Here is a 115,343-nt window from a genome sequence, read left to right as displayed (position 1 = left end):
CAAAATGTTGCCAGTAACTGCTCGTACGAATAAACATCATCATCATATACTATTTGCACTGCTTCTAAATGACCTGTTGTTTCCGAACATACCTGTTCATACGTTGGATTTTCTACATGACCACCTGTATAGCCTGAAATGACTGCTTCAATGCCAGGCGTCTCATCGAAAGGCTTGACCATACACCAAAAACAGCCACCCGCAAATGTTGCGTATTTTGTTGCCATTATTCTTCACTCCCTATTTAGCTGGTACAATAATTTCAAGCAAAATTTTATCATTTGGTAAGTCTAACTCTTTTGCACGAACTCGAGAACCCGAGGCAATATTTACACGTGATAAGTCCACATAAATTTCAGCCTCATTCGGGTTCACCGTGATCCACGACGGGAATTCCACCGTATCCCGCATAATTTTCATCGTAGTCTCCGGTGGAATATTTAATAAACCGACGTTCATCCCCGTTTGTTTCAAAATAATGTTGCCACTTTCATCGACAATCGGTTCAAAATTCATGGTAATTGGAATTTCCGTATAAAAAACCGTCAATTTACTTTGAAGTTGAATATCATCGCCAACTGTAAAATCAATCGGTAGTGGTGAACCCATCGCTGCATCTTTTAAATACTTTTTCGAAATGGATTCAAATTCCTTTGTAGTTGTTTGAACAACAAGAACATTCCCTTCACTTTCATCATTTTCTGAACCCTTCGCTAAATTTACATCATCTACTGGTCTCGTAGCTAAATAAACGATGAGGATGATCGCAAAAAGCACCGTACCAGATAACGTAAAAAAAGCGATTTTCCATTTATTCATTTTGTCACTCCTCGAAGCCTATTTCCTGTTTAATCTTCTGTTCCATGTCACATAGTTCCATACTTGCAACAATTCGCTCTGTCATCTTATCGTAGCCCTTTGCATTGGGATGAAAGAAATCCGTATGATAGACGAGTTCTTCATTCGAATCGAATAAATCTTCCACTGACACATAGCAAGCATTGGTATCTTTACTCGCTATATTTTCTATCATGCGATTCCATTCGGTAATAATCGTATCGAATTCATTTGCTTCTTGTGTCACAATCGAGAATGGATTATAAAACCCAATGAGAAGCAATGGGACCGTTGGATTTTTTTCTCGAATGCTGGCAATAATTTTACTATAGCGTTCCTCATAAGCAAGTAATTCCGCATCAAAAGCATTGCGCTTTAAGTTGAATACATCTTTCTTGACGACCTTCATGACATCGTTGCCACCCATCGTCATCGAAATAAATTGTGCTTGTTGCAATTCTTCATCATAATGCCCTTTTTCTAACAATTTTAACAGCTGATCACTACGACGCCCTCTTTTTCCACGATTATCAATTTCGACCTCTGAAATCGAAGACCAAGTTTGCAGTGTCCCTGCTAATCTCCCAACATAACCGTCTTGACTGTACTCATCACCGACACCTTCCGTTAAAGAATCTCCTAGTGCCAAGTAATGCAGTTGCTTCGCTTGTTCCACATCCATATCTGGTGAATCTTCTGTTGATGGGTCAAAAAAATGCTCAAAAAATTGCGTCAATGCATTTGATGAGGTCTTACCCTCTTCTTGCACCTGCTCTACATTCTTTGTCTTTTCTTGTTCTGACGCTGTCTGTTCCTCTATTCGTTCAGTTTGAGGATCTGGTTCATCAATTGAAATGGCACAACCACTTAGTACTAAGACGATCAAACATGACAAGATACCTCGCCAAATGTTCATTTGACCACCTTCCATCATTTTGCTTTTATCTTTATTATAAATAGTTCATGCACGTATGAAAAGCCAGTTCCCTTAAAGAAGTTGAATAATTTTTTAAGTTAGACATATTATATGCTTCATGAAAAAGCTAGCACACCCGTAATCAGATGTACTAGCTTTTATAAATTTATTCTGCGAAATAAATAAAGCCAATCGCACCTGGGCCTGTATGTGTAGAGATAATTGGCGATGTAAAAGCAATCTCGACATTATTAAAACCAGTCTCTTCAATTAATGCTTTTAAAGGATTACCCATCGTTTTCAGACCGTCTGCATGTGAAATACCAACTGCCTTCACTGTTTTTCCAGCAGTATCTGCTTGGAACTGTTTAAATAGGTAGTTAACAACCTGCTTATGACTGCGTACTTTTGAAACAGGGTTGTACACCCCACCTTCCAAGTTCGCAATTACTTTAATATTAAGAAGTGAACCGATAAAGCCTCTACCTTTACCAATACGTCCACCCTTGATTAAGTTTTCAAGCGTATCGACAATTACATATAAATGTGTACCTGCACGTACTTCATCCAGTCGAGCAATAATTTCTTCCATAGTTGCACCAGCATCACGCATTTTAATGGCTTCGCGTAATTGAAACGCAAGAGCAAACGCAATAAAACTGGAATCAACAACTGTCACATCTGAATCTGTCATTTGTGCAGCTTGACGAGCAGATTCCACAGTCCCACTCATACCACCTGTCATATGGATTGAAAGAATTTGATCGCCATCTTTTCCAAGTTCATCGTACAATTCTTTAAATTTACCTGGTGCAGGTTGCGAACTTTTTGGCAATTCTTTGGCATCCTTCATTAAACCTAAAAAAGATTGAGGCTCTACATCAACCCCATCCGTATAAGTCTTTCCATCAATTTGAATCGTTAACGGCACAATATGTATACCATTTTTTTCTACTTCTTCTTTCGTTAAATCACTAGTTGAGTCCGTTACAATATGAATTCGTCTCATTTAGACACATCCTTTTACTTCGTTAAATATTATTATATCGGCAATAGTTTCCATATGCAATCATGACTTTTGCCATTTGGCATGCACACTTTTAGTTACTATCGTAGCCTTTTCCTTTGATACTATAGCTTTTTCTGTTTGTCTTGTCTACCAAACACCTTTATATAAGTTGGGAATCCTGTATGACACTTTTGACATGAAACACATGACAAATGTAAATAGTAGTTTGTTTGTTATTGGAGTATAGTAATAGTATGAACGAAAGGAGTGGAAATTATGATTGAATCATTTGATTATAAAACGTGGAAAGAAGAACTGTGGAATGCGATTACGCATGGAATAGGCTTTATTGTAAGTATCCCTGCACTTATTGCACTTATTTTAACAGGGATTCAAAATGGCAGTGCGCTCCAAATCACTACATTTAGCATTTTCGGTGCTTCGGTTATTATCCTGTTTTTAATGTCCACCCTGCTACATAGCATGCCGGAAAAATACAAACGCTTCTTTGCAATTCTCGATCATTCTTCTATATATATTTTAATTGCAGGTACGTACACACCCTTTTTACTTATTGCCATAGGTGGTACACTTGGCATCGTGTTACTCAGTATTATCTGGACACTCGCTATTCTTGGCGTTGCCTTTAAATGTTTCTTTATCGATCGTTTCGAAATTCTATCCCTTATTTTTTATATAGGAATGGGCTGGCTCATTATTTTTGCAGTGAAGCCACTTTATGCTTATCTTGGCTTTAATGGCTTTGCACTGCTGTTTGCTGGAGGTCTTTTCTATACAATCGGTGCGATATTTTACGCATGGCGCTCATTGCCCTATAATCACATGATTTGGCATCTCTTTGTATTAGCGGGCTGCGGCTCGATGTATGCGTGTGTATATCTCTATCTATAAAAAAATGCACGGTGTCTGTTCGCACCGTGCATTTCTTATTTCCGTTCAAAAATTAAGTATTGGAATGTATAGCCTTCCGGTACTGTAACTGGCTCTTGTGCCGAAACTTGGACAAATTCCGATTCATATTCAGGGAAAAAGGTATCTCCAGTAAACGAATGATGAATCGCTGTTACATAAAGTCGATCTGCAATTGGTAAAGCAAGTCGGAATATTTGCTCCCCGCCAATAATCATAATTTCCGGTACATCCCCGGCAAGTACAAGGGCCTCATCCAAACTCGCGACCGTTTCAATCCCGTCTGCCTGGTAACTTTCATTCCGTGTAATAATAATATTACGGCGTCCCGGAAGCGGTCTGCCGATGGATTCAAACGTTTTACGCCCCATAATAATAGGTTTGCCCATTGTTTGTTCCTTGAAATATTTTAAATCTCCTGGTAAATGCCAAGGCATACCGTTTTCATAGCCAATTACACGCTGTTCATCATGTGCCACAATTAAAGAAATCATTTTGTCCCTCCAAGTTGGAAATATAACTATATTATAAACTTAATTTTGCTTACTAACTGGTATATTTGCATCCATTTATAAAATAATTTTCTTTTTCAGTAATAAAACCTAGTAAAATTATAGGGATAGTTTATAATAGGAATAACAAACGTTACAAAAAAGGAATGATGATGATGACACAACTAACAAATGAAGCCATTCGCTATATAGAAGATACCGATACAGGGCTACATTATTACGAGATGACACCACAGGAGGCTAGAGCTTCACGTACTGTTCCAAAATGGCAATCCGCACTTGCACCTACTCTTGCTTCCATCGAAGATAAAAAAATTACTGTACGAGATGACTCAAAAATTAATGTTCGAATTTACACACCTGTAAATGAAAAAATGTTGCCTATCATTGTGTATTACCACGGTGGCGGCTGGGTGTTTGGAGATTTAGAGTCAGCAGATGCCGGCTGTCAACTACTTGCTGACAAAGCACAGGCAATTGTTGTATCGATTGATTACCGCTTAGCACCTGAATTTCCGTTCCCAACACCTGTTTTTGACGCTTATGATGCACTTCTTTGGGTACATGAACATGCCGCTGAACTTAATGGCGACCCGTCACGATTAATTGTCGCTGGTGATAGTGCTGGCGGTAATTTAGCAACCGTTATGACACATATTGCAAAACAAGAAAACGGACCAGCAATTACTGCACAAGCTCTTATTTATCCGGTAACTAACACAAATTTTACAATGGACTCTTATAAAAAATTCGGTGCACATTTCGGATTAGATATACAGGGTATGGAATGGTTTTCTGGACATTATTCCATTAGCGAAAACTTAGCAAATCCCCTTGTGTCTCCTCTTCAAGCAAAGGATTTTACTGATTTACCGAAAACTATTTTACTCGCTGGAGAGGCAGATGTACTTTTCGACGAAGGCGTGAGTTATGCAGAAAAACTAGCTACAGCTGGTGTAGAAGTTAAGCATATCGTTATGCCTGGTTTAATTCATAGTTATTTCAGTAAAATGGAGTATTTTGAGAAAGCAACGATCGAGACCGTCGAAAAAATTGCAGCATTCATCAATTGTCCCTCATCGTAACTGCGTCTGAAGGCTTATCTTTTTTCAGCAATTGTTACCCCACTCGCTGAAAAAAGATAAAATAATTTGTCTATCTCTATCAAACAATGCGATAATAGAACAAAATGCTTTTTAAAGGATGACAACATGACACAAACAATTGCACTACAAATTAACAATCAATTTGCCGGCCCACTAAAAAAAGGCTACCCACTTATCTCAAAGGATGCTGTTGATGCACGTAAGCTTCCTGCCGAAGAAGGTGCCTTACTTCGTTTACTAGATATTCACAAGAAATTTATCGGCACTGGATACTACGGCTTACAAAATAAAGGGATTGGCTGGGTGTTATCAACAGATCCCGAAGAAGAAATCGACACGGTGTTTTTTGCAAAAAAATTCAAAAAAGCTATTCAAAATCGTGAAGCCTTCTTTAATAATCCTAACACAACGGCGTTTCGTGCCTTTAACGGTGAAGGCGACGGCATTGGCGGTTTAACAATAGACTTTTTTGACGGCTACTATATGGTGAGCTGGTATAGTGAAGGCATTTATTCCTTTAAGGAAGCTGTCTATGCAGCACTTTCTGAAACGGTGAATTATAAAGCTATTTACGAAAAGAAACGCTTTGATAGTAAAGGCCAGTATATCGAGCAAGACGATTTTGTCATGGGGACACCAGCTGAATTCCCACTTATTGTGAAGGAAAACGGCATGAATTATGCAGTCAATTTAAATGACGGTGCGATGACTGGCATTTTCCTCGATCAACGTGAAGTTCGCCTTGCAATTCGCGAACGCTATGCAAAAGGTGCGAATATGCTTAATACCTTCTCGTATACAGGCGCATTTTCTGTAGCGGCAGCACTTGGTGGTGCTACGAAAACAACAAGTGTAGATGTCGCAAAGCGCAGTTTATCTAAAACGATTGAGCAGTTTAGCGTCAACGCGATAGATTATGAGGCGCAGGACATTAAAGTAATGGATGTTTTCCAATATTTCAAGTATGCACAGCGTCACAATTTGAAATTTGACCTGGTTGTATTAGATCCACCTAGCTTTGCTCGTACAAAGCAAATGACGTTCTCGACTGCGAAGGATTATCCGAAGCTTTTAATGGATACGATTGCTATTACTGAGAAAAACGGTGTCATTGTCGCTTCTACAAACAACGCAAGCTTTGGTATGAAGAAATTCAAAGGTTTTATTGACCAAGCCTTTAAGGAAACAAATACACGCTATAAAATTGTTGAGGAATTTGGCTTACCAAAAGATTTCCGCGTATCGCGTGAATTCCCTGAATTCAACTACTTAAAAGTAGTTTTTATCCAAAAATTAAACTAAATTTGCGAGCATGTGAAATTGACTCACTTTCACATGCTTTTTTAACTTTATTCAGCAGATTCAGAAGTAACCCACCTCGATAGATTACGAGAAAATATAGATTAATCCATTTTTCACAGTTGTTCGAATGCCAGCTGAATAAAGTTAAAGCCTCCGGCGGATGTCACAGATGTTTTTTGCGCGAAAGCGTAGCGACAGCAGCAGATTTTGAAAGGAGTGAATTGTGCAAGCACAATTCAAAATCTGGACGTAAATTCGCTCTAGCGAATTCATTATTGGAAATGAGGATTTTTATGTATAAAACTATTGGCGTGTTGGCCCATGTCGATGCAGGTAAAACAACCTTCTCCGAGCAGCTCCTTTACCACACAAATAGTATTCCAGCACGCGGCCGTGTCGATCATCAAGATACGTATCTAGACAATCATGCGATAGAACGTGCTCGAGGCATTACCATTTTTGCTGAGCAAGGTCGCATGCAAATCGGAGATGATACATATACACTCATCGATACACCCGGACATGTCGATTTCTCTCCTGAAATGGAGCGTGCTATTCGCGTCATGGACTACGCAATTATCATTGTCAGCGCAGTTGAAGGTTTGCAAGGGCATACAGAAACCGTTTGGCAGTTACTTCGGCAGTATCACGTACCTACTTTTTTCTTCATCAACAAAATTGACCGAGAAGGTGCGAATATAGCAACTGTTACCGAACAGCTCCAAAAGGAATGCTCCGAAAATGTGCTGTTTATCGAGGAACCACTTAGCATCGAAACTGTCCCTACTCAAGTCGCTGAATGGCTAGCAGAACGTGATGAACATTTACTAGAGCAATATTTAGAGCAAACGCTAGATGTTACAACTTGCCTTGAGCGCCTTCGATTGATGATTAGGCACGAGCAAGCCTTTCTATGTTTCTCAGGCTCAGCGTTGAAAGATATTGGGATCATGGAGTTTTTCGAACAATTCTCTCAATTGACGATGACAAATTATGAGGCCAATCAGCCATTTTTAGGTGAAGTGTTTAAAATTCGTCATGATGAACAAAATCAGCGCATTACCTTTATGAAGGCATTGCAAGGAAAGCTCCAAGTACGCGATGAATTTCACTTTGGAGACGTTTCTGAAAAAGTAACGGAAATCCGACTGTATAATGGTAGTCGCTTTCAAACAGCCAAAGAAGTCTTAGCCGGAGATATATTTGCAGTTAAGGGGATTTGCGAGGCAGAAATTGGTGACGTAGTTGGTGACACATCAATTCAAGCTCAGCCGTTTGAACTCGTACCGACGCTACAGGCAAAAGTTACATACAACGGTGTGATACACATAAAAGATGTACTGCGAACATTTCGTTTATTAGAGGCAGAAGAACCTTCATTACGCGTGGTTTGGAATGAAAAGTTTAAAGATATTCACGTGCACGTCATGGGTGTAATCCAGTTAGAGGTATTAGTAGACGTTCTAGAAAACCGCTTCCAAATACCTGTTGCATTTGAAGAGCCAAAAATATTGTATATGGAAACAATTTCTTCAACCGTCATTGGCTACGGTCATTTTGAACCATTAAAGCATTACGCGGAGGTTCATCTCAAAATGGAGCCAGCACCTCGTGGCACAGGTATTTCATTTTTCAATGCATGCCATGCCGATCATTTATCCGTTGGCCATCAACGACTCATTGAAAAACACTTATTCGAGCGTGAACATCACGGGTTATTAACCGGCTATGCACTAACAGATGTCCGCTTCACGCTTCTGACCGGGCGTGCACATAATAAACATACCGAGGGCGGCGATTTTCGTGAAGCAACGTTCCGCGCACTTCGTCAAGGACTTGAACAAGCCGAAAACGTTCTATTAGAACCTTACTATCGTTTTAAAATGAAAGCTTCGAGCGATTTTGTCGGTCGCATGATGACAGATATTCAACAAGCAGCTGGCACATTTGACACTCCATCGATAACTGAGGATCATGTCATACTAACTGGCAGAGCACCTGTAGCAACATTTATGAGTTATAGTACTACATTTGCTGCATACACAAATGGCAAAGGGGCATTAACATTACAGTTTGATGGTTATGACGTTTGCCATAATACAGAGGAAGTCATCGTACAAATTGGCTACGATAAAAATGCCGATCCCGAATACAAATCCTCCAGCATTTTTTGCGCAAAAGGAAAAGGTTACTCTGTTGCTTGGCAAGATGCAAAAGAAGCAATGCACTGCTTAGAATAAACCCTAATTATAAACTGAATTATTGAAAAAAATGGGGGTGTCTCTTTTCGGGGCATCCCTTTAATTTATTAGCTTTTGCCAATAGTTTGCCGTTTTTGTTCTTTTGTAAAATTTGTGAAATGGTTCTTCATGACGGGCATATTCTTTATAGAACATGATAATTTCCTGTAAAAGATTTTCAATATGCTGCACAGGTACTCTTTTGGCAAATAATTCTCCAGCTTGCGCATTTTTCCCCATAGGAACAGCCCCTAAATACACATCAAAGCTTTCTTTCTGATAAACAAGCCCAATATCATCATACATGGCATTATAGCAAGCTGAAGCACAACCGTTCATATTCATGCGAAGCCTACTTGGAACTCTCATCCCTTCAAATTGACGAAACAGTTCCTCCGTAATCGCTGCCGCTTCCATCTTATCGCCATCACAAAAATCACAAGCCTTCATCGCAACAATCATTCCTTGTTGCGCAATATATATACCAGCCTGTTCCAGCTCTTGCTTCACCCTTATCAAATCTACCGTGGGAACGGAGAGTAGGATACTGTAAGACGCAGAATATTTAATTGCCCCACCCTCTCCGACTACTTCCGCGATTTTTTGAAATTGTGCTGGTGTATAATGCTTGTTGATAATGCCGGGACTTACAGCAATACGTGTATATTCGCCTTCACTGTTTAACTTAGCAAATGTTTTTTCTGGAATATTATGATTAAATGCATTTGTTGTCAACGTTTCCCCTCCTGTGATTTAGAGAAACCGGGCAATAACATGGCCGGTCCTATTTACTTTGTTGGAGATCCGATCATCTGTATGCGATGCCATGTAGCTCATTATAATATTCAAGATACATTTGGCCTCCGCAAGAATCACATATGATGAATCATCTTTTTAATTCAAATGAGAGCTTTTGAAATATTTTTTTCATAATCATCATCATGAAAAAATCGACATTTTTGATACGAAAACGAACGAAAAATGACTAAGAACCGCCTTCAATCGCAGCACTTTTTACCGTTCCCTATCGTAAATAAAAAAACGACTAGGACAATGGACTGATGATTTTCATGGTCAAACAAGCTGAAAACCTGTACTATTCACGTAAAAACTAGACGGTTTCATCTCGTGTCTTGGTACTAAAACGAGGCGAGTGTCGGCAGCGGATGCAGATCGTTTTTCTTCGCTATACCTTTTAACAGCTTCTCTGTAGCACCTTCCGCTTTAAAAAATCATCCATTATTTTTACTGGTGCTCAAAAAAAATCGACTTTTTGAAAAGCATCGATTTTGACATACAACTTATTTCAAAATATGTGCCAATCAGGACTTTCCTCCCCATTTGGCACTTATTTATATTTAAGTCGTATATCAATTCTGCTAATTTGCTGTCTTGGTGTTTGAAATCTATGTCAGCAAAATGCATGCGCAATTTTTTGAATGCATCCAGCTGACCACAAGTCTGAAATGAAAATCAACTCTATTATTATTGCTAGCGCGAGCAAATCGCAAAGAGATTGACTAGACATCACTATAAAGTTATCCTTTATCTTTTGAAAAAGAAGCTCGCACATGGCTAGCTTCACTTCATTATTGAAAGCTATCTGGATAAAACCCTTGTGCCAAAATTTGAATTGCTTCAGCTGCACGAACACCTTCAGATGCTGCTGAAAGTGGTAAAATAACAAAACGTTCGTTTAATACCGCAACTGTTTCTTTTAATGCAGGATCATTTTTCAGGAAATTTATTTTTTCTTCAGCAGTTGTTGAACCATAGTCAATGACAACAATCACTTCAGGGTTGCGCTCTACTGCATCTTCTTTTGAAACAGTTGCCCAACCAGATTCAACATCACCAAAAATATTTTTCCCACCTGCCACTGTCACAAGTTCATTCATGAAATTTTGTGCGGCAGTGAAAACTTCTTGCTCTCCACTATCAAATACAAGGACACGCAAATCACCCACTCCTTGTGGAAGCTTCGTACGAATGTCCTCTACGTCTTTTGTCATTTGCTCAATTAATTCTTCACCACGCTCTTCTACCCCGAATATCTTGGCAATATTTTGGATATCCTCGAAAATATCTTCTAACGCAGGATTTGTAATACTTGATGACGTATGTAAATATGTGTGAATACCCAGTGCTTCTAGTTCTTCTGGTGTGCCAATACCCTTCTCACTAAATCCACTTTTCCAACCAGCATATAAAAAGTCTGCTTCTGCATCAATCACCTGTTCTTTTGTTGGGTATTGCTCAGCTAAAACTGGAATCGTTTCATATGCCGCTTGTAACGGTGCATAAATTGCATCATCTAAATATGCTGTTCCGACCATTGAATCCTCTAAGCCTAATGCTAGCATTATTTCTGTTACATGTTGATTTAAGCTAATGGCTTTTTTAGGTGCTTCCGTATAAACTTGTGTCGTCCCATTATTTTCAATCGTTACTTCCGTTGCGCCAGCTTTGGCTGGTTCCACTTGCTCACTATGCGATGCTGAATCTTGTTTTTCCTCATTACCACAAGCCGCCAAAATACTTAACATTGCGATTGCAAGAACAAGCCACACGCTTTTAAATGTCTTCATGTCTATTTCTCCTTTTGTGTCAAAAATATTTTGAAAAAAATCTAAGGTTCCTTACCAAAGCATGTACTTTACTAAAAATAAACCCTACTAGTTAGTAAGCACATGGAACGCGTCCGCCTGCAGTGGAATTTGCTGTCAAGTACAGACTTTGGTGTAGAGCCAAATTTAAGAACCCTTAACTAACTATAAAAATTGCTCGGATATATAAAATATGTGGGGCTTTTTCGTGACCGGATGTACGCTTACTTCCGCATGAACACCAAACACCCTTTGTAACAATGAGGGAGTTAATACTTCGAATGGTGTCCCATACGCTACAATTTCTCCGTCCTTTAAAACATAAATTTTATCGCAATAAGTTGCAGCAATATTTAAATCATGCAAGGCTACAATGACCGTAATCGGCAAGCTCTGTATCAAATCCATGAGCTGGAGTTGATGCTGAATATCTAAATGATTCGTTGGCTCATCTAATACCATGACCTTCGCCTGTTGTGCCAATGCCCTTGCAACAATGACTCGTTTTTTCTCCCCACCGGATAATGAACTAAAGCTACGCTCACTTAAATGTAGTACACCTGCCTGCTGCATCGATTGCTCGACAATTGCAATGTCTTCTCTTGTATCTACTTCCATAAGCCTTTTATGTGGCGTACGTCCCATTGCAACTAGATCTTTAACAGTAAACTCAAATAGCACTGGTGTTTCCTGCCCTACTACAGCCAGTTGCTTCGCTATTTCTTTTGCAGGTTGTTTGTAAATATTTTCATTAAATAAAAATACTTCTCCATCTTGAGGTTGTAGCATTCGATACATATTTTTTAATAGGGTCGATTTTCCGCTGCCATTTGGCCCGATTAAGCCAACAAACTCTCGTTCTTGAATATGTACAGAAACATTTTTTAAAATTTCCGACTGTTGCACAGCAAACGAAAGGTTTTTTGCTACAAATACCATTTAATTCTCCTCCCCGAAAGAATACATTTGTTTACGCAACATCCATATAAAGAATGGGCATCCGCATAAAGCAGTTATAATTCCAATTGGCATTTCCTCAGGTGCAATCACAATGCGCGCAGCTGCATCTGCCCATATTAAAAATATTGCACCAATTAATGCACTGACCGGGAGTACAAACCTATAATTTGAGCCGACAATCATGCGTGCGATATGTGGAATAATCAGGCCAATAAAGCCAATTGCTCCACTTACTGCAACAAGGACACCTGTTAATAGCGAAATTAATACTATTAGTAGCAATCGAAATCTCTCTAAATTAACACCGAGCGTAGCAGCAGATTCTTCGCCAACTAACAGTAAATTCAAATGACGTGTATGGAGACGTAAAATGACATAAACGACAATTAAAACGATGAATGGAATCGTTAAATTCACCCATTTCGCTCCAGCCAGACTTCCCATCATCCAATACATCACAGCCTTTATGCCGCCCTCTTCCTTCGTCATCATCAACATAAAATTTGTCAATGCCGACAACACTAGTGACACGGCAATTCCAGCTAATAATAGTCGAATCACTGAAATTCGTCCCTCCACCCGAGCCAAGAAAAACACGATAAGTACTGCTATCGTTGCCCCTATAAAAGCAGCAAATGATAGCGCATACATACCTAAAAATGAAAAAGCACCAAGTAAAATTACAGATGTCGCCCCTACAGATGCACCGGATGATACGCCCAAAATATAGGGGTCCGCGATTGAATTGCGAACCAAAGCTTGAATGGCAGCCCCTGAAATAGCAAGTCCAGCACCTACTATCATGGCAAGTACAACGCGTGGCGTACGAATTTGCCATATGATGATTTCCTGCGAGCGACTCCAATCCGCTGTAATGCCAAATGGATTAAATGGGATGTGCGTTAAAATAATACGCCATACAATACTAGGTGTAATTGACACAGAGCCTACCATAATCGCTAACGTCATAGATATTAGAACAACACCAGTCAAAACTAATAAGAGTAGGGTTATAGTTCTTGTTGTTGAATTTTTCAAAGTGCTCTCCTCTCTTATTAAAAATGGGCATAAAAAAAACCCCTTGTTTACAAGAGGATGTCATAGTGAAATAATAGGCTTCTTTGCCCTGTCACTACAACCATCCTCGTGGTTCTATGTAAATGTGTTGCTCTTATTGGCAGGTATCCTGGCTTAGGTTCATCATCTATACGCCTTCCCATAGCTTTGCTACAGTGGCATATTGTATAGACTCCCCATTTACAGTTGCGGGACAGCATCGGATTTGCACCGATTTCCCTTTTAAGCAAATGTCTAAAGACATTCGCACCAATGAAGTAAATTAATATATTGTTATAAAATTTAGAATAGCACAACTCATTTTTTGTGGCAATTGCACAAAATTATTCATTCGACAATAATCATTGATATATTAGCATTACCTCATCACAAAGGCTATTAATCGTACATGAAATCATTTTAGAAAATCCCTGTTACAATAAAGGTCGACAAAAGATAGAAATGTGGATTTTATGATTAATACAATTGACGTTCTTGCTTCTCGGAGCAGCTTCTTTACCACACAAATAGCATCCAAGTTCAGGGTCAGGTCAATCACCAGGATACATTTTTTTGATAATCATGCCCTTAAACGTCAAATACTAAATCTTTCTGGCAAAAAACTGATCAATTCATCGCTGTATCTTTTTCTCCAACTTTTTCTTGTACACTTTTGAAGGTTTATGGTAGGTTTATTGTTTGCATTTTCGATGCAATGGCTTTAGTTAACAAATAAATCGAGGTGACGGCAGTATTATTATTTCACAAAATTTAGCGTCGGATAATCTGTTCAATATGCTTTCATCGAGCCGATATTGGAAGCAGTTTGGCGATATGTAAGGTATCGATTGTTAAGCCCATTTTGCTTTTCTAGTAACGCACTATCACATTTTTCACGTACAATGGGATTTTTCACTATTAATTTTTTCAATTTATCAAGTTAACGTTTTCGGGCTTGTTTTGAACGAACCTTTTTCTAATCCAACATTTATCCAATAAAATTAATAAAAGTGCTTCTATTGTTAGCAGAAGCACTTTTATCTTCAAAACTATTTAAATTTCATCATGCTTGCCCCAGCAATTCCTGGGTGCGTCATTTCATATGGGTCTAATATTAGATCCAATTGCTCAGCTGTTAAGACCCCGTCTTCGATACAAAGTTCACGAATCGAGCGACCTGATAAAATTGCTTCACGTGCAATACGAGCTGCTATTTCATAACCGATATGTGGGTTTACAGCTGTTAACACGCCTACACTCTTCTCTACATATTCCTTCATGCGTTCTTCGTTTGCCTCGATATCTTTCAAGCAGTTTTCCGTAAACGCATGGAATACATTATTCATAATGCTAATCGACTGGATTAAGTTAAAGACAAGTACTGGTTCCATAACGTTTAGCTCTAATTGACCTGCTTCTGATGCAAGGCAAATCGTTTGGTCATTCCCGATTACTTGGAATGCTACTTGGTTTAGCACTTCCGGCATGACTGGATTTACTTTCCCTGGCATAATCGAAGACCCTGGTTGACGAGCTGGTAAAATAATTTCTCCTAAACCTGCTCGTGGACCAGATGCCATTAAACGAAGATCGTTCGCAATTTTAGACATATTAATCATACAAATCTTTAGCGCACTTGATACTTCTGTATACGCATCTGTGTTTTGTGTAGCATCAACTAAATGTGTTGCACCTTTTAGTGGTAAACCAGAAATTTCAGCAAGATGCTCGTCTACAGATTTAATGTAGTCTGGGAAGGCATTTAACCCTGTTCCAACAGCCGTTGCACCCATATTGACATCATATAAGTTTGGACGTGTTTGACGAATGCGTTGGATATCACGAGTAATAACACGGCTATACGCCTCAAATTCTTGCCCAAGACGGATTGGCACAGCGTCTTGTAAATGCGTGCGTCCCATTTTAATAACGTGCGCGAATTGCTCCGCTTTTTGTTGGAACACCGCTTGCATCTTCTCCATAGTAACCAGTAGTTCATCTACTAAATTAAGTACGGCGATATGGATTGCTGTTGGAAATGCATCGTTTGTCGATTGAGACATATTCACGTGGCTATTTGGACTAATTGTTTGATAGTCCCCTTTTTCTTTTCCTAAAATCTCAAGGGCACGATTTGCGATAACTTCATTTGCGTTCATGTTAATAGAAGTTCCTGCGCCTCCTTGAATCGGATCCACGATAAATTGACCATGCCATTTGCCTTCAATAACTTCCTGCGCGGCTTCAACGATCGCATTACCGATGTCTTTTTGTAGTAGATTTACTTCCATATTACCAAGCGCCGCTGCTTTTTTAACAACCCCCATTGCTGTAATCAATGCAGGATGAATCGTGTAGCCTGTGATTGGAAAGTTTTCTGTTGCACGAAGCGTTTGAATACCGTAATATGCTTCTTTCGGTAAAGCACGTTCCCCTAAAAAGTCTTTTTCAAGTCGTAATGTGGACATTAGTTAAGTCTCCCTTTATGTATACTTCTTATGTATAGTAGCTAATTAAAGGCGTATTGTAAACTGTTGCTTTTTTACATAACTAAGTTTATGCAAAATTACCTTGTTTTTTTGTTTTTACGGGTAATTATTTTAGCTAGATTGATGATTTCTAAAACAAAATAAGCTTGGTACATTATTTTGCACCAAGCTTATTTCTTGCATACTTATTTATTTGATATTACTGTAAATCGACTGTTTATATGTTTTGGATTTTCTAATTCATCAACTACCGCTATTGCGTAATCTGCATAGCTGACATAGCTTTCACCTTCAGCATTCACTAATAGGTGATCGATACCCGCTGTGTAATTGCCTGTACGCGGACCTTCTGGATCGAAGAAAGCTGACGGACTAACAAATGTCCATGTGATAGATGAAGCTTGTAGATCTTTTAAGTTTTCACCCTGATTTTTCGCAGTTTGATAATAGATTTCTGGGAAATCTGGTGTATCCATTACACGCACTGTTTTTTCCGGATCCACAAATAAACTACCTGCACCACCGACAACTACTAACTTTGTGTCAATTCCAGAAAAGATTTCAATTAAATGACGTCCTACTTTCACGTGTAATTCTTCTTGCCCTGGAGCTGCACCAAAGGCATTAACCACAACATCAAAGCCCTTCACATCTTCTTGCGTTAATGTAAATACGTCTTTTTCAAGCACCGTAATTTCTTCTTTTACTTTTGAAGTTGAGCGAACAATGGCTGTAACTTCATGTCCACGATTAAGTGCTTCTCCAACGATTTTTTGTCCTGCTTTCCCTGATGCACCGATAACTGCTATTTTCATATTCAAATTCCTCCTAATAGTAGTTGTAACAAAATAAGTTACAGGTTACTTGCAGTAAGACCGACCTCGTTACTTTTAACGAAGCTGATCTAGCACATCTTGTAAGGTTTGTGCCTTTAACTGTTCTTCCATTGCTTGCCACACATTCTCATAGACATCTTCTAACGTAGTCTGAATCTTTTTACCGACAGAGCATGCAGGATTAGGCTCTTCATGAATTGCAAACAACTGCTTTGGCCCATCAATTGCCTTGTAAATGTCCAATAATGACAAATCCTTTGGCTCAGTTAACAAGTTATAGCCTGCTATTCCTGTGTTTGAAGTAACTAACCCAGCCTTCTTTAAAACACCAATCATCCGACGAACGACGACTGGATTCGTATTGACACTGCCTGCGATATAATCAGACGTTAGCTGATTTTTGTCTAATGACGTTGCAATGAGCGAAAGAATATGGATCGCTACCGAAAAACGACTGTTCACCATACCGTATCACCACCTGTTGTAATCATTATAGTTACAGGTATAGAAAATCGCAAGTACTTCGACTTCTAAACCCGCACACTTTTGAGTAATCATTTATGACAAATGACTTTTGAAGAAGAAAACCGATTTGACTTAGATTAAATTTTCTTCACATAGATCACGAGTTCTTGGCGAATTTCACCGTTTTCTTCATAAAAATCTAAGTTGTGAAATTCATATTTAAAATGGCCAACTGGAAACGTTATACTTTCCCCCTGAGCAGCAGCTAAAACGCCCGCTACATCATGTGATACCATTTGTAAAAGATCTGTTCCCGTTAACGATTCTACAAATACTACGTTCATAAAAAAAACACCTCCTCAGCCATTATAGCTTAGAAGGCGTTTGCATTATAGTAACTTTTTAAGGCTATTAAGTCGAATATCCTCAACAACTTGCATCATTTGATGAAGCTGCTCTTCAGATAACTTAGGCGAGATTGAGTATTTATCATGTTGTTTTCTCATATAAATTAATTGTTGCTTAGAAGTATCTACAAAATCATTTTCTATCAATCGTAAATACCTCATATTTCCTCCCATATGAAACACCATCATTCTTCTCACTACAATCACCCCCGCCTTTTTATTTGGTAAATAATTCTATATATTACATATAAATCATAAAGGATGTTCGTAAGTTAAATCATCAACCAACTAGCCTATTTTTCAAAAAAGATTATTTCGACCTAGTACTTTTTGGAAATCTGATGTAAGGATATTCAGTATAAATTGTTTAGTCAGAAGTAAAAAACAAATTTCACTTCTTTCTTATTACGCTTGTAAAATAGTTATGGCTGCGTTATTTAATTTGTTCCATAGAATGGAACTGACTTTATTAAGTTTGAGAAAGTCCTGTTGTTTACACCGCAATTGGTGCTTTAATCGCTGGATGTGGATCGTATCCTTCAATTGTTAAATCTTCTAACTCGATATCAAAAATCGAAGTTTTTTCTGGGTTTATTTTTAAGGTTGGTAGGTCCTTAGGCACGCGAGATAACTGTTCTTTCACTTGCTCAAGGTGATTTGAATAGATATGTGCATCGCCAATACTATGAATAAATTCGCCCACTTCCAGCCCGCATTCATGAGCGATTAAATGTGTCAGTAACGCATACGATGCGATGTTAAACGGACAGCCAAGCAACGTATCAAGACTTCTTTGCATTAATTGACAGCTTAACTTACCATTTGCGACAAAAAATTGGAACATGACATGGCATGGTGGTAATGCAGCCTTACTACCCTTTTTCCCGGCATTAATCACGTCCTCAGGGTTCCAAGCATTGACAATTAAACGACGAGAATCGGGATTCGTTTTAATTTGGTCAATTACATCTTGTAGTTGGTCTAAGCTCTCACCAGTAGACGTTGTCCAATTTCTCCACTGTTTACCATATACATTACCAAGTTCACCGTATTTATTTGCAAATGTATCGTCTGTTAATACACGTTCACAAAACGAAGCTAATTCTACTTTATATAATGCATTAAATTCCTCATCTACAAGGCAACGACGACCAAAATCCGTCATATCAGGGCCAGTATACTCATCAGATTCTACCCATTTTTTAAACGCCCATTCATCCCAAATGTGGTTGTTGTTTTGTAGTAAATAGCGAATATTCGTGTCACCTTTTATAAACCAAAGTAACTCGCTTGCCACAAGTTTAAATGGTACGCGTTTAGTTGTTAAAAGCGGAAAACCCTTGCTTAGATCAAAGCGCATTTGGTAGCCAAAAACACTGTATGTGCCAGTTCCTGTTCGGTCTTCCTTCTTCACGCCGTTTTCTAAAATATGTTGTAATAAATGTAAATACGCGGTTTCTGGATGTGTCATCTCTGTTAACAGCTCCTTAAAGTTTGCTGTTGACCATTATAACATCAATTATGCCTCGTTGAAATTACGTCCATATTTTCCCACAACTCTTTTGATACATCACGCTCCGTTGCTACAAAAACCATAGGCATCACGATAATACTAAGTAAAATTGGAGTCACAATTAGTAGTAAATCTATACCTGGTTTAAAATAAAGGCCAAAAGCAGTAAGTAATCCTGACGTTACGACAAAGATTATTTGAGCAATAATAATAAGTATCGGAATGAATTGATACATATAACTAAGTTTTCTATATTGATGCATTTTCTCTGGATACTGTAGAAGTTGCTTTTTTAATCGTCTAGATAACAGTAGACAAGCGACCACCTGTAGTAAAATGAAGCTAAAATAAATGACACAACGCAACACCATCTGCACTTTATCAATCATGCCGTCAAAATTGCCGGTTCTTTGCTGTAACAGTTCATTCACTGGACCCTTGTATACATATTCGCGTTCACTTAAATAAGTAAGTGGTTGCGCAAAGCCAAATGATGACCATTCTTTTGCATTAACCGTCCAATTCGTCAGCTTACTCGCCACAAAACGTAATTGAATAGCTTCATCCTCACCGAACATACCAACTAGAATGCTATAAGGAATCGTTAGTTTTAACTGCCCTTTTTTCTTCAACTGAAATAAATCTTCTATGAAAAACGTATACTCCACGACTGAATTATTTTCCTCATAATGTCCAGTCTGAATCTTCCAATGTGATGACAAAGATTGTTCTATATTTTCTTTCATCTCGTCATAAGCAATTGCATTATGAAGATGCTTCGGAATTTTATAGACAAAATGATTGTCACCGCCGATTATACATACGTCCACTTCTACAGAGTCAGTTGTCATGGCAGTTGTCTTAAGCGTAACTAAACTCATTATCAATACACAAAAAAGCACAATTAGAACTAGTCTCTTTTTCAACATGCCATGCGCACCTCTTTCTGGCATAGTGTTATTTTTACACTAGCACAACTCTTACCGAAACTACCATTGCGTTATTCCGAAAAAACGCTAGTGGTTTTCCGAAAGATTCCATTTCGGTCTTCCAAAATCGCTAAAAGTTAAGGATAATTAGGTATATATGCATCTGAAAAACATGGTATTATAAATAATATTTACTATATTGTGGAAAAGAGATTTAATATGACTAAATTAACCTCTAGTATTTTTGCTATTTACATAGTGCTTGGCATCTATTTTCTCTCAGTAGCTATTCAAACACCGTTTGTTAACATCGCACTTAGTGAAGTTAAAGAACAACTGATCATAGCTGACCCCTATTATCCAAAATGGGCTCAGCGGCAACTTATTGAAAAAGGCGATATTTTACTGAGTGTAGATCGGCAGCCAGCTGCAGATAATCCTGCTGTTCAAAAACATCTTACCGTTATCGAAGCAAAAGAACTAAGCATTTTAAAAGCAGATGGAACCATTCATACCGTTCCGATTACGCATTTAGACATACCAGAGCAGCTTTTTACCCTTTTTATTTTCCCAATGCTCTATTTTGTTCTATCCATTTGCGTGACAATTTATTTATGGCGGAAAAATAAGGAAAACTTTTTAACGAATCTACTTATACTTTTTTTACTAACCGTTTCAATGGCGTATATTAGCAGTATCGCTTCTAGTAGAGCAAATAGTATGGGGCATATAGTAATTAACTTTTGTATTGTTCTATGCCTAACCATCCTCATTCATTTTTTGGAACATTATTTCCGTTATTTACATATTAAATGGCCATTTATTGAGTCTCGTTTGCTCTATATAATACCTTTACTGGTACTTTGTCATGATATCGTCAATTTCATTAACCCTACTATCCATATCTTGACGCCTATTACTATTCTTGCACTATTTTGCCTACTCGTCATTTGCATCATATGTATTTTGCTAGCAAGCTATTTACAAACACGCTCGCCCAAAATACGCATCATTGCGATTTCATTAATCATTCCGTTTATGCCGTTTTTACTATTGTTTGCCGTGCCTGAAATTTTAGGGCGTCAGGCTATTTTATCTTCAGAGTTTAGTGCACTATTCTTACTGCTCATTCCCTTTTCCTTTATTTTCATTCAAGTAAATGAACGATTATTCGATATTGAATATCAATTATCTCGCTTACGTTATTATTCTGCCCTAGCCTTTGCTATCGCTTTAGTCTTGACTATAGGGATTGCAATCTTACTTAATGAATACGATTCGATAGCAAAGATAACAGGTGTCTTTATATTACTTTTCATCGGCATTATTGCAGGGTTCTATGCAAAAGAGCAACTAGACTTTAAACATCGGAAAATTATTTTTTCCTCTAACGGGGATTATGTACATAATTTATATGCTGCAGTTAACAGCATCGGAAACGCAAGAAATCAACAAGAATTAGAAGCCCGCTTCACACAGGAAATTGCCAATAAGCTCGGTACAACCACATTTACGATAGAAACGGTTACAGATGATTTACCATTATCACGTGGTGAAATGGTCATTGAATATAAGGTAATTCAAATAGTATTGCATGATACGGCTGAAGAAAAAATTGTCTTAACCATTTCAAATACAATACAAAAAAAAGAGCTTTTATGGCTAGAATTACTGTCACTTTACTTTTCAATGTTTGTTGATAATTTAAAGCTCATTGAGGATTTAGTGGATGAAATTCATCACATGAAAGTAGCGAGTAATACACAAGTTCCGTGGCTAGATACATTACTATGGAATATTATCGAGAAAGAAAAAACCATTTTGGCACAGGAATTACACGACACCATTTTACAGGAACAGCTACATTTGGCGAGAGAGCTCGATGTAATCGCAGGCTCCCAAGTTATTAAGAAAGAAAGAGTATTAGAGATTCGAGAGCAGTTACTCGATTCCTCACAAGATTTACGGGACTATTGCGAAAACTTAAGCCCCCCATTACTCGATACATTCGGCTTACAAGTCGCATTGAAAAAACTCATACAAAAGGTGAAAATACGTGCAAACTTTTTACTCGACGCACAAATTGATCGTGTCGATTTCCAAGACGTAACACTACACCTAGTTGTGTACCGGCTGGTTCAAGAGTTGCTTAATAACGCCCTTAAACACTCCGAAGCGATGGAGGTCACACTTCATCTTACTGCTATCGACCGTGGCTTTGCCTTACAGTACTCAGATGACGGAATTGGTTGCAATATTGATGAGATGATTGCATCAACAACGTCTATGGGTATAAACGGTATTCGTGAACGCGTTCGTTCCTTTAGCGGCGACATGAATATTACGTCAATACCAGATGAGGGCATGCAAATATACATTCAAATACAAGAAAAAAGTGAGGACAAACATGATTGAGCTACTTATTGTCGATGATCACCCTGTCGTTTTGGACGGCACAAAGACTCTCTTACAGGACTTAGCGAATGTGCATATAGAAACTGAACAGGATGGACAGTCTGTGCTTTCGCTTATGGACACAAAAACATTTCAGCTCTATTTAATCGATATTAATATGAAACCAACTAACGGTGTTCAGCTTTCCCAGATGATAAAAAAGAAACAACCTGAAGCACTTATTTTGTTATATACAGGCTATGAGCTCGCAGATTATTACGAACTTCTTGTAGAAAAAAAAGTCGATGGGCTATTATCGAAACTTGCGACCAAAGAGCAAGTTATTCAAACGATTCAAGCAACTCTTCGTGGGGAAATTTTACTACCTGCTGACTTTTTAGATTTCATACAACGTCGCTCACATCGACCGGAAGCACAGCAGGAAGTATTACTTAGTGATAAGGAACAAGAAATTTTGCAATACGTCGCTCAGGGCTTTACCAATAAAGCCATTGCTTCGAACCTTGGCGTCACGCAGCGCACAGTAGAAAATTATTTATCGAAACTCTTCGTGAAACTCCATGTGGAATCGCGCGCAGAGGCTGTTATTGTCGCCAAGGAAAATGCGTGGATCGACTAAGAGGTATACCTACTCAATTAAAGATTGTAATGAGTAAATTCACTTTAAATACCTACCAAAAGAAAAAATATCGACGAGAGTGCAACTATTCCTCAGGTACGTGCGGCCAGTACGAATGTATAGGTAGCAACATGGGAGAATTTTCAAGATCAACTTATATAGAAATCCACGGTTAACTACTATGTAGTACAACGATTATGTTTAATTGAGGTTTCCGTCTCCTGTTCTGAAGCCTCACTTACCCGCTTTCCACATTGGATAATTTATTCACAAAGCTGCCCTAGATAGCTTCGTCACCATTGTCTACTTTGAAAAGCATTGGAATCCAGCCAGTGGTACTCTCTAAACGTAATGCCGATGTTCAATGCGAACTCAAATAACACATTCGACGGTACGTTTTCCTTACGATTTATTGAATCTACATCATTAAACTTTAATGAGTACCAATCTGCAATAAGCTGATTTCAGAAAGCACCAGTTATAGCCCCAAAACCTTTTAGAGAACACGTTGTAGTGACATGGATATCAATAGTCTCCCCATTTCATCGTTTTAGTCGCAAATGCCCTATTATTTAATTCGAAATTTTCATACAATAACACATAAAAAACAAAAGTGAATTACCTTTTTGAGATTTTTTTTATTTATTTTGCTAGACAAATGTATGATTCGATTGTATAATTAAGTCAATCCTTCAATCGTAAACAGTGAAATCACCTATTAAAAAAGTGATCGTGTTAGTACGAGCATTTTTTATACGTGATTTTTTTACATGTTGTAGGAACTAGATTTTAATTTATTTTTTGGAGGTCGTTTAAATGACACAAGGTACAGTAAAATGGTTTAACGCAGAAAAAGGTTTCGGTTTCATCGAGGTTGAAGGTGGAAACGACGTATTCGTACACTTCTCAGCTATTCAAGGTGAAGGTTTCAAATCACTTGAAGAAGGTCAAAAAGTTGAATTCGGCGTTGAAGAAGGCAACCGTGGCCCACAAGCTACTAACGTTGTTAAACTTTAATTCTTAAATTTGAATTAATTTTTGAGCACAAGAGAGAGACATCCATTTATGGGTGTCTCTTTCTTTACATATACTATTGATAATAAAGTTGTTTACCTGGATTACATTTTTAAAATAGGAGGTCGATTTCCGCTCTAGAAACTCACTTTCCGCGGTCAAGCACCTTGCCGCTTCCTTGGCTCCTGTCACTTCGCTTTCGTCGCAAAACACAGTTTTTATATGCTCTGTGCAGGGTCTTTAGTTCGTTTGCATTTCCTGGAACAGTAGAGCATCCTCCACTACAATCAACAATAAAATGTTGCAACATACGTTAATCTTGAAAATAAAATAACCCATTTACCGGCACATTACAACCTAATGTTTTTAAAACTATTTCAAAGATTGTTGCTTATACGCATAATTCATATCCTGTACTTTCGATATTATGAGTTGATGCACTACGACTTTGAAGGCATAAAAAATGCAGAGAACATAATGATTATAGAATTTAAAACGAAGCCACTTGTAAGTAAAACAGCGATAAATCCTGCACCAAATCCCCCTTCATCAAATAATAAAGTAAATCCAAGCGACCCTAAAAAAATAATAGGTGAAATTAAAATAGAAATAATTCCTGCCCATAACCTCTTTCTCTTTGATTGTCGTGTATACTTAATCCCAAAGTAATTTAATCCAAAAAATATAGATAGTGCCATAATAAACACTAATAATAGCCCTAGTGATTCAGATACAACATAAATCCCCTCCTTGAACAAATTTACGCAATACTACCTTCACATTATTAAATCCTATCCGACATTTGAATAATAGTAATTTGGCTCATTACCATAACTTGGGGTTGATTTCCGTTTCGACTGGGCGCTTTCCAGGGGGCGTCCAGTCTCCACTTCAATCAATAAGCAATCTAAAATCAATACGCTCTTTAATTAAATGTCATCCCCGACTTTTGATGACGAACCAATAATTTATATATTTATAAAACAATACCAAAAATGAGTGCACTTCTAGGTTAATTCGTTATTTCACAAGCTATAATTTATACGCTAAATTACCGTTGCCGAAATCATTAGACCAATATCCTTTTTCCACATGCATACGCATATTACTTATCCTCAACTACTTCAACACTTCGTTGTTGGCCTAAAAAATTCACAAGCCCAATATAAAAAGGATAGCTAATGAGTTGCACCAAGATGATAAGTCCTTGTACAGGCGCAGGTCGATCGCCCCGATCCATCATCGGGAATATATCAGCAAAAATCTTGATCAATAATACGGTATACGGTAGCCAAAGAAGTAGCGTCCAATAGCTAGACCACTTCTTTGCTAACCATTTACAAGTCAACCTGTACAGTAAAATGCTGGCGCCAAAAAATCCAATCGTATGCACACCTAGCAGCACTATTTCTAACTGCTTGCCTTCCCAGCCGGAAAGCCGCATTATTCGGTAATAATTCAACTGGAGCTCAATCGAAACAAAAAGCATAAACCCGTACAAAGCACTTACAACATTTAGCTTTAACAAATACTTAATGAGCATTCACCCCTACTTTTACATAAAACTACTTCCTACAACTATGCATAAGAATGTAATCCTGCTATCACTAAATTCACAAAAACTTGATTAAAGACAATGATACCGAATCCAATAATGGCAAGCCAAGCCGTTCTCTCCCCTTCCCAGCCCTTGGAAAGTCGGAAATGAAGGAATGCAGCATAAAATAAAAATGTGATGAGTGCCCACACTTCTTTCGGGTCCCAACCCCAAAACCTGCTCCAAGCAATTTGCGCCCAAATCATAGCAAAAAGCAACCCGCCTAATGCAAATAGAGGAAAGCCAATAACCACAGCTCTGTATGAAATTTCATCCATTAAAGGTGCATTCACTCGGTTTGTCAAAGGCTTTAATAAGACAATGACTTTCTTTCTAGTTAGTAATCGAATGACACAATACAATGCAGATCCTACGATAAATGCCCAAACAATCGTATTGAATTTTTTTGCATCAATAGAATTTGGTATTTCTAGAACACCTACAGATTCCTCACTAGCTGTTACTGCCCCCTTATTCACAATGAGCGGCATCATTGTATAGGTAGCTTTCTCTACTTCTCCTTGTGCATTTTCAAATTGAACACTTACTTCTTCCGTCGTAAGATTGAACACAGTAGATGCACCGATAAAACCAATTGTTACAATTAAACAGTACATGACAAATTCCAACGCACGTGTGCTGATTGTTTTCTTATGTACATCTAACGTTCGAAGTAAATAAATAATCCCTGTAGCAAATGAAATCGACAAAATCGCACTTGAAAATGCAACGGTAATAACGTGTATTGTCAGCCAATTACTTTGCAGTGACGGAACAAGTGGTGATACTTCTCGTGTGAAAACACTACCGTAGCCAATAATGATCAACGAAATAGGAAGTACAAACAAGCCTACGACAATTTGCCTGTACAAATAATGAATAATTAGGAAACTACCAATCAACATAATGCCGAAAAACGTCATAAACTCATACATATTGCTAACTGGTGCATGTTCAACAGCCATCCACCTTAAGATGAAATAGTTTAATTGTAGTACAAAAGCAAAGCCTGTAAGTACAAGCCCTACTCGCTCAAACATTTTCCCCTTCGACTTTACCGCAAGTCCCAGTGGCAAAATAGCGAGTAATAACAAAACAAATGCAATAAATAATGAATTACTACTTAAACTTAATAACTTTTCTGTACTCAATTTGATTTCCTCCAACGTCTTTTTTTAGAAGAACCTGTAAAATAGTCTTCATAAACAGAACGTTGAATAACAAAAGAAGTGCCACTTTACATCGACAAATATTCTTATTTTTCAAAATTGTTACAAATGTATGGCGAATCTATGCCATTGCCATACACTTACCCTACTAAAGTAACGTAACTACACTTTTCCCTACAAGTAACGCAAGTAATGCAGATGGCGTTTGTACTATGAAGCCAAGTAGTAGATACACGGCTATTTGTTTCATTGTAAGAACCTTTTTGTTGTAGAGCTTTTTGACGGCTAGTATACAATAAGGAATCAATAGGAAAATGGCTGTTATGACACCTGCCACATACTTTTGAAATACTATGGCTTGCAGGACATGCCCAATGCCATTAGCTAAGAACACTCCCGCTACCAGAAAAGAGAAGAAAGGTAGCGGTTTGATCCCTAGAAATCTTCTTCCGTTCGCTGCATATAAACAACCTACAGCTACGATCATCCATAGAAAGACGAATGCAATTGTGAACTCCAAAGCCGAAATGGTAAATGGTAGTCGTATAGGGAGCTGAATCTGTTCAATTGTTACTATTTCCTCTAAATCATGTATCAAAAAAATGAGTGGAAAGAATAAGATTAACCTTGATAGTGTTGATTGCAGCATATGTACACCTCAAATTTATGTAATATTTGCGAAAAGTCCTTACTAGCACCAAATCTAACCAACTAAGCCTAAGCTTGAAAAGATGGTGAACTACGATTTAAACACTATCCAAATTTCAATCATGCGTCTATTTATTTTTAATTTTTCATTGTGAATAGGCCATGCAATCAGGAAGAGTTCACTTGCATATTTTCTATAAAACACTTATATTTGCAACTAGATAAGATTCTTCATCGAGACAGATTGGTTAGGTATCAAATTAACGGCACTAACCTCGAAGTATGTTTAGTATCATGAAATATCGCAAAATTTTTTAAAAGAAATCTCATAGTTTGCTTGCATATACATAGGGGGATAACAAATGGCTTTTGGATTTTTCAAAAAGAAGGAACAGGCACCGCTGAAGTGTCAGATTGAATTTTGCGTCTCAAATATGGCACAAGGCTCTGCCGATGCCTATGACGAAATGTTGAACAGAACAGATATCGATGTAGAAGAGTTCGGATGCACATCAAACTGCGAGCTCTGTGTCGAACAATTATTTGCTGTGGTTAATGGAGAAGTTGTAACTGCAGAAGATGCAGAAAGCCTTGTTACAGCGATTGAGGAAGAAATCAAGAATAATCCACTTTTTTAAGGACTATTTTAAACAATAATGATCATTTAAACTATGTAAAATAGGCTCTGTTCTTGCTTTAGAAATAGGACAGGCCTATTTGGTTCTATCTATTCCTGTTTTGATGTGTCTTAGCAACTCATTACTAGTTAGATTCATTTTTCTCCTTTTTAATAACACATTGGAAAAGAAGAACTAGGAAAATCACCAAGAATATCACAAATCTACAAACCATTTTTCTTATTCCTGCCAATCCATATCCAACGCGAACCGCAAAAGGAGTACCTGCTAACCACGGCAATAATGGTGCAATTAATATGATCGTATTCATTCACAATATGATATACTTCTTTTTTAATGATTGGTTGCAACTAAAACAAACGGCCACAATTATTGATAATGCAAAAATCCCAGCTGCTTCAGCTAATCATACATGCTCCTTACTGTTACAAAATCATGCCCAACAGCTCATCTATTTGCTAAAACCGCTTCTTGAATATATGCATATATATAATTTTGCACTTCTTTATTACATTACAAATTCGCACTCATTATAATTAATTCACCCTTATTCCCCATCGAACGAACGCCCTCATCGATGAAGCCACATGTTTTATATAAAGCTTGAGCTGCTGTATTTTGAATATTTACTGCTAAAACGAGTTCATTTATATCTGTAAAATGCATTTGCACGAAGGCAGGTAATAATTGTAGTGCCTTTTTAACGTATCCTTTACCCTGATGATAAAAATCAGTTGAGAAGGAACGAATTAAAATGGCTTGATTATTTGAGGAATACGGTTTAACCCCTTCCCTTTGGTGTAACACAAAAAAGCTAACGAGCATTTCATTCTCCAATGCTAAGATAGCATGTCGATCCGCATCTTTATTCACTAATACGATACTATCTTTAGGTGAATACGTATAACGAAGCTGTTCTTCCATAATCTGATATTGTTCTACCAAATGATTATATGAATATTCGTAAAATTTAAGTTGCATTGTAAAATTCACTCCTTTGAATGACCCCTCTTTAACACTTCAACTAAATGATACACATCAATCTTCCAAATCCCATTTTCTTGCTTTAAAGCAAAAGTTATTCCATACGTATTACTTCCGAATATAATTTCTAATTGTACAATCTTTAAATCTTGAGTACTTTCTTTCAGATTAACGGAAATCGAATCATAGTATCTAAACATCAAATAATCTTGTATAAAATCAGCAGATAAGTATTGGTTATATTCGGTATTGAATTGTTCAAAGGGTGGAAGCTTGCCACCATCGTAGGTTAAGGCGTATAGTTTGCTAGTGTTATGTTCAAACACTAAATTCATATGAATTAACACTATTTCCTCTGGTGTAAAATCTTTCAAACTTTTTGTATCTCCATTGTTTAAAAATTCATGATATTTTTCCAACTTATCATTTGGCAAATCTTCAAGGTACGAAAAATCGTATTGCCTATCTATGTTAGGAATTTCCGGATTGAATTCTTCAGCTTGAACAACGAAGTTTGTAACAGGAGCATCATTAATTGTAACAGTAATTTCCCAAAGACCTTCTTTATCAAAGCCAAACTTTGCTCCACTTTTGTTACTCCAGATATCCCATTCGTAGAGTTTAATTGTCTCTTTTGTATCTTGATGAATGGCGGTCATTTTATATTTTTTTCCGTCATTTTCTTGCGTATCTTGCTTCCTGTCTAAAAAATACACATCGTATAGTCGTCCTTGGCCTGCCGGAAAATCCGGTTCATTTTCATGTCCATTCACTCTTACTATGCCAAACGCCCCTTCCGTCCCATACAACTGTATTCCCTCATGAGTAAATGTAGGCGTTTGCGTCCAATCGACTTGCTCTTCTTCAACACAACCAAATATTAATAACGAACATAAAACAAGTAAAAAACTCATTGCGCTAAGCTTTATCTTTAACAATATGCCTCCCTCCACTTCTCTTTGTGTTATGCATTCGTTCTTTAATTTAAAGAAAGACGTTAGTCAAATTTCAACTAACGTCATCAATAATTAACCAACATACATAATTTAATAATGCCATTTATTACAAATATTCTCAACTTTTATTACAATTGATTTATCTGAACCCGATCAGTGAAATTATCGTTAAGTACACCCTCATGGAGTGTACCAAACCCCCATTATGTAGAGCCGCAAAATTCACGCCTTACTGGACAACTAAAGTTTCTTCTTGCCCTTGCCATTGAATTTGAATAGTGGGAGTAGTATCCTCATTAAATATTTTTTTTACATCTTTTTTCTGTATAATTATTTTCCCTTCTTCGTTTACTCGCGCATCCGATATGGAAAGAGCTTCTTTTTTTCCTTCAATCTTGATTTGTATATCCCCAACTTCTTGCCCATCATCAAGGTAAATTAACATTAAGCCATCTCCTGTATTGCTATGATAAACCGCCTTCCAATGGCTACTTTTCGCTACATAATGCACTTCTTGATTTACCAAGCCACATCCAGCGAGAACAACAAGCATCAGAAGTAGTAAATACACTTTTTTCATTTCTTTTCCCTCCGGATTATCAAATTCACGGGTTGATTAATACTCAAATTATGCGCAAATAGAGTAGGTCTCAAACAAATAATAGTGTAGGTCTATAAATTGATTATAATGAGGAACACACTATAACTGCATCACGATTGATCAATTAATAGAGCCATCGAATCTAAAGATTTATTTACTCAGTTTGGTTAAATAGCCCTTTAATTGATCATTTGAATTTTGAATGAAATCTTTCAAACATTTATTTATCCGATTCTTCATCATTTTTAAAATTCAACAGGACCTTAGCTGCACACTCAACTAAGACCCTTGTAAGCAAACCTATTCTACTTGCATGCTGATCTCTAGTCCTGTTGGTTTATCCCCATAGACGTCGCTATACTCTTTAAAAGTAAATTCTAAACCTGAAATATCGTCGGGTAACGGCGGTGAAACAACAAATTTGTACCTATAATGTCCTGTTGAACCCCCTCCACTTTCCTGCCGACATTCGTATTGTTCGCCTAAAAAAAGTTCAAAATGATTGCGAGAAAACTTACGATCCAGATGGATTGGAGGATCATTTGTACCATCCCAATCGATAAGGAGTTGTAAGACGCTAGCATTTTCATATTGGCGGATAAAGGTTACCGTATAGTGGCGATCATCAATTTCAAGCGATTTTAAAACAGGTAGATGCTTTCTAAATCCAGCCGGTTCAATACGAGGTTTAAGTTGCTCCTCCATTCTCATTGTCCCGAATAATGTTTTGAGGTAGTCTTCATAAAGTTCATATTTTTTAGCCCAGTTTGAGATTGATTCATCTGGTGGAAAACCTGGATTATTATTCGATATATATTTGCGTTGTTTTAAAAGCGCACAAATTTGTTCATCGATTGGGGACAGTCGTTTATCGTAATGCTCTGTCGGACGTTCAAATGATGAGTGGTTCATATTGTTCCTCCTCAATTACCATTAAATTCTATACCGTAATCCTAACACCAAAAGAATATAATTGTAATTAATTTCATTAAAGCCTTATGCGATAAATTGAGTAAACCACGCAATATATTTGGCACCAGGAATAAACAAAGCTTGAGCGAGCAATGTCCCTAATAATCGTGAACTCATCATCATCACTGAAGCCCGCTTAAGTTCGAGATAGCTTCCTCTCTGATTTATGACATCATCTGCAAGAATTGAAATTTTAGGATCAATAAATATGATCAATAGCATCGTAGCAATACCGTTGATGAGTCCCGAAGCCATAGTGGCAGTTATTGCTCTTTCAGGGACCAACAATGCAGCATATAACGCAGACAGCACTCCTATCGTGTAAATAGCTGTAATGATTATATTAATAATAAATAATTTCAGCGGAATATCTCGCCAACTAATGCCCTTCAAGTATGTAAAACTCGGCAGATGAATATGTTTAATGCCTCGTTTAAAATATTCAAGACTCAAACCTTTCTTCAATAAAGCTGGCATAGAACCCCTTTCCTCCGACAAATGTATAATTGCACGTGAAAAAATGGCTACAAAAGTCGGTAACAAAAGAATGCCTATCAGTGTACCAATTGAAGCAAAACCAATAATAATACGATACTGTTGTTCAATAAATTCTAGCGCATTTTCTTTCGGTGCAGTATCAACCAAACTTCCTGTAAAGGGTTGCTGCATCATATTCGCCAATCTCGATACCATCACCATTATATTAAATAGAGATAGGGCTGAAGCTAATAGTTTTACCCGTGCACCAGATAACCTCACTGCATAAGCTAGTGTTTCGATGGAATGGATGATTAAAATAAATAATGAAATCATGAGTAGCTTTTCTGTTAGTAAGTCCAAATTCTTTTACCTTCTTTTTTGTTTTCTATCTGTTTTTTATTAAAACTTCACATGCTAAAGTTCCCGATTGTTCCCCTTCAACTGTTACTGAATATGGAATTACTTTCATATCAACATATACATTGATATTTGGAGGGAATTTGCTTCTCCACAGATGATGGAATTTCTCTGATTTTGCAAAAAGCGGTGTAACGCATCATAATTTTCTAATAGACTAGAGAATTAAAGACTGACACGCTCCTATTTCTATATTCTACGAATTGCATCTAAATAAGTTCCTTTAAGATCCTATTTTCCATCTCACTGCTTCATCACAGTAACTTTCGATGGAAAAAATTCAGGAATTCAAATTATTAAAAAACTACATGCCGTATCCATCCTGATATATTACTAAAATTGCTGAATAACCTTTGGAAACACTGAAATATTCTTTTGAGTGCTGAATTACTCCCTTGGAACGCTGAATTTTCCATTTGAGTGCTGAATTATCTCCTCCGAACACTGAATTTTTCATTTGAGTGCTGATTTCCCCTCTCGGAACGCTGAATTTTTCATTTGAGTGCTGATTTACTCCCTTGGAGCGCTGATTACCCTAATAACCGTAGAATCCACCACTCCTTTTACTGATGAGCCCTTTCTCTTCCAGACTTTCAAAAGAAAAATAGCTATTCGCGAGATTCCTCATACAAATAGCTACCTGATCACTTATTTAATTACTTACGACAAACTCATTATCCCAGCTAGTAGAATCAGATAATTGATAAGCAACCTTATTGGTATGGATATCGATGATCATGGCTACGGTTGATTTGGACGCAATAGAAGGGCAATCTAACGTAAACATAACATAGCCCTCCCCAGCACCATTTTTGTCTACCGCATTCGTATCATCTATTGCAAAAGTAAGAAAAGACTCATTCAAATCTGATGACAACAAACTGTCCTCTCTATATGCTCCATTCTCTTTAATACTATATCTAACTGGCTTCCATCCCTCTGACCACTTTATATGCGCAAGCATTTCCTTATTGCTAGTCGATAGTTTCCCAACTGAAAAGGTAAAAAGTACTTTCATGACGACTTGTCCTAGTTCATTTACCCCTTCGTATATGGCTTTTACTTGAAATTTTGTTTGTTCCTTAGAAGATTTGAATAAGACCATTAACACTACACAAAAGATAAGAATTACAAGCGCTATTATTACTATTAATTGCTCCATCTTAATCCCCCTAACAATTGTAAATACTACCAATTACATCTTAACACATTCAAGAATTTTCTGAATATTTTTATAATATAGTTTATTAATAAATTGCATTTGCTAGTGTAAAAATGGGGATTGTACCAGACAGAAATTTTTCGATTTTAAAAAAGATGAAAGCCAACTGCCTCCACCTTTTCATTTACTATGAAATTCTTGCCTTTTCTATTGTCCATTTAATAACTTATGTATTCTGTTCAACTGTTTTCAATTCAACAGATAATGTAAACGGAATTTTTAAATATTTATAGTGGATTGTAATTTTTTGAATATCTGTAGCTTCAATCTTCAAGCCAAAATGTTGTGGCAACTTACCAACTGCTTTTCGATCTATGTATCTGCTTGGAAACAGTTTTATCTGCTTAATACCGTGGAACGTGATGTTTGGATCATTTGGTACATCTGTTTCTAGCTGCTCCGCCTTGCTCACCACCAGTTCAGCATTTTCAGGCAGACCATCGTTAACAACTACATTTTGTAATTGCAACTCTCTTATTCCTTTATTTTCAATCTCAATTAGTCTTATTTTTGCATTGTCGTCAAAACTTTTATAGCCATTTATAACGAGTGGCGGATTACTTTTCAAATAAATTATACCTACCGCTCCAACAATGAAAATACTAAATATCAATAAAAATAGTATTTTTTTCATCTGATTCCTCCTTCGCACTTCTGAACAAGTATAGCCGGAAATCTTAGGTAGTGGAATCACTATGTTCTTAATCACTAAATATGAATGTTTAAAGAGAAAATCTGGCTTGTTAATTTTATCCTCAACAAAAAAGTAGCCAGAAATGACTAGGCAACAATCACCTTTTGTCTTTCTGACTACGTATTTTAGATGTGCCTTATACACAATTATGTTAGTATCCTTTGTCCCGCTACTTGACTACCGCCTTATACTGAAGCTTCTGTCAGCCAATTTTCTATGAAAGGATGGATTTCGTTAATGGCTTTCCTTCCAGTTACAACGGATACATGACCAGTATTTACATGGTGTAATGTTTTATTTTTGCTAGAAACTTTGTCATTCAGTGGCTCAATCTGTTGTGGTAGAACAATATTGTCACGCGTTGCGACAATATTTAACAGGTTGGCTTTAATTTTGGATAGTTCCACTTTGTGTCCGCGGATATAGAGTTCATCTCTGATCAATTTATTTTCTTGATAAAATTCGCCAATCCATTGTCTGTATGATTCACCTGGGAACGGGATTCCATCGTTAAGCCATTTTTGCATTAGCTTCCAGTTTAATACGAAATCTTCATTCTCTACACGATCGGCAAGGCTGATATATGGCCCATACACATTCGAAATTGGACTTAGCAGTTTATTGCCATAATCGATCATTTCAAAAGGTACATTACCAAGCGTATCGACTAGCTTATCTAGGTTGAAGTATCGTTTATCTAACCAGTTTGAATAGTGCCCAGCATCTTCAAAATCAATTGGGCTCGTTAATAAAATTAGATTACGAATCGGCAATTCTGGATGAAGAGCAGTGAAAATAGCCGTCATTGTCCCACCCATGCAATAGCCGAGAAGAGAGATTTCCTTCGCCCCAGAAGTCTGGAGCACTTTTTTTACAGCACGTGGTAAATAATCCAGTATATAATCGTCTAGTTTCATATGTCGATCTTCATGGCCAGCTGTTCCCCAATCTAACAAATAGACATCATGGCCCTTATTCGTTAAATGTTCGATTAAGCTGTTGCCCGGATAAAGGTCCAATATATATGGTTTATTGATCAGGGCATATATCATGAGAATTGGAACTTTATTCGTTTTCTTCACAGCAGGCTGATAACGATATAGTTTAGATTTGTTTTTTGTCCAGATGACTTCTTTAGGTGTCTGACCAACTTGGGGCTCAGGTTCAGTTGTAATGACTTCTGTCACACGTTTGAAACGATTGTAGCTTTTTTTAGATTCGCCTTGCATTTGGTTGAACCAATCTTCCAACTCTTTCGTACCAAGATTCATCGAATAATCTCTCCTTCAGTATCATTCACTCACAAAAAGAGCTTCTCTAGGAAGCCCTTACCATTTGTTACATATACAATCCGCCATTTACATTGATTTCTTGACCTGTAATGTAGCTCGACTTAATTAGGAATAAAACCGTCTCTGCAACTTCATCGGTTTGCCCTAAACGTCGCATTGGTACTTTGGCTATTATAGATTCTTTCACATTATCTGGCATTGCAGCAACCATCTCTGTTTCAATGAAACCTGGACAAATTGCATTTACTGTAATACCATTCTTTGCTGTCTCTAGCGCTAATGATTTCGTAAAGCCCAGTAACCCCGCTTTGGAAGCCGAATAGTTTGTTTGGCCGAAACCACCAGATTGACCTATAATTGAACTGATATTAATAATTCGTCCATATTTCTGTTGGATCATATGATTAATTATTTCAGATGTCGTCTTAAATACACTATTTAAATTGACATTAATTACTTCTTCCCATTCTTCAATTGACATATTTCGGAATGTTTTATCTCTTGTAATTCCAGCATTATTGATAAGAATATCAATTTTGCCGTAACGTTCTAAGACTTCCTCAATAAATTTGTGGACATTATCAGTCACCATTACATCTGCCTTGAATGCAAATGCAGTACCACCTTCTTGTTCAATTTCGTGAATAATGTCATCAGCTTTTTCCGAACTACTTTGATAGTTAATCGCAACTAGTGCTCCATTTCTTGCTAACACCTTAGCAATTTCTGCACCAATACCACGTGATCCACCTGTGACTACCGCTACTTTCCCTTCAAGAGGCTTTACATAATCTGTTTTTTCTAAAACATTTGGTTGTGAATGTACCATTATTGAAATCACTCCTAATTCGTAAATGTTATAAAGAAATGAGGATTAAGCATTATTTTTTTGTGTTTATATCATCTGGTTTTACTGGTGTTGATTGTGAGGTCACCTTTGCCTCAGGCTGTGTTGTTGCTTCATTTGTTTGTATTTTTTTATCCAGCGCCGTTAGAATTTCTAACACCTTGTCGAATTTCTTCTCCAAGCTACCAACAGTACGTTTTAACTGGTTGATCTCTTTCGTCACTGTTTCACTATTTTCATAGAGTTGATCATCAATATTATCGATTTTACCTTCTAGGTTGATGACAAGTGAAGCAACATTTGCGACTTCATCTCGTGTTGGAATATTTGCTTGTTTGAAATAAGCTTCTGTTAAATTACTGATTATTTCATGATATTGCAAATAGCTTGATTGGATTTGCCCTAACCCTTCAGAGAAAGATTCTTTTCCAAGCGTATCCTGGATTACATCATTCCAAGCCTTTTCCGTATGTTCATACATATCCTTCCACATTGTAAAAGGTTCAAATGGTATTTTTTGAGTCAATGAGTATCACCTCCTTAAATTAACTACCCTCGGAATCATAACATAAATTTTCCATTTTTATAATTATTTTCTTATATTTTACAAAAATAAAAAACATTGTCCTTTATGTCTCTAAATAAATTCGCGTTCTAAATGATTGAACTGTGTTTTTCGGGAAAGCCAAACTGAATTTGAATCTGACCCAAGACTTAGACTATGTATTAAGCACAAAAAAAATTACATCAAGCAACATTTTTAAGATTCAGCATTTACCTCAAATTACATGTTTATGTTGCTATTTATATATTTATGAAAGTAAATGTAAAACTATGACAGTTCTCTTATAAATCAGTTCTTTTGGTATCTACAATATTTTCAATTTGCTATTTTTTTTATATTAAACGTCTAATATAGCAACTGAGTACCAAAACATTTTTAGAAAAAATTTAACTTTATTTAAATATATTTTAACTTTATTTCCTAAAGTTGACAAAAGAAACACATAGGTGTAATTTACATGTATAAGTATTTTTACATTAGGTAGGTGGATAACGATGGGACACAAACCAGAAGAAACAAAGAAAAGCAAAACTACAAATATGGGTACGCCCAAAAATTTCCTTATTCCAATCATGTTGTTACATTTACGTGATTGGAATAGCCATGGCTATGAGTTAATGGAAAAGATTATGCAGTTTGGAGTCGAGTCTGTAGATCAAGGGAATTTTTATCGTATGCTGCGACAACTTGAAAAAGATGCACTGGTTACCTCCGAGTGGGATGTTACGTCAGGTGGCCCTGCTAAGCGAATTTATTCAATAACAGAAGCCGGAGAACAGTATTTGGAAGTATGGGCTGGATCACTGAGTCATTATCAAAAAATGTTGGACCAGTTTTTCAATTTGTATAATCCTTTTTTCACCCCGTATAGATCTCCTCCTCAAAAAAAGGATGACAACGACTAAAGCTGGAATGTTATGCAATAATTTGCATTCATTATATATTTCATGAATTTATGGAACCAAGTTAAAGGAGGAATTATTGATGACAAAAGTACAAGAAACAAAAGCTGGTAATCAAGTGGATTTAATCTGGGACGGTTGGCTAAACAACCTTAAAACCGTACAAAATTTCCAAGAGGATGTGCAACAAAAAGCATTACAAGCGTTCTCTTATCAAAAGGAACTACTCGACTTTTCAGTAAAGACATTAAGCACGTTTGAGGAAGAGTCGAAAAAAATTACAAAAGACTGGAATGAGAAAGTCCAAAGTACTGTGAAACAAAATAATCTAAACCAAGGTGAGCAAGTTTCTGAGTGGTTGAACAACATTCAAGACATTACGGAAAGAGTCCAATTGCTTTCATGGAATCCAAGCCATGCAATATTGGATTTATTCATCGAATCACAAAATCAAGTCGAATCGGCTATGAAAAAAGCGCTAGATAGTCAGCAAAAAGATCGTACTGAAAATTTCAAAAAAATAGAAGAATTGACTGTACAAATGAAGGCAACTCATAAAGGAATAGTAAATCCTACTAAAGCTTAAATTCCCTATCGAGCTACACCCCTTCTACAGGCTGAATTTGGAGGTTTTAAGAAAGTGCCCAACTATGAAGATATTCAAATAGGCGATAAGGCTAGTTTTACAAAAACTATTTCCGAATCAGATGTCTATCAATTTGCAGGAATAACAGGTGACTTTAACCCGGTCCATATAAATTCTGAATATGCCAATCAAACCGTATTTAAAGAACGTGTCGCACATGGAATCCTAACAGCGGGATTCATATCGGCAGTGCTAGGGACAAAACTCCCTGGAACGGATACAATTTATTTGTCACAAAATTTAGATTTTAAAGCACCTGTCAAAATTGGCGATACTGTAACAGCTGAAGTTGAAGTATTAGAAAAAAAAGATCGAAAAAAAATAATCCGTCTCCGAACAATTGTCAAAAACCAATTGAATGTAATTGTAGTAGATGGTGAAGCAGTTGTTATGAAATGATTAAACAAAAGTAGACGATTGTGTTTCCAGTTTATTCTGGCACAATCGTCTACTTTTATATTGCAATTGAGTTACTTCTTTTCATTTGAATCTAACTTGTCTGCAATCGATTGTAAAATCTCATTTTTCTCTTTTTGCAGCCTTACAATTGTGAATGCAAACCAAATTACAAATCCAATCGGCAATACATAAAACAATAGCAATGGCAGAATGCTAAAAAAACTAATTCCCATACCAGTTCCCCCTCTATTGACCAAACTTCTTTACATACTTTCTAGACGTTAGAGCTTTCTTTTTTGCACTCCTCCATCAATGATTATATGGACGCCCGATACCGTACCATTCTCAATATGGTTCTCGATTTGTGAAACATCAATGAGCGTCTCAACCCTTACCCACTTTTTCTGTTTGCCCCTAAGTGTCACTTCATACGGCGCACTTTCATTCATTAATGACACCATTCGTACGTCGTCCTCATACCAATAGTTTTCATAAAATTCAATATTGAACGTGACGTCCTCTGAGCTCAAATTTTGAAGTGGTAAACGACATGCCCCTTTCAACGTGAAATCATCCACCATTTTAAACCGACAATCACTTTTATCCACATCATAAGAAATAGCATCAATGCCTTTTGCTAAAGTGTATTGATAGACATTCACTAAAATAGAAGGCACAAAGATGAAACATATAATTGCAGAAATAACTAAGATCACCTGATGTCTTTTGACTGCCTTTACTAAAAAACATAGGCTTGCGATGAGTAATAGAACCGTTAAGATTCCGTCCTTTTGATAGCCATTGTTTGTTTGGATAAGTACATTAAGTACCGATACACCTCGCTCAGTATTCAATGCATCTGGGAATGGCACTGTTAGCACCATACAGATTAGTAATAGAACAATTGCTATGGCAAAAAAATACCCATTTTTTATCATTCGTCACCTCTCCTACTTATTCAAATTTATGATCACCTTACGGACAACAGTATCATTTAAATAGTATGTTTAAAAGACTGCTAATTTTCAAAAGTATTCATCTTTATGTGCGGAATGGATAAAATACTTACTTTATTCTATTTTTTTGTCCGTCACTTTTAGGATTCTATCCGCCTAAACCTCATGCAGCCATAAAAAAATCCCATTCACATATGCGCGTGAATAGGGCTTATGTGAATGACAATCATTTAGGTGTTGTGTTTTTCTCCAAGTAAATTAATGAGGTTGCACACTACGAAATATAAGTAGCATTGTTCATTTAAGTAGTTCCTTTATCTTCGTTCATACCAATAATTTTTGATGTCATATCTTTCGCCTTCCCATATACAATTGTAAATAAGAAGTAACCGGAAGTATATACCAACACTACAAATCTGACACAATAGAAAAGGGACGCTCCAATCGAACGTGACTCAAATACAATTATTTAACTTTTATTTTTTCGATTTCTGCAACATATATGGATTCTTCACTAACTTTTACATATTGATTTTTCGATTCCTTACAATATCCTTCTTTTTTCAAATACTCTTTTAGTTCCGATTTTTTCTCAAACACTTTTTCTTTAACCTTCTGTTCACATTCTTGACCATCTATCCCTTTAGTAATTGACATCATATAAATTTTAGTCAAGTCAAATCCCCCCTTGAATAACTTACGAATATTCATGGAAAAAGTTTCATAACAAAAATTCACAACTTGTAGTGAGTGCGACTTTATGTATTCGTTACTTGTAGATTATCATGGCTGAATAAACTAGAAAACCAAAGCTATTCAAAACACTAGCGGAATACTTAATATCAATAATTTCATGACTTTGAAGTTCTTTTAATGATTTGTTAACTTAGTTTTCGAAATCATCTTTTTTACGACTATCAATAACTTTAACTTTAGTCATCCCTTTCACTTCCCTTCATTCTAATCATAATGCGAAAGAAAGTGATTGTAACTATTATAAATCAAAATAAAAAAAGCCACGCTCACTGAACGTGACTAAAAAGCTTATTGATTAGTATGAGTTAATTGATAATTCATTTATTTTTTCTGCTTCTCACAAAACTTTTATACCATGATAGTCTTAATACTTCGACCGTTTTTCTTACTAAAAATTTTGTTTTAATGTGAAACTATATTATTTCGAAACAAGCTGGATTTAGATAACGTTTTATATTGTTTCAACGTTATATACAGATCGTTCACTTTGCACATTACCGGTATTTAACAATTCATATGGCTCAATAAGAGCAACATAAGCTTCTTCTTCAACTACCGGCATATGTTCAACTCCTTTTGGGATAACAACTAATTCACCCTCACTCAAATGTATATCATCTTGATCTTTTATTTTTATTTTCATTTGCCCTTTAATAACTAAAAATAATTCATCAGATTCGTCGTGGTGATGCCATATGAAATCACCTTTTAGTTTTACTATTTTAAATGCTGAATCATTTACATTTGCAATACTCTTAGGCTGATAATACTCTTGAATCAGGTCAAACTTGGACATAAGATTTACTTTTTCAATCACTGTTATCCCTCCAAAACTATTAGTTATTTTAAGTATAACATAACAAATCCTGTTAATAGTATCACCTAAATTAATTCAGACGACAGATTGGTTTTACTTTTATTTTGTTTGTATTACCTAAACCACCACCGATTAAGAACTGACTAAATGTCCAACATACTTTTTCCATCGTCATTACCTTAGGTCTCCAGTGGGTGGATATTGACTTTGAAAAGCAGACCATTACTATTATTCGGAATCGAACAAGACACGGTACTGGAACAACTAAAACAAAAAATAGTGCACGTAAAATCAAAGTTGGTAAGAATGGCATTGATCAGTTAATTCGTTATCAAAAAGGAATCAAAGAAAATTTGTTGTCATTCGGGAAAAAGTTAAAGGATGAGGATTATGTATTCCTTTTATTAGAAAGTATGTTACCTATGCCACTGACAACTCTTCACAAAGGCTTTAAAAGAATTGTTCAACGTGCATTCTCTCAGGTACTCACACGCTACTATATTAATGAAAGACGGTGTACCAGGGAGGCCGATTGGGAAACCACACCTGAAATGATTTATACAACATACGGCATTTATTGAGGGAGATGGCAGATAAAATTATAGATACATTTGACCGTGCTATCGAAAGTGGAGCTAATCTCTAATAGATTACCCCAGTGGTAGTCTTGTATTACTCAAAAGTCTCATCATCTTACCTTTTTCAGGTGGGGATGAATGGCAGAGGATCCTAAAATGTATTGAGTAACTGAACAAACATCATCTGAATTATGCAAAAGCTATTATAGATAGATTTATATCCACGAATATAAATGTGTGGTTCCCTTTTTATTTTGCATTATACAATATCGTTAAGTTTATAAAGATAGAATCGGAAAGCCCTTTAAAAACTTTTTATTGAAATTGATAATCGTTATCAATTATAATGAGGATTACTATGAATTAAAGGAGCTTATAAATGATTGGTATAATTTATTACGCATATGGCGCACCTAAATCTTTAGACGATGTTACACCTTATTTTTCGCATATTATGAAGGGTAAAACGCCACCATCTCAAATGATTGAAAAAATCACTGCACAATTTAAAAAAATAGGTGGTGTGGATCCATTAGCAGCAAATACGTGCCGTATCGCTAAAGGGCTGGAACATGCTTTACAGCAGCGCATAACACAGACTGTAAAAGTATATAACGCATACAAACATACCGAACCTTACATTCCAGATGTTGTCGACACAATGCTTGAGGAAGGAATCACAACTTTCATTACGCTACCTGTGAATCCGATTATGTCTTTGACAGGTGCTGGCGCCTTTCATGATGAAGTAAGTGCATTATTAGCTTCTCATGATGTTACTGTCATTCATGCGAAAGGTTGGCATTTAAACTCTGAACTACTTGCTGTTTATAAAGATCGCATTCAACGTGCCTACGAATGGATTCCTGCTGAAAAACGAGCTCAGACTCATGTTTTATATACTGTGCATAGTCAGCCAATTGATCCTGAACGTAATGAAATATACGTACGCCAGTTTTCCGAATTATCAGAAGCCATTTCAAAAGCTGCTCAAATAGACAACTGGCATATTACATATCGAAGTGGTCATGGTAAAGCTGACTGGCTTGGCCCAGATGTAAAAGATAAGATTCATACATTATATGCAGAAGGTGCTCAGGCCTTCGTCACATGTGAACTTCTTTCGCTTTCTGCGGATATTGAGTCCTACTTTGAAATCGGAAGCGACTGTCAGAGAATTTGTGAAGAACTCCAGGTTGACTTTGCCCAAGCGGAATTTCCAGGTGATAGCTACGATACCATTCAAGCTTTAGCGGCCATTGTCGAATCATTTATTCCAGCAGAATAACAAATGCATTAAAAAGCTTAGTCACATCTGATAGCCTCGTGCATTGGACTTGCTCCTTCAGTAGAACCACTACTATTAAATAATAGGTATTTCACCACCTGTTTTATTAGTTCCGACTTATATTCTATTGTTATTTCTGATAATTTCTTTAAGTTGCGATGTCACCTTTGTACATAAACCAGTTGAAATTATCGATTGAAGTGCGTGTAAAGGAATTGCAATCAGGTGAATAAAAAAAAAGGACCAGGCTCACGAATGAGTACCTGGTCTTTTGCTGTTTAGACTCCATGTCCATCATCACATGCTATTAAGTAAGTCATTATTTGTCCTCCAAATCGTCACGTGATTTGTTATATCCGAGCACCTGACCACTTATCAGGTTACCAGTTATAGTTGGGCCAATAAAAACGCCAATGAGCACTAACAAAAAAAACACTCATTTCGAAAATGAGTGTTTCGTGAATTTTTAGGATAACCATTTAGGCGGAGTGTTTTTCTCCCAGTAGATATCGCCAAGGTTGTAGTGCGTCATGAAGTTGTCTTCGGCACTGTGGTAGTGGAAATTGTAATAATAGCCTTCTTGTGGTCGTTTTTCTGTACGCACATGAAAGCGAATTACGTCATCACCTGTTTGGCTATTGGTAATGTTGAAGATTTTTTCACCATAATTGCCACTTGGTTTTTCTGTGATTGTTAGTGATGCGAGTGATTCATCGTCTAATTCTGCGACTGTCATGGCAATTGCCTCTTCCATTTTTGGAAAGATGATCGTTTCGAACTCATCGCTAATTTTCGGGCCTATCTTTGTGCCGAACTTTATGTACGATTGCTCTTTTGCTGCATCGACAAGTAAAGAGCCGTAGTCAATTGCTTCTTGCTGTATTTCAGTGTTATCAATTACTTCTGGTTCGGCAGCACTTGCTCTGTTAGCATTTGACGAACCAATGGCGGAGCGATTCGACGAATTTTGATCGAATGCATCCCAAATTTCATGCGTTGGCGTAATTAAACCAAATGTTAAAAACGCAACCATAATAACTATACTTTTTTGAACCCACTTTTTCATAAATTGTCACCTTCTCTTTTATGGACAAATTGGTAATACATCTATCAATATATACGTTTAAACCTATTAAAAGGTTTCATATTTCTATATTTCATTGTACAATAATTTATGTATAAATGTGGTGTTTTTTATAAAAGGAGGTACAAAGAATGGCAACTGTAATGGGTATTGGTCTTTTATTAATGCTAGGTTATTTATCATCTTTATGTTTCACGAACTAATTCTTCTATACAAAAAGCCTGCGAACTCTACAGAATTCGCGGGCTTTTCTCTTTATTTTCATTTCCAATCTTGCAGTTCGCAATCCCAATTTCCAAAGAATTCATCCTCAGTCACAATTGCATCATAAATAGGTACTAATACTTTTTGTAAGCGCTTAATCACTTCTTCAAAAAATAATGACTTTTGACCTACGAACACAAGCCATTGTTCATTTCTTTGTGCATCTAAATAAAATTGATTCTTCAATACAGCTTGATCCTTTTCTATAAGCGTTCTACGTTTATCAAAAACTTCCAGAACGGCCTCCTGTAATACTCTTCCTTCAAAACTTTGAGTATTTAATAGCACATAGACATCATAGAAATCTTTCATTCTGTTGTCTTCTTCAACTAGACTAATCATCGCCTCAAATTTTTCTGCAATAATAACCTCTGTCGAGTACGCTAATAGCACTGGTGGCTCCATTTCCAGCAGAGTTGGAATCGTCACTTCTTTAGGTGTTAAGATATGATTATCTTTATAACTAATCTTTATTTGTATGTATGTCCTCATTTGTCCTAATATAACGGGTATTTCTATGCTAACGTCTTCTTTTAAAGCCGTAATCTTTAATTCATCAACTAAAAAGTCAACACCATCTTCTGGTACTTTTATAGCACATATATCTTCAAATACATGTTGCAACTTACTGATGTCCTGTGTGATTTGCTTTGCCGATAAAGAAATTATTACAGACGGTTTTACTAATCCATTTGTCAATGTAGCTAACAGATGGTCTCCTTTTAGTAAAAATCTTTCTTGAAATGCAGAGATTGATAATCGGTAAAGCCACCTTTCTTGAAAATAACGATGTCCTATCTCATCTAAGCTTTCGCCATTTTTAGTAGCCACATTTTTTAGTTGCTCCGATACTTTGATCGGAATAGTCTTTACGTTTTTCATCGTAATTTCTACACCTCTACATTCAATTTTTAGTCAGTGACTAGATCGATTCCAAATGTTTTATATATGGAATGTCTAACACATCTATAAGTTTGAAAAATTAAAAATGGTACAGCGCTTTCAACATAAAAGCACCAGCTAAACCAAATAAATTTTTAGGCTTCTCAATACTTATATACTAATTATTACCTAATATGCGCAGAGTGTAAACGGTAAAAAATTACAAATTTTCAATCTCAATTAGGATGCAAATAATGCCATAAAATTAGACAAGGGGCGACCTCGCCTTCGCGAAGCCACCCCTTTAGTATTTAATAGGTAACATTTTTGTAATTTATAAAGTCTCGACCCAATCATCTGGGGAATTATATCTTGAAACACTATTGTTTCTTCACCGCGGTAAAATTCCACTGTTTGCCTTCTAACTTAAGCAACGCAAACCCAACCTTCTTTTGCGTCCTTGCAGCCCTTAAGCATGCGCCAGTGTGAATAAGTATCCTAAAAAACATAAAGCAGAATGCCAGATTACAGAAATTAGCTACCTAAAATAGCACCTATGTAATATATCATAGTTTCTGTTAAAAGTAAAGTTATTGATACACAATGAAGACAATGATTACTACAATGTTTTCTTTGTAGGTATTGCGTAGCCAATCAATATACCAATAATTGCTGGTAATACCCAACCTAATCCAATATCATACAAAGGTAATGTATTTGAGTAAAACTTCTCAATTGCCTCAAACAGCCCGAACTCTGCTGCTGGTAAGCTATCAACTAATGCTTTGTAACCATCAATAATACTAATGAAGAACGTAAAGAACATCGCCGTCGCATAAACACTTTGCTTATTTTTAAATAGTGATGAACTTAATGCTAATAATATCAATACAATTGCTAGAGGATATAAGAACATTAAAACTGGAATAGCAAATTGAATAATGTTGTTTAAACCAAAGTTCGCTATTGTAAAGGAAACAAGACATAGAATTAATACAAACCACTTATAGCTTACTTTCGGGAAAACTTCATGGAAAAATTCACTACAAGATGTGATTAAACCAATACTTGTTTTTAAACATGCAAGGACGATAATAATAGCGAGTAGAATACCACCGAACGATCCGAAGTAATGCTTTGCAACTGCTGCAAAGATTAATCCGCCATTATCATACGTTCCAATCGCTTCAATACTCGATGCACCCATATACGTAATTAAACCGTAAATAAGCATCATCAGCGCCATCGCAAAAATCCCTGATTTCCAAGTTGCTTTAGCAATTTCCTTGCGATCTGTAATACCTGAACGTTTAATCGCATTGATGACCACAATCCCAAATGCTAAGGACGCAAGGGCATCCATTGTGTTGTACCCCTCTTTAAATCCAGTCATGAATGAAGAGCTAACATATTCACCCATAGGCTGTTGGAAATTCCCCATAGGAGAAAGAATGCTAATAATAATTAAAACAAATAAAAATATTAAAAATGCAGGTGTTAAATATTTACCGATATAATCCATAATTTTCGCTGGATTTAATGAAAAATAATAGACAATTGCGAAGAATACAAAGCTAAATAAAGCCAGAAACATCGTTACATTCTCTGGTTGAATATATGGCTCAAAGCCAACAGTAAAAGGCACTGTTGCAGTACGGGGAATTGCAAAAAACGGACCGATTGTCAAATAAAGCGCTAATGAAAAAATAACGCCAAATAACGGATGGACACGGCTCGCTAAATCTCGCAGGCCATTACTACCAGATAAGCCAATCGCTAAAATTCCAAGAAACGGCAAACCAATGGCCGTTATTAAAAAGCCAAGCAACGCAAACCAAAAGTTTGTCCCGGCCAATTGTCCGAGCTGAATCGGGAAGATTAAATTCCCGGCCCCGAAAAACAGTCCAAATAACATGGTGCCAATGACTGCATACGTAGAAAAAGGTATTTTACTTTGCATAATTGATGCTCCTCTAAGATGTGTTTAACTATAGCAAATAATATGAATATAATAATTTTTTCACTACAATGCCTTTTATAGTATCAAGCATCGCTTTTAAAAACAATAGTTTTTCAATGAATAGTATCATATTTCTTAGTCAGTATTAAGATCTTGTTTAAGAGACGTATCTAAAAAAACAAATTTAAACATTTCCCAAAGAAAAAGCTGCCCAAAGAGTACGAGTTCTCTTGTTGGACAGCATCTTGAATTGAATGCGTTTATAAATTTTCTAAGACGCCGTAATGAAACTTTGAAGTTACGCGCGCTAACCGTGTAAAGCCGTACTTTTCAAACCATTCCGAACGAAAATGCGCCTTCAACACAACACGCTTTTTCGCCACGCGTTTCGCTTCTTGCACCCACTCTTCCGTTAACGCAACATGCGCTCCAGCTGAACGTAATGCCTCGAAATTATTCGCTTCTTCTATGACTTCCTCAAACATGGGATCCATATACACGACATCAAAAGCATTATCGGGCAATGCTTTTAAATAGGCGACCGCCTCCGACTGTACGACCTCTATTTGTCGCATACAAGCCGTTAATGGCAACTCCGTCGTATCATAGGTCTGTGTACCCTGCGCCACAATAAACGCCACATTCGGATTCGCTTCAAGTCCAACAACTTTACCATGCTCACCAACTGTAAAAGCTGCAAGCATTGCATCAGCTGCGAGACCCAGTGTACAATCTAATACCGAGTCACCCTCTTGAAGTTGCGTTGCCTCCAAAAACGGCTCCGCTTCCCCTCTTGCCACGCGCTTTAATCGAAAAGCCGCCGAATTAGGATGAAAGAAAAACGGCTCACTTTCCCCAAATGCATAATATTCAAAGCGATTTTTCCCAGCAACGATAACATTGGCCTGTAAGCTTACCGAAATTTTTCGTACTGAACGCTTTTTTCTAGGTTCAAACGGTGCATTTAACTGCTTACACGCAAAAGCAGCGAGCGCCATCGACAAGTCGTCTGGTCTGCCCGCTGTAGTGACAATCGTTGTTACTTCGCACATGTTTGTTCTAAAACACCTGTTAAATGCGCTGCAATTTGTTCCATTGGGAAGCCTTCAATTTGCTCACGTGGAATAAAATACGCTAACTCGCCGTCCTTTAAAATCGCCATTGAAGGTGAACTTGGTGGCACCTCTCCAAAGAAACCACGCATTGCTGCAGTTGCTTCTGGATCTTGGCCCGCAAAAACAGTTACTAAATGATCTGGTTTCACAGCCGCTACCGCTTCACGCGCTGCTGGACGTGCTAGCCCTGCCGCACAACCACATACTGAGTTGATGACAACAAGTGAAGTACCTTTTGCCTCCGCCATAAATTCATTCACTGCATCCACAGTCGTTAGCTCGCTAAACCCAGCCTCCACTAACTCTTCACGCATCGGTTTAACAACCTGTCTCATATATTCATCGTAAGCGTTCATCTATTTACCCCTTTTCATATGTATTCACAAAGCCCATTATAGCAAGGTTTTATGCATTAGTATAATATTTAGATTTCACGCATATTCACACACATTCAGATTTCCGGTTGCTTTTTTGTTGCTTTGGTTGCTTTGGTTGCTTTTAATTTATTTCAGAAATAATAGAGTCTTAACATAAAACACAAAATCTTAATATATAACATTTTATCGCTTTGATTTAATATTAGAGTAATAGTTTATTTCTTATTTAAGGTGGTTATTAAAATTAACATATCAATGGAGAATTTTTTAGAGAAATATAATATTAATCGTTCATTAATTGATGAAAATAATATTAAGTGGGATACATTGAGACTAATATATCTGGATTTTATTGAATCAAAAGAAAAGTTAGTAATATACTCAAATTTAATTGCCGAATTACTTAGAAAACAAGAAAAAGTTCATACAGTGAGGTCTAGAATAAAAGACCCTGAGCACTTGATTGCAAAATTAATAAGAAAAACGCCAGAGAGAAAAGAGAAACATGGAGCAGATTTTGAATTTACAGTAGAAAATTATAAAGAGGAAATTACTGATTTAATAGGTGTACGTGTTATTCATATTTTTAAAGAAGATTGGGTAAATATTCACAGTTTTATAGAAAATACTTGGACTGTTAAAGAAGCTCAAGCAAATGTAAGAGAAGGCGATAATAAAGAAAAGTATACAGATTTAGGAATTAAAATAAATTCCAGAAAAACTGGGTATAGATCAGTTCACTATTTAGTTGAGTTTATACCAACTAATGAAATAATAACTGCAGAAATTCAAGTTAGGACTATTTTCGAAGAAGGTTATGGTGAAATCGACCACCAGCTAAGTTATCCAAATAATAATGTTCCAGAAGTACTAACATTGAACCTCTTGATGTTAAATCGTTTAGCAGGAAGTGCAGATGAAATGGCGTCAGCCGTAAAAACTATTAAAGAAGAATGGGCAAAAATGCAAATATCCTTAAGCGAAAAGGATTCTGAATTAGAAATTCTTAAAACAAAAATAGAAAATCTGGATATTAAAAAAGAAGAAAAAGATTCTTTAGTAAAGGATTTAGGGAAGTTGAAATTAAATTCATCGTTTTCAGATTTCATATTCCATAGGTTAGATGATGAAGTATTAAAAAATATTGCTACAATCAAAAACATAGATCCAACATTCCTTCAAACCTTGGGCACGATTAGTAAATCAACTCTAGTAGATTCAAAATTAAAAGTTGCCGAATCATCTTCTGTAATTGTTGATAAAATAGCTAAAGATGATAAAGTTGCTCATCAAGCTTGATCAACTACCATATACCAGAAGGCAAATACCTTCTATATAAATAAAGACATGTTTCTACAAAAATAGAAAAAGACCGAGATCACTTAATAATGTGAAAGCTCGGTCTTTAAATTCTATAATGTACGTTTCACAACTGAAATAACTAACCCTAATGTCTCACTATCAGTCATACGATCACCACGGTCGCTATGATCAACTTTCATAATACCAAGTTTATATGTCTCTTTTAATAATTCCTTTAAATCCTGCTTTGCTGTACTCGTTAATGAATTTGCCACTGGTGTTTCCTCCCTTTTTGTCGGTACTTCTGTTGTTACTGCTACATATTTCATTCCGTAAAATTCACACATTGCTTTAGTGAGCTCTTGTGCCACTTCTTTTTGGAACGCTACATTTACCATTAATAGTGCCTCACGTTCGTTGTCCATAAAGCCGCATTCAATTAACGCTGCAGGCATTTTTGTTGCTCGTAGAACATAATAATTAGCTTCTTTCACACCACGATTTTTTTGAGTTGTCCCAGCTGCTAAATGTTTAACTGCGAGCTTGGCGAACTGGCCGGATTTCGTATTCGAATTATTTAAGTAAACGAATGCTGTAAAACCTTCTGGATCTTTACCTGGTCCATCAAACTTTCCGTCTAACGCATCATAATGGTTCGATAAATAAAAATGAGCACCTGCTTTATTAGCAAGTGCTACACGTGATTCGAGTGATGTATCAGCATCTGTTTGTGCGACTAGTAACGTTCTGAAGCCACAACGCTTTAATTCTTTGTCTAAGAAACCGACTACTGCTCTGTTAAATTCATTTTCTGGAATATAACGCCCCAAAGAAGCGATGTGAGGTGTGCGTTTACCTGCTGTTTGCATACCGTGTCCATCATCTAATGCGATTAAATATGTCATTATTTACCCTCCAAATCATCACGTGGTTTGTTATAGCCAAGCGCCTGCTCACTATCAGCTGTGCCAGTTGTTGTAGGATCAATCACAACACCAATGAGCACTAAAAAAGCAAGCACAGTGTTAAATAACTCTGTCGCTTGCTCATTATAAATTGTTGTATCGTAACCAAATACTGCTGCTACCTGTTGCACTAGCAAAAGTGCTAATGCGAATAATGCTACCAGGAACGGCTTGTGTTTTAATCGTACTTTCCAATTGATTTTCATAAATTTTCACCCTCCAAAGATTGAATTTTGTAATGCTATAAAAACTATACCTACCACACCACTTATAGCTGCGGCTAAAAAATAGCCTTTGATTTTGTCGCTGTTCTGCTCCATTTTCCCAACAGACTTTTCAATTTGTTTCACACTTGAAGCTGTATTATATACAATCGGTTTAATTGTATTTACATCCTTTTCTAACTCACTCAACCGTCTTTCATGGTCAACTGCTGTCACTGCTTGCTGAAACGTTGATACTCCTTTTACATCGTCACTCATAACACATGACCTCGCCTTCCTGCCCTGAATTTGCACAACAAAAAACACTGTGAAACGAATCGAATAATTGTATCGTGTACAACTTTGCCCTCACAGCGTTAAAAAACCTATGATTTTTTAATCAATTCACTTTGTTTGTGTTTCTTATTTTAAAAAACACCTTATTTTCGGTTTAAGAAAATATAAAAAAGCACCCTCGGCTGAGAGTGCTTTATTCGTTAATTTCTTTGCATACATCGCATACGCCTTTATTGTTGTATGCAATTTGGTCTGAAATCATTTTCTCACATTTACTACAATACTTTTGTGGATCTTTATCACGGTATTCCGGTATTAACTGATCTTTAAAGTGCCCCATCGAATCTCCCCCCTTTTGTTAACTACAATTCGGCAAAAGGATAATATCCCCTGCTATTTCTGACATAAAAATAATGCTAGCTTATGCTGCTTTTAGATACTGAACAATATGAACTATAACATATGCTAATGTGAGAAGCATGAGAGGTACAATAAATACAAAATACATAATCCTAACAAAATAAATGGTGTAAATATTCCCTAAGATCTTTAGCATATCTTTCTTACAATTATCTCTACAATAGTACTTTGCATATTTGTGAGCATCTAACTCTTTTTCACTTACCCAATAGATGACGTTCCCCATAAATTTTTGGAAGTTTGTATTGGGGATCTTAAATTTATATTCTTTATTTTTATATTGCCATGCATGCCGTAATTCATGAGCTAATGTCCTGATTTTTTCTTCGTCTTTCAATAAAATTGTATTTTCATTTTCCGCCCATAAAAAAAGACCATTTGCCCATTTATATTTGGACTCTAAATCTAAATTATGTTTTTTTTATAATCTCCTTTATGATCTTCTACATATTTTTTTGCGTCTGTTCCAACCAAAACTTTAACAGTATCATCTAATGCCAAATCGTTCTTTATTTTTCTCTCGTGTTCTTTGAAAGTAATTTCCTCCATTAATAATCACCCCATTTCTTTCTAATATTGTATATTTCAACAAATAGATACAGGATTCCTTTTTAGCTAATTATATTTTCACGAATTTTATTGGCGACTCATATCTGTAACGGTTAACATTTCATAAATCCACATCCTTTCAAGCAATAGAAAAAGCACATCCAAAGTACTGGACGTGTTCTATAGATAATATCTAACTTTCACAGTTGAACTAAGCAGACTTTTAGGTGCATCAAGTACCTTATCATCTTCAGTCATTACAGCATACATAGCCTTGCAACAGGAAGGGAATCTAGAATTCCCGTTAGGGTATCCTCCTATCAGATCATGTACATCTCTTGAAGTGATATCTACAAACTCCAAACCTTTTCCTCTGGCATCCTGCTTCAATTTGATAACTATCTTTTTAATTGATTCAATAGTGACTTTTTCCATTGTAATAACCTCCATGTCTAATACTAATATTCGACATAGATGCTATTCATCCTTTGATAAAAATCTGCTAGTCATTATGACTAGCAGTTACTGCACAATATGAAACCTTTGTTCATAATAAAAAGGACACGCTTTAGCGTATCCTTTAAAAACACTCTTTTTAATATTCTTTTAAATGTCACAATATACTATCCACGATTGCAACTTGAACACAAATCTTGTCTTATATCTGCCCCATCGTCATGTGGATGAAAATGGCATCCGCAATTTTCACACTCTATCATAGTTCTTCCCCTCCCTCTTTATCTCTCTGAATTCTTAATTCGACAAAATTGAGGGGTTCCCTCTAATAAGTTTTTGCTAATTACACGAATTAAAGTTATTACGTAATTTGAAACGAATATTTAAGAATCATGCGTTAATTATCTTCATTGCCTCTTCCTCTGTATAAGAAGGAACGCGCCCTAATTTAATTGAACCATTGACAATAAGTACATTAAACGATAAAAAATATGGTTTTTTGTTAATCACTATATAATCCGAAGTGTTTTTTATTTTATAAACTTCTAAATCACCATGATTACCATTTGATTGAATGAACACTTGTGAGTTAACATCAGCATTATTATTTTCAACCTGTACCCTAACTGCATTATTACCGTGTACAGTTCCTCCTATTGTAAAAGTTAGAGATTTTACTTTTGGAATCTTTTTCTCAAAATCTTCTAATAGCTCTTTTTTTATCATTAGCATCCGTTTTTCCAACCGTATTTCCAATCCTTTTTCAAACCAATGCCTTGCCATTACATACAATGCTCCGCCAGCAGCCGTAATAACAAATGCTAACACAGCCCATTGAATTGTTAAATGAAATTTGACAGTACTGTCTATCAATGATAATGAATCTTCTATTTTGCTAATTTGAACACCAATTGTATCAAGACTAGTCATAAAAATAAATAAACCTCCTATATCCATATATAGATAGGTTTCGACAAAAACTAAAATATTCCTTTTATATTGCTATAGATTTTAAGGCTAATATAACCTCCTGCTATTAAAGCGATTATTGACCAATCGTTAAATCCCCACCCTCTTTTGATAAAAGCGTAATTAAAACCAACAAACCAAATAAGCAAGGGGAAAAAAGAAAACCCTGAACTAACAATTAATGCCTTCGGATTGATTTTTAACTTACTCATATTTTTCACCTCTTTACATGTTTAATGTTTATTGTCCCTATTACCCTCGTCTAACTCTATTGATTTTAAACAATGGTCTTTGTCGATAAAGTTTAATAACCAACACATAAATCGACATACTGGACATTGCTGATGTTTTCCTATTCGACTCGATAGGGTTTCATCAGGATAACCGCCTAATAACGTATTAAATAATTGGTCAATAGCGATAAATAAAAACCAAAAATAACGTTTTACCATACTATCGCTTCCACTTGTTCTTTTGTAGTAGCATCATTCACTTGCTGTAATAGTTGATTGTACTTAGTTACGTTTGTTTTTTGATGTTGTAACGCAGCTAGTGAAACAATATCAAAATTACTTTGATTTAACACAATGCGTACACGCTGTTCATTTTCATAAGCTGTCCATTCAATTTCAGATATCTTATTAGCAAAAAATAAAAGCCCAATCCCATTAAAGCGAGACTGTGCTTCTGCATCGTAACTAAATTCATATTCGATTTCATTAATTGTTACTTTGAATCGCCCTAAAATAGTTTGCTTGCATAATTCGTCTAGTTCATTAATCTTTCTTATTTTAACGACGTCTAAGGTATTACCTGTAATTTCATCGATTTCTTCTTGTGTTGCACCTTCTATCCATTCAGTGCTGTTCCATTTCGGTTTGAAAATTCCATGTGGATCGACCGATATCCAATCTTTTTTATTGCCATCTAATATGTTGCCATTTTCGTCAACGTCGGCTAAATCGATAGTTATTCTCCAACCATACACATCAATTTCGTATACTTGTTTTTGCATAACATTTACACCTCCCTCGCTCTGTATGAAAAGTTAAATGTGTACAAATTGTCCTGCGTCATATTTGCAACGAAATAACCGTTTTCTTGAATACTCATTCCTGTACTTTGAATCGTAGAAGCAATAGAGAGCGCGGCGACAAATGGTTTTTGTGGAATATATCCTACAGGCATTTGAAAGGCAATATAAGTTCCTTTAACCCTACCTGCCACATGCACTTCTCCGAAATCATCTTTATAGTACTGAGGCGGATAAGTTATGTCTGGCGTACCACCAGATAACACAACATTTATCCAATTCCCTTGTTGTTTATTCGCCTTTTGACTTATTGCATATGAAGTAGCTGCTGCTGTTTGACTAATGCTGTCTTTATCATTGGACAGGTTTAAGTTTGCATACTTCCACCCGTTGAGATAGCCAGGAATCCCCGATTGCGGAACTCCCCACGCAACAACTCCATCATCTCCCTTTAGTCCGAGCCTTCGGAAAAAGTTATCATTGGGTCTGTTTTGATTTTCTGCCCGAGCTTCTTGCCATATAGTTTTACCATTAGATGACACTAAAACAGATATTAACCATTTTCCTCCGGTAGGAGCATTAAGTGGATTATCGGTACTGTAATACCCATTTTCAACCAAATTATTCAAATCACCTACAAACGCTTTAGTCGCACTACCAGTTTCAATCTCGTTCCAAATTGAACCGTCATTAAACTCTAATTTGTCGTTAAAATAACGCAGGTCATGTGCTCCGTTTTCGCCAGCGACACTTTCAGCCGAATGTTCAGTAAGCGCTGTTTGCACCTGTGCCACTTTTGCATCCACATAAGGACGAGATGCGATGATGACAGTTGGATCGATAGTTAATTTGATGACATCGGCATTAGAAGTTTCAATAACAAAGTGAATAATGGTTTCCTCTGATACACCTTCGGATAGTTGCGGTTTATATTTTTCAGGATATTGACCAATTGCTATCAAACGATTTTCATCGTCAAAGATACCGATTTCTCTGATTGTGAAGCCCCCAGCAGTTACTGGAATAACCGCATCGATAATGATTCGTTTATCATTTGTGGGGTCAGTCGTTTTTTCTGCAATTGGCCCACGCCAAACCTCCTTGACGAGTGCTGTTTGATTCTGAGTTGGTACATAGTGTGAACCGTTCCCGTCGCCCAATGCGATATACGACAACCCTACCACGGACTGCGTAATTTGAGCGTTGGCAATTTGAGCTAACCCTATGTTTGTAATTAATGTGCCGTATTGGCTCATGTTAACTCTCCTTTCATAGTGGTAAAATGGTAATTCTAGTAGCTGTTTTCATACCGGCTAGACTGTTAGTTTTGGCACTTGATTCAATGTTGCCGATGTTCATTGGATGCAACGTGATTTCAGAGCCAGTTGCTAAGTAGCTTGGCAAGTACGTAGTAGTATCGATTTTAAATCTACGCGCAGTTCTTAAAGCGATATTTAGTGGTACGATTCGTTCTACTAAACTCTTTACTTCTTTGTAATAGATAGTTTCCGGCGTCACATATACATCCATGTCAAACGTTTCGATATCAAGATTGATTTCATAAGTGCCTTTGCCCAAAAGTGAGTCAAGTATGCTTTTTAAATACTCGAAAACTAAGTTTGTATTTTCTTGCATCCTTGCTAGTAGCCGTAATTTTCGGAACTCTAAAGTTTCCGTACGCCGATCTGCTATAATACCAAAATCTTTTTCTCGGATAGCAATAGCAGCTTCACCTGACGATAAAATGAATTGGTCTTTTTCCGTATTAAAAAAAGCCTCACTGAGTTTGCCCCAGTCCGATACGACCGTTTCTGACAACTCCTGAAACTCTCTAACATCTTTATAATATGGAGGTAATTCATTTATAAAATCGTTGCTCATGAACCCACTTCCTTTAGCACAATACTAACAAGTGAAGGAATCTCCTCATTCAAGCTAATATTACTAGCAAGGTTATTTAGAAGCGTTGATGTAATATCCTCTATACCTTCAATTTCTAATAGCCTAGATTCGATATGTGTAATACGCACATTGATGTCAAGATCTTTGTACCAATTAGCACGAAGTTCAGCGAAATATTCTTTCAGCGATTCATTTACCTGGGATTCAATTTGACCGATTGTTACACCGTTTAGGATGATTTCACATTCGACAATAACGTTAACTACTCCTACACCTTCAACAGTCACCTCATGGCCAATTGGTGCCGTACCATAGCCATCGCCCTTAAATTCAATAGGGTCCATTATTTCTTGTACATATAATATAAATTCAGGTGTAGGGGCATTGAAATCAGAGTCAATTATTATCGCTTTGACTGTGCCTCCACCATATGGTGCACGTCTTAATCTAACTCCACCGACACCTTGTATAGCTCTTATTTTTTTCTTGTAATCCGCACGATTCCCACCGAAAGCTTTTTCACGTATATGTTCTAAAAACTTCTGATAAAGGGATTCGTCTGTTTCATCGTCCTCACCTGGTACGAGTACATCTGAAAGTATTGCTTTACCTAATTTGTTATTAGCTTCTACTGGTAGCATTTCTCCGAAATCTCTATTACCAACAGCACCAGCTGATTGAGCCTCTACTTTAAATTCACCTGGATTTATTTTTTCAATCACTTTATAAATTATTGCATCTAAACGATACAGCCCACTTAATGCAACGTTGAGCGGTTGACCGTCTCTTCCAGTGAATACAGCTCGACGAATCGCTTTACCAGCCTTTTTACGCTCAACACCATGCTCATTTACACGCTTTTCTAGGTCGATACCATCTGCAGTTACTGCAAAAGTACGACGATATAACACAGCCATGTCCCAGTACGTTTCAGCAGTCTTTAATGCGGTTGGTGCAAGTGCATCGTAAATGATACTTCCTTCACGCTTATCGACGTCATCAGGAACCTGATCAAGCATTTCTGTTAATAATTTTTCAAATGTTTGGGCTTCCAAGTAATCAAGCAATTCTCACCGCCTCCTTTAACAACTGCACATCTCCATATATCGTGTGCGCTACAAAATCCACTAGCACATCGTCTTTCGTCACAAAATCAAGACTGAAATTTGATAAACTTGTAATGCGCTCATCTTGCAATAGTGCCTCCTGTATACGCCTTCCTAAATCACCGCGAACATACAACTCGTCATGACCAATCATATTCTCAAAGCCATAATTGTCCGTGTAAATTAGATGTTTAAAACGCACAGTGTTCAACACTTTAAATATTACTTGCTCCATAGCTTTTTGACCGTCAATAAAACCACCACAGCGCCCTTTTATGAAATCTAAATTGTACGTCCTGGTAGGTAATTCAGCAGCATCAACTACTTCGATTTCGGGTGTAATTGCGATTGTCCCCTTAGGTATTACCATACTTTATCACCTTCTCTATATCTGTCTGAAACATAATATTTCTGGCCACCTTGCACCCTATGCATCACTACTTTATCGCCTTCTTTAAGTCCATCTTCAAAGTTTAATTTTGCATATTTCATTTCGTAAATCTCATAAGGGTTCGAGTATGGATCACCAATGTTTTTTCTCTTAGAACTCGCTTGCTTTAGCTCATCACCGATTTGACCTTTAGGAAAGTTTTTCGGAAATTCATATTCGACTGTTACAATACGTTCGTGTCTTGTAAGATGTTCAGCGACAAGCAAAAACTCGTCCGTTAAGATGAGCTTCGAGTGTACTTCAATTTTTAATGGCTTGGATTCTATCACCGTACCCAAAATAATGTTTACTGGATTAGACGCTCGAAAGGCAGCCATTGCCGTTGTTTTTATTAAATCTAATAAACTCATTAAACCACCTTCAATTCTAAGCTCATTGTATGCACTTTCGGTGACCAATCTTGTGTGCAAGTTTCCACTAAAAACAATTGTTTCAGCCCTAATTTTTCAATATAAATAAAGACCATCTTACCAGCGCGCACTCGCCAGTCACCTAAACACTTCAATGACAATTCTTTCTTTTCTTTATTGTGAACAGCTAGTAGAGTATCTAACAGACTTTCAACTTGGGCAGGTGTCATATTTTCGTCTACTTTTTTGTAGTACTGTAGTTGCCCCCACTTTGCGATATTACCGCTGTCCTGCGCAATAAAGACCTTTCGTTTAGAAGCCTCTTTGTCATCTACAACTAATTTAATCCTGTTATACGCATCCTCGATAGACACTGAATAATCAAAGTCGTATAAAAGACTTTCCTCACCTATATAAAATTCTGTAGGTGGGATAACGAGATCACTGATATTGTGCAAACCAAGTGACCCGAAATCATCCATGAATACAAAGCTCTGATTGGTCGCAACAATTGCAGAGTCGATATATTTCATAATGACATCTAATGCCTTTTTATCTTCTTCAACCATTCCTGGCGCTACAAACCCTGTGCTTGCTGATTTACTAAGCGTTAAATTCGCTTGCCCGCAAATACGAGCTATAGCTGACTCAGCTGACATCGAGGGAATTACATAAGTGTCGTTGTACATTAAGTACTTCAACTGATCGTAGGCCGTAACTTTAAATTCGCTGTTTTTGCCAAACCCTGCTTTAAATGAATAACCATAAAAAATTTTATGAACACCATCAGTAACTCGCACGATTGCACCAGATACAACTTCATCCTTTATCGGATCTGGATTTAGCAAAGTGACGTTTAATTCCGATGCCTTACCTGTTTTTTCTGTTTTCCAACTAACTGAGGTAATAGGTACTTCATAAATATTTCCGTCACGATTATCGATTAGAACTTCCATACCTGTCACCTCATTTCTTAGCTGTCCATTCAGGTGGTATTTTCACTTTTAAGCCAATTGGCAATTTACGTAAATCACTGTCCTTAATGCCATTCAACGACTGCAATGCTTTATAGTTAGCGCCATTCCCTGTGTACTTTTGAGCAATTTTCCAAAGAGAGTCTCCTTTCACCAAGCTATACGTTTGTGGTACTGGCTTGGGATTTTCTCTAGGGGCTTCCTTTTTCACAACCTGTTCTGTTGCCTTTTTATCAGCGGACTGAACAGCCTGGATTTTCTTTTTTACAAGCTCCATTTTTTCAAATCCAAAAGGCACATATTTTTTGAACGCTATAGAATAGTCAACATCTGCAGTGCCAAACTGATCCTTCGCTTCAAAACTCTCAATCGTAACCAGGCCGTTAATCGAAAAAGAACCACCAACATAAATAAAGCGAATAACCGTTTCTTCGGCCATCCACTTGTTAATTTGATCAATATATTTTTTAGGTTCGACAAATTGAGTCTCGGCGTAATGCGTATCACTTGCTGGGAAAAATGATGAAAATGCGAATTCCGTTAGTTTCATTGGTTTAGGTACATTCACGGAACCTGTTTTAGCAATACTAAATTCTTCACCATCAGCAGTATTTTTAAAAGGTAGATCAGGAGGATTTACAGGAATACGAAAACCTTCTGCATCGTTTTTAGCACTTAGATAAATGCCTGTCGTCATCCGTAAACCCCCTCTACTGAACGACCTTGTTCATCTTTAAGTCCTTGCGTAATGGCTTTCACAACATCTTCAACGTCCACTTTTTCATTTATATCGCCTGTGAAGTAGAACTTAGGCTCACTCTTGACATGTTGAACAACCGTCTTGCTATTGTTCATGATAGGTGAAGCTGCAACCTTCTCACGCACCTCTTTAGACACCACAACATCATCTCTAGATGGTGCGTTTAATGATTGCGAAACAAAGTCATTCAACTTTGCAGCATAACCACCAACATTTGATAAGTCACCAATCTTATTCAGGACTTTACTTAATACACTACCTGCAGTGTCCTCAAAGGTGTTGTTGACCTGTAAATTCGGTGTTAATGACACGATATTGTTAATCGCTTTTCCCTCTGCAATATCCTTAAATAATTCTAGATATTCGTCTGCTAGATTGATTTTATCTTCAATCTTACCGACCGTATCCAATTTTCCACCTTTAAGTTTGTTATCTTTATCAGCACTTTTACCAAGACCTGACTCTGAAGGTGCTGTATTTACTACGTTATCCATTAAACTAGCAGTATCACTAAATGGATTCTCTTTATTGTTAGAGTCTTTACCTAAACCAGCTAGACCCTTAGCTTTATCTACAAGACCACTCATTGTATCAGCAGCCTTCATCGTACCGTTATAAGCCCATTCATTCGCCTTATTAAATGCATCAGGCATGCTCATAAGATTAGTCTTAGATAAGTTCACTACGTTTTTATCGCTAGTTGGAGCTTTAAGGTTAGCAGCGAAGTTTTGCCAATGCTTTGTGACGACGTTGGATTTACCAGTCTGTAGCTCACCCACAGTACCGATATCAACACCAGGTATTTTGTTGAGTAAATTAATTAATCCGTTTACTGCTTTAATTGCAATATTTGCTCCAGATACAAAGGCATTACCTAAAACCGTTGCAGCACTATCAAAACTACCTGCCATTGCAGACATGTTATCAACAACCATCATTACTAAGTCATAAAATAATTTCTTCACGGCATACACTGGATCAATAAATAGATTGATGAAGAATTCAGCAAAGATTGTTAGGAAGTTTGCAATGTTAGCAAAAACATTGAAGATAAATGCTCCTAACGCACCAAATATTCCAGCGACAAAGCCAACTACTGTTGCTGTTTGTTCACCCCACATAATCATTGCGGTAACGACCAAAACGATAACCGCAATTATCGCGATTATGACCCACGTAATAGGACTAGCTAAGTAAGCAGCATCTACCACCCATTGAGCTGCTGCCCATGCAAGTGTTGCAGTCCTAATCAATCCTAAAACTGCATATTTAGTCATCAAAATAGCTACGATAGAACCTAAAACAACTGCCATTACAACTAGAATTGGAACCACCCATGCAGCGTTATTATACATAAATTGCCCCACAGCCCCGATTGTGTTGTACATCATTTCTAATGCATCAAATACAAGTGATAAACCAGATACGAAAAGATTTACAAATATCATTGCATGACCGGCTAATACGCCAAATGCATCAGAATTAACGAATTGTCTGAATCGAATAAACATCGGTTCAAACGCTTTTTGTGCCCAGTTATTAAACACAGTCATTGCATCAGCAAATGTTAATGGCATGTTTTTGAATTTCTCTTCAATATCTTTGGCAGCTTTGAATAAAGATGTTTTGATAATATCTGCTGTAATAGTTCCTTCAGAGCTCATCTCTTTTAGCCCTTCCATCCCAACTCCAGTTGCGTCTGCAATTGCCTGCGCTAACAACGGTGCATTTTCTGTAATAGAACGGAACTCATCACCTTGAAGTCGTCCCGCTGCCATAGCCTGCGTCAATTGATACATCCCTGCTTGTTTCTCTTGTGTAGAAGCACCTGATACCGAGAACGATTTATTCATTAATTCTGAAAAGCGAATTGCTTCATCATTGCTAGCGAAAGACTTACCTGCTAAGAGATTCAACTTTGCCACACTCGCTGCAGTATCGTTGTACGAACTCAAACTTCGCTGTGAGGCTCTATAAATCTTGTCTTGCAATTCAGCTTGTGTTTGAAGACCATCATTAATATTTGATAAACGAGCATTCGTGTTAGAGTAGTTATCCGAAGCCTGAGTAAATTTATTGAAACCATTGACAATACCTTGGATAGATAAGTACGCAGCTGCAAATCCCAAAAGACTATTTAACAATGTGCGTACGCTACTGGTGGCTGAATTCGCGCTATCCCGAACACTATTTAAGCCATTTCGCAACCTAGCACCAGCGTTCTGCCCTTCACTTCCTGCTAACCTTGCACTTGCTCTTAATCGTTCAAAAGATGCACTAGCACTCTCTATATCACGCCTAGCTCGCTGTAAACTACGCATATCACCTGCTCTGTTTGATGCGGTATGCATCTGTTCCATCGCTCGAATTGTACTATTCATTGCTTTCATCATCTTTTGCAAAGTACCTGTCATGCGGTCTGTTAAGGTCATAGTTGTACGTACTGAAATGGCTCTCACCTTCTTTCTGGGCATAAGAAAAAGCACCTAGTAGGTGCTTAATAGTAATTCAAGTTATATGTGATTTTTGCAATACCAAAGTTATTTTTTTCAATTTCAAGAACCCACAATTCTGCAACTTTTTCTGAAACTGGCGTAAATCTTAATGCTGCACCAGTATCAGCAACTTTTTTTAAATCGTCGCTTGGTTGGATATTAAACATAGAAAAAAGATCTTCATCATTCTTAAATTCAAATGATGTATCATCATATCCCATATATGTTCCAGAATAAATGCTCATTCTTGTGACCGCGTCCTCGATTACCATAAATTCATATTTATTTCCTTCGTAAATATATGTTTTCGCCGGTATTTCCTTCCCTGTCGATGGTACCAACCAATTATACTCATCTACATATTCAGGTTCCCCCATAATTTCAATCAACTGAGCACTGCTAATTCTACTAAATTTTGTCGCGTCGATAATAGGTTCAGTTTTTTGACTATCTTTACTACTCTCGGCAGAACAAGCACTAATGATCAGTAACAATATTGACGCAAAAATAATACTAATTTTCCTCAAATTCATCCCTCCTCATGTCTAGTAATCTTAGGAGATAGCGAGCAAGTTGCGACTATAATTGCAGGGGTATTGATAAAATCAAAGTAACTTTTTCATTCATTTGAATTCCCCCCACTCCATCATACCCCGAACTAGAAGGTAACTCCTTAACATGTTTTTGCTGTCACCCCATTATGCTAATTGCTTTTTTTATTTTTAGGCGTAGAAAAAGCACCTCCGTAGAGATGCTTAAAACTATTTTTCAAATTTTATATTCGTTACTAAAGAATGAAAATATACAGCTATTGGATATGTTGAAAAAGCACGAATCATTAGAAAAGTGAAATAGATTGCTATTACCAAGGTCACCATAAACGAAAAAATAATAGTGCCAGTGAACTCGTCTAGTAGTTTATAAAGAGAAATAATAAATCCAAAAATAGCTAGTATTACAGGGAAATATTTTGAAGGGTCGTTAGATTCTTTAAAATCCGCAGCCCTCCCTATAATTAATGCTTGTTGGGTCGAATCCAAAGTTTTCAAAAAATCTATATTTTTGTTTATCCTTTCAATGCCAAAAGGGGATTTCTTTATGTATAATTGTTTACTAATAAATTTTTTCAATACTTGATCTTTCCCTCTCGTGGCTTCGATTAAATCACTAATAAAAATATTATGACCCGAACTATTCGTTTGATCTAATTCAGTCATTCAAATCACCTCCCTCTTTATGTCACTGTTCGACACAAAAATGGAAAGTCCTTCTAAATTTCCGAACAAGACCAGTATTTTTTATATTTTTAAAAATCTCACGATAAGTTTAATCGTCCCACCCGCACACGCATTACATTAGGAACTGTCTTTTTCTCAGTCTCATTTCCGACAATCGTACGCACATGCTTCTTACTAATGATTGGAGCTGGTCGTTCACAATTTTCGCACTGCAATACATGATTCATCGTCCTCACCTCATTCTGATTTTGTTCTGTCCTCAAAACAACACCAAACAAGTCATTCGTGTCTTATAATGACTTACACTCTTATGATTGCTTCCTAACACATTTTTAAAATGACTGTTTGATGCAGTTTTCAAATCAAAATAAAAACACCCCGTAGGATGTTAAACTAACATTAAATGAATCTATATATGTATTATTCGTTTATTTTGATTTCATCTTTATCTCGACTGTTCTTTTTTAAAAGCTCGATAATTTCTTTATTTTGTTCAACTTGAATATTGCTATTCACTTTTATGATTCTTATCCATCGTAGTGTTAATCCTATTAATAAAACTAGCGATAATAAAATCAATACGGATTCTTCCGACATCCCCATATCCAACTCCTTCCTAATTAGGATTATTTCATTTTAATTATACATTATGACCAAAAAGAGATGGTATGCAAATTCTTTGTCATAATAAAAAGCCTTACCGTGCTAGGTGTAAGGCTTTCATTCGTCTATTATTTAATTGTGGTAAAACTGTCGATAGCCCACTTCTGAGTCACGTAGAGCTGCCCGTGTATTATTGCAAAGCGAATTGTGTTAGTGCGAATCCGTGCACTTTGGAAAGTTTAACTGAATAAAATGGAAAGTGGACGAAGTTCACATATAAACCACTCCTTTTAACCTTTATATTATTAAGATACCTAATCTCTTAAAAAATATGGGCCGGCCATGTATGTCTTGCCCTGAACAAGTTTATGGGGCGCGGGTCGGTCGTCGGTCTGTCTTTCTCAAAAATCTAGTAATTATAAAGATCAAAAGAAAAAACATTTACCTGACCAACCTCCCCTTCATTTTACATTTCAACCAGTCAAAAAAGAAACGTTTGGAACATCTGGCACATTTGTAACAGTTGTAACACTTGGCGCATTGGATATAAAATAGATATGTAAATAATTACAATTTTATATTAGGGAGAGAAATAATGAATCAGACGAAACAAGAAATAAAAAATGAATTACTAGTTACAATTATAGTTCTCATCATAATATGCCTCTCATTTTCCACTTTATTATTTTTCAATTGGCAGACAATTGTGAAAAACACTTTAAATCTAATGGAAAATCTAATTTCCGGGTTAATTTCAAGCACTATTCTTTGTTTGATAGCTTATTTTGTACTTTCATGGTTCCAACATATACTTTTTGAAAAGGAACAATTAGCTAAGCCAAATTCAATGGATCATTATTTTGATATTTTCAAAACATCTTGTTATTGCTTTATAGAATTATTTAAAATTTTCATCTTAATAATTTGCACTTTTGTAATTTGTATCACAATTTTAGTAAACACTGAATTATCTCCGCATTATTTTTTAGTGCTTAGTATTGTTTCAACTTCGCTATTTGTTATAGTTGTAAATTTATCATTCAGTTACATTGCAATGAATAGAAAATTCTTTAAGCCCAGCAAGAAAAATATTAAAACCATCTACAAGAAGTATGATATGCAAAAAATATTCAGCATACTGTCTTCTATAATTACCATAGTAGTACTAGGTGATACAGCCGCAACTGCCGCATTTACTGTTTCTAACCCGGAAGACATAAATAATTCATTTAACGAATACATAGAAAGCCCAAGCTACAAGATATTAATACCTTCCCTTACCGTGATAGTTGCATATATTTGTGTGCAAATTAATTATGGGTTTAATTTAATAAACAAAGATGAAGGTTCTTCAAATTAAAATACACAATTCTATAAAGGCCATTTTCTACTTTAAAAGAAAATGGCCTTCTCCTTATTCCATCATCATATCCAAAATACGCTCTCTCACTCGCTGTACACTCGTATGACTCATATTTAGTTTTGCCCCAATCCAACGGAAGAGCATGCCTTCTAACAGCCAATAAAGCACTTCTTGCTCAATGTCACCAGTTACCTTTTCTATTAGATTTTGCACCATCAGCAATTCAATCTTAGTCTTGTTAATACGTACTTCACGTGCTGCTCGAATTTGAACATGTGCATGTACTGGATCACTTGTTCCCCCTACTGCTTTAGGCATAGTTGCCTCAATACCATATTGTGCTGTTGATGCTGCTGCCGTTAATGAATCTAGTTCATCCTTCATTCTCATGTACTTACACATGTTGTCGTGATACTTTTTGATTGCCTTGTCCAGCTGATAACGATTTAATTCTGTTTGCCCTTGTTTTCCCATATAGGTTTGCCCTCCTACGTTGTGGTATAATGCTAATGTCAATACAACTCGAAGGGTATGAATCAATCAATCCGCTGTAGCGTCTGCAAACGCTGCGGCTTTTCTTTTATGTTATAATTTACATAAAATACATATTGAGGTGGTTTAATGGAATTAGATAAACTAGTTTGTAAAAGATGTGGTAATGATTCCTTTGCACAAGGTGAATTAGGCGGTCCTTATTCAAATGTAAGACCTATTAGAATCGATAGGATCAATCTTTCGAGTTCACCACTAATTTTGAGTATTTGTACGAATTGTGGAGAAGTAGCTTCGTTGAAAGTGAAGCAACTGCATAAGTTCAAATAGTTTCATGCCGGAGCTGTAGTGTCTACCAACGCTGCGGCTTTTTTATGAATAAATAACCTTAATTTGCACACACTATTAAAAAATGCATATTGAGGTGCTTTAATTGACTACATTCGGAAAATACTTATATATTACTTTTTTTGTAACACTATTCTTAATTACAACGGTTTTGGATTATTTCAATAATGGTAATTGGGCTTTGCTCGAAAATATCTTTTATTCTTTTTGGGTAGCAAGTTTATTATTCATGTTATTACTATTTAGAAGTAGAAAAGATGAAACAAAGAACTGAAACATATTTAAATCATCTAGATATTCAGTTTATTTATCTATTAAAATATACTAAACTGAGATTGATTTCCTTTTTATTCACGTATCCTTCGTTTTTTAGTAAATTACATGTAGCTCTTAAATTTAGGAAAGGTTTCACCACTACTAGGACTAATGATTAATTCAAATTCAGAACCAGGATTTCCCTTTAAATGCTTAGCTTTTAAAGAGTCGATTTTACAATTCTTACACATCTAATTACTTCCTCAACAATTTGTTACTTTTACTGCACAATATTTATCGATTGCTAAGCAACATGCCCTACAATTACCATCTTTTCGTTGTCTAGCACTCCGTTTTCATCCACACAAGGGAAGAGATCCATTCAAAAACAACCCCAGTAACTTTCACTTTTGCAGTCGCATCATCGAATGAAGGATGGGATACCATTTCCCTTACCACTGTTTTAATTCGTACTACAAAGCGACGTATCTCTCCGTCCACTTCTAATTCGGTTAAATCGCCTTCATACATATCGTCACCGTTTCTGCACGGCACACACAATGCAGCCAAAATGATGTTTGCTTATGCAAAAGAAATTGGCTTGATTGAGATAAACCCTGTTGAAGCTTCATTTGTACCAAAGAAAAAGCTGACGTTAGAGGATGTTAGTAATGAGGAAACAGCGAAGCTTTATTTAGAAACTAACGAATTGAAGGAATTTTTAAGTTACGTGGACAAACACCGCAACATTATGTACCTCACCCTCTTTTATACAATCGCATTCACAGGCAGGGGACATCGATTTAGACAAAAAAATCATTCACATCAACAAAACAGTCTATGCGAAAAAAAGTATCCGTGGCGACTTCGAGCTCACACCACCCAAAACTTTTGGCAGCGTCCGCTCCGTAGACATAGATGATATTGTCGTGGAGAAATTGAAGCTGCTCTACCAATGGCGTGAGGATCGCGAATGGATTACATCCGACTTTGTATTCGGTGACAAAGAAGGCATCCCCCCTACCGTCAAGATGCTTAACCAAACCGTCCGACGACTCGGCGCCCTCACCGATATCAACAAACAATTCCGCACCTACATCCTCCGCCACACACACATTAGTCTGTTGGCAGAGGCTGGTGTGGATTTGAACTTCATTATGAATCGAGTTGGCCACAAAAACTCTGAGACAACGACTAAGATTTATTTGCATGTTACGTCTGGGATGCGAGTAGCTGCTACTGAAAAAATGCATGCTAAGTTTACGGAATTACTAAATGACCATACTGAAAACGAGTAAAAAGAAAAAGATAAAAAAATTAATTATAGAAACGCCCATCTAAAAGTAGATGGGCGTTATTCGTACATAGTATTCTATTATTTTTGTAAATTTAACGCCCTACATAAAAAGGCTGAGAATTGGGCACGTGTTACAAGGTCATTCGGTTTGAAATTTCCATTATCCCCTATCGTAATGCCATGTTCTTCAAGTGCTGCAATATATCCATTCGCCCAATGATCTTCAGGGACGTCTCGGAAGGTAGTTTTACTACCACTATTTAACCCAAGAGCTAATACTAATACTTTTGCCATTTGGGCACGCGTCATATTCGCTTGAGGATGAAAGGCATCATTTGTCCCATCAATAATGCCCGCTACTTGTAGCCTACTAATAGCATCATAGTATGGACTACTCGTTGAAACATCTGTAAAAGTACGTGCTGCACGAATCGGCTTTAACTCTAAGGCACGTGTTATCATGACGGCTACATGTTCTCGTTTGATGGAGTCATTTGGTTTAAAAGTACCGTCTTGATAGCCTGTAATAATACCAAGCGTAAACATTGCCCCAATTTCTTCTTCTGCCCAGTGTCCAATAGTATCACTGAAATTGAATTCTACTGTAGTATCTTCAGTCGGAATTTCAGAGGGTTCATTGGAATCAATTTCCACTGTAGTATCAATTATCGCCATTCCAGTTGTTTTATCTACAACGAGTAGCGCATACTTCGAAAACTGGTTGATCTCTGCTGTCAGTTGATTTCCCTTTATGATACCACCATCAACTTTCACCCAAGATTTCTTCAATTCGTCATAATAAAATAGAGCAACAGTTTCATCACTTTTTAGGCTCTCCAAATCGAAAGCTACAGTTAATGTTACAGGTTTATTTAAATTTTCTATACTATTTTTCTTAATTTCAAACACTTGGCTTGCTAAAATTTCTTTATTCCTTAGCAAAGTTTCTATGTTCTTTAATGCCTCTATTGAGATTTCTAATTCTCTACTTGAGGCACCCTTAGGAATAGAAAGTCTGATTATTTCGCCTAGGCTAACCACCCCTGATGTGCCAACTGATAGCGTAATTTCACCATTAATTGAAGTAATTACTTTGTCAGACGGAATAGATGGGGACTCATTGTTGGGTATATATATCGAACCACCTCCATCAGTTATTACTTGCGTGAAAATAGAAAACTGATTGGATTCAGTTATACCCTGTCCTGCGTTACCTCCACTATTATACACACCGCTATTATTAAGTGTGATTAGATTTTTGGCTACATTTATGTTGGCTTGTGGTGTGAATGTTGCTGTCCATGTGACACCACCATCCTTAGAACTAACAGCACTTAGTGTTCCGTTTACAATTGTCAAATCTGCATTGGTGAAGCCCGTCACTGCTTCTGAGAAGGTAATCGTCACCAGTGAGGTTTCTCCAATGTTCAGTGCAGTGTCTGCGACTACAATAGTCGCCGTTGGACGAACCACCGCAGGAACCACTGTATCAATCGCGTAATTGTTCGAGTCCGTGGTACCCAGTCCAGTATTGCCTGCAGCATTCTGCACACCCGTGTTGTTAAGTGTAATGACATTCGTCGAATCACTGATGTTTTTCGTTGGTGTGAACGTTGCTGTCCATGTGATACCGCCATCAGAAGAACTTACGGCGCTTAGAGTTCCGTTTGCGATTGTCAGATCTTTATTGTCGAAGCCCGTCACTGCTTCTGAGAAGGTAATCGTCACCAAGGATGTTTCTCCAATTTTCAGTGCACTGTCTGCGACTACAATTGTTGCCGTTGGACGAACCGTAGCAATCGAATAGTTGGAAGAATTAGTAGTACCCGTTCCTGCATTACCTGCCAAATCAGTCACACCTATGTTGTTGAGTACAATGAGATTGCTTGTATCAGTGACACCTTCAGTTGGCGTGAACGTTGCTGTCCATATGATACCGCCATCCGTAGAACTTACAGCACTTAGTGTTCCGTTGGCGACAGATAAATCTGCATTGTCGAAGCCCGTCACCGCTTCTGAGAAGGTAATCGTCACCAGGGATGTTTCTCCAGCTGTCAGCGTACTATCTGTGACTACAATCGTTGCCGTTGGACGTTGCGCATCAATCGCATAATTGTTCGAGAACGTAGTACCCGTTCCTGCATTACCTGCAGCATCAGACACATCCGAGTTGTTGAGCGTAATGAAATTGGTTGCATCAGTGATACCAGCAACTGGTAAGAACGTTGCTGTCCATGTGACATTATCCGAAGTACTAAGGCCACTTAGTGTTCCGTTGTCGACTACTAAATCTACCAAGGTGAAGCCCGTCACCGCTTCTGAGAAGGTAATCGTCACCAGTGATGTTTCTCCAATTCCCAGTGCTTTGTCTGAGACTACAATAGTCGCCGTTGGACGTTGCGTATCGATCGCGTAATTGTTCGAGTCAGTGGTACCACTTCCTTTATTACCTGTCGCATTCTGCACACCCGAGTTGTCAAGCGTAATGAGATTGCTTGCATCAGTGATGCTACTTGTCGGCGTGAACGTTGCTGTCCATGTAATACCGCCATCCGAAGAACTAACGTTGCTAAGTGTTCCGTTGGCGATTGTTAAATCTGCATTGGTGAAGCCCGTCACCGCTTCTGAGAAGGTAATTGTCACCAGGGATGTTTCTCCAATTTTCAGTGCATTGTCTGCGGCTATAATGGTTGCCGTTGGTGAAACCGTATCAATCGTATAATTGTTCGAGTTCGTGGTACCACTCCCCGCGTTTCCCACTAAATCAGTCACACCTGTGTTGCTGAGCGTAATGACATTGCTTGTATCAGTGATCCCAGCATTTGGCGTGAATGTTGCTGTCCATGTGATACCGCCATCCGAAGAACTAACGGCGCTTAGTGTTCCGTTTGGGACTGATAAATCTGCATTGGTGAAGCCCGTCACTGCTTCTGAGAAGGTAATCGTCACCAGTGGTGTTTCTCCAGAGTTCAGCGTACTATCTGAGACTACAATCGTTGCCGTTGGACGAACCGTATCGATCGCGTAATTGTTCGAGTCCGTGGTACCACTTCCTGCGTTACCCGCTAAATCAGCCACACCTGTGTTGTCAAGCGTAATGAGATTAGTTGCATCAGTGATGCTATTTGCCGGCGTGAACGTTGCTGTCCATGTGATACCGCCATCTGAAGAACTAACATTGCTTATGGTTCCGTTGGCGATTGTCAAATCTGCATTGGTGAAGCCCGACACCGCTTCTGAGAAGGTAATCGTCACCGTTGATATATCTCCAATTTTCAATGCAGTGTCTGAGAATACAATCGTTGCCGTTGGACGAACCGTATCAATCGCATAATTGTTCGAGTCCGTGGTACCACTTCCTGCGTTACCCGCTAAATCAGTCACACCCGTGTTGTCGAGCGTAATGACATTGGTTGCATAAGTGATATTACTTGTTGGCGTGAACGTTGCTGTCCATGTGATACCGCCATCTGAAGAACTAACATTGCTTATGGTTCCGTTGGCGATTGTCAGATCTGCATTGGTGAAGCCCGACACCGCTTCTGAGAAGGTAATCGTCACCGTTGATATATCTCCAATTTTCAAGGCAGTGTCTGAGAATACAATCGTTGCCGTTGGACGAACCGTATCAATCGCATAATGGTCCGAGTCCGTGGTACCACTTCCTGCGTTACCCGCTAAATCAGTCACACCCGTGTTGTCGAGCGTAATGACATTGGTTGCATAAGTGATATTACTTGTTGGCGTGAACGTTGCTGTCCATGTGATACCGCCATCTGAAGAACTAACATTGCTTATGGTTCCGTTGGCGATTGTCAAATCTGCATTGGTGAAGCCCGACACCGCTTCTGAGAAGGTAATCGTCACCGTTGATGTATCTCCAATTTTCAATGCAGTGTCTGAGAATACAATCGTTGCCGTTGGACGAACCGTATTAATCGTAAAATTGCCAGAATTAGTAGTACCTGAACCTGCGTTACCCGCTAAATCAGACACACCTGAGTTGCTGAGCGAAATGATATTGGTTGTATCATTGACATTAATATTCGGCGTAAATGTTGCTGTCCAAGTTATACCACCATCCGAAGAACTAACAGCGCTTAGGCTTCCATTTGGTATTGTTAAATCTGCATTGTTGAAGCCCGTCACCGCTTCTGAGAAGGTAATCGTCACCTGGGATGTTGCTCCAGCTGTCAGCATACTATCTGCGACTACAATCGTTGCCGTTGGACGAATCGTATCAATCGCGTAATTGTTCGAGGCCGTGGTACCCGTTCCTGCATTACCTGAAACATCCTGCACACCCGTGTTGTCGAGCGTAATGACATTGGTTGCAGCAGTGATATTAGCATTTGGTATTAACGTTGCTGAGTAAATGGAACCGCTACCCGAAACGGTGGATACAGTTCCGTTGGCGGCTGATAGATCAGAAATGTCGAAGCCAGTCACTGCTTCCGAGAAGACAATAGTTACCAGTAAGTGTTGCCCAATACCCGGCACATTGTTTGCTACTACAATTGTTGCCGTTGGACGTTGCGTATCAATCTCGTAATAATTCGAGCTCGTGATACCCTGTCCTATATTACCTGCCGAATCAGTCACACCCGTGTTGTCGAGCGTAATGACATTCGTTGCATCAGTGATATCAGCATCTGGAGTTAACGTTGCTGTCCATGTGATATCTCCATCCGAAGAACTAACGGCGCTTAGTGTTCCGTTTGCGATTGTCAGATCCGCATTGGTGAATCCCGTCACCGCTTCTGAGAAGGTAATCGTCACCAGTGAGGTTTCTCCAATTACCAGTGCAGTGTCTGCGACTACAATCGTCGCCGTTGGAGATGCAGCATATACGGTACCGATTGGGTTTATACTTAAAGTTCCTGTTACTAACAATAAAACTAGAAATAATGACCCTATTTTCTTTATTAAATTCATTTCAAACCTCCTTTTTCTCCATTTTTAAAAAATCAATTATCCTATTCCCATATTTCATAAGAAATCTAACACAACGTCTCCAGTATTTCGGGGAAATATCAGTAAGCTACCAAAAAACGTATGAGAAATAAGTATGGAAAGTAGAAAAAATTGAAAATATTCTAGTTATCGGTTTTCTCATTTGACCCCTCCGTTCTGATATTTCAATTAATTTTAATACACAAAGGTTAAAATTAGGTTAAAAAAATCAACGTTTTTCAAATATTCTAAAATATATTTCTATTTAGAAAATATTTTTGATAACATAAAAAAGCACCAGAATCTTTTTTGATTCCAGTGCTTCTTTAGTCGTTACTTTTCTAATTATTTATATTTTAAAATTCTAAAGATACCAAATTTGGAGAAATGTTATCTTTTTGTGACTTTTTCAAAAACAAACAACAACTAACCTTATGTAACCCTTGATATATCAATGTTTCCGAAAAAAATGAACGCTTATATTCATCGTAAGCGTTCATCTATTTACCCCTTTTCATATGTATTCACAAAGCCCTTTATAGCAAGGTTTTTTCATTATTATAATAATTGGATTTCGCCACTATTCACATGCATTCAGAATTTTGGTTGCTTTTTTGTTGCTTTTATTTTTCATAAAATGCAATTTAAAAACATACTGATACAAACTGAAATAATTGATATATCAAAAAGCCACCCGCTATCGGATGGCTTTCATTCTTCATAACTTTCTTCATCTAATCGTGCAGCGTGTATAGTGTGAATGGGTATATGTTTAATCTTGGTGATGGTCTCTAATGTAAGTTCTTGCTTATCCGGATTTAAAGCTTGAATAAGCCCAGTCCATTGCACGTACTTTATGCTTTCCCAAACAGTTAAAGTAACGATTTTTTGCTGTGTTACTGCTTGATCTATTGTTAGCTGTAATTCCTCTAGCTCCCATTCAGTCAATTCTCTAGGTGCTTCAGCATATGATTCTTGTTTCCAATCGCGGATTTTCTGCACATGTTCCGGCAACATCATCGCCGTCCACTTAATTGTACCTCTATCTCGTATCACAATTTACGCCCCTTTTATGCTAAATGTCCACCGACTAAACGATCTCTTTTTATAGCGGTTCCAGCATCGGTATATGAAGCTGCTCGTAATAATGAAGTCGCACCAAACTTACTGCGAATAGCGTCCATAGTATGACCTAGAATCTGCCGTTTCTCTTTCCGCTCATCGAATAAATCCAGCTGAATACTACGCTCCGGCTCTAAATTTGTTAAACGGACAGATAATTGTCGAGCTGGTTCGCCAGCAAAGTATTGATTCAATAATTCCATGCAAACTTTGTGCATCACAAGTGTCTCATTCGTTGGGATTTCAATGGTTTTTGACCGATGGAAGCTCTTTGTCATCGCACTGTGGCTATAAGACAGACCGAGTGTTACCGTCCGACCAACATATCCAGCCTCACGGGTACGTTTCATTACGTCTTCGCACATTTCTAACAAAACAACCGATATTTCCTGTCTTGTGTGATAATCACGCATGAGCATTTGGCCTTTGCCAAAACTTAAAGCAGAATTTGTAACTAGAGGCTCGCCTAACGTTGAGAGGTCGATTCCCCACGCATGATGATATAGCTGATTGCCCATAATACCGAAGCGTTTTTCAAGCACATTCAGATCTGCATTTGCTAATTCTCCAACTGAAAATATGCCCATATCATTTAGGTTTGCTTCCATTCTTGAGCCAATTCCCCACATTTGCGAAAGTGGCTTCACTGGCCAAAGCTTTTCCGGTACATCTTCGTAGGTCCATTTAGCAAAACCCGTCTTTTTAGATTCTAAATCTAGAGCTAACTTCGCCATCAACATATTTGGTCCCATCCCTATAGCTGATGGAATATTTAGTTGAAGATAAATTGCTTCCTGTATTGCTAAAGCAGTCTCTTCAGGTGGACCCCATAATTTTTCTGTTCCTGTTAAATCCACAAAACTTTCATCGACGCTGTATACATGGATGCATTCTGGTGGTACATACTGAGAAATCAAACGCGTAATAGCCATGCTCATTTCTATAAAGTACGCCATTTTCGGCTCAAACAATTTAATGTCTGGATGCTTTGGTATTTCGTAACGCCTATTCCCTGTTTTGATTCGGAATCGTTCTTTCATTGCTGGAGATGCTGCAAGAACTACGCTACCAGGTTGTTCAAAGTTACCAATAATCGCTATTGGCGTTGTCATAACGTCTAATCCGTGCAGAGTAGCCATACAGCTGGCATAAAAGCTTTTCATATCGATGCAAAAAATACTTTTGTTTGGCATGTTTTCGTAATTCATACGACATCACGCGCTTTATGGATTAACGGCACAACAGCTAGAACATGATCGATAATAAAAGTACGCTTTGCCTGTTTCATAAAACAAAATGCTTGAAATAAATCACTTTCCATCTTAATGATTTTGATACGCCTTTTTGTTATTCCACCAGTCTTTGACACGTACATCATGTTTACTAACTGATTACGTTGCATAGCTTTTATTAGCTGTTCTTTCATTATTTTTCCCCTTCCTAATAATAAAAATAGAACATTTGTTTGTATTTATCTTACGCACAAACGTTCTGTTTTACAAGTGATAACATAAAATTTCGTTATGTACTTTTTACCTATTTTCCAATAAAATTCAAAAAATAGTTCATGTCAAATAATTAGGGCAAAGAGAAAAAATACAGAACATACTCCGATTAGTTATGAAACTGAGGAATAAATTTAGTCACTCACCTAAGTGGCTTTTAAAATTAGGAGGCCCAACATTGAGGTACATAAAAGGATTGTTTGGATTCATAATGATTTTGTTCGGAAGTTCACTAATAGCCATAACTATTGATGATGATATGATCAATAACATAATTTTGAGAATAGCTGGTGCTATTTTCATTTTCTTTGGATCGACTACACTTCATAGACAAACCCACCCACACAAATACAAAAAGACCAAGACGGCAATTAAGTTATCTTGGTCATTTTTATGTTGTAGCAAAACAAATGAAATTGGAGGTACTGAGTACGCTCTAATTATCAGCATTAGCCGTACCGACTGCAGCACTTGCGAATGTGCCAAGCATAGTCAACATAACAGCAAACCGACAATTTGGTCCTAATGATAGTGTGATAGAAGGGCAGTTTGCTAAAATGTTAACTAGTTAGTTTAAGTACAACTTTTGCTACATTTTAATAACTCATATGAGCAAATTCACAAACATTAATTTCCATACAATGAAGTGGCAGTTGCTTTAAAGGGGAGACAAGATTCTATCAATGGATGTAAACACACTTTTAAAGAACTTATTCATTGTAGTATGCTTGTTGAGTGGAGGCTGGGCGACTCCTGGGGGATCAGCGTCCTAGATGAGACCCTGGAGCGAGCTTGCGAGTGAAGCGGCTCATCAGACGCCCCCCGGAAAGCGCCCAGCCGGAACGGAAATCAACCTCCATTCACGATATCGAGCAATAATGAATATACCTTAGGTGTTAAGAGCTTATGCTATTCTACTGGCTTAACCTTATATCTCAAAACAGTTTTTAATTTTGCAGGTTCAACTTTTCTAAAATCTGAAAGATATATTTCCCTATGTAGCATCGCAACTCTTTCAAGATTGTTGTTTTTCGCGAATTCATTCATTAATTCAAAACTTTGAGGCTCATCATCATATGGTCCTACATGAAGCATTTGTACAGATAACCCATCTTGAATCGTATCGAATGTTACATCCTTTAGGAATGGATGTGGTTTCTTCTTTTCTACATGCTTGAACGCTCTCTCTACTACCTCTTTTGTTACAAAATTCGGCTGTCTAATCATGATTGTATATAACAATTCATCTTTATCTAATGTATCTAATTGCCTTCCCTCTTCGGTTAAATCCCAAATACCTTCTAATGGATATACTGTATACTCAAAATAACCGTCCGGCGTATATCCTTGCTTTGGCATCATTCTGACCGCATAAGCCAACGAGTAAAGAACACCAATCTTTTCTGCAAATTCTTCCTCATTCGGATTGCCCTGCCCTTTTATCATAAAAAACTGCTGTTCTGGAACTGTTACAAGTTCAGGTTTTTGTTTTGGGATATATAAATTCTTCTCTTGTTTTCTCCATTCGTATTTCATTAGCTTTTGTTCCCTTCTATATATTATTTTCATTATGTTTGAGCACTACTTCAAAATTAAGCTGATGCGATCGTAAAAAGCGTCTCCACTTGTTGTAGAGACGCAAGCGTTAGTTGAAGTCCAATAACTTCACAACCGCCTAACAAAGAATGCTTCAATTGTTAGCAAAAAAGAGATAGGCTCTGTTAAACAAAACCAACAGCTAAATAGAAGCTCAGCTTTATTCCGTTAAAAGGCACTTTAATGGAGTAACGAAAAAGCCCAATTTCTTAACATTAATCTTAAGAAATCGGGCTTTATAATATTGGCGTTTCCTTAAAATTATAAACACGAGGTTTCTGACGCAATCACTAAATAATCGTATATTTAGAATGAGTCATTTGTTTTATAAAATAGGGTTTTTCTTCCCTTTTGCAATAATTATGCTTCATCTTAGCGAAGGTCGTATAATTACATTGATAAAACTAAGAAATTGTGATAAATTTATATAGTTATACCGAAAATAGTTTTAACTATGTATAGTTATCCTTATTTTAATTATATACTATAGAATCCTTTTCAGTCAACCCATATGTTTATTTTTCAAAGGAGTGTTATGGACATGGAACTTCGCCAGGAGCAAGAACGAGTGAACAGCGTAAAAGAGACAATTACAGAGCAAATCAATAGATTGGAGGCCGAAACTTCCAAGCGTCGGATGGAAGTTGTGAATATCCGCAAACACTTTTGGGATGAAGTGAAGGTTAATCTTGATACCTTCGACGATTATCTTGAGACAATCATCGGCTTGAGACAAGAGGCTCAAGCTCTGTCCGTAAGCCAAAGCACTCATAGACATGCATCTAAAAGATTATCTGCGCTAAGACGAATGCAAGAAGTGCCCTATTTTGGTCGAATCGATTTCATTGAAGAAGGAATTTCAACTACAGAACGAATCTATATCGGCACCTCAACACTAACGGATACAAGCGGAGAAAATATCCTTATTTACGACTGGAGGTCTCCTGTCTCTAGTGTTTACTACGACTACCAACCTGGTCCCGCCAAGTATACTACACCCGGAGGTACCATCCATGGCATACTGGAGAAAAAGTGGCAATATCTTATCCGTGGCGGCATTATCCAATCTATGTTCGATACCAGTATCACTATTGGTGACGAAATTTTACAGCAGGTACTTGGTAAAGGTACAGACAAACATATGCACAGTATAGTAGCCACTATTCAACAGGAGCAAAACCAGATCATCCGGCACGATCGTGGACGAATGCTCATTGTACACGGCGCTGCTGGCAGTGGTAAGACATCGGCTGCCCTACAACGGATTGCATATTTACTCTATAAATATCGAGATATGCTGAATGCCGATCAAATCATTCTTTTTTCACCGAATTCGATGTTTAATAGTTACGTTTCCAATGTGTTGCCAGAACTCGGCGAAGAGAATATGCAACAGGTCACTTTCCAGGAATACTTGGATCATCGGCTGAAAAATGAGTTTGAAGTTGAAAATCCTTACAATCAATTGGAATATGTTTTGACTGCAGTGGATAATCCATTATACAAAACAAGGATTGCGAGCATCCGGTTCAAGGCTAGCACCCGCTTTTTTGAAGCGATTAAATCATACAGGGAGTCGCTGGAATCATCCGGAATGGTATTCAGAGGGATTAGCTTCAGAGGAAATAAAATTGTTACTGCAAAACAAATCACAGATAAGTTTTATAGCAGCGACACCTCTCTCCGCTTTCATAACAGACTTGAAAAATTAAAGGATTGGCTAATTAAGCAATTAGATGAAGTAGAGAAACTCGAACGGACTAAGCCATGGGTACAGGAGGAAATCGACCTCCTTAGCAATGAGGCTTACCATAAGCTATTTACCTACTTAGCAGAAAAACGCGGCTTTAAAGGTGAGTCGATTCATGATTATGAAATCGAACCTGAAGAATTAGCTCGTTTGATTGTTCGCCTGAAATTGAAGCCGTTGCGAAAACAGATAAAGGCGTTTCGTTTCGTCAACATTAAGGGAATATACAAGCAGTTTTTTACCGATCCAATCCTGATCAAACAGTGGATGGACCGGGAAGCACCCGAAGAGTGGCCAGCCATTTGCCTATTGACAGTGAAAATGCTGAACGAAGGTAAACTATTATACGAAGATGCTACTCCCTTTTTACTTATGAAAGAGCTGATTCAGGGCTTTCAGACAAACAGCTCGATCAAACATGTAGTTGTAGACGAGGCGCAAGATTATTCTCCGTTTCAATTCGAGTTTTTGAAACGTTTGTTTCCTTCGGCAAGAATGACCGTGCTCGGTGACTTTAACCAAGCAATTTTCGCCCATGCCAGCGAAATGGTCGATTTTCACACACTTTCTGGCTTATACGGTCCGGACGAAACAGCTGCGATCAACTTGACACGCAGCTACAGATCCACAAAACCGATCGTCGAATTTACACGCGGACTCGTACCTAACCGCGAACGGATTATCGCTTTTGAACGCGATGGCGAGAAGCCTATATTGACGCAACTGTCCAATCGCGATGAATTGCATCGCTCCATAGCTTCCAAAATTGCAGACTTACGGAAAAGGCAATATAGCACAATAGCGATTATATGCAAATCTGCAGCGGAAAGCAACGTTGCATACAAGTCCTTGAGCGACATCGAAGAAATTAAGCTCGTGAAGAGTGGAACAATTGAATACGAGCAAGGCATTGTCGTCATACCAGCGTATTTGGCAAAAGGTATCGAGTTCGACGCTGTTATTATTTATGATGCATCAGCGGAAGTATACGGAAATGAAAGCCTACGTAGATTGTTTTATACTGCCTGCACCCGGGCTATGCATCACTTGCAACTTTACAGCGTAGGTGAACCGAGCCACTTTTTACGCGACGTAGCGCCGGAAATGTGATTTTTTCATTATTTAAATAAGAAATACAAAAACTCCATTTTGAAAAAGATTGATCAAAATGGAGTTTTCGTATTTTATGAAGTGTGAGATTAGTATAAAAATGTTTGATCATTTCAATGTGCCTTATTCTACAAACGCTCCTGTTAGTTGAAGAATAAATCAATATTTGAATGAAGAATTTTCCCTTATAGTCAGAATGACTTCATCTAAATCCGATGGCTGTAAGTAGGTTGTATTATAGAAAAAGCGTTTATCTATTCCTTTAATTTCAAATTCATTCACTAATTCTAAACATCTTACTCCCATCTGATGTTCTTTAATCCTTAAAGCATCTCTTCTCAACAGTTCACCACTATCAACCCATAAAACAACATATATAATTTCTACGTTTTTTACCTCAGCATAAATCTTTTGAGAAAATTTTTCTACTTCTTCTGGGAAAGCAACATAATCAATGATTACATCCTTATTTGCCTGTACAAAATTGATAGTTAAATCAGCTATGTTTTTCCAAACTAACGATAGTGATTCTTCACTTTCCCAAGGTGGAAGATACCCGCCAACAACCATATGATTTATTAAATCACCTTCAATATAAGCACTATGATCAAACTGTTCTGCAAGACCCTTTGTGGTTGTTGATTTACCCACTCCCGCTGGTCCAGATATAATATAAATTTTATTCATTATTTCCCCCCACTTTTTATATGTACATATGTAATTCAATGTTAAAACCTTGAAGTCCTTGTTCAACTAAACTACGTCGTTAGTTCAGTAAGAAAAAAGAGATGCTTATGCAACTCAATGATCTTCAAGTAAAGCCTCGTTAGTTTAAGTACAAACTTCACAAGTTAACTATTATAAAAATATAAGAGCCTTTCTACATTTTATTGTAATAAGGCTCTTTAAAGTTGTTTGCACTCAAAATTTAATAATAAAATTGTTTAATTCTTGTTCAACTAACACACTCGTTGACCTTTCAGGTAAATAACCCTATAATGAAATTGACCTAGTAGGTTAATCCTCTTTTCTTATAAAGGAATGACAAATGTTGACAAAATTATTGGATTTAGACTCTCAAAGAAGGAACGCCATTCTAAATGCAGCGTTAAAAGAATTTTCATCAAAGGGATATGATGACGCTTCAACAAATGTAATCGCAAAAGAAGCCGGAATTTCTAAAGCCCTTATGTTCCACTATGTAAGTAGCAAGCAGGAGCTTTTTCTTGTTGTGTATGATTACTTCTCTGCCCTACTTAAAAAGGAATATTTTGAATTGATGAATTATGATGCAAAAGACATTTTTGACAGATTGCGTCAATCATATCATTTGCAAATTAAATTATCGGAAAAGTACCCTTGGATTTTAGAGTTTAATAAACTTTCACGAACTACTAATTCCAACGAGGTTAATGAAGAACTCGAAAATAGAACACACAAAGATCATTCAAGCTGTTATCCTAATTTATTTGATGAAATAGATGAAGCTAAGTTTAGAAAGGGGCTGGATATAGAAAAGTGCAAGCAGTTTATATTATGGTCTAATATTGGATTTACTAATGAAATGTTAGATGACATTAGAAATTCAGAATCTCAGTCTTTGAACTATGAACTCATTGTTGAAAAGCTCGATGGATATTTTGATGAACTGAGAAAAGTATTCTACACGTCAAGCCATAAATAAGGGGTTAGGGAATGTGCGTTCAACACGAAAATGCAGGTAAAGAATCGACGGAGGAGGGATATGAGATGATTGATGCGCGTGAGCCGATAATTGTAGAGTTTCCTTTGAGAGGAGAATGGTACTCTCCTAACACGCCAGGGACAAAAATTCCGAGTCATGGCACAAACAAATTTGGAACAAGATATGCTTATGACTTTGTACAAGTGGATTGGGAAAGAAAGGGTTTGCCCGCCTATCGCGTTAGTTTGGCGCAATATCTACTTTTTGGGGTTCCCATAGATGAATATTATTGTTGGGGGCAAGACGTATATGCTCCTTGCGACGGGATCATTGCCCAAGCAGAGGATGGTTATACAGAACGAACACGAACAAAATTGCTTTCAGATATGTCTAATGCTTATAAAAATGCTCATTATTTTGACCCGAAGAAAGATGACATACAATCCGTTGCTGGCAACTACATCATTATAGAATGTGCCGACAATGTATATGCTGGATTGGTCCATCTTCAAACAGGGTCAATTCAGGTTTCAGTTGGTCAATGTGTTAAAAAAGGTGAAGTTATTGGTAGAGTTGGTCATTCAGGTAACTCCTTTGCTCCGCATTTGCATTTTCAACTTATGGATAGTAGTGACATAGCTATCGCAAACGGATTGCCTCTCGCTTTTGAACAATACGAATTGTTTAGAAATGGCATATGGGAAAAAGTAAATAATGGGATTCCAACAAATAAGGATAGAATAAGATTTCAGAAATCTAATGAATTGGAATAAAGTTTTCACATATGGCAAAGTCAATAATTTTTCTAGCCCATTATTGAGCTATCCCCCCGTTAGTTGATAACATTTCACAATGGGTCGCCGAAATCTACTTGATGTTTTGGACGTGAAAATAGACCATCGAAATGATGGTCTTGCACCGGTTTATTTAATAATTCCTACCCAAAATTCCTATCCAAAAACAGAAGCATATAACTACCTGCACAAAGATAAATGGCAACTTGAGTTATGACATAAATCGAAAATTCAAATAAAGTTAATTTCCTTTCTCTCCTAATTTTTTTAAAGTGTCTATAGTAATAGAATGAACATAGGAGTAATATTATTGCTGATACTTGGAATATGTTTTCCAATAGAATAACCAAAAAATCATCTCCTCACATTAATAATATTTTTTCATTAACTCTTCTGTTCCTACTTCAATAAATATATAAGTTCTCCTGAGAATAGATAAATCCTTTTTCAACTATTCTGCGCCTGTTTGTTGAAAAAAAGCACACAAAGCGAGATTTGGATGCATTCCGGACTAACATTTAGAGAAAATCATTTTTAAAAAATGGTTCTATATCCATCTCATGTAAAAGGTACTTCATTTCGGGTAGTTGTTTCATATCTTTCATGTGCTCGTTAGATTCCAAAATTTTATGACGCAATTTATAAAGTAAATCTTTAGGAATATCTCTATAATAATATTCATATTTTTTCCCAATTACTTCTTCGTTATTGCTCAAGAAGTAAACTGTGTGATGAAAAATATTAGGAAACACTTCTTGTAATTGTTGGTGGTGAAGTAAAAATGCTTCCACATAGCATTCAAAATCATAGAAGGTGTTTGGATTTTCTTGGTCTTTTGTATATTGTTTTCGACTACTTAATACCCCTGTATGTCCAGCATTTAGATTTCCGAGTAAATACATAAATAAGAAAAATGAATGCTTACGTAATTCTTTATCGGGAGCGTTAAAGTATTGATAGAAGGTATCAAAATTATTTTTTGAATAGTTTCCTACTGTATGATAATAGCCGATATTAAAGCAATCAATAATGGAATGAACCTTTTCTATTATTTCTTTCATCGTAAATCCACTCCTCTTATAAGTATCTATTTATAATGTAACTATAATATTTGCTCGGTTTAATAAATAGAGAATACTCGTTATTCAATGAAAGATTTTTTATTTGTCTCATGTTATTAGGGCAGTGCGCTACCCCTACTTTTTGCAAATTTTGTATTGACTGAATGCCATAATTATCTTCCCCAAAACTACTGAGAGTTGTCGTTTGATTAGCATCTTTCCCTCCAAAATGTATCATAAAATCCGTACTGTAAATTGTTTCACCTGTTTTTACAATATAAGGAACTAAGTCGATATTAACACTTCAGACTAATTCAATTTTCGCCACCGCTTTAACCTTTTTCAACATTTAAACTTCATTTACTATATTTTTTAGCATGTCATTAATAGACACCGTCTCTGAATAGATTAATTTATAACACTCAAAATACTTTGTGTATTGTTGATGATTATTCATATTTGGTAATAAAGTCCTTGAAGTTTCTACACATATAGACACGGCCTGTTCATAGGATTCAAACCACCCTACTCCTATACCAGCTATCATCGCTGCACCTAACGCTGGACCTTGTTCATTCGTTAACTTTGATACAGGCATACCGAAAATATCTGCAACTATTTGTAACCAAATTTCATTTTTGACTGCACCACCTATACAAACAATTTGTTCAATTTGATTATTTTGTTCTTTTAATAAATCAAAACATTGCTTTAGTGAAAAAGTAATTCCTTCCACAATTGCTCTTGTAAAATGCGATCGGTGATGTGTATTTTTAATTCCAATAAAGCTTGCTCGGATATTAGCATCTCCATATGGTGTACGTTCACCAAACAAATAGGGTGTATATAATAGACCATTTGATCCTATAGGTATTCCCTCTATTTCATGGAGTAAATTATCAAAATCTAGATTTGGCGCAAAAGTAGATTTATACCATCTTAAGCTTTCACCTGCCGCAAGTGTCACCCCCATTATATAATTCGAAAATTTTTCTAAATAGGAGAAAGAATGAATAAAGTTCCCTACATATCGTGCAGTATCGCTCGGTGTTAAGACAACCCCTGATGTACCTATACTAACTAAAGCACTTCTAGGGTTCACAATCCCTGCCCCTAGTGCACCACATGCATTATCTGCTCCACCTGCATAAACTGAGATTTCACTATTTTGCGAGAAAAGTTCCTTATATTTCGGCAATAAATATCCAACTAACTGGTCGGATGTTACTAGGGGTGGACATACCGTTTGTGGAATATTAAAACTAGCACAAATCTCTTTACTCCATGATTGATTGTCCATATCAAATAATAATGTCCCTGCTGCATCAGAAGGCTCTATACACAGCTCCCCTGTAAGTTTAAATCGCAGATAATCTTTTGGTAAAACAAACATATGCAACTGCTCATAAATGTTAGGTTCATGTTCTTTTACCCATAATAATTTTGGTAATGTGAAGCCTTCGAGTGCATCATTTTTTGTAATGCTATATAATTTTTCTCCTAGTGTATCTTTAATTAATCGACATTGGCTTGTTGTCCGTGTATCATTCCATAAAATAGCGTTCCGCAAAGGTTGTAATTGCTCTGATAACATAACGAGCCCATGCATTTGTCCTGAAAATGAAATACCCTCTACGATTACGTCAGTCACTTGTTGTAAAAGCATTTCTATACCTCTTATGGTTTGTTCAACCCATACACCTGGATCTTGCTCAACAAAATTATCTTTCACCTCAATTAATGGATATGATTGTGTGCACTGGCCAACTAGCTCACCTTGCTTATTTAGCATCACAATTTTCACTGAACTTGTACCTAAATCAATACCTAAAACAACATTTTGCATATTCATTCACCTCTATAAGAAAAAGTGCCAGTTAGTTGGCAGGCAACCTACTGACACTATTTTCTATTATTTTCACTTTGAATCTGACATGTAAACATCTACTAACACTTCTGATTCAGGTTTTTTGCCATCTTTTAAATATGCATCTACAAAGTTTACAGCTTCTTTACCAATAAAATCGAAATCTTGTACAGCTGTAACTGACATTTTCCCATCTTTTATTAAATCATATGCTTCCTGGGCACCATCAAATCCAATAATAATAATTCCATCTTTATCTCTACCAGCTGTTTCGATTGCACGTGCAACACCTACTGCCATTGTATCATTTTGTGCAAATACAGCATCAATATCGTCATGTTTTGCAAGTAAATCAGACATAGCCGCTTCAGCTGGAGCCATTGAGAAATCTCCTACAACAGTATCTAAAATCTTAAATTTACTTTCTGGATTTTTGGCTGGATCAATGACGCTTAAGAATCCGCCTCCACGCTCACGTTGTGGTGCTGTACCCATAACTCCTTCAATATGGATTACGTTACCTCCATCTGGTAATTTATTAGCTAACCATTCCCCTGATAATACGCCACCCTTTGTATTATCTGTAACTAGATATGATAAAATCCCATCCACATTTACTTTTCGGTCAACTGTAACAACCGGAATATTTTGTGCGATTGCCTCTTTTAATGCATTTGCTGTTGAATCCTCATCCCCAGGGTTAATTACAATTGCTGACACACCTTTTTGTAATGCATCTTCTACTTGAGATGGTTGTTTTGAGGCATCATTTTGACCATCATATATAATTACCTCATAACCTAAAGATTCTGCTTGTTCCACTACAGCATCACGTAATACATGGAAAAACGGATTTCCTAAATCAGCCATTAATAATGCAAGTTTTTTGTCTTCCGATGTTGAAGTACTATCATCTGTTGAGTCCTCATCACCACAAGCTACTAAAAATAACATTAGTAAAGCCAGAAATAAAAAGCGAACCTTCTTCATACCCATCTTCCTCCTAAAAAAAGTTTTATCTAGAACTCTTACGATCTAATATAACCGCAACGAGTATAACTAGCCCTTTAATTACTTGTTGATAAAACGAAGAAACACCTATAATATTCAAACCGTTATTTAACACACCTATTATTAATACCCCTATCAATGTGCCAAAAATTCTTCCTCGGCCACCTGCTAAACTTGTACCACCGATTACAACAGCAGCAATCGCATCTAATTCATAGCCTGCCCCTGCAGTTGGTTGGGCCGAGCTAAGACGTGATGTTAAAATGATTCCTGCTAGTGCCGCCATAGCACCACTAATCACATAAACAAGCGCTTTCGTTTTTACAGTAGCAATTGAAGATAATCTCGCAACTTCTTCATTACCACCGACTGCGTAAACACTGCGTCCAAAAACTGTTTTTTCAATTAGTATATATAATAAAAAGAAGGCAATGAAGAATACAATCATTGGAAATGGCAATCCCAGTGTTTTCCCCTGACTAACAAAATCTAATACTTTTGCATTTGAAGTTACGCCCATTGCTGGTATACCATCCGAAATAATTAGCGTAATACCCTGAAACATCGTCATCGTTGCTAAAGTTACAATAAACGCTTGTAGTTTTACTTTTGAAATAAGGAAACCGTTTAATAAACCTAACGTTGCACCAAAAAGAATAACGATTATTATTGCTAATACATCTGGAGTTCCAGCTAAGATTAATAAGCCTAACACCATACCTGACAAACCTAAAATAGCCCCTACAGATAAATCAATCCCACCAGTTAAAATAACGAATGTCATACCCAAAGCGATAAGACCATTTATCGATACTTGCCTAAAAATATTTAAAATATTATAAGTTGTTAAAAACTTTGGATTCATCAATGAAATAACAACAACTAGCAAGAGTAATACAATGACGGTACCGTACTTTTCGTAAACCCCTTTAACTTTGTTCATTGTCCCTATCATCCCCTCGTTGCAAAATCCATTATGTTTTCTTGATTCGCCTCTGCTCGATTAAAGATTTTCACTAATCTTTTTTCACGCATTACTGCAATTCGATCGCAAATACCTAGTACTTCTGGTAGTTCACTAGAAACGATAATAATCGCAACTCCTGCAGCCTTTAGTCCATTAATAATTTCATAAATTTCTTTTTTTGCCCCTATATCTACTCCCCTTGTTGGCTCATCTAGTATGAGAATCGATGGATTTGTATGTAACCACTTAGCAATAACTACTTTTTGTTGATTCCCACCAGATAAATTAGCAATTTTCATAGTCGGTGAAGCCATTTTGATATTTAATTTATTTTTATAATGCTCAGTTTCTTCAAGTTTCATCTTGTTATTTATCAGACCAGACTTCGTAAAATCCTTTAATGATGGTAGTATCAAATTTTCAGAGACATTGAAGTCTAGTATAATCCCCTCATTTTTACGATCCTCAGTAATAAAACCAATACCAAGCTTTTTAGCTACTTTGGGCGATTTTATATTTTCTTCTTTACCTCGAACATAAATTTTGCCACTTGTAGCCGGGCAGCTTCCAAAAATTGCGTGCATAACATCTGTACGTCCAGCACCCATCAAACCTGAAAACCCTAAAATTTCACCAGCACGGACGTCAAAGCTTACATCTTCAAATTTCCCTTCAAGCGTCAAATTTTCAGTTTTCAACAAGACATCCTTAGGTTCTATGTCAATACGTGGAAAACGCTCGTAAAGGTCGTACCCAACCATCATTTTGACAATTTCATCAAACGATGTATACGCTTTCTTTTTTTGCCCAATAAAAGTACCATCACGCATAACTGTAATTTCATCACATATCTCAAATATTTCTTCCATACGATGCGAAATATAAATGAATGATTTTCCTTGCTCTTTTAATTGGCGAATTACTTTAAAAAGTAAATTGATTTCTTTTTCTGTTAAGGCTGCTGTTGGTTCATCCATAATAATAAGTTCTGCGTCTAACAAAAGTGCTTTTGCTATTTCTACTAATTGTCTTTTACCTATAGAGATTGATTTGATGCTGTCATCTGCATCAACATACAACCCCAGCAATTGTAATTTTTCTGTTGCAAGGGCTTTCATTTCTTTCTTTTTGAGCAGTCCGAATTTATTAGTAATCTCTCGACCTAAAAACATATTATCTACAATACTCATTTCATTTAGAACATTTAACTCTTGATGAATAAAAGCTATTTTGGCCTTCTCGCTATCGCGAATTGAATGTATTTGTACTTCCTTATTGTCAATAACAATAGTGCCTTCGTCTTTTGTATACACTCCCGTTAATATTTTCATAAGTGTAGATTTCCCTGCTCCATTTTCTCCCATTAAAGCATGCACTTCAGATGATTTAACATGAATTTGAGCGTGCTTTAATACTTTAACTAAATCAAAAGATTTTTTAATATTCGTCATTAACAGTTCCAAAGATATCCCTCCGAATACTCATTATTTAAAATGATTACACTGCATTAGACATCTGTTTTAGAGAGATGTAGTAGAATTTCTACATATGAATTTTGTATCAATTGTCACTTTAACACTAACTTCATTTTTTCGAATTAATGTATTTAATCGTCTAACCGCCGTTATGGCCATTTGCTCTTTATCGACATGAACTGTAGATAACTCCGGTGTAATTACAACAGATTCTACTATATTATCAAAACCGACTACGGATACTTGTTGAGGTATTTGAATATTCATATCCGTGAGTGATTTAATTACACTAATTGCTAAGTAATCATTTTCACAAAATAGTGCTGTTGGTAATTGTTTACCTTCCATATGCAGTTTTTCAAACCATTGTTGAAACGGTTTGATAACACCAATTGCATTTGATGAAAATGAAAACTCAACAAAATTATCCTCTAATTTAAATTTTTCTACCGCCTGAATGAAGCTTTCATTCCTTTCATCTAAATTTGGGATACGTTCTTCCGACTTAATGTATCCAATATTTCGATGCCCTAAATCAACCAAATGCTGAACTGCCTGAAAAATCCCCATTCTATTATTCATCACAACAAAATCTACCTCTAACTCAGGAACTAATGTATCTAGTACTACTAATTTAGTAAATTGATTTTTTATTAGTAAAATTTGTTCTTTTGTTAGATTAGTTCCTAACAAGATAACACCATCCTGATCGGATTCCGTATATTCAAATTTATTCTCGATTAAGCTTTTTAAGTCCATTGTTGAGAGTGTTATTTCAAATCCAAGTATTGAACTCTGTTTTTGAACATGTTGAATCAATTCGCTAAAGAACGGTTTCTTTTCATATTGTTCTTGCATAAATGATGTATCCGTCACAACTAAAAATCGAATATTTGATTTACGAATTACTTTTTCTTCATCAATTAATGCTTTATGTTTGTAACCATTTTCCTTCGCTATTTTTATTATTTTATCTCGAGTTCTCTCACTAACACCTTGTTTACCGTTTAATGCTAAAGAAACTGCAGATTTTGAAACACCTGCCAGTATAGCTATATCGTCTATTTTCATATTTCAACCCTCTGTAAAAAAATTTATTTAATTAAAGTTAACACAATATTCTGAAAAATAAAAGGTTATTTACTAAAATTTTTAGTTGAATAAGAGGATATATTTAGTAATACACTTAAATATAAAGTAAAAGTTTAGTTATTTTTTATTTTTATTTCAGTAAATTACTAAACTTTTAATTGTTTAATTATTCTGATAATGTTAAGATTTGTGAAAAATAACAAGTTGGGAGTGTTTGCACATGGAAAAAATAAAATTAGGATATGCACCTACCCGAAGAAATGTATTTAGTGCAGAGGATGCACAAAAGTACAAAAAAATAGTTTTACAGAAAATCAATTCTTTTAATCTAAATATCGAGATTGTTGATTTGGAAGGTATTAATCCAGAAGGGTTGCTGTATGGTGACTTGGAATGTGAAGAAAAGATTGTTGAGCACTTTACAAATGAAAAAGTTGATGCACTATTTTTCCCACATTGTAATTTTGGTACGGAAGATAGTGTCGCACGTGTTGCCAAAAAATTGAACAAACCTGTACTCTTATGGGGTCCTCGTGATGAAGCACCTTTAGAAAATGGTATGCGCCTACGTGATACACAGTGTGGATTATTCGCTACTGGGAAAATATTACGACGATTTAATGTACCTTTCTCCTATATTGTAAATAGCTCCGTTAATGATATTGTCTTTGAACGAGGCTTTAAGACATTTATCGGTGCCGCAAATGTGGTCAAACACTTCCGCTCATTACGCATTTTACAAATTGGTCCACGCCCTACTGATTTCTGGTCGGTGATTTGTAACGAAGGGGAATTACTCGAACAATTTGGCATCGAATTACATCCCATTACAATCGAAGAAATTAAGCGCCAAACAAACAAAATAGAAAAACAAGATTCGGATGAACTACAAGATGCCATTCAATACATTAAGAAGCATCTTGAAGCAATTGATGTTGAAGATCAGTACATTCGTAAAATTGGCGCACTAAAGGTTGCGATGAAAACGCTTGCAGTAAAGAATAAATGTACAGCCATTGCTATTCAATGCTGGTCTTCTTTACAGAACGCAATTGGCATTATGCCTTGCCTTGCCAACGCTATTTTAACAGACGAACAAATCCCAGTAACGTGTGAAACTGATATTCACGGAGCTATTTCTTCTGTCATGTTACAGGCAGCTGCTTTAAACGAAAAACCAACATTCTTTGCCGATTTAACCATTCGTCATCCTGATAACGATAATGGGGAACTATTATTCCATTGCGGGAACTTCCCTGTCTCAATGAGTGTTGAAGAAACACCTCGTTTACAGCGTCATTTTTTATTTGATACACACGCTCCTGGTACACATGAGGGAGAAGTTAAAGGAGGAGCTATGACACTTGCTCGCTTTGATGGCGACCATGGTAAGTATTTTTTATTTTTTGGTGATGCCCAAGGTATTAAAGGCCCTTTTACACGTGGTTCATGGGTATGGGTTGAAGTAGATAATTGGCCATTATGGGAAGAAAAGCTTGTAACAGGACCATATATTCATCACATTGTTGGTGTACATGATCGTGTTGGTGCTTCCCTATATGAAGCGTGCAAATACATCCCTGGCTTAAATCCTGATCCCGCTACGCCAAATGAAGAGCACATTAAAGCTTGGTTGAGAGGAGAGTTTTAATAATGAATATTACTGACTTGAAAATTAAAGCCGCTCAAATTCGTATCGATTTAATGACAATGATAACCGCTGCGCAAGCTGGACATACGGGTGGCTCACTTAGTAATACTGATATTTTAACAGCCCTTTACTACCGCGTGATGAAACATAATCCTACAAATAGCAAAGATGAGAACCGTGATCGATTTATTGCAAGCAAAGGACATTCGGTTGAATCGCTATGGTGTATTTTAGCGGATCTCGGTTATTTTCCAAAAGAAGAATTAACTACGTTTTCTCAGTTTGGAACTAGATTAATAGGTCACCCAAACAATAAAGTGTCAGGTATTGAAATGAATACTGGTGCCTTAGGACATGGACTCGCAATTAGTGTCGGCATGGCATTAGCGGGAAAACGCGGGGGAAAAACGTACAAAGTATATTGCTTAATGGGTGACGGAGAACAAACAGAAGGTTCTATTTGGGAAGCTGCTATGGCTGGCGCTCACTATAAATTAGGAAATCTAATTGGCATTATTGATTTAAATGGACTTCAAATTTCTGGAAAAACATCAGATGTACTTTCCTCTGAACCACTTGATGAGAAATGGCGGGCATTCGGTTGGCATGTGATTGAAATAGATGGTAACGATATAGAACAACTTATTTCTACATTTGATATGATCGACCATAAATCAGATAAACCTACACTAATTCTTGCTAAAACTACTAAGGGCAAAGGGGTAAGCTTCGCAGAAAATCAGATTAGTTGGCATCATATAGTTCCTACAGTTGAACAATTAAATCTAGCTACCATAGAGTTGCGACAACAAATCGAGGCTCTTAGAAAGGAGGAAAACTAATATGAATACAACTCCAAATAGACAAGTAGTTTGCGATACACTTTTAGAATTTGCAAAAAACGACTCCTCTATATATGTATTAGCAAGCGATTCTCGTGGCTCTGCAGCAATGACATCATTTGCAGATACCTTCCCAGAACAGTTTGTTGAAGTTGGCATTGCTGAACAAAATATCGTTGGAATTGCAGCAGGATTAGCACATAGCGGTATAAAAGCATTTGTAACCTCCCCTGCTTGCTTTCTTAGCATGCGCAGTATTGAACAAATTAAAGTGGATGTTGCCTATTCACAAACAAATGTAAAACTAATCGGAATTAGCGGTGGAATTAGTTATGGGGCACTAGGTATGTCACATCATTCTGTCCAAGATTTCGCCGTAACACGCGCCATTCCTGATTTAACAGTAGTTGTACCTGCAGATCGACATGAAACAAAAAAAATGATTGAAGCATTAGTACACTATGAGCAAGGAGCATATATGCGTATCGGGCGTAATCCAGTGGAAGACGTTTATGATTCTGATAATTTCGAATTTGAAATCGGTAAAGCTATTCAATTAGCTACGGGGAATGATGTAACAATTATTGCATGTGGTGAAACAGTACGAATTGCGCTCGACACGAGTAAAATGTTACGTACATCAGGTATTCACTGTAGAGTTATCAATATGCATACAATTAAACCTCTCGACACTGAAACTATTATTAAAGCAGCACAAGAAACGAATTATATCGTTACTCTTGAAGAACATTCAATACACGGTGGACTAGGTTCAGCTGTTGCAGAAGTAGTTGTACAGCATCACCCTGTTGCTATGAAAATATATGGGATTCCTGATGAACCAGCTATCGCCGGTAAAACAAAAGAAGTGTTTGATTATTACGGTTTAAATGCTGAGCATTTAGCAGCTAATATTACAGCATTTTGTAAAAAGGAAATCCGGTAATGGGTCCATTTATTTTAACTATCGATCAAAGTACTTCTGGAACAAAGGTGTTACTCATAAATCAAAAAGGTGACATTGTTCATAAGTTAAGTGTTGAACACGAACAAATATATCCTCAGCCAGGTTGGTTAGAGCATGATCCTATAGAAATTTATCAAAATACGCAACGTCTTCTTCACGAAATTGTACAGCAGCAAAATCTATCTAAAGGTGATATACATGCGATTTCAATTACAAACCAGCGCGAAACATGTTTACTTTGGAATAAAGATGGCCAACCGATACAAAATGCCATAGTTTGGCAATGCAATCGCACAGCCAAACTATGTGAACAGTATATTTCACAAGGCCACGCACCAACAATTAGTGAAAAAACAGGCTTACTGATTAGCCCTTATTTTTCCGCTACAAAGCTACAATGGTTATTGAATGCTCATCCTCAAGCATCTCAAGCATACGCAGGTACAATGGATAGCTGGCTGATTTATAACCTAACGAATAAAATGGTGCATGCAACGGATTATACAAATGCTTGTCGAACTTTACTTTTCAATATCCATACATTATCGTGGGATGATCAATTACTAGATTTATTTAATCTAAAGTCAATCATCTTACCAAACGTACTTGAATCTGACGCAAGCTTCGGAATTGTAAGCGATCCAAACTTGCCTGATGCCATTCAAGGTACTCCTATTTGCGGAGTCATTGGCGATTCGCAAGCAGCACTATTTGCACATGGCTGTTTTAAAACAGGAACGGCAAAAGCAACGCTAGGAACTGGATCTTCTGTACTGATGAATATTGGTGAAAATCCACTCCCTGCCAAAAATGGTTTAGTAACAACTATCGCTTGGAAGCTATCTACTAAAACTAGCTATGCTTTAGAAGGAATTATTTATAGCGCAGCCGATACGCTATCATGGGCAAAAAATAACTTAGGTTTATTTCAGGACTACAATGAGTTAATGGCTATTTTAAAAGAAACTCCTTCTAGTGAGGGCGTCATTATAATACCAGCTTTCTACGGTATTGGAGCACCCTACTGGAACGTTAATGCTAAAGCAACGATTTATGGGCTTAGTCGTAGCTCTACACGTTCACATTTGTTAAAGGCTTGCTCAGAAAGTATTGCTCATCAAATTCGTGATGTTATTAGTTTACTCTCACAAGAAACATCTATTACCCTACAGACACTTCGTTGTGATGGAGGGGCATCTGCAAATCAATATTTAATTCAAGATATGGCGAATTTCCTTCAATTGAATATTCATACGACAAATAAAATAGACTTGTCTCCACTTGGCGCATCGTTTATTTGTGGCTTAGCTTTAGGTTGGTGGGATATGCAAACAATTGCTGAAAAATTCATTATTTACAGTAACTTTGAACCTAAATGGGACTTACAAACAACTCAACAAAAACAAGATGAATGGGAAAAAATTGTACAAAATATTAATGCGTATTATTAGATAGATAACTATAATCGAATAGACAGGTTATTGATTTATCAATCTTTTACACCACTATACGTATGATTCCATATCCGGCAGTTTAATCTATTAAGCAACTACGTTCATAAAGTAGGGATAAATTTTTCCTCCCTTCTTTGTGAGCTTTTCTTTTAATATGGCTTGATCTGGTCTACACTGTGAATTTAAGAATCTATTTTAATTTCTATGGGCTAGTTCAGAACACTAAAAGAAAAATCAAAGGCTCCTGCTCCACCGTTAGATGACATAACAAAAAGCCACACCTAGTTAGATGTGACTTATTACTTATTCTATATTAGGACAAAATTTCATTGAAAATTTGTCCGCCTCCATTTATATTAACGATTTTTAGACGACTAGTATTTTTGATAAATATAGTTTTATATTGCTTTGCACCATTTTCATCAAGAACGTATAGAACACGTTTATCCTCGTTATCTGTTACCGTTTCAAAGCTAAAATCTTTGTTGCCGATTTGTTCAACAATTTTATTGTATTCAGGTAATGATGCCCATTCACCATGATCTACGTTTTCTTTAGATTGGTCTTGAACCTCTTCCATTGGTTGATCCTTCACTTGTTGATCTACTTGTTGTTCCTCCGTATGCAAGGATTCCTGATTTTTTTCTGTAGCCTCACTATTGTTGTTAGCCGCTTCATTATTGCTGCAAGCTGTTAACATTGTCACTGCTGCAATTAGTGTAATCATTTTTTTGAACACTATTCTTTACATCTCCTTTTGATTTATTCCCTTTTTTATTTTAACAACATGTGCTTCTTATTATCTAGGAATAAGCTTAAAAGCAGACAAAAGTTATATATAAACAAGGCTATTTTTCAATGTTTGTTGCGTTTACTATCTTGTGATAATTCTGCAAAAATTTGTGCAATCATCTTTGATTTTAAGAGCTTATTATTGTCTAACCATGCCACTTTGATCTTAACGTCGGTAGTTGAGGAACTACAATCATTTAAAAACAACCTTTTTCAAAGCTCATATTCGCTTTTTAATAGAGAGAAGATAGCAAGATCAACATATTTCCCATTTTCAAATTCATGTTGTCTTAAAATGCCTTCTTTATAGAAATTTGATTTTTCTAACAATCTGCTTGAAGATATATTTTCCGGTTCAACCTTCGCTTCAATTTTATTTATTTTCATCGTCATAAAGGCAAAATGAATGATACAATTTAATGCCTCTTTCATAACACCCTTCCCCCAATAGTTCGGAGATAAATCATAGCCGATTTCTATACGATTATGAGCTTTTTCATAATTTAAAAACCCACACGTGCCAATTACTTTTTTGGACTCAATTTCTTCAATTACCCATCTAAAACCTGTCTGTTCTTTGAAAATCTTATCATACCAATTCATCTCATTAATCGCATCTTCTATTGAAGTAAATGGAGTGAAAGGCATGTATTTAACCACTTTTCCATCTGAATAAAGTTCGAAAATATCATGACAATCATTTTCTACAGCTTTACGTAAGATGAAACGTTCAGTCTCAAATATAGGAAAATCAATAAATGCAAAATCTGAATTCATAACAATCCCCTCTATTTCCGTAAATTTAAAACTCGTACCCGTTATCATATCAATAAGTTCAAGCGAGTTGATTAATCGATTTTCACCATTACTATTAAGGCGAGAGGTTGATTTCCGCTACGGATACTCGCTTTCCGTGGGCAAGCACCGAGCCGCTTTCTTGATTGCTGACGCTACGTGTAGGGACTTTATTCCCGTTTGGAACGATGGATAAACCGCTTTAAGAGAGTATCTACAAAATATCACCTTACTTGGTTCTTATTTGTCGATATTCGCAGTAATGAAAGCAATAAACAGCATATTAAAGAATTTCTATTAACATCATTGTATTTGAAATGACAGACACATATGATAGTTTAAGAATGTTGAAATTCAGCGTATAATCTTGTTGAACAAACTATTTTTTTAATACGGAGGTGCTGTTGTTGGAAAAATCTAATATTCTTATATTAGGAAGTCTGTCTTTAGCAACTACATTCGGAATATTCGGTCAGGGAATTGCCTATTTCATGAATGAAAACATTGTTTCAATAGCACCTATATATTATTTAACTGTACTAACCTGTATAAGCATTTTCTTGTACTTAGTCACAGTTGTATTAATCTATCTCGCCGGTAAAAAGCAACTACTGGATAAAATTGAAATCCGTATATATTCCCGTATCATTGGTTTTGTAGGGATATGTACTTCTCTTTGGTCACTATTTGTTTTGGCAATGTGGTGGGGTTAATGAAAAAGGGAAACCCTTATAGGTTGGGTCTCCCTATATTTATGGTCTAATTATCAACATTAAATTTTAACAGAGCCAATTTTTCAAAACCATTTCATGCAAGCTTCAATTTATTTATTATCTTAACAGAATGGATGTGACACAAAAACAACTATTCGCGTTTTTTTACCGCTACCACAGCAATTATAACCATCACTAACTTTATAACAACTAACAAAGCGTAAATACTAAAGGAAATAATCGTTGGTAATAGCACTAACCACCACGACCATGCAATTACTCCTGTTAGCTTTAATACTACGAATATAATCGTTAATACTTCTGCTATCCCCACGTAGTTATCACCTCTACTAATTTGCATACTAAAAAGTCACACTAATAATAATGAATTTGGAGATAATTATAACCAAACTATTTTAGACTTTTACTAAAATAATACACTAAGTGCCTCTACAAAGGGGATGGAATTTTTCAGAACTTGCATAATATTACCGAATATTAGATTGTCTACATGCTTTGTTCCCTATTATATTGATTTGCATACTACCTTACGAATATGGCTATATGAATAGCCAAGAATATCAGCAACCTCCTTATATGAATGACCATCAATAAACCGTAACTTGGCAATCTTATATGGCAGTCCTTCAAGCTTTTCAATATTCACACGAATCTCTTCTTCAATCACCACATAATACGCAAGCTTCTCCTGCAACTGGTAAATACGATTATTCAGACGATCGCTACGCTCAGCTGAAACATCTAATCCGTAACGATGGCTACCCTCTGACCGAAGTGGCAAGTGCACACTCTGTCCAAACCAAAACTTATTATCCTTCTCCAACATCTCAATCTCAGCCTTCACAATATCGATTAAACTTACTAAATCCGCATAGTTTTTCATAATCTCCACTTACACATGCTCCTTTACCATTTTTCGATTTTGCTTGAATAACTTCACGGCCAATTCGTGCAGCTCGTCCATTGGCTTTGCACGAAGCACATCCGTTCCAATGACTTTGCGCTTACCAATGTGGAACCTTTGCTCATTCAGTATTGCTGCCACTTTTGCTACATACAACTTAATGGCATGGCATGCCACTCAACCGTCTCTGGAACATTTCCTTCAATCAATTCCATGTAAGCCTCTAGCCTAAAAATCCGTTCTTTTTCTTCATCTATCGTCATACCGCATTTTGCCCTCTCCACCGCACTTCAATACATATCAGCAAGCGTAATACTCTGAATGAGGTCTTATGACGCTTCACCCTTGCCACCATATAAGTACTTTGTGTTGCTTTTACTAAAGGATTTGAAGTTGAATAGAGCAAGTTTCTTTCGCTTACTCACTCCAATTTACTTCCTGTCCCTTTAACGCATCTAGAAAACCATCACCTTGATTTCATCATCATCGTCTGCTCGGCTTCGATTTGCGTTCATCTTCTGCATCTGCCATTTCAATAAACTGACGAATAGAAGAACGCAACTTCCCGATAGCTCTTGATTGAGCAGTGAGTAGTTGCGTTTGTCATTCCCATACAAATTGAAAATTGCATTCTTCCTCAGTTGTAGCCTGTTCCATACCCCACCTTCTTCTTTAGAACGTGGGTAGTATTCCAGCCATATCTCATAAGCACCACCTCCAACATTTGTTTAGTAATCACCCCACTTGTGCTAGTTGCTTATAAAAATAGGCAGTTTTCTCAAAGATTGCTGCTAAACGAAAGAGTCAGATATTTAAAAGAGTATGTTATATTTTGGATTTCAGAAAAGGTCGAATGAAATAGTATAATTAAGCGTAATTTAACTTATTTCGTAAGAGGTGCTTAGTTTGTTTAAAAAGAAAATATTGATTGGGCGTTCAGAAGATACTGTTCCGGCAATTATTGAATACGTAGAGAAAAGGATCGTTCCGTCAGAAGATACTGCCCGGGCAATTATCGAGCACTTAGAGAAAAGTAACATTCCGTTTGAAGATACTGTCCGAGCATTTAGAGAAAAGTAGCATTCCATTTGAAGTAGACATCGAAGCTATTTTAAAACCGTCGAACGATGATTTTTACAAATTGTTTTATACGGTCGAAGTTCGAAAAAAACATGCGGAACAAGCAGAATCTATTATTACGCAGTATGTGTCGCAAGAAGATTTGAATCATTGGTATAAAGTGGCGAAAAAGAAAAGTAGAAAATTAGAGAGGAAAGAAAAAGCATTTTATTTATTTGCGGCATTTATATACTTTATAGCGGTAGGAGCCATCGAAATGGGTAAAAGTTTTGGAACGGACATCGTTCCGTCTATCGGTTGCGCCGTGGTATTGATAGGCGGTGTGTTTATGACGAAAAAACATTACAAAGAGATGAAACAAGAATCGGGTGATTTGAGAGAGAACAATATGATGTTGATGAGCTTCGGAATTGGTATGATATTCTATGCCTTTACTTCTTTTGTATCTGTACTTCGATTTTAATTACTCCTTTTGGATAGAGATCTTGTTCTAGTGCCTTAAATAAGGCTAGTTATGTCAACGTTTTGATCGCCTCCTGAAACTGCAATATATTCAACATTTATCAAATCAATCTATACAAAATCAGCCTAAAAATAAAAGACACTTCCATAACATATAGAAGTGTCTAACTTAATTTCAGTACATATCTTTCAAATTTAATAAATAAATTTCTATTTCATTTATTGAAGCCGTAATTTCTTTGTGCAGTTGATTATGAGCATTATCTTCAGCATAGAATTCTACATATTTATTTACCTCTTGATAAAACTCTTCAAAGTCTTGCAAAAACGTGTCAATTTTTGAATCACCAGGCGTTACAGTTTGATAAATAGCTTTAAATAAATTGAAATCACTATACGCATTACTAAAAAAATAGATTGCCGGTATTTTGTCGCTATTCATAAAAGTCTTTGCAGAAGATAGGTTTCCCTTTAATCTAATCAATGAATTTATAAGATTCGAAGTTTGTTTTTTCATATTTGCCGTATTGCTATACATCTAATAATCACCTCCAACTCAATCATAAGCTAGGTGGATAAAATTATGCAATAATAATTGAATATAATCAGAACCACCAGTATAACTGGTGGTTTGCTCTGCGCGTGAAACGCTAGGGTACTGACCTACGTCTAAAGACATTCTGAGAGGTCCACAAACCGCTAAAGCGGCTTACTTATTTTTCTTTCTCTTGATTTCTTCTCCTGTGAATGGGTCACTGAATTCTTTCATTATCATCTGATCGTGTAGGATATTTCCTTGTGATTTTATATTAACCTTTACATAATTCCACACTGAGACAACAGTATTCATTTACGTACTTACTTAAATTATTGTAGATATCCACTTCAAAATCTTTCTGACCACGTATAAATTTTTCCTTTAGATTGTAATAGCAAATTTGAAGATATTCATTGTCGTGATGATTCTTAAAGGGTTTAGCATTCTTAACTAACTCTAAATCTTCAAAGTATTTATTCTTTTTTTCATATGTTCTAATTTTATAACCACGCTTCATCATTTCATCAATTACTTTTTCTGTATAAACATACAAATCATCTTTAGGATATTCATATATATAATTAATTAATATGTGTTTATCTTCTTTGGCAAATATACTATTTAATTCTCTCCACTGTGAAAGCAGCTGTCCTTTTGGTAGATACTCTAATAAATCCACATGCCATAACCTCATTCTTTATCTCTCCTTATTTCGAATAACACGGTTCTATTATTTATTATCAATATTCCTCTATGAACCCACAATTATTACATTGAATTGATTCTCTATATATACTTACATTATACTCAAATTGTGCAGTAACTAAAAAATTAACATTGGTATTAACATTCGTCAGTATTTATTATCTTAAAGAGACTTTAAACTGAGTATAGTAGAAGTGAGTGAAAAACGCTTTTACAACTTTTGAATAAAAAAATTCAAACAAATCTCAGGAGGTCTTATTATGAAAAAAGTGTTAATCGGAAGTACATTAGCAATAGGTCTATTATTATCTGGAGCAGGACAAGCACCTGCATCTGCAAATTCAACTGGATTGAATGTTGGTGGTATAAACAAAAGCAGTATAGATATACAAGCTATGGATCTTGAAACTGCTCTGATGGCGGTTCAATCACAAAGAGCCGCTCTATTAGATGCCCAAATTGATTCAATGAACAACTCACAACAAATGGACATGCTTCGCCTTCAAAGTATGAGTAATAAACGTAATGAAGCATTTGATGAGATGTCAAACTTTTTAAAGAAAATGCAGGACGCTAGATCATCAATTATTGATAATATGCGCTAAAATGAAGGGGCTATAGGTTTGCTATAGCCCTTTATAATGCTGTTTTACTACATCTATACTTGTTCTTTAAGATGCTAAATACTTTCCTCATAATTTATCTCTCCTTCTTACTGCACAATATTTTTCAAATCTTCAGTATTTATTTGTTATACTTTTGTATTCATTTGTCGATAATGCTAATAAAAAACATAAAGAGGTAAGCATTATGACTGAAACACTCCCTACAAGTAATATCAAATTCCTAATTGAAGGTCTTGAAATAAGAAAACAAATTTATACAGATAGTATTAACTTTTGGCTAAAGCAACAGCATAAAAACCCCGTTCATTTAAAACAACTCGTTCAACAGTTAATTAAAGAAGAAAAACTTAAAATTGATTTAATCAATTCAATTCTGGATGATATTAGAAATGAGTTATATCAGTCCTAACGAACAGATTACTGTACAATATTTATCGATTAACTCTCAAAGTATTCAGTTAATGTTAAAACCGTAGCGTTTGACCACGCTGGGACTTTTTAATGCCATAATTATTTAACGAGGTGATATTACGAAAAATGATAGGTTGGTCTACAAGGCTTTCTATCACTAGAAACATAAAAAGCCACACCTCAATAGATGTGACTCTAATCTAAATATTAATTAAAAATAATAAATGTATTCCCGCAAGAATCCCCATTGGATAAATAATCGATCTTGAAAATGAATTTTTAAATTCGTTTCGAGAATGCCTTTCAAAAAATAAGTGCAGAATTGCATGAATAATAAAGAATACATCAAGGACCCAAAAAATTATTGTTTGATATTGGCTGAAAAGTAAGGAAAGTATTATTACATAAAGAAAAAGGTGAATAAATGTGAATACTTTATAAGCCTTTGAATCTTCCATATCTTTAAGTACGATAAACAATCGCCACTCAGAGCGCCTTATTGCGTCCATTTCATGCAAAAGAAATAAAGAAAGGTTAAATAAAAAAAGTACAAGTAACAAATCAGGCATATAAAACCTCCTAGATCTTTATATACCCAATGTTACTATAAAACTACTTTCTAAATACTAAGTGACCTGCCAAAATATGTCGATATAAAGTCGCAAGAATGTGGACGTAGTTCACTTACTTTTGTATTTTAGCCTTTTATATTATTAAGATACCTAATCTCTTAAAAAAATATGAGCCGGCGATGTTTGTCATGCTCCGAACGAATTTGCTCGGCGCTGGTCTGTCGTCGGTCTGTCTTTCCCTAATATTAAATATTTCGTAGGAAAACAATTCCGCACCGACCTACCTCCGATTTTACACGTTAAATTCATACTTACATAATGTGTAACATTTGATACAAATGATACACTTGCGCCCTTTGATACATATTATTAAGATAATTTCCAAGGATTGATGCAAAACTGTCCGAAAAATATAAAACCAGAGCTATTCTACAAAATGTAGAATCAACTCTGGTGACGATGGTAGTAAAAATTCCAGTTACCTTTATGGGTGGTTTAATATTATTTTATTAATTGTCTCATGATAATTTCTTCTCCGATACGTCCTATTAATCTCTCATTTGTATCTTCAAATCCTACTTTTAAATATAGTTTTTGTACTGGTATATTATCTTTGTCGACAACTAAAACAATTTCATCGCAATTAGGAAATTCCTTTTTAACAAACTCAACTAGTAATGTCATTCCTTGTTTTGCGTAACCTTTTCCTTGTTCAGTATGATTAATTGATAGTGCAGTTAATAACAAAGCATTCAAATTATTGGAGTATTTCTTTACTCTTTCATTTGAATTTAGGAGAAAGAAACCAACGGGTGTATTATCACTTAAAATTACAATACGATACTGTCCTTCATTAATTTCCTCAAATTTGCTTGGAAGTGCAGAAAATTGTTTTTGTTCTTCTGTAAGTACAAAAGAGTTCAATTCATTCAAATATTTACTTGAAAAATGCTTTAATTCAACCTTTTTCAATTTTTCCACAACATAATTCTCCATTCATTTTTTCTATACTTTACGACTTAATTAGGTTTTGGTTGTTAATTTATTTGAAATTTCGAAAAATAATACCGACGTTAGAAAACAGCATTGAATAAAAAGGCGCACTACGCCCCATCAACATTTGTTTAACTATACAGTCTCTTGTGAGAATAATTGTTGTACTTGATAGTTTCATGTGCTTGCCAATAGCTCTCATGCTATCACCATCTAGCAATCTATGAAGTACTTCCACCTCTCTGTCGCCAATCACACAGGGAATGCGTTTTTGCACCTCTACAATCTTTTGCTCATATTCCTTAATCCGATAATTAAGTGCATATACCTGACGTTGTACCTCTGCATACACCGGATCACTTGTACCTCCACTATCTTTTGGTAAAGTCGCCTCAATCCCGTACATCGTTGCTTTTGCCCCAATATAACTGCTGTTATCGACCTTTACTACTGGTTGTCTCGCTTCCTCTACTGTTTCAACCATCCAACGATAATTTTCAATCTACTGAAGTAAATTCTCTTTAGTAACCTTGATTTTCCCTTGTTTTCCCATATAGGATTACCCTCCTACGTTGTGGTATAATATTGTTGTCAATACAACATAAGGGCATCAATCAATCCGCTGTAGCGTCTGCAAACGCTGCGGCTTTTTTATGTTAAGCTTTACATAACTTACATATTGAGGTGATGTTATGGAAAACAATAAATTAATCTGCAAGTCCTGCGGTGGTGATTCATTTGGCGAAGGTAAACTTGATGGTTATGCTGCCTTAAGACCAATTGACAATTTTTTCTCTACAGGATCTCCACTTATTTATACTGTGTGTCAAAATTGCGGAGAAGTAGCTTCAATTAAGGTTACTAAACCACAAAAGTTCAAATAGTTTCGTACTGAAGCTGTAGCGTCTGCAAACGCTGCGGCTTTTTTTGAATAAATAAACTTAATTTGCACACACTATTAAAAAATTGCATAGTGAGGTGCTTTAATTGACTACATTCGGAAAATACTTATATATTACTTTTTTTGTAACACTGTTTTTATTTACAACGGTTTTAGATTATTTCAAAAATGGAAATTTGGCTTTGCTTGAAAATATTTTCTATTCCTTTTGGGTTGCAAGTTTATTATTCATGCTATTACTATTTAGAAGTAGAAAAGATGAAAAGAAAAAACATATTGTGTGAGATTCTCCAATTCGCTGTAGCGTCTGCAAACGCTGTGGCTTTTTTTATGTTAAAATTTACATAAAATACATAAAGAGGTGACAATATGGAAAATAATAATTTGGTTTGTAAGGCTTGTGGTAGTGATTCATTTACAACCGGTCAAGTTGGTGATGCTAGTACTTATGGTAATGTTAAACCTATCGGATCTGCATTTGCTGTAGGATCCCCATTTATTTTTCGCTTTTGTAAGGCTTGCGGAGAAGTAGCTACAATCAAAGTTGCTAAACCTGAAAAATTCAAATAGTTTCGTACTAAAGCTGTAGCGTTTGCCTCATTTCATCAAAACATTCAGCTTCCTTGATAATAAAAGAAAGATAAACTATTTATAACGTGAAATATAGAGGAGGATAAATATGAACATCACAGCTTTTATTGGTAGCACAAGAGAATATAGTAATAGTGAAATGCTTGCTGACCTTGTATTAAAAGGCATACCATATCAAAATTTATATATAAAGAATTTAAACATTCAACCGATTCATGATTTACGCCATTCCAAGAATGGGTTTAAATTCATTGATGATGATTACGACCAAGTAATTCAAGCATTTTTGACAAGTGATATTGTGATTTTTACGACGCCAATTTACTGGTACAGTATGTCTGGAATCATGAAAAACATGGTTGATCGCCTGAGTCATGCAATTCGTGATGAACGCTTTCCACAACTAAAGGAAAAGTTACAGACAACAGAAGCTATCGTGCTCGCTGTTGGCGGAGATGATCCAAAAATCAAGGGATTGCCTATGATTCAGCAATTCCAATATATCTTTGATTTTTTAAAAATGCCCTTCACTTCATATATTATTGGCGAAGCCAACAGGCCTGGAGAAATCACAAAAGATGAACATGCTTTAACTCAAGCAACATTATTAAATAAGCAGCTTATAGCTCGTATAAAAACTTAATAAAACCTGCCTAAAACCTTCTTCATTTTAGGTCGTTTATATCATCTTGTTTCTACTGAAATCTGATGAAATGTTGTAATATCAAATAGCCCTGTATCCATTAACATATCGAGTATTTATTTCTGTAATGTTTTGTTGTGTTGAAATTGTCGGCAAGCATCCAATTGTTTTTCACAACGTTTAAACTGCTACGACCACACCGACTTACTTTCAATCCGATTTACCCTGTTTGAATCCATAAAAACAACCAATTCTTGATGGTTAGAGTCAATTGCTAAACAGACGAAATAAACTATCTCATCTTCTTTATTAACGTAATAGCCGATTTCAAATTGCATATGAGTTCTCCTTTCATATTGTTCAGTAAAAATAATTTTTCATGAATTATATTTCTGATTTTGCCCATACTACCTTTGTTTGAAAATGGCCAATAATGAAAGGAAGTGCAAGTATGGGTATGTTTAGCGGTAACTCAAAAGACGAACCATTACATTATGGTGAGGTGTTCGGTATCTGGACAAACCTTGCTACAAACTATGGCATGATTGCTGGGTATCAAACATTTTATAATCATGCTGGTGATAAAGACTTAAAAAAGATCATCGAGGATTTTATTCAATGCGCTAAAGAAGAAGCTAAGCAATTAGAAGAGATTCTAAAAACCAATGGCATTGCATTACCTCCTGCACCACCTGAACGTCCAGATGCAAGACTAGAGGATATTCCTCCTGGTGCAAAGTTTAATGATCCTGAAATCAGTGCCGCATTATCATTAGACGCTGCCGCTGGTTTAGTTGCATGTAGTCAAGCAATGGGAATGTCTATTAGAGAAGACATCGGCTTAATGTATGGTCAATTCCATACAGCTAAAGCACAGCTTGGCGCCAAACTATTACGCCTTAACAAAAATAAAGGTTGGCTAGTACCTCCACCATTACATGTAGATCATCCAGAAAAATAATAAATATTTATTAAGCCTGATTAAACCGCCAAATTAGTTCCCCAGTTTAAAGCTGGGGATTTTTCAATTTGACTGAGTAACTAAGAAATAACTCTACTGCACACTTTCTTTCGATAAATCCTCAAAGAGTTCATTAATCTTCTTAATAATTCAGAATCATAAATTTCTACTTCAACTGGGTTTCATGCAGCTCCACACGAGCCATGTTCTTTCTCAAACTACGTAACATGATTATTTATTTTTTTCAAAAAGAATGATTGATTAGATGAATACCATCTCTCCTTTCTATAACTCTGCATATTCTAGATTATAGAAAGGGGGGATTTATTATGGGAAATGAGGTTTATGGTACGGACTGTGGTAATCGTAATAATTCATCATTCGCTCTAATCGTTGTCCTATTCATTCTTTTAATTATTGTCGGCGCTAGTTTCATGCAAAGATCGTATTAACAAAAACATCTTTTGCTAGCTATCTCCCAATAGCAAATGTAAGGATAAGGTAATTTCGCCTTACACACCTCCTTTTTTCGACACCGAGGGTCACTTTCCACCGAGTGACCCTTTTTTGTTTAATTCTTCAAAATACGTAACCCGATTAATTCATTTTTTCTAGAAAAAGAACGATTGATTGGATGAATAGCCCCTCTCCTTTCAACGACTATACATACTATAGATTAAAGAAAGGAGAGGTTCTCATGGGAAACTATGGATATTCAGGGTATAATAGTTCTTGCGGAGGTTATGGCATGGATTATTGTATGGACTATGGTAAGGATAATAGTTCAACATTCGTTTTAATCGTAGTTCTATTTATTCTTCTAATTATTGTCGGCGCAACTTTCATGCATAAAGGTTATTAATAGTTACAGTTTTTTAAGTGTAAGAAAATGAAAAGAAGGTTAGTGCCTTCATAAATAGCAACGATCCATACTCTCCATAACCCCTTCAGAAAACTATCGTAATAGTTGTGTAATGCTAATCTATCAGCCTTATATACTCCTGTTATGATCAAAGGGTCACTCCCAGCCTGGTGACCCTTTTTATAGTTTCTTTCCTCAAATACATACTAAATTCACACCTCACTTACTGCACGTTTTCTTTCGATTAATGCTTATATTGTGCAGTAACAAAATAAACGCAGCATAAGCTATCCTATTTTAAATTTTTTTAAAAGTTTAACCTGAATTTAACCTTCGTGCTATAAAGTTCTATTTAAGGGATTGTTAAATGGTATTTTGATTATTCCTTAAACACTTATTCTCAGGAGGTTTTATGATGAAAAAGCTATTAATCGGTAGCGCATTAGCAGTAAGTCTATTAGTATCTGGTGCAGGCCAATCACCTGCATCTGCAAATTCAACTGGATTGAATGTTGGTGGTTTACAAGGTATGGATCTTGAAACTGCTCTGTTGGCGGTTCAATCACAAAGAGCAAATCTACTAGAAGATCAATTAAAGGACCAAATTGATTCAATGAGCAACTCACAACAAATGGACATGCTTCGCCTCCAAAATTTGAGCAATAAACGTAATGAAGCATTTGACGTTATGACAAACTTTGTAAAAAAAATGCAGGAAAATCGTTCATCAATTATTGAAAATATGCGTTAATATGAAGGGGCTATAGTTTTGCTATAGCCCTTTAATCATGTTTTTTTACTACATCTACACATTTTCATTAAAATGCTAAATACTATTTCCGGATTGTATATCCATTTTCAAGTTCTCCACCTCTTATAACATATTAACTCTCCTACTGAACAATTTTTATCGGATAATCCTCAGATGAGTGTTATTTCCTCAAGGAGTTAATAACACTATTGTCTTATATTAGATAAACTCCCATACTAGCAATAGCTTACAAGAATGAGATGATTAATTTTGAACACAAGGAAATTCCCTTTATCTTGCTGCTGGACTCTTAAAGCTCATTCAACATATTCTGTATTTGTTAGCATTTACAATCCCAATAAATTCACTGTGCACGACTGGGATAATGACCTTATTTTAGTCCTTTCAACTGAGGAAAATTCATTAGAAGTTCACAAAGCCAATTATGGTGCAGAATACAAATTAAACATATCTGACCATACAATCACTTTGCGTCTCGAACCGAATGCACACTAAGAATACAGATATTAGAGCATCAAATTTGATGCTCTTTTTGATGCCTGTTCCTCATGGTGTTCTTCAAGGTTCTTTGTTTTCAAGATATTCTCCAAGTAAAAACCTCCAAATATAAGTTAATCAATAAACACTTTTGTGTTAACATATTAGCAACCTCATTATTTGGAGGTGTTTTTTTGACCGACAAGAGTAGAACAGTACTTAACTCAGTTAGTGGTTTGGCACTATTTTCTGTGGGAGCATATAGAATCTTTACAAACAACTTAGAAGCAATGTCTATACTAGTAGCATATATTTTCTTAATTGGCGGGTTGATAGGCTTTGTTTTTAGTGTTGTAAAGTTGTCTAGGATTGATCGAGCTTAGCGTTGCTTTATTGCAACGCTATTCTTAATGCTGTTGCACCATATCTTTCAAATATTTTAAAACTTTTTGTTCAAACAGCCATATACATTAATACAAACTATTCTCTGGGGTGATAATTATGGAAAATCAAAAATTAATTTGTAAATCTTGTGGTGGCAACTCTTTTACAAAAGGAAAACTTGAAGGGAATGCTAATATAAGACCCATTGATAAAATATTTTCTTCCTCTCCGTTAATCGTTACTTTGTGCAAAGATTGCGGCGAAGTAGCTTCAATCAAAGTTGCAAATCTAAAACCATTTCAAAATTGATACATATTTTATTGTGCACACCACCCTCTTTTGCTGACTTCATCAACAATTTCACATCATCGATCAAGGGTATTACCCAAACATGTCTTTGACTTTAAAAGAGTAACATTCAAGGAGCACCGTACCGCATTCTACTAAAATATTTTCATTCGAAAGTGTGCGCCAAATAATATTGCATCCACACGAACAAAACCAGCGAAAAACACCTAAAAAAGTACAATAACAACTCGAAATAGAGCCATTTTCTCTCCTCAAATCATGCTTCAAAATAAAGTGGATAGGTCAATGCACCTACATCCTATCTAATAAAAAATGCTGAATTCCCTCTAAAAAATGCATTGTTGTTTACCTTTTGCTTCTGAAATGAATCATCTAAAAAGCATCTGGCACTTATCATGTTTTTCCAACGACATGATAAGTGCCAGATGCTTTCTTAAAAAATGCCGCCTAGTCTTCCTTAATAACGAGGGACATCAATCTGTATACAAATGAAAAAGATGCTATAGTAAAAGAGTAATGATTTTAAATAAACACTTTAAAATGTCTATATAATAAGGCTTCTACACGAAAAGTCACCTCAGTATCCTTTTTTAAAAATTGAGCAGCTAAAAAATTGTAATGAGAAATTAAATTCAGCAAATGTTCTTCGTTGATCTTTCATCAAACGACATTTTTCCATCAAAATTATTCGAGGTCATTTTCGTTTTAATATAGGAAATTTTAATAGTGACTTAAATAACTTCGAATTTTTTCAAACGCTCGATTTTGATATACGACATATTTTTAAATAAGCGCCATTTCAGGACTTTAACCCTATTTGTCACATATTTATTTTTAAGTCGTATATCAATTTGGATAAATGTGATTTTTAATATTTGAAAAATATTCAAAAAAATTAGCTGGTCAGTATTCGCTCGTGAAAAACGTATGCGACCTAGCGATTTTGATCTACTCAGAATTTACGCTACTGTTTTGCAAGGTCAGATTTTGGTATAGATCCATTTATCAAACACTAAATAAACTCATCCGCTTCTACTGATCCTGTGGCAGCTCGTTCACTGGCTCCTCGAATATTTTCAAACGAGAGTAATGGAAAGTACCCTTTTGGATGCTGTAACGGGTGTTGATTAGGGAAATATCAGGTTGTTATTTACCTTGGAATCGCTTATTTTTATTTGATTGCAGAGGTGGTTGGTCGACTCATGCGGGAAATCCAAGCGAACCGAGACCCTGGTCGGGGCATCAACCTACCACTTTAATAGTTGTGGTTAAAATTGGTTATCTAACACGCCTGATGTAGTATAAAGGAATTTCGATGAATAAAAATAATAGCCCTCCACAGATGTGGAAGGCAAAAAACTAATCGATTTTCCAATTATATAAAATAGTATGTTTTTAATTAAAAGTTTTTAAAAAATAACTACACATTATGAAACTTCTATAGTATTAAGAAGAAATATAGAATGATTCGCCTTACTAATTGTTGTTTGCTTTTAGATCAAAGTTATATTTATTATTAATCTTGCTTGCAATCTTCTCTAGGAATGATACAACGGTCATGTTTTCAACTTCTTTTGTATACCATGCAAGTTTCACACCATGATTTTTCTTATTATAATTTACTTCTAATGGCCCAAAAGTTTCTGTTGCATAAGTATAATCAAATTTAACGAATAATTGCTTTCCATAAGGACATTCCATAATAACGTTATAGATAGGATTTTTTCTTTCTGGTTCAAACTTTACTTTTCTAATTTTGGTTATCACTTAAATTCCCCCTTTATATTACTAAATTCGACAAAAGAAAGGATTTCCCTCTATTTGTGCAAGGCGTAAAACTTATCGTTTTTAAATTCCTTGTTTTAAAAACAGCATGTTTTTAATTTAAATAACAAAAAAGACACGTCAATTGACGCATCTTTTAAATTCTCGAATTTTTAGGGTTATTAACGTTTGGCCGCGTTTATTAAAAATAAAGCACCTTCTGCTCTCTGATCCATAATCACCATATCCCCATTTCCATCACCAAAGGAAATCCTCACTCTTAACGTTACCTACCTTGATTATCATAATATGTTTCATCTGCAGATTTTTTGTCAGTTCCTTTCAAATAGCTAAAATCAGTTGTGGACGTTTTAGTAAAGCTCAGTCACCATGCTGATCAAATCCTCTGCATGAAGTGACCATACCATTTTTGATTAAACCGTATTTTTCACTGTTTTTCTTGCCCCATTCTTTTAATAGTGACATTTTACAATTAATCAATCGCCGTGAATCCGATTAACTCCGTTACTGCCATACCCTAAGTCCTCCACACTCATTGAGGTTCCGTCTTCTGTCGGGAAATGATAAAGACCTGTTCATGTTTTTTGCCCTACCCTCCTTCTCATTGATGAATAGACTAAAGAAGAAAGGAGGTGTTTTTATGGGATACTCTCAAAATATGGGTAATTACAACAATTACTGTGGAGGCGAAAGTTCTGGCAGTGGTTCAACATTCGTTTTAATCGTTGTCCTATTCATTCTTCTAATTATTGTCGGCGCTACTTTCATGTACTAACCAAATCAACACTTCTATTGTTTACGAGTAAAAAAATTAGTTCTATCCTAATGGATAAGACTGAAGTCTGTTCCATTAGGTTAGGTGTTTCCAAATTGAAACAGCCTCCAAAACCTCTTTTGCTCGCTACCACCCCATTGTGCTAGTACTACCTCTTATAGTTATATAGAAGAAAAGCGCTCATTTTGAAAAAAGATAGATCAAAATGAGTGCTTTTTTAATAACCTTGGATCTTATTATGTAAAAAAGATTGATTATTTCAGAAGTCGAATAGTCAATAATTGCGACCAGTAGTAAAATAAATTCGTTCACCCTATTCTTCTAACGCTTTATTCTTTTCAGGACGAATCATTATTTCTGCTTGTAATACAATAATCGATGGTATAAGTGTACTGAAAATCGGTAATATTGGATAATTCGTCAAGCTAAATTTCGCTTCATCGATTTCTATCCAACCATTGAGTCGGTCAGCATCTTGTATCTTTCCAACAGAACGATAATCTACAATGTACAAGCGAGTGCCGTCGTCATATTCAGCTGCCATCCAAATTTCCCCTTCTCTTCGTGGGTCAATTCCGAATTGCTGCAAAAATTGTTGAATCGCTGCTGATGTTCGCATAATCGCTTCCGTATAATAACGACAATCCTCACATCCACAATGAGCCTTATCCGAAACTAGTGGTAGTGGTGCGTACAGCTCTTTTGTTTTCTGTGCATCTACTAGCACAACATGCCCTTTTAAATTCAATTGCTCCATTTATTTTCTCCACTTCTGCCCTTTGGCTCTATATTGGGTTATTTTTGTACTTTTTTAGGTGTTTTTCGAGGATAAATTTGTTTTGTGCAGATGAGTAGAACCCCAATAAAGGATTACATTTTCTTGAAAGAATTGAGCTAGCACACCAAATTCATAGAAAAGAGGTTACCTCAAGTAATATGAGGCAACCCTGTTATTTTTATTTCAGTACATATTCAGCTAAAACATTTTGAACTTTATAAATATTCAGCGTTTTATTGAATCTTTTTTCAATAAGACCACCAGCGGATAGCCATATTTTCAATTCTGCATCTAAATCGAAATTGCCTGCTGTTTCTACTGAGAAATGTACAATACTTTTGTATGGAATTGAATGATACTCAATTTTCTTCCCTGTCACGCCTTGCTTATCAATTAAAATAAGCCGCTTATTTGTAAAAACGAATAAGTCACGTATTAGTTTATACGCATGTTCTACGTGTTCAGAAGACGTTAAAAGATCTTTAATTTCACTTTCAACTGCTGTTACGCTAGTCTCAGAGGCATTTCCCATTAACCCATCTAAAAAACCCATTTTGCACACCGCCCTTTTAAGAATTGTGTAAGTGCCAGGCACCACCATTATTCCCCTGATTTAAATCGTGACCAAGTAACGACTGATACTAACAGTACGGCTAAACACGTACCGATAAAGCCTAAAATCGCATAACTCGAATAGGCCACTATAACACCCGATAAAATGCTACCCGCAGATCCTGCAAGTGCTACCCATACGTCTACTGAGCCTTGCGTTTTTGCGCGGTTATGAATATTCGTCGAGTCAATAATAATTGCCGTACCACTAATCAAACCAAAATTCCAACCTAGCCCTAATAACATAAGCGCAAATGTAAGCCATAGTAGTGAATCCCCAGGGGCAAACGCAGCTACTAAGCCCGCTGTTGCCAATATCATTCCTGAGGCAACTACCACAAATGTGCGACCCATTTTATCGACCAGTACGCCCGTACCCAAAGATGGTAAGTACATAGCAGCGACATGTAGTCCAATCACCATGCCAATGGCACTTAAATTACTCCCATGACCTTGCATATGAACCGGTGTCATCGTCATTATGGATACCATAGTGACATGTGACAAGATTAATACAAGCGCCCCTACTAAAACACCAATGCGGTTCACCTTATTTTGCATTACATTCACAGTCTTCGTACCATTATTCTGTTGCTTCTCTTGTTCATCCGCTATTGCTTTCGCCACTATTAACGGATCTGGACGTAAATAAAAGAATAATGTCAGTCCTGCTAAAATATATGCTACCGCCGCCAAAATAAATGGGCCTGCCAATGCTGGCATACTCATTGCTGTAGCAACTTTCCCCATCGGTGCCACTAAATTAGGGCCTGCAACTGCGCCAAATGTCGTGGCAACCATCGCCATACTTGTGGCTGTTGCTCGTTGCTTTTCATTCGCTAAATCTGTACCTGCATAGCGTGCTTGTAAATTTGTCGCCGTGCC

At 36.4% G+C, this 115,343-nt stretch carries 126 protein-coding genes, 3 pseudogenes and 1 riboswitch (2 of these 130 running past the window's edge); of the genes and pseudogenes, 38 read left to right on the top strand and 91 right to left on the bottom strand.

The annotated features are described in order from the left end of the window. The 4 genes from msrA to AEA09_RS07555 form a co-directional block, all read right to left on the bottom strand. On the bottom strand, positions 1 to 227 hold the beginning of the coding sequence (gene msrA / locus AEA09_RS07570; protein ID WP_053583257.1) for a peptide-methionine (S)-S-oxide reductase MsrA. 304 nt of this gene lie to the left of the window's left edge; only the first 227 of its 531 coding nucleotides appear in the window; it begins with the start codon at positions 225 to 227; the stop codon falls past the left edge of the window. A 13-nt stretch (positions 228 to 240) separates the two neighbouring features. Next, the gene (locus tag AEA09_RS07565) at positions 241 to 819 is read right to left on the bottom strand and encodes a YpmS family protein (RefSeq protein ID WP_053583256.1); all 579 of its coding nucleotides are present in this window, start codon (positions 817 to 819) and stop codon (positions 241 to 243) included. A 4-nt stretch (positions 820 to 823) separates the two neighbouring features. Further along, positions 824 to 1,753 (bottom strand): GDSL-type esterase/lipase family protein, encoded by a 930-nt coding sequence (locus tag AEA09_RS07560; protein ID WP_245622810.1) that lies wholly within the window; start codon positions 1,751 to 1,753, stop codon positions 824 to 826. A 166-nt stretch (positions 1,754 to 1,919) separates the two neighbouring features. Then, on the bottom strand, positions 1,920 to 2,762 hold the full coding sequence (locus tag AEA09_RS07555) for a DegV family protein (RefSeq protein ID WP_053583255.1): 843 nt from the start codon (positions 2,760 to 2,762) through the stop codon (positions 1,920 to 1,922). A 276-nt stretch (positions 2,763 to 3,038) separates the two neighbouring features. On the opposite strand from AEA09_RS07555, the gene trhA reads away from it, so the two are divergent. After that, positions 3,039 to 3,674 carry a PAQR family membrane homeostasis protein TrhA gene (gene trhA, locus AEA09_RS07550; RefSeq protein WP_053583254.1) on the top strand — a complete coding sequence of 212 codons (636 nt, stop codon included), beginning with the start codon at positions 3,039 to 3,041 and terminating at the stop codon, positions 3,672 to 3,674. Positions 3,675 to 3,709: 35 nt separating this feature from the next. Here trhA and AEA09_RS07545 read toward each other — a convergent pair whose 3' ends face one another. After that, on the bottom strand, positions 3,710 to 4,186 hold the full coding sequence (locus AEA09_RS07545; protein WP_053583253.1) for a dihydrofolate reductase: 477 nt from the start codon (positions 4,184 to 4,186) through the stop codon (positions 3,710 to 3,712). A gap of 173 nt (positions 4,187 to 4,359) precedes the next feature. Between AEA09_RS07545 and AEA09_RS07540 the strand changes: the two genes are divergently transcribed. From AEA09_RS07540 to AEA09_RS07530, 3 genes are all read left to right on the top strand, one after another. Next, positions 4,360 to 5,289 (top strand): alpha/beta hydrolase, encoded by a 930-nt coding sequence (locus AEA09_RS07540; RefSeq protein WP_053583252.1) that lies wholly within the window; start codon positions 4,360 to 4,362, stop codon positions 5,287 to 5,289. A 126-nt stretch (positions 5,290 to 5,415) separates the two neighbouring features. Further along, the gene (locus tag AEA09_RS07535; protein WP_053583251.1) at positions 5,416 to 6,612 is read left to right on the top strand and encodes a class I SAM-dependent rRNA methyltransferase; all 1,197 of its coding nucleotides are present in this window, start codon (positions 5,416 to 5,418) and stop codon (positions 6,610 to 6,612) included. A 293-nt stretch (positions 6,613 to 6,905) separates the two neighbouring features. Continuing rightward, a complete protein-coding gene (locus tag AEA09_RS07530) occupies positions 6,906 to 8,852 on the top strand; it encodes an elongation factor G (RefSeq protein ID WP_053583250.1) in 1,947 nt (648 codons plus the stop codon). Between the two features lie 60 nt (positions 8,853 to 8,912). On the opposite strand, the gene AEA09_RS07525 is transcribed toward AEA09_RS07530, so the two are convergent. From AEA09_RS07525 to AEA09_RS07475, 11 genes are all read right to left on the bottom strand, one after another. After that, positions 8,913 to 9,587 (bottom strand): nitrite/sulfite reductase domain-containing protein, encoded by a 675-nt coding sequence (locus tag AEA09_RS07525; protein ID WP_053583249.1) that lies wholly within the window; start codon positions 9,585 to 9,587, stop codon positions 8,913 to 8,915. A gap of 854 nt (positions 9,588 to 10,441) precedes the next feature. Continuing rightward, positions 10,442 to 11,440 carry an ABC transporter substrate-binding protein gene (locus AEA09_RS07520; RefSeq protein WP_053583248.1) on the bottom strand — a complete coding sequence of 333 codons (999 nt, stop codon included), beginning with the start codon at positions 11,438 to 11,440 and terminating at the stop codon, positions 10,442 to 10,444. A gap of 183 nt (positions 11,441 to 11,623) precedes the next feature. Continuing rightward, positions 11,624 to 12,397, bottom strand: a complete 774-nt coding sequence (locus tag AEA09_RS07515; RefSeq protein WP_053583247.1) for a heme ABC transporter ATP-binding protein — start codon at positions 12,395 to 12,397, stop codon at positions 11,624 to 11,626. Next, entirely contained in the window at positions 12,398 to 13,387 is a 990-nt protein-coding gene (locus AEA09_RS07510; protein WP_053584647.1) for a FecCD family ABC transporter permease, read from the bottom strand. 190 nt (positions 13,388 to 13,577) lie between these two features. Then, positions 13,578 to 13,764, bottom strand: a riboswitch (cobalamin riboswitch). A gap of 759 nt (positions 13,765 to 14,523) precedes the next feature. Beyond that, positions 14,524 to 15,942 (bottom strand): aspartate ammonia-lyase, encoded by a 1,419-nt coding sequence (gene aspA / locus AEA09_RS07505; protein ID WP_053583246.1) that lies wholly within the window; start codon positions 15,940 to 15,942, stop codon positions 14,524 to 14,526. 206 nt (positions 15,943 to 16,148) lie between these two features. Beyond that, the gene (locus AEA09_RS07500; protein WP_053583245.1) at positions 16,149 to 16,778 is read right to left on the bottom strand and encodes an NAD(P)-dependent oxidoreductase; all 630 of its coding nucleotides are present in this window, start codon (positions 16,776 to 16,778) and stop codon (positions 16,149 to 16,151) included. 75 nt (positions 16,779 to 16,853) lie between these two features. Then, complete coding sequence (locus tag AEA09_RS07495; protein ID WP_053583244.1) at positions 16,854 to 17,264, bottom strand: Rrf2 family transcriptional regulator; 411 nt, start codon at positions 17,262 to 17,264, stop codon at positions 16,854 to 16,856. Positions 17,265 to 17,401: 137 nt separating this feature from the next. Next, positions 17,402 to 17,608, bottom strand: coding sequence for a hypothetical protein (locus AEA09_RS07490; protein WP_053583243.1), 207 nt, complete (start codon positions 17,606 to 17,608; stop codon positions 17,402 to 17,404). Between the two features lie 45 nt (positions 17,609 to 17,653). Beyond that, on the bottom strand, positions 17,654 to 17,833 hold the full coding sequence (locus tag AEA09_RS07485) for a hypothetical protein (protein WP_156312086.1): 180 nt from the start codon (positions 17,831 to 17,833) through the stop codon (positions 17,654 to 17,656). Between the two features lie 331 nt (positions 17,834 to 18,164). Further along, positions 18,165 to 19,142 carry a thymidylate synthase gene (locus AEA09_RS07480; protein ID WP_053583241.1) on the bottom strand — a complete coding sequence of 326 codons (978 nt, stop codon included), beginning with the start codon at positions 19,140 to 19,142 and terminating at the stop codon, positions 18,165 to 18,167. Between the two features lie 44 nt (positions 19,143 to 19,186). Further along, complete coding sequence (locus AEA09_RS07475) at positions 19,187 to 20,065, bottom strand: hypothetical protein (RefSeq protein ID WP_245622809.1); 879 nt, start codon at positions 20,063 to 20,065, stop codon at positions 19,187 to 19,189. 267 nt (positions 20,066 to 20,332) lie between these two features. Here AEA09_RS07475 and AEA09_RS07470 point away from each other — a divergent pair, with 267 nt between their 5' ends. The 3 genes from AEA09_RS07470 to AEA09_RS07460 all read left to right on the top strand — a co-directional run bounded on the left by AEA09_RS07470 (position 20,333) and on the right by AEA09_RS07460 (position 24,164). Beyond that, entirely contained in the window at positions 20,333 to 22,528 is a 2,196-nt protein-coding gene (locus AEA09_RS07470) for a sensor histidine kinase (RefSeq protein WP_053583240.1), read from the top strand. After that, positions 22,521 to 23,147: a response regulator transcription factor gene (locus tag AEA09_RS07465; protein WP_053583239.1), complete on the top strand. Its 627-nt coding sequence runs from the start codon at positions 22,521 to 22,523 to the stop codon at positions 23,145 to 23,147. Before AEA09_RS07470 ends, AEA09_RS07465 begins: the two co-directional genes overlap by 8 nt. An 816-nt stretch (positions 23,148 to 23,963) precedes the next feature. Further along, positions 23,964 to 24,164 carry a cold-shock protein gene (locus AEA09_RS07460; protein WP_053583238.1) on the top strand — a complete coding sequence of 67 codons (201 nt, stop codon included), beginning with the start codon at positions 23,964 to 23,966 and terminating at the stop codon, positions 24,162 to 24,164. A gap of 437 nt (positions 24,165 to 24,601) precedes the next feature. On the opposite strand, the gene AEA09_RS07455 is transcribed toward AEA09_RS07460, so the two are convergent. The 4 genes from AEA09_RS07455 to AEA09_RS07440 form a co-directional block, all read right to left on the bottom strand. Further along, positions 24,602 to 24,868, bottom strand: a complete 267-nt coding sequence (locus AEA09_RS07455; RefSeq protein ID WP_156312085.1) for a hypothetical protein — start codon at positions 24,866 to 24,868, stop codon at positions 24,602 to 24,604. A 398-nt stretch (positions 24,869 to 25,266) separates the two neighbouring features. Next, positions 25,267 to 25,704: a hypothetical protein gene (locus AEA09_RS07450; RefSeq protein ID WP_245622808.1), complete on the bottom strand. Its 438-nt coding sequence runs from the start codon at positions 25,702 to 25,704 to the stop codon at positions 25,267 to 25,269. 35 nt (positions 25,705 to 25,739) lie between these two features. Further along, positions 25,740 to 26,909 carry a c-type cytochrome biogenesis protein CcsB gene (gene ccsB, locus AEA09_RS07445; RefSeq protein ID WP_053583236.1) on the bottom strand — a complete coding sequence of 390 codons (1,170 nt, stop codon included), beginning with the start codon at positions 26,907 to 26,909 and terminating at the stop codon, positions 25,740 to 25,742. 166 nt (positions 26,910 to 27,075) lie between these two features. After that, positions 27,076 to 27,576 carry an HXXEE domain-containing protein gene (locus AEA09_RS07440; protein ID WP_053583235.1) on the bottom strand — a complete coding sequence of 167 codons (501 nt, stop codon included), beginning with the start codon at positions 27,574 to 27,576 and terminating at the stop codon, positions 27,076 to 27,078. 361 nt (positions 27,577 to 27,937) lie between these two features. Between AEA09_RS07440 and AEA09_RS07435 the strand changes: the two genes are divergently transcribed. Then, entirely contained in the window at positions 27,938 to 28,213 is a 276-nt protein-coding gene (locus tag AEA09_RS07435; protein ID WP_082332588.1) for a DUF1450 domain-containing protein, read from the top strand. Between the two features lie 513 nt (positions 28,214 to 28,726). On the opposite strand, the gene AEA09_RS07430 is transcribed toward AEA09_RS07435, so the two are convergent. From AEA09_RS07430 to AEA09_RS07385, 10 genes are all read right to left on the bottom strand, one after another. Then, positions 28,727 to 29,194 (bottom strand): GNAT family N-acetyltransferase, encoded by a 468-nt coding sequence (locus AEA09_RS07430; RefSeq protein ID WP_053583234.1) that lies wholly within the window; start codon positions 29,192 to 29,194, stop codon positions 28,727 to 28,729. An 8-nt stretch (positions 29,195 to 29,202) separates the two neighbouring features. After that, a complete protein-coding gene (locus tag AEA09_RS07425) occupies positions 29,203 to 30,135 on the bottom strand; it encodes a hypothetical protein (RefSeq protein ID WP_053583233.1) in 933 nt (310 codons plus the stop codon). Between the two features lie 247 nt (positions 30,136 to 30,382). After that, positions 30,383 to 30,733 (bottom strand): hypothetical protein, encoded by a 351-nt coding sequence (locus AEA09_RS07420; RefSeq protein ID WP_053583232.1) that lies wholly within the window; start codon positions 30,731 to 30,733, stop codon positions 30,383 to 30,385. Positions 30,734 to 31,054: 321 nt separating this feature from the next. After that, positions 31,055 to 31,666 (bottom strand): hypothetical protein, encoded by a 612-nt coding sequence (locus AEA09_RS07415; protein ID WP_053583231.1) that lies wholly within the window; start codon positions 31,664 to 31,666, stop codon positions 31,055 to 31,057. A gap of 84 nt (positions 31,667 to 31,750) precedes the next feature. Then, positions 31,751 to 32,539 carry a lipid II flippase Amj family protein gene (locus AEA09_RS07410; RefSeq protein WP_053584643.1) on the bottom strand — a complete coding sequence of 263 codons (789 nt, stop codon included), beginning with the start codon at positions 32,537 to 32,539 and terminating at the stop codon, positions 31,751 to 31,753. Positions 32,540 to 33,275: 736 nt separating this feature from the next. Then, positions 33,276 to 33,785 carry a hypothetical protein gene (locus AEA09_RS07405; RefSeq protein WP_053583230.1) on the bottom strand — a complete coding sequence of 170 codons (510 nt, stop codon included), beginning with the start codon at positions 33,783 to 33,785 and terminating at the stop codon, positions 33,276 to 33,278. A gap of 226 nt (positions 33,786 to 34,011) precedes the next feature. After that, a complete protein-coding gene (locus AEA09_RS07400) occupies positions 34,012 to 34,479 on the bottom strand; it encodes a hypothetical protein (RefSeq protein WP_053583229.1) in 468 nt (155 codons plus the stop codon). Between the two features lie 245 nt (positions 34,480 to 34,724). After that, positions 34,725 to 35,810 carry a class III poly(R)-hydroxyalkanoic acid synthase subunit PhaC gene (phaC, locus tag AEA09_RS07395; protein WP_053583228.1) on the bottom strand — a complete coding sequence of 362 codons (1,086 nt, stop codon included), beginning with the start codon at positions 35,808 to 35,810 and terminating at the stop codon, positions 34,725 to 34,727. A 67-nt stretch (positions 35,811 to 35,877) separates the two neighbouring features. Continuing rightward, positions 35,878 to 36,660, bottom strand: a complete 783-nt coding sequence (gene fabG, locus AEA09_RS07390; RefSeq protein WP_053583227.1) for a 3-oxoacyl-[acyl-carrier-protein] reductase — start codon at positions 36,658 to 36,660, stop codon at positions 35,878 to 35,880. Between the two features lie 52 nt (positions 36,661 to 36,712). Then, positions 36,713 to 37,204 carry a hypothetical protein gene (locus AEA09_RS07385; protein ID WP_053583226.1) on the bottom strand — a complete coding sequence of 164 codons (492 nt, stop codon included), beginning with the start codon at positions 37,202 to 37,204 and terminating at the stop codon, positions 36,713 to 36,715. 533 nt (positions 37,205 to 37,737) lie between these two features. On the opposite strand from AEA09_RS07385, the gene phaQ reads away from it, so the two are divergent. From phaQ to AEA09_RS07370, 3 genes are all read left to right on the top strand, one after another. Further along, complete coding sequence (gene phaQ / locus AEA09_RS07380) at positions 37,738 to 38,148, top strand: poly-beta-hydroxybutyrate-responsive repressor (protein WP_053583225.1); 411 nt, start codon at positions 37,738 to 37,740, stop codon at positions 38,146 to 38,148. Positions 38,149 to 38,227: 79 nt separating this feature from the next. Then, positions 38,228 to 38,731, top strand: coding sequence for a hypothetical protein (locus tag AEA09_RS07375; RefSeq protein ID WP_053583224.1), 504 nt, complete (start codon positions 38,228 to 38,230; stop codon positions 38,729 to 38,731). A gap of 54 nt (positions 38,732 to 38,785) precedes the next feature. After that, positions 38,786 to 39,190, top strand: coding sequence for a MaoC family dehydratase (locus AEA09_RS07370; protein WP_053583223.1), 405 nt, complete (start codon positions 38,786 to 38,788; stop codon positions 39,188 to 39,190). A 71-nt stretch (positions 39,191 to 39,261) separates the two neighbouring features. On the opposite strand, the gene AEA09_RS20090 is transcribed toward AEA09_RS07370, so the two are convergent. The 5 genes and pseudogenes from AEA09_RS20090 to AEA09_RS07355 all read right to left on the bottom strand — a co-directional run bounded on the left by AEA09_RS20090 (position 39,262) and on the right by AEA09_RS07355 (position 41,719). Then, positions 39,262 to 39,423: a hypothetical protein gene (locus tag AEA09_RS20090; RefSeq protein WP_169778064.1), complete on the bottom strand. Its 162-nt coding sequence runs from the start codon at positions 39,421 to 39,423 to the stop codon at positions 39,262 to 39,264. Positions 39,424 to 39,471: 48 nt separating this feature from the next. After that, on the bottom strand, positions 39,472 to 40,128 hold the full coding sequence (locus AEA09_RS07365) for a hypothetical protein (protein ID WP_053583222.1): 657 nt from the start codon (positions 40,126 to 40,128) through the stop codon (positions 39,472 to 39,474). Positions 40,129 to 40,611: 483 nt separating this feature from the next. Further along, entirely contained in the window at positions 40,612 to 40,821 is a 210-nt protein-coding gene (locus tag AEA09_RS07360) for a hypothetical protein (protein ID WP_053583221.1), read from the bottom strand. A 94-nt stretch (positions 40,822 to 40,915) separates the two neighbouring features. Further along, positions 40,916 to 41,020 (bottom strand): annotated as a pseudogene (locus AEA09_RS20605) (sporulation protein Cse60); the annotation flags it as partial. A gap of 333 nt (positions 41,021 to 41,353) precedes the next feature. After that, positions 41,354 to 41,719 carry a cupin domain-containing protein gene (locus AEA09_RS07355; protein WP_211263236.1) on the bottom strand — a complete coding sequence of 122 codons (366 nt, stop codon included), beginning with the start codon at positions 41,717 to 41,719 and terminating at the stop codon, positions 41,354 to 41,356. Between the two features lie 194 nt (positions 41,720 to 41,913). Between AEA09_RS07355 and AEA09_RS07350 the strand changes: the two genes are divergently transcribed. Together AEA09_RS07350 and AEA09_RS07345 are read left to right on the top strand one after the other, a co-directional pair. Next, complete coding sequence (locus tag AEA09_RS07350) at positions 41,914 to 42,300, top strand: site-specific integrase (protein WP_053583220.1); 387 nt, start codon at positions 41,914 to 41,916, stop codon at positions 42,298 to 42,300. 376 nt (positions 42,301 to 42,676) lie between these two features. Continuing rightward, positions 42,677 to 43,585 (top strand): ferrochelatase, encoded by a 909-nt coding sequence (locus AEA09_RS07345; protein ID WP_053583219.1) that lies wholly within the window; start codon positions 42,677 to 42,679, stop codon positions 43,583 to 43,585. 466 nt (positions 43,586 to 44,051) lie between these two features. On the opposite strand, the gene AEA09_RS07340 is transcribed toward AEA09_RS07345, so the two are convergent. The 5 genes from AEA09_RS07340 to AEA09_RS07320 all read right to left on the bottom strand — a co-directional run bounded on the left by AEA09_RS07340 (position 44,052) and on the right by AEA09_RS07320 (position 49,246). After that, on the bottom strand, positions 44,052 to 44,651 hold the full coding sequence (locus AEA09_RS07340) for a YpjP family protein (protein WP_053583218.1): 600 nt from the start codon (positions 44,649 to 44,651) through the stop codon (positions 44,052 to 44,054). Positions 44,652 to 44,930: 279 nt separating this feature from the next. Then, entirely contained in the window at positions 44,931 to 45,815 is an 885-nt protein-coding gene (locus AEA09_RS07335) for a nucleotidyl transferase AbiEii/AbiGii toxin family protein (RefSeq protein WP_053583217.1), read from the bottom strand. A gap of 619 nt (positions 45,816 to 46,434) precedes the next feature. Continuing rightward, positions 46,435 to 47,775 carry a branched-chain amino acid transport system II carrier protein gene (gene brnQ / locus AEA09_RS07330; protein ID WP_053583216.1) on the bottom strand — a complete coding sequence of 447 codons (1,341 nt, stop codon included), beginning with the start codon at positions 47,773 to 47,775 and terminating at the stop codon, positions 46,435 to 46,437. Between the two features lie 260 nt (positions 47,776 to 48,035). Further along, positions 48,036 to 48,827 carry a class I SAM-dependent methyltransferase gene (locus AEA09_RS07325; RefSeq protein WP_053583215.1) on the bottom strand — a complete coding sequence of 264 codons (792 nt, stop codon included), beginning with the start codon at positions 48,825 to 48,827 and terminating at the stop codon, positions 48,036 to 48,038. Beyond that, positions 48,815 to 49,246, bottom strand: coding sequence for a BrxA/BrxB family bacilliredoxin (locus tag AEA09_RS07320; protein WP_053583214.1), 432 nt, complete (start codon positions 49,244 to 49,246; stop codon positions 48,815 to 48,817). The genes AEA09_RS07325 and AEA09_RS07320 overlap by 13 nt, the downstream gene beginning before the upstream one ends. A 276-nt stretch (positions 49,247 to 49,522) precedes the next feature. Here AEA09_RS07320 and AEA09_RS07315 point away from each other — a divergent pair, with 276 nt between their 5' ends. Continuing rightward, positions 49,523 to 50,566: a RelA/SpoT domain-containing protein gene (locus AEA09_RS07315; protein ID WP_156312083.1), complete on the top strand. Its 1,044-nt coding sequence runs from the start codon at positions 49,523 to 49,525 to the stop codon at positions 50,564 to 50,566. 113 nt (positions 50,567 to 50,679) lie between these two features. Here the strand turns inward: AEA09_RS07315 and AEA09_RS07310 are convergent, their stop codons facing one another. From AEA09_RS07310 to AEA09_RS07215, 22 genes are all read right to left on the bottom strand, one after another. Beyond that, the gene (locus AEA09_RS07310) at positions 50,680 to 51,474 is read right to left on the bottom strand and encodes an N-acetylmuramoyl-L-alanine amidase family protein (protein WP_053583213.1); all 795 of its coding nucleotides are present in this window, start codon (positions 51,472 to 51,474) and stop codon (positions 50,680 to 50,682) included. Further along, positions 51,474 to 51,740 carry a phage holin gene (locus AEA09_RS07305; RefSeq protein WP_053583212.1) on the bottom strand — a complete coding sequence of 89 codons (267 nt, stop codon included), beginning with the start codon at positions 51,738 to 51,740 and terminating at the stop codon, positions 51,474 to 51,476. The genes AEA09_RS07310 and AEA09_RS07305 overlap by 1 nt, the downstream gene beginning before the upstream one ends. A gap of 6 nt (positions 51,741 to 51,746) precedes the next feature. Further along, complete coding sequence (locus AEA09_RS07300) at positions 51,747 to 52,016, bottom strand: hypothetical protein (RefSeq protein WP_053583211.1); 270 nt, start codon at positions 52,014 to 52,016, stop codon at positions 51,747 to 51,749. 211 nt (positions 52,017 to 52,227) lie between these two features. Further along, a complete protein-coding gene (locus AEA09_RS20085; RefSeq protein WP_169778062.1) occupies positions 52,228 to 52,374 on the bottom strand; it encodes a hypothetical protein in 147 nt (48 codons plus the stop codon). A 485-nt stretch (positions 52,375 to 52,859) separates the two neighbouring features. Continuing rightward, positions 52,860 to 53,003, bottom strand: coding sequence for a hypothetical protein (locus tag AEA09_RS19880; RefSeq protein WP_156312081.1), 144 nt, complete (start codon positions 53,001 to 53,003; stop codon positions 52,860 to 52,862). A 180-nt stretch (positions 53,004 to 53,183) separates the two neighbouring features. Next, the gene (locus tag AEA09_RS07290) at positions 53,184 to 53,438 is read right to left on the bottom strand and encodes a hypothetical protein (RefSeq protein WP_053583209.1); all 255 of its coding nucleotides are present in this window, start codon (positions 53,436 to 53,438) and stop codon (positions 53,184 to 53,186) included. A gap of 411 nt (positions 53,439 to 53,849) precedes the next feature. Next, a complete protein-coding gene (locus AEA09_RS07285; RefSeq protein ID WP_053583208.1) occupies positions 53,850 to 54,389 on the bottom strand; it encodes a hypothetical protein in 540 nt (179 codons plus the stop codon). Between the two features lie 50 nt (positions 54,390 to 54,439). After that, complete coding sequence (locus AEA09_RS07280; protein WP_053583207.1) at positions 54,440 to 54,640, bottom strand: hypothetical protein; 201 nt, start codon at positions 54,638 to 54,640, stop codon at positions 54,440 to 54,442. 21 nt (positions 54,641 to 54,661) lie between these two features. After that, on the bottom strand, positions 54,662 to 54,880 hold the full coding sequence (locus tag AEA09_RS07275; RefSeq protein ID WP_053583206.1) for a hypothetical protein: 219 nt from the start codon (positions 54,878 to 54,880) through the stop codon (positions 54,662 to 54,664). Next, positions 54,874 to 55,443: a DUF4376 domain-containing protein gene (locus tag AEA09_RS07270; protein WP_053583205.1), complete on the bottom strand. Its 570-nt coding sequence runs from the start codon at positions 55,441 to 55,443 to the stop codon at positions 54,874 to 54,876. The genes AEA09_RS07275 and AEA09_RS07270 overlap by 7 nt, the downstream gene beginning before the upstream one ends. Before the next feature lie 5 nt (positions 55,444 to 55,448). After that, positions 55,449 to 56,717, bottom strand: coding sequence for a phage tail protein (locus tag AEA09_RS20275; protein WP_053583204.1), 1,269 nt, complete (start codon positions 56,715 to 56,717; stop codon positions 55,449 to 55,451). A gap of 13 nt (positions 56,718 to 56,730) precedes the next feature. Further along, positions 56,731 to 57,342, bottom strand: a complete 612-nt coding sequence (locus AEA09_RS07260) for a putative phage tail protein (protein WP_053583203.1) — start codon at positions 57,340 to 57,342, stop codon at positions 56,731 to 56,733. Then, complete coding sequence (locus AEA09_RS07255) at positions 57,339 to 58,430, bottom strand: baseplate J/gp47 family protein (protein ID WP_053583202.1); 1,092 nt, start codon at positions 58,428 to 58,430, stop codon at positions 57,339 to 57,341. Before AEA09_RS07255 ends, AEA09_RS07260 begins: the two co-directional genes overlap by 4 nt. Next, entirely contained in the window at positions 58,423 to 58,839 is a 417-nt protein-coding gene (locus AEA09_RS07250; RefSeq protein WP_053583201.1) for a DUF2634 domain-containing protein, read from the bottom strand. The genes AEA09_RS07255 and AEA09_RS07250 overlap by 8 nt, the downstream gene beginning before the upstream one ends. Next, a complete protein-coding gene (locus AEA09_RS07245) occupies positions 58,833 to 59,270 on the bottom strand; it encodes a DUF2577 domain-containing protein (RefSeq protein ID WP_053583200.1) in 438 nt (145 codons plus the stop codon). The genes AEA09_RS07250 and AEA09_RS07245 overlap by 7 nt, the downstream gene beginning before the upstream one ends. Continuing rightward, on the bottom strand, positions 59,270 to 60,226 hold the full coding sequence (locus AEA09_RS07240; protein WP_342667622.1) for an XkdQ/YqbQ family protein: 957 nt from the start codon (positions 60,224 to 60,226) through the stop codon (positions 59,270 to 59,272). The genes AEA09_RS07245 and AEA09_RS07240 overlap by 1 nt, the downstream gene beginning before the upstream one ends. Before the next feature lie 10 nt (positions 60,227 to 60,236). Continuing rightward, positions 60,237 to 60,941 carry a LysM peptidoglycan-binding domain-containing protein gene (locus AEA09_RS07235; protein ID WP_053583198.1) on the bottom strand — a complete coding sequence of 235 codons (705 nt, stop codon included), beginning with the start codon at positions 60,939 to 60,941 and terminating at the stop codon, positions 60,237 to 60,239. After that, entirely contained in the window at positions 60,938 to 63,478 is a 2,541-nt protein-coding gene (locus tag AEA09_RS07230; RefSeq protein ID WP_053583197.1) for a tape measure protein, read from the bottom strand. The genes AEA09_RS07235 and AEA09_RS07230 overlap by 4 nt, the downstream gene beginning before the upstream one ends. A 23-nt stretch (positions 63,479 to 63,501) precedes the next feature. After that, positions 63,502 to 64,026 (bottom strand): hypothetical protein, encoded by a 525-nt coding sequence (locus AEA09_RS07225; RefSeq protein WP_053583196.1) that lies wholly within the window; start codon positions 64,024 to 64,026, stop codon positions 63,502 to 63,504. A 234-nt stretch (positions 64,027 to 64,260) separates the two neighbouring features. Continuing rightward, positions 64,261 to 64,716: a hypothetical protein gene (locus AEA09_RS07220; RefSeq protein WP_053583195.1), complete on the bottom strand. Its 456-nt coding sequence runs from the start codon at positions 64,714 to 64,716 to the stop codon at positions 64,261 to 64,263. A gap of 98 nt (positions 64,717 to 64,814) precedes the next feature. Next, the gene (locus AEA09_RS19875; protein WP_156312079.1) at positions 64,815 to 64,964 is read right to left on the bottom strand and encodes a hypothetical protein; all 150 of its coding nucleotides are present in this window, start codon (positions 64,962 to 64,964) and stop codon (positions 64,815 to 64,817) included. Between the two features lie 193 nt (positions 64,965 to 65,157). Further along, complete coding sequence (locus tag AEA09_RS07215; RefSeq protein WP_053583194.1) at positions 65,158 to 65,340, bottom strand: hypothetical protein; 183 nt, start codon at positions 65,338 to 65,340, stop codon at positions 65,158 to 65,160. A gap of 595 nt (positions 65,341 to 65,935) precedes the next feature. Here AEA09_RS07215 and AEA09_RS07210 point away from each other — a divergent pair. After that, the gene (locus AEA09_RS07210; protein WP_053583193.1) at positions 65,936 to 66,700 is read left to right on the top strand and encodes a hypothetical protein; all 765 of its coding nucleotides are present in this window, start codon (positions 65,936 to 65,938) and stop codon (positions 66,698 to 66,700) included. Between the two features lie 54 nt (positions 66,701 to 66,754). On the opposite strand, the gene AEA09_RS07205 is transcribed toward AEA09_RS07210, so the two are convergent. Both AEA09_RS07205 and AEA09_RS07190 read right to left on the bottom strand, forming a co-directional pair. Further along, positions 66,755 to 67,177, bottom strand: a complete 423-nt coding sequence (locus tag AEA09_RS07205; RefSeq protein ID WP_245622807.1) for a hypothetical protein — start codon at positions 67,175 to 67,177, stop codon at positions 66,755 to 66,757. A 963-nt stretch (positions 67,178 to 68,140) separates the two neighbouring features. Continuing rightward, positions 68,141 to 68,368 (bottom strand): hypothetical protein, encoded by a 228-nt coding sequence (locus AEA09_RS07190; protein WP_156312077.1) that lies wholly within the window; start codon positions 68,366 to 68,368, stop codon positions 68,141 to 68,143. A gap of 200 nt (positions 68,369 to 68,568) precedes the next feature. Here AEA09_RS07190 and AEA09_RS07180 point away from each other — a divergent pair, with 200 nt between their 5' ends. Continuing rightward, positions 68,569 to 69,096, top strand: a complete 528-nt coding sequence (locus AEA09_RS07180) for a tyrosine-type recombinase/integrase (protein WP_082332587.1) — start codon at positions 68,569 to 68,571, stop codon at positions 69,094 to 69,096. A 77-nt stretch (positions 69,097 to 69,173) separates the two neighbouring features. On the opposite strand, the gene AEA09_RS07175 is transcribed toward AEA09_RS07180, so the two are convergent. The 5 genes from AEA09_RS07175 to AEA09_RS07150 form a co-directional block, all read right to left on the bottom strand. Then, a complete protein-coding gene (locus AEA09_RS07175; protein ID WP_082332586.1) occupies positions 69,174 to 74,030 on the bottom strand; it encodes an Ig-like domain-containing protein in 4,857 nt (1,618 codons plus the stop codon). A 729-nt stretch (positions 74,031 to 74,759) separates the two neighbouring features. Then, positions 74,760 to 75,104: a YolD-like family protein gene (locus AEA09_RS07170; protein WP_053583187.1), complete on the bottom strand. Its 345-nt coding sequence runs from the start codon at positions 75,102 to 75,104 to the stop codon at positions 74,760 to 74,762. 14 nt (positions 75,105 to 75,118) lie between these two features. After that, positions 75,119 to 76,378, bottom strand: a complete 1,260-nt coding sequence (locus AEA09_RS07165; RefSeq protein WP_053583186.1) for a Y-family DNA polymerase — start codon at positions 76,376 to 76,378, stop codon at positions 75,119 to 75,121. Beyond that, positions 76,375 to 76,596 (bottom strand): transcriptional regulator, encoded by a 222-nt coding sequence (locus AEA09_RS07160; protein ID WP_053583185.1) that lies wholly within the window; start codon positions 76,594 to 76,596, stop codon positions 76,375 to 76,377. Before AEA09_RS07160 ends, AEA09_RS07165 begins: the two co-directional genes overlap by 4 nt. Positions 76,597 to 77,584: 988 nt before the next feature. Then, a complete protein-coding gene (locus tag AEA09_RS07150; protein ID WP_053583183.1) occupies positions 77,585 to 78,211 on the bottom strand; it encodes a GyrI-like domain-containing protein in 627 nt (208 codons plus the stop codon). A 595-nt stretch (positions 78,212 to 78,806) separates the two neighbouring features. Here AEA09_RS07150 and helD point away from each other — a divergent pair. Continuing rightward, a complete protein-coding gene (helD, locus tag AEA09_RS07145; RefSeq protein ID WP_053583182.1) occupies positions 78,807 to 81,131 on the top strand; it encodes an RNA polymerase recycling motor HelD in 2,325 nt (774 codons plus the stop codon). Between the two features lie 159 nt (positions 81,132 to 81,290). Here helD and AEA09_RS07140 read toward each other — a convergent pair whose 3' ends face one another. Further along, entirely contained in the window at positions 81,291 to 81,818 is a 528-nt protein-coding gene (locus AEA09_RS07140) for an AAA family ATPase (protein WP_053583181.1), read from the bottom strand. A gap of 361 nt (positions 81,819 to 82,179) precedes the next feature. Between AEA09_RS07140 and AEA09_RS07135 the strand changes: the two genes are divergently transcribed. Together AEA09_RS07135 and AEA09_RS07130 are read left to right on the top strand one after the other, a co-directional pair. After that, on the top strand, positions 82,180 to 82,815 hold the full coding sequence (locus tag AEA09_RS07135; RefSeq protein WP_053583180.1) for a TetR/AcrR family transcriptional regulator: 636 nt from the start codon (positions 82,180 to 82,182) through the stop codon (positions 82,813 to 82,815). 65 nt (positions 82,816 to 82,880) lie between these two features. Beyond that, the gene (locus AEA09_RS07130) at positions 82,881 to 83,588 is read left to right on the top strand and encodes a M23 family metallopeptidase (RefSeq protein ID WP_053584640.1); all 708 of its coding nucleotides are present in this window, start codon (positions 82,881 to 82,883) and stop codon (positions 83,586 to 83,588) included. 539 nt (positions 83,589 to 84,127) lie between these two features. Here AEA09_RS07130 and AEA09_RS07125 read toward each other — a convergent pair. The 6 genes from AEA09_RS07125 to AEA09_RS07100 all read right to left on the bottom strand — a co-directional run bounded on the left by AEA09_RS07125 (position 84,128) and on the right by AEA09_RS07100 (position 91,061). Beyond that, a complete protein-coding gene (locus AEA09_RS07125) occupies positions 84,128 to 84,670 on the bottom strand; it encodes a hypothetical protein (RefSeq protein WP_053583179.1) in 543 nt (180 codons plus the stop codon). Between the two features lie 349 nt (positions 84,671 to 85,019). Continuing rightward, positions 85,020 to 86,516: a xylulokinase gene (gene xylB, locus AEA09_RS07120; protein WP_053583178.1), complete on the bottom strand. Its 1,497-nt coding sequence runs from the start codon at positions 86,514 to 86,516 to the stop codon at positions 85,020 to 85,022. A gap of 72 nt (positions 86,517 to 86,588) precedes the next feature. Continuing rightward, positions 86,589 to 87,527: a sugar ABC transporter substrate-binding protein gene (locus tag AEA09_RS07115; protein WP_053583177.1), complete on the bottom strand. Its 939-nt coding sequence runs from the start codon at positions 87,525 to 87,527 to the stop codon at positions 86,589 to 86,591. Positions 87,528 to 87,552: 25 nt separating this feature from the next. Next, the gene (locus AEA09_RS07110; protein ID WP_053583176.1) at positions 87,553 to 88,491 is read right to left on the bottom strand and encodes an ABC transporter permease; all 939 of its coding nucleotides are present in this window, start codon (positions 88,489 to 88,491) and stop codon (positions 87,553 to 87,555) included. A gap of 8 nt (positions 88,492 to 88,499) precedes the next feature. Beyond that, on the bottom strand, positions 88,500 to 89,978 hold the full coding sequence (locus AEA09_RS07105; protein WP_053583175.1) for a sugar ABC transporter ATP-binding protein: 1,479 nt from the start codon (positions 89,976 to 89,978) through the stop codon (positions 88,500 to 88,502). A 57-nt stretch (positions 89,979 to 90,035) separates the two neighbouring features. Further along, a complete protein-coding gene (locus AEA09_RS07100) occupies positions 90,036 to 91,061 on the bottom strand; it encodes a LacI family DNA-binding transcriptional regulator (RefSeq protein ID WP_053583174.1) in 1,026 nt (341 codons plus the stop codon). A gap of 241 nt (positions 91,062 to 91,302) precedes the next feature. On the opposite strand from AEA09_RS07100, the gene AEA09_RS07095 reads away from it, so the two are divergent. The 4 genes from AEA09_RS07095 to AEA09_RS07080 are packed head-to-tail and all read left to right on the top strand — an operon-like array spanning position 91,303 to position 95,993. Next, positions 91,303 to 92,733, top strand: a complete 1,431-nt coding sequence (locus AEA09_RS07095) for an L-fucose/L-arabinose isomerase family protein (RefSeq protein ID WP_053583173.1) — start codon at positions 91,303 to 91,305, stop codon at positions 92,731 to 92,733. 2 nt (positions 92,734 to 92,735) lie between these two features. Beyond that, positions 92,736 to 93,575: a transketolase gene (locus AEA09_RS07090; protein WP_053583172.1), complete on the top strand. Its 840-nt coding sequence runs from the start codon at positions 92,736 to 92,738 to the stop codon at positions 93,573 to 93,575. A 1-nt stretch (position 93,576) separates the two neighbouring features. Then, a complete protein-coding gene (locus tag AEA09_RS07085; RefSeq protein ID WP_053583171.1) occupies positions 93,577 to 94,521 on the top strand; it encodes a transketolase family protein in 945 nt (314 codons plus the stop codon). Further along, positions 94,521 to 95,993, top strand: coding sequence for an FGGY family carbohydrate kinase (locus tag AEA09_RS07080; protein ID WP_053583170.1), 1,473 nt, complete (start codon positions 94,521 to 94,523; stop codon positions 95,991 to 95,993). The genes AEA09_RS07085 and AEA09_RS07080 overlap by 1 nt, the downstream gene beginning before the upstream one ends. A gap of 316 nt (positions 95,994 to 96,309) precedes the next feature. Here the strand turns inward: AEA09_RS07080 and AEA09_RS07075 are convergent, their stop codons facing one another. Both AEA09_RS07075 and AEA09_RS07070 read right to left on the bottom strand, forming a co-directional pair. Beyond that, positions 96,310 to 96,735, bottom strand: a complete 426-nt coding sequence (locus tag AEA09_RS07075) for a hypothetical protein (RefSeq protein WP_245622806.1) — start codon at positions 96,733 to 96,735, stop codon at positions 96,310 to 96,312. 266 nt (positions 96,736 to 97,001) lie between these two features. Next, positions 97,002 to 97,565 (bottom strand): GNAT family N-acetyltransferase, encoded by a 564-nt coding sequence (locus tag AEA09_RS07070; protein ID WP_053583169.1) that lies wholly within the window; start codon positions 97,563 to 97,565, stop codon positions 97,002 to 97,004. Between the two features lie 183 nt (positions 97,566 to 97,748). On the opposite strand from AEA09_RS07070, the pseudogene AEA09_RS19870 reads away from it, so the two are divergent. Both AEA09_RS19870 and AEA09_RS07065 read left to right on the top strand, forming a co-directional pair. Then, positions 97,749 to 97,948 (top strand): annotated as a pseudogene (locus AEA09_RS19870) (IS1595 family transposase); the annotation flags it as partial. 42 nt (positions 97,949 to 97,990) lie between these two features. Continuing rightward, on the top strand, positions 97,991 to 98,296 hold the full coding sequence (locus AEA09_RS07065; protein WP_053583168.1) for a hypothetical protein: 306 nt from the start codon (positions 97,991 to 97,993) through the stop codon (positions 98,294 to 98,296). 151 nt (positions 98,297 to 98,447) lie between these two features. Here the strand turns inward: AEA09_RS07065 and AEA09_RS07060 are convergent, their stop codons facing one another. The 3 genes from AEA09_RS07060 to AEA09_RS19865 all read right to left on the bottom strand — a co-directional run bounded on the left by AEA09_RS07060 (position 98,448) and on the right by AEA09_RS19865 (position 99,398). Then, a complete protein-coding gene (locus AEA09_RS07060) occupies positions 98,448 to 98,630 on the bottom strand; it encodes a transmembrane Fragile-X-F protein (RefSeq protein WP_053583167.1) in 183 nt (60 codons plus the stop codon). A gap of 192 nt (positions 98,631 to 98,822) precedes the next feature. Further along, positions 98,823 to 99,209 carry an RNA polymerase sigma factor gene (locus AEA09_RS07055; protein WP_053583166.1) on the bottom strand — a complete coding sequence of 129 codons (387 nt, stop codon included), beginning with the start codon at positions 99,207 to 99,209 and terminating at the stop codon, positions 98,823 to 98,825. Further along, entirely contained in the window at positions 99,210 to 99,398 is a 189-nt protein-coding gene (locus AEA09_RS19865) for a hypothetical protein (RefSeq protein WP_156312075.1), read from the bottom strand. It lies immediately after the preceding gene. 729 nt (positions 99,399 to 100,127) lie between these two features. Between AEA09_RS19865 and AEA09_RS20055 the strand changes: the two genes are divergently transcribed. Together AEA09_RS20055 and AEA09_RS07050 are read left to right on the top strand one after the other, a co-directional pair. Next, complete coding sequence (locus AEA09_RS20055; RefSeq protein ID WP_162212721.1) at positions 100,128 to 100,301, top strand: hypothetical protein; 174 nt, start codon at positions 100,128 to 100,130, stop codon at positions 100,299 to 100,301. Further along, a complete protein-coding gene (locus AEA09_RS07050; RefSeq protein ID WP_053583165.1) occupies positions 100,267 to 100,764 on the top strand; it encodes a hypothetical protein in 498 nt (165 codons plus the stop codon). The genes AEA09_RS20055 and AEA09_RS07050 overlap by 35 nt, the downstream gene beginning before the upstream one ends. Positions 100,765 to 100,938: 174 nt before the next feature. On the opposite strand, the gene AEA09_RS07045 is transcribed toward AEA09_RS07050, so the two are convergent. Continuing rightward, the gene (locus AEA09_RS07045) at positions 100,939 to 101,301 is read right to left on the bottom strand and encodes a hypothetical protein (protein ID WP_053583164.1); all 363 of its coding nucleotides are present in this window, start codon (positions 101,299 to 101,301) and stop codon (positions 100,939 to 100,941) included. A gap of 271 nt (positions 101,302 to 101,572) precedes the next feature. Continuing rightward, positions 101,573 to 101,995, bottom strand: coding sequence for a pyrimidine dimer DNA glycosylase/endonuclease V (locus tag AEA09_RS07040; protein WP_053583163.1), 423 nt, complete (start codon positions 101,993 to 101,995; stop codon positions 101,573 to 101,575). A 271-nt stretch (positions 101,996 to 102,266) separates the two neighbouring features. Between AEA09_RS07040 and AEA09_RS07035 the strand changes: the two genes are divergently transcribed. Then, a complete protein-coding gene (locus tag AEA09_RS07035; protein WP_053583162.1) occupies positions 102,267 to 102,611 on the top strand; it encodes a hypothetical protein in 345 nt (114 codons plus the stop codon). Between the two features lie 205 nt (positions 102,612 to 102,816). Beyond that, the gene (locus AEA09_RS07030; protein WP_053583161.1) at positions 102,817 to 103,041 is read left to right on the top strand and encodes a hypothetical protein; all 225 of its coding nucleotides are present in this window, start codon (positions 102,817 to 102,819) and stop codon (positions 103,039 to 103,041) included. A gap of 202 nt (positions 103,042 to 103,243) precedes the next feature. Here AEA09_RS07030 and AEA09_RS07025 read toward each other — a convergent pair whose 3' ends face one another. The 3 genes from AEA09_RS07025 to AEA09_RS19535 all read right to left on the bottom strand — a co-directional run bounded on the left by AEA09_RS07025 (position 103,244) and on the right by AEA09_RS19535 (position 105,092). Continuing rightward, positions 103,244 to 103,612 (bottom strand): DUF6713 family protein, encoded by a 369-nt coding sequence (locus AEA09_RS07025; RefSeq protein WP_053583160.1) that lies wholly within the window; start codon positions 103,610 to 103,612, stop codon positions 103,244 to 103,246. A 504-nt stretch (positions 103,613 to 104,116) separates the two neighbouring features. Further along, on the bottom strand, positions 104,117 to 104,596 hold the full coding sequence (locus tag AEA09_RS07020) for a GNAT family N-acetyltransferase (protein WP_053583159.1): 480 nt from the start codon (positions 104,594 to 104,596) through the stop codon (positions 104,117 to 104,119). A gap of 61 nt (positions 104,597 to 104,657) precedes the next feature. Beyond that, positions 104,658 to 105,092, bottom strand: a complete 435-nt coding sequence (locus AEA09_RS19535; RefSeq protein ID WP_245622805.1) for a helix-turn-helix domain-containing protein — start codon at positions 105,090 to 105,092, stop codon at positions 104,658 to 104,660. A 208-nt stretch (positions 105,093 to 105,300) separates the two neighbouring features. On the opposite strand from AEA09_RS19535, the gene AEA09_RS07010 reads away from it, so the two are divergent. The 8 genes from AEA09_RS07010 to AEA09_RS06975 all read left to right on the top strand — a co-directional run bounded on the left by AEA09_RS07010 (position 105,301) and on the right by AEA09_RS06975 (position 110,508). After that, a complete protein-coding gene (locus AEA09_RS07010; RefSeq protein ID WP_053583158.1) occupies positions 105,301 to 105,492 on the top strand; it encodes a hypothetical protein in 192 nt (63 codons plus the stop codon). Positions 105,493 to 105,878: 386 nt separating this feature from the next. Further along, the gene (locus tag AEA09_RS07000; RefSeq protein WP_053583156.1) at positions 105,879 to 106,079 is read left to right on the top strand and encodes a hypothetical protein; all 201 of its coding nucleotides are present in this window, start codon (positions 105,879 to 105,881) and stop codon (positions 106,077 to 106,079) included. Between the two features lie 109 nt (positions 106,080 to 106,188). Then, a complete protein-coding gene (locus tag AEA09_RS06995) occupies positions 106,189 to 106,743 on the top strand; it encodes a flavodoxin family protein (protein WP_053583155.1) in 555 nt (184 codons plus the stop codon). A 451-nt stretch (positions 106,744 to 107,194) separates the two neighbouring features. Next, positions 107,195 to 107,704: a DUF3231 family protein gene (locus AEA09_RS06990; protein WP_053583154.1), complete on the top strand. Its 510-nt coding sequence runs from the start codon at positions 107,195 to 107,197 to the stop codon at positions 107,702 to 107,704. 329 nt (positions 107,705 to 108,033) lie between these two features. Further along, positions 108,034 to 108,156: a YjcZ family sporulation protein gene (locus tag AEA09_RS19530; RefSeq protein ID WP_082332583.1), complete on the top strand. Its 123-nt coding sequence runs from the start codon at positions 108,034 to 108,036 to the stop codon at positions 108,154 to 108,156. A 245-nt stretch (positions 108,157 to 108,401) separates the two neighbouring features. Further along, positions 108,402 to 108,566, top strand: coding sequence for a YjcZ family sporulation protein (locus AEA09_RS19525; RefSeq protein ID WP_082332582.1), 165 nt, complete (start codon positions 108,402 to 108,404; stop codon positions 108,564 to 108,566). 412 nt (positions 108,567 to 108,978) lie between these two features. Beyond that, a complete protein-coding gene (locus AEA09_RS06985) occupies positions 108,979 to 109,317 on the top strand; it encodes a hypothetical protein (RefSeq protein WP_245622876.1) in 339 nt (112 codons plus the stop codon). A gap of 999 nt (positions 109,318 to 110,316) precedes the next feature. Then, positions 110,317 to 110,508, top strand: coding sequence for a hypothetical protein (locus AEA09_RS06975; protein ID WP_053583151.1), 192 nt, complete (start codon positions 110,317 to 110,319; stop codon positions 110,506 to 110,508). A 1,476-nt stretch (positions 110,509 to 111,984) separates the two neighbouring features. On the opposite strand, the gene AEA09_RS06970 is transcribed toward AEA09_RS06975, so the two are convergent. Beyond that, positions 111,985 to 112,275: a hypothetical protein gene (locus AEA09_RS06970; RefSeq protein ID WP_053583150.1), complete on the bottom strand. Its 291-nt coding sequence runs from the start codon at positions 112,273 to 112,275 to the stop codon at positions 111,985 to 111,987. A 283-nt stretch (positions 112,276 to 112,558) separates the two neighbouring features. Continuing rightward, positions 112,559 to 112,749: pseudogene (locus AEA09_RS20255) on the bottom strand (glycosyl transferase family 2); the annotation flags it as partial. A gap of 202 nt (positions 112,750 to 112,951) precedes the next feature. Here AEA09_RS20255 and AEA09_RS19515 point away from each other — a divergent pair. Beyond that, positions 112,952 to 113,068 (top strand): YjcZ family sporulation protein, encoded by a 117-nt coding sequence (locus tag AEA09_RS19515; protein ID WP_156312178.1) that lies wholly within the window; start codon positions 112,952 to 112,954, stop codon positions 113,066 to 113,068. A gap of 313 nt (positions 113,069 to 113,381) precedes the next feature. Here the strand turns inward: AEA09_RS19515 and AEA09_RS06965 are convergent, their stop codons facing one another. From AEA09_RS06965 to AEA09_RS06955, 3 genes are all read right to left on the bottom strand, one after another. Further along, positions 113,382 to 113,825 (bottom strand): hypothetical protein, encoded by a 444-nt coding sequence (locus AEA09_RS06965; RefSeq protein ID WP_053583149.1) that lies wholly within the window; start codon positions 113,823 to 113,825, stop codon positions 113,382 to 113,384. 199 nt (positions 113,826 to 114,024) lie between these two features. After that, entirely contained in the window at positions 114,025 to 114,399 is a 375-nt protein-coding gene (locus AEA09_RS06960; protein WP_053583148.1) for a PH domain-containing protein, read from the bottom strand. Between the two features lie 47 nt (positions 114,400 to 114,446). Continuing rightward, positions 114,447 to 115,343, bottom strand: partial view of an MFS transporter gene (locus AEA09_RS06955; protein ID WP_053583147.1) — the 3' portion only. Its footprint extends 378 nt past the window's final position; 897 of the gene's 1,275 nt are visible here — the last part of the coding sequence; its start codon lies off the right edge, out of view; it ends in the stop codon at positions 114,447 to 114,449.

This window comes from Lysinibacillus contaminans, from assembly GCF_001278945.1.
Lineage (GTDB): Bacteria > Bacillota > Bacilli > Bacillales_A > Planococcaceae > Lysinibacillus > Lysinibacillus contaminans.
This window is presented reverse-complemented; position numbering and strand designations above follow the sequence as displayed.

What these genes read in the sequence shown, in the direction of transcription:
- AEA09_RS07565 (WP_053583256.1), bottom strand. Translation starts at nt 819, where the DNA reads ATGAATAAATGGAAAATCGCTTTTTTTACGTTATCTGGTACGGTGCTT.
- AEA09_RS07560 (WP_245622810.1), bottom strand. Translation starts at nt 1,753, where the DNA reads ATGAACATTTGGCGAGGTATCTTGTCATGTTTGATCGTCTTAGTACTA.
- AEA09_RS07555 (WP_053583255.1), bottom strand. Translation starts at nt 2,762, where the DNA reads ATGAGACGAATTCATATTGTAACGGACTCAACTAGTGATTTAACGAAA.
- trhA (WP_053583254.1), top strand. Translation starts at nt 3,039, where the DNA reads ATGATTGAATCATTTGATTATAAAACGTGGAAAGAAGAACTGTGGAAT.
- AEA09_RS07545 (WP_053583253.1), bottom strand. Translation starts at nt 4,186, where the DNA reads ATGATTTCTTTAATTGTGGCACATGATGAACAGCGTGTAATTGGCTAT.
- AEA09_RS07540 (WP_053583252.1), top strand. Translation starts at nt 4,360, where the DNA reads ATGACACAACTAACAAATGAAGCCATTCGCTATATAGAAGATACCGAT.
- AEA09_RS07535 (WP_053583251.1), top strand. Translation starts at nt 5,416, where the DNA reads ATGACACAAACAATTGCACTACAAATTAACAATCAATTTGCCGGCCCA.
- AEA09_RS07530 (WP_053583250.1), top strand. Translation starts at nt 6,906, where the DNA reads ATGTATAAAACTATTGGCGTGTTGGCCCATGTCGATGCAGGTAAAACA.
- AEA09_RS07520 (WP_053583248.1), bottom strand. Translation starts at nt 11,440, where the DNA reads ATGAAGACATTTAAAAGCGTGTGGCTTGTTCTTGCAATCGCAATGTTA.
- AEA09_RS07515 (WP_053583247.1), bottom strand. Translation starts at nt 12,397, where the DNA reads ATGGTATTTGTAGCAAAAAACCTTTCGTTTGCTGTGCAACAGTCGGAA.
- AEA09_RS07510 (WP_053584647.1), bottom strand. Translation starts at nt 13,387, where the DNA reads ATGACGTTAGCGATTATGGTAGGCTCTGTGTCAATTACACCTAGTATT.
- aspA (WP_053583246.1), bottom strand. Translation starts at nt 15,942, where the DNA reads ATGTCCACATTACGACTTGAAAAAGACTTTTTAGGGGAACGTGCTTTA.
- AEA09_RS07500 (WP_053583245.1), bottom strand. Translation starts at nt 16,778, where the DNA reads ATGAAAATAGCAGTTATCGGTGCATCAGGGAAAGCAGGACAAAAAATC.
- AEA09_RS07495 (WP_053583244.1), bottom strand. Translation starts at nt 17,264, where the DNA reads ATGGTGAACAGTCGTTTTTCGGTAGCGATCCATATTCTTTCGCTCATT.
- AEA09_RS07490 (WP_053583243.1), bottom strand. Translation starts at nt 17,608, where the DNA reads ATGAACGTAGTATTTGTAGAATCGTTAACGGGAACAGATCTTTTACAA.
- AEA09_RS07485 (WP_156312086.1), bottom strand. Translation starts at nt 17,833, where the DNA reads ATGAGGTATTTACGATTGATAGAAAATGATTTTGTAGATACTTCTAAG.
- AEA09_RS07480 (WP_053583241.1), bottom strand. Translation starts at nt 19,142, where the DNA reads ATGACACATCCAGAAACCGCGTATTTACATTTATTACAACATATTTTA.
- AEA09_RS07475 (WP_245622809.1), bottom strand. Translation starts at nt 20,065, where the DNA reads ATGAGTTTAGTTACGCTTAAGACAACTGCCATGACAACTGACTCTGTA.
- AEA09_RS07470 (WP_053583240.1), top strand. Translation starts at nt 20,333, where the DNA reads ATGACTAAATTAACCTCTAGTATTTTTGCTATTTACATAGTGCTTGGC.
- AEA09_RS07465 (WP_053583239.1), top strand. Translation starts at nt 22,521, where the DNA reads ATGATTGAGCTACTTATTGTCGATGATCACCCTGTCGTTTTGGACGGC.
- AEA09_RS07460 (WP_053583238.1), top strand. Translation starts at nt 23,964, where the DNA reads ATGACACAAGGTACAGTAAAATGGTTTAACGCAGAAAAAGGTTTCGGT.
- AEA09_RS07450 (WP_245622808.1), bottom strand. Translation starts at nt 25,704, where the DNA reads ATGCTCATTAAGTATTTGTTAAAGCTAAATGTTGTAAGTGCTTTGTAC.
- AEA09_RS07440 (WP_053583235.1), bottom strand. Translation starts at nt 27,576, where the DNA reads ATGCTGCAATCAACACTATCAAGGTTAATCTTATTCTTTCCACTCATT.
- AEA09_RS07435 (WP_082332588.1), top strand. Translation starts at nt 27,938, where the DNA reads ATGGCTTTTGGATTTTTCAAAAAGAAGGAACAGGCACCGCTGAAGTGT.
- AEA09_RS07430 (WP_053583234.1), bottom strand. Translation starts at nt 29,194, where the DNA reads ATGCAACTTAAATTTTACGAATATTCATATAATCATTTGGTAGAACAA.
- AEA09_RS07420 (WP_053583232.1), bottom strand. Translation starts at nt 30,733, where the DNA reads ATGAAAAAAGTGTATTTACTACTTCTGATGCTTGTTGTTCTCGCTGGA.
- AEA09_RS07415 (WP_053583231.1), bottom strand. Translation starts at nt 31,666, where the DNA reads ATGAACCACTCATCATTTGAACGTCCGACAGAGCATTACGATAAACGA.
- AEA09_RS07410 (WP_053584643.1), bottom strand. Translation starts at nt 32,539, where the DNA reads ATGATTTCATTATTTATTTTAATCATCCATTCCATCGAAACACTAGCT.
- AEA09_RS07405 (WP_053583230.1), bottom strand. Translation starts at nt 33,785, where the DNA reads ATGGAGCAATTAATAGTAATAATAGCGCTTGTAATTCTTATCTTTTGT.
- AEA09_RS07400 (WP_053583229.1), bottom strand. Translation starts at nt 34,479, where the DNA reads ATGAAAAAAATACTATTTTTATTGATATTTAGTATTTTCATTGTTGGA.
- phaC (WP_053583228.1), bottom strand. Translation starts at nt 35,810, where the DNA reads ATGAATCTTGGTACGAAAGAGTTGGAAGATTGGTTCAACCAAATGCAA.
- fabG (WP_053583227.1), bottom strand. Translation starts at nt 36,660, where the DNA reads ATGGTACATTCACAACCAAATGTTTTAGAAAAAACAGATTATGTAAAG.
- phaQ (WP_053583225.1), top strand. Translation starts at nt 37,738, where the DNA reads ATGGGACACAAACCAGAAGAAACAAAGAAAAGCAAAACTACAAATATG.
- AEA09_RS07375 (WP_053583224.1), top strand. Translation starts at nt 38,228, where the DNA reads ATGACAAAAGTACAAGAAACAAAAGCTGGTAATCAAGTGGATTTAATC.
- AEA09_RS20090 (WP_169778064.1), bottom strand. Translation starts at nt 39,423, where the DNA reads ATGGGAATTAGTTTTTTTAGCATTCTGCCATTGCTATTGTTTTATGTA.
- AEA09_RS07365 (WP_053583222.1), bottom strand. Translation starts at nt 40,128, where the DNA reads ATGATAAAAAATGGGTATTTTTTTGCCATAGCAATTGTTCTATTACTA.
- AEA09_RS07345 (WP_053583219.1), top strand. Translation starts at nt 42,677, where the DNA reads ATGATTGGTATAATTTATTACGCATATGGCGCACCTAAATCTTTAGAC.
- AEA09_RS07340 (WP_053583218.1), bottom strand. Translation starts at nt 44,651, where the DNA reads ATGAAAAAGTGGGTTCAAAAAAGTATAGTTATTATGGTTGCGTTTTTA.
- AEA09_RS07335 (WP_053583217.1), bottom strand. Translation starts at nt 45,815, where the DNA reads ATGAAAAACGTAAAGACTATTCCGATCAAAGTATCGGAGCAACTAAAA.
- brnQ (WP_053583216.1), bottom strand. Translation starts at nt 47,775, where the DNA reads ATGCAAAGTAAAATACCTTTTTCTACGTATGCAGTCATTGGCACCATG.
- AEA09_RS07325 (WP_053583215.1), bottom strand. Translation starts at nt 48,827, where the DNA reads ATGTGCGAAGTAACAACGATTGTCACTACAGCGGGCAGACCAGACGAC.
- AEA09_RS07320 (WP_053583214.1), bottom strand. Translation starts at nt 49,246, where the DNA reads ATGAACGCTTACGATGAATATATGAGACAGGTTGTTAAACCGATGCGT.
- AEA09_RS07315 (WP_156312083.1), top strand. Translation starts at nt 49,523, where the DNA reads ATGGAGAATTTTTTAGAGAAATATAATATTAATCGTTCATTAATTGAT.
- AEA09_RS07310 (WP_053583213.1), bottom strand. Translation starts at nt 51,474, where the DNA reads ATGACATATTTAATCGCATTAGATGATGGACACGGTATGCAAACAGCA.
- AEA09_RS07305 (WP_053583212.1), bottom strand. Translation starts at nt 51,740, where the DNA reads ATGAAAATCAATTGGAAAGTACGATTAAAACACAAGCCGTTCCTGGTA.
- AEA09_RS07300 (WP_053583211.1), bottom strand. Translation starts at nt 52,016, where the DNA reads ATGAGTGACGATGTAAAAGGAGTATCAACGTTTCAGCAAGCAGTGACA.
- AEA09_RS20085 (WP_169778062.1), bottom strand. Translation starts at nt 52,374, where the DNA reads ATGGGGCACTTTAAAGATCAGTTAATACCGGAATACCGTGATAAAGAT.
- AEA09_RS19880 (WP_156312081.1), bottom strand. Translation starts at nt 53,003, where the DNA reads ATGGAGGAAATTACTTTCAAAGAACACGAGAGAAAAATAAAGAACGAT.
- AEA09_RS07290 (WP_053583209.1), bottom strand. Translation starts at nt 53,438, where the DNA reads ATGGAAAAAGTCACTATTGAATCAATTAAAAAGATAGTTATCAAATTG.
- AEA09_RS07285 (WP_053583208.1), bottom strand. Translation starts at nt 54,389, where the DNA reads ATGACTAGTCTTGATACAATTGGTGTTCAAATTAGCAAAATAGAAGAT.
- AEA09_RS07280 (WP_053583207.1), bottom strand. Translation starts at nt 54,640, where the DNA reads ATGAGTAAGTTAAAAATCAATCCGAAGGCATTAATTGTTAGTTCAGGG.
- AEA09_RS07275 (WP_053583206.1), bottom strand. Translation starts at nt 54,880, where the DNA reads ATGGTAAAACGTTATTTTTGGTTTTTATTTATCGCTATTGACCAATTA.
- AEA09_RS07270 (WP_053583205.1), bottom strand. Translation starts at nt 55,443, where the DNA reads ATGCAAAAACAAGTATACGAAATTGATGTGTATGGTTGGAGAATAACT.
- AEA09_RS20275 (WP_053583204.1), bottom strand. Translation starts at nt 56,717, where the DNA reads ATGAGCCAATACGGCACATTAATTACAAACATAGGGTTAGCTCAAATT.
- AEA09_RS07260 (WP_053583203.1), bottom strand. Translation starts at nt 57,342, where the DNA reads ATGAGCAACGATTTTATAAATGAATTACCTCCATATTATAAAGATGTT.
- AEA09_RS07250 (WP_053583201.1), bottom strand. Translation starts at nt 58,839, where the DNA reads ATGGTAATACCTAAGGGGACAATCGCAATTACACCCGAAATCGAAGTA.
- AEA09_RS07245 (WP_053583200.1), bottom strand. Translation starts at nt 59,270, where the DNA reads ATGAGTTTATTAGATTTAATAAAAACAACGGCAATGGCTGCCTTTCGA.
- AEA09_RS07240 (WP_342667622.1), bottom strand. Translation starts at nt 60,226, where the DNA reads ATGGAAGTTCTAATCGATAATCGTGACGGAAATATTTATGAAGTACCT.
- AEA09_RS07235 (WP_053583198.1), bottom strand. Translation starts at nt 60,941, where the DNA reads ATGACGACAGGCATTTATCTAAGTGCTAAAAACGATGCAGAAGGTTTT.
- AEA09_RS07230 (WP_053583197.1), bottom strand. Translation starts at nt 63,478, where the DNA reads ATGCCCAGAAAGAAGGTGAGAGCCATTTCAGTACGTACAACTATGACC.
- AEA09_RS07220 (WP_053583195.1), bottom strand. Translation starts at nt 64,716, where the DNA reads ATGACTGAATTAGATCAAACGAATAGTTCGGGTCATAATATTTTTATT.
- AEA09_RS19875 (WP_156312079.1), bottom strand. Translation starts at nt 64,964, where the DNA reads ATGAATCATGTATTGCAGTGCGAAAATTGTGAACGACCAGCTCCAATC.
- AEA09_RS07215 (WP_053583194.1), bottom strand. Translation starts at nt 65,340, where the DNA reads ATGGGGATGTCGGAAGAATCCGTATTGATTTTATTATCGCTAGTTTTA.
- AEA09_RS07210 (WP_053583193.1), top strand. Translation starts at nt 65,936, where the DNA reads ATGAATCAGACGAAACAAGAAATAAAAAATGAATTACTAGTTACAATT.
- AEA09_RS07205 (WP_245622807.1), bottom strand. Translation starts at nt 67,177, where the DNA reads ATGGGAAAACAAGGGCAAACAGAATTAAATCGTTATCAGCTGGACAAG.
- AEA09_RS07175 (WP_082332586.1), bottom strand. Translation starts at nt 74,030, where the DNA reads ATGAATTTAATAAAGAAAATAGGGTCATTATTTCTAGTTTTATTGTTA.
- AEA09_RS07165 (WP_053583186.1), bottom strand. Translation starts at nt 76,378, where the DNA reads ATGAATTACGAAAACATGCCAAACAAAAGTATTTTTTGCATCGATATG.
- AEA09_RS07160 (WP_053583185.1), bottom strand. Translation starts at nt 76,596, where the DNA reads ATGAAAGAACAGCTAATAAAAGCTATGCAACGTAATCAGTTAGTAAAC.
- AEA09_RS07150 (WP_053583183.1), bottom strand. Translation starts at nt 78,211, where the DNA reads ATGAAATACGAATGGAGAAAACAAGAGAAGAATTTATATATCCCAAAA.
- helD (WP_053583182.1), top strand. Translation starts at nt 78,807, where the DNA reads ATGGACATGGAACTTCGCCAGGAGCAAGAACGAGTGAACAGCGTAAAA.
- AEA09_RS07140 (WP_053583181.1), bottom strand. Translation starts at nt 81,818, where the DNA reads ATGAATAAAATTTATATTATATCTGGACCAGCGGGAGTGGGTAAATCA.
- AEA09_RS07135 (WP_053583180.1), top strand. Translation starts at nt 82,180, where the DNA reads ATGTTGACAAAATTATTGGATTTAGACTCTCAAAGAAGGAACGCCATT.
- AEA09_RS07130 (WP_053584640.1), top strand. Translation starts at nt 82,881, where the DNA reads ATGATTGATGCGCGTGAGCCGATAATTGTAGAGTTTCCTTTGAGAGGA.
- AEA09_RS07125 (WP_053583179.1), bottom strand. Translation starts at nt 84,670, where the DNA reads ATGAAAGAAATAATAGAAAAGGTTCATTCCATTATTGATTGCTTTAAT.
- xylB (WP_053583178.1), bottom strand. Translation starts at nt 86,516, where the DNA reads ATGCAAAATGTTGTTTTAGGTATTGATTTAGGTACAAGTTCAGTGAAA.
- AEA09_RS07115 (WP_053583177.1), bottom strand. Translation starts at nt 87,527, where the DNA reads ATGAAGAAGGTTCGCTTTTTATTTCTGGCTTTACTAATGTTATTTTTA.
- AEA09_RS07110 (WP_053583176.1), bottom strand. Translation starts at nt 88,491, where the DNA reads ATGAACAAAGTTAAAGGGGTTTACGAAAAGTACGGTACCGTCATTGTA.
- AEA09_RS07100 (WP_053583174.1), bottom strand. Translation starts at nt 91,061, where the DNA reads ATGAAAATAGACGATATAGCTATACTGGCAGGTGTTTCAAAATCTGCA.
- AEA09_RS07095 (WP_053583173.1), top strand. Translation starts at nt 91,303, where the DNA reads ATGGAAAAAATAAAATTAGGATATGCACCTACCCGAAGAAATGTATTT.
- AEA09_RS07090 (WP_053583172.1), top strand. Translation starts at nt 92,736, where the DNA reads ATGAATATTACTGACTTGAAAATTAAAGCCGCTCAAATTCGTATCGAT.
- AEA09_RS07085 (WP_053583171.1), top strand. Translation starts at nt 93,577, where the DNA reads ATGAATACAACTCCAAATAGACAAGTAGTTTGCGATACACTTTTAGAA.
- AEA09_RS07080 (WP_053583170.1), top strand. Translation starts at nt 94,521, where the DNA reads ATGGGTCCATTTATTTTAACTATCGATCAAAGTACTTCTGGAACAAAG.
- AEA09_RS07070 (WP_053583169.1), bottom strand. Translation starts at nt 97,565, where the DNA reads ATGAATTCAGATTTTGCATTTATTGATTTTCCTATATTTGAGACTGAA.
- AEA09_RS07045 (WP_053583164.1), bottom strand. Translation starts at nt 101,301, where the DNA reads ATGTATAGCAATACGGCAAATATGAAAAAACAAACTTCGAATCTTATA.
- AEA09_RS07040 (WP_053583163.1), bottom strand. Translation starts at nt 101,995, where the DNA reads ATGAGGTTATGGCATGTGGATTTATTAGAGTATCTACCAAAAGGACAG.
- AEA09_RS07035 (WP_053583162.1), top strand. Translation starts at nt 102,267, where the DNA reads ATGAAAAAAGTGTTAATCGGAAGTACATTAGCAATAGGTCTATTATTA.
- AEA09_RS07030 (WP_053583161.1), top strand. Translation starts at nt 102,817, where the DNA reads ATGACTGAAACACTCCCTACAAGTAATATCAAATTCCTAATTGAAGGT.
- AEA09_RS07025 (WP_053583160.1), bottom strand. Translation starts at nt 103,612, where the DNA reads ATGCCTGATTTGTTACTTGTACTTTTTTTATTTAACCTTTCTTTATTT.
- AEA09_RS19535 (WP_245622805.1), bottom strand. Translation starts at nt 105,092, where the DNA reads ATGGTTGAAACAGTAGAGGAAGCGAGACAACCAGTAGTAAAGGTCGAT.
- AEA09_RS07010 (WP_053583158.1), top strand. Translation starts at nt 105,301, where the DNA reads ATGGAAAACAATAAATTAATCTGCAAGTCCTGCGGTGGTGATTCATTT.
- AEA09_RS07000 (WP_053583156.1), top strand. Translation starts at nt 105,879, where the DNA reads ATGGAAAATAATAATTTGGTTTGTAAGGCTTGTGGTAGTGATTCATTT.
- AEA09_RS06995 (WP_053583155.1), top strand. Translation starts at nt 106,189, where the DNA reads ATGAACATCACAGCTTTTATTGGTAGCACAAGAGAATATAGTAATAGT.
- AEA09_RS06990 (WP_053583154.1), top strand. Translation starts at nt 107,195, where the DNA reads ATGGGTATGTTTAGCGGTAACTCAAAAGACGAACCATTACATTATGGT.
- AEA09_RS19530 (WP_082332583.1), top strand. Translation starts at nt 108,034, where the DNA reads ATGGGAAATGAGGTTTATGGTACGGACTGTGGTAATCGTAATAATTCA.
- AEA09_RS19525 (WP_082332582.1), top strand. Translation starts at nt 108,402, where the DNA reads ATGGGAAACTATGGATATTCAGGGTATAATAGTTCTTGCGGAGGTTAT.
- AEA09_RS06985 (WP_245622876.1), top strand. Translation starts at nt 108,979, where the DNA reads ATGATGAAAAAGCTATTAATCGGTAGCGCATTAGCAGTAAGTCTATTA.
- AEA09_RS06975 (WP_053583151.1), top strand. Translation starts at nt 110,317, where the DNA reads ATGGAAAATCAAAAATTAATTTGTAAATCTTGTGGTGGCAACTCTTTT.
- AEA09_RS19515 (WP_156312178.1), top strand. Translation starts at nt 112,952, where the DNA reads ATGGGTAATTACAACAATTACTGTGGAGGCGAAAGTTCTGGCAGTGGT.
- AEA09_RS06965 (WP_053583149.1), bottom strand. Translation starts at nt 113,825, where the DNA reads ATGGAGCAATTGAATTTAAAAGGGCATGTTGTGCTAGTAGATGCACAG.
- AEA09_RS06960 (WP_053583148.1), bottom strand. Translation starts at nt 114,399, where the DNA reads ATGGGTTTTTTAGATGGGTTAATGGGAAATGCCTCTGAGACTAGCGTA.